Source organism: Alteromonas mediterranea DE, from assembly GCF_000020585.3.
Taxonomy (GTDB): domain Bacteria; phylum Pseudomonadota; class Gammaproteobacteria; order Enterobacterales; family Alteromonadaceae; genus Alteromonas; species Alteromonas mediterranea.
Genome location: NC_011138.3, coordinates 460,001 through 575,343 on the forward strand (window position 1 = coordinate 460,001; position 115,343 = coordinate 575,343).

Annotated in this window: 99 protein-coding genes and 2 rRNA genes (2 of these 101 running past the window's edge); 49 read left to right on the top strand and 52 right to left on the bottom strand. The window is 45.8% G+C overall.

The genetic code is table 11. The features are described 5' to 3' along the window. The 3 genes from MADE_RS02080 to MADE_RS02090 all read left to right on the top strand — a co-directional run. Nucleotides 1-471: ribosomal RNA gene (locus MADE_RS02080) — 23S ribosomal RNA — on the top strand (it extends 2,416 nt beyond the left edge of the window). 224 nt (nucleotides 472-695) lie between these two features. Then, nucleotides 696-811, top strand: a 5S ribosomal RNA gene (rrf, locus tag MADE_RS02085). Between the two features lie 184 nt (nucleotides 812-995). Further along, nucleotides 996-1,997 (top strand): branched-chain amino acid aminotransferase, encoded by a 1,002-nt coding sequence (locus MADE_RS02090; RefSeq protein WP_012516951.1) that lies wholly within the window; start codon nucleotides 996-998, stop codon nucleotides 1,995-1,997. A 70-nt stretch (nucleotides 1,998-2,067) separates the two neighbouring features. On the opposite strand, the gene gpmA is transcribed toward MADE_RS02090, so the two are convergent. After that, nucleotides 2,068-2,814: a 2,3-diphosphoglycerate-dependent phosphoglycerate mutase gene (gpmA, locus tag MADE_RS02095; RefSeq protein ID WP_012516952.1), complete on the bottom strand. Its 747-nt coding sequence runs from the start codon at nucleotides 2,812-2,814 to the stop codon at nucleotides 2,068-2,070. 176 nt (nucleotides 2,815-2,990) lie between these two features. Next, entirely contained in the window at nucleotides 2,991-3,452 is a 462-nt protein-coding gene (locus MADE_RS02100) for a cupin domain-containing protein (protein ID WP_012516953.1), read from the bottom strand. 474 nt (nucleotides 3,453-3,926) lie between these two features. Here MADE_RS02100 and acnA point away from each other — a divergent pair, with 474 nt between their 5' ends. Further along, nucleotides 3,927-6,644 carry an aconitate hydratase AcnA gene (gene acnA / locus MADE_RS02105; RefSeq protein ID WP_012516954.1) on the top strand — a complete coding sequence of 906 codons (2,718 nt, stop codon included), beginning with the start codon at nucleotides 3,927-3,929 and terminating at the stop codon, nucleotides 6,642-6,644. 64 nt (nucleotides 6,645-6,708) lie between these two features. Here acnA and MADE_RS02110 read toward each other — a convergent pair whose 3' ends face one another. Beyond that, entirely contained in the window at nucleotides 6,709-7,203 is a 495-nt protein-coding gene (locus MADE_RS02110) for an SEL1-like repeat protein (RefSeq protein ID WP_012516955.1), read from the bottom strand. 139 nt (nucleotides 7,204-7,342) lie between these two features. Continuing rightward, nucleotides 7,343-9,559 (bottom strand): GspE/PulE family protein, encoded by a 2,217-nt coding sequence (locus tag MADE_RS02115; RefSeq protein ID WP_012516956.1) that lies wholly within the window; start codon nucleotides 9,557-9,559, stop codon nucleotides 7,343-7,345. Between the two features lie 417 nt (nucleotides 9,560-9,976). Between MADE_RS02115 and rpsJ the strand changes: the two genes are divergently transcribed. The 13 genes from rpsJ to ltrA all read left to right on the top strand — a co-directional run bounded on the left by rpsJ (nucleotide 9,977) and on the right by ltrA (nucleotide 16,975). Beyond that, nucleotides 9,977-10,288: a 30S ribosomal protein S10 gene (rpsJ, locus tag MADE_RS02120; RefSeq protein ID WP_010179497.1), complete on the top strand. Its 312-nt coding sequence runs from the start codon at nucleotides 9,977-9,979 to the stop codon at nucleotides 10,286-10,288. 18 nt (nucleotides 10,289-10,306) lie between these two features. Next, the gene (gene rplC, locus MADE_RS02125) at nucleotides 10,307-10,945 is read left to right on the top strand and encodes a 50S ribosomal protein L3 (protein WP_012516957.1); all 639 of its coding nucleotides are present in this window, start codon (nucleotides 10,307-10,309) and stop codon (nucleotides 10,943-10,945) included. 18 nt (nucleotides 10,946-10,963) lie between these two features. Next, entirely contained in the window at nucleotides 10,964-11,569 is a 606-nt protein-coding gene (gene rplD / locus MADE_RS02130; RefSeq protein WP_012516958.1) for a 50S ribosomal protein L4, read from the top strand. Beyond that, complete coding sequence (gene rplW, locus MADE_RS02135) at nucleotides 11,566-11,865, top strand: 50S ribosomal protein L23 (RefSeq protein WP_012516959.1); 300 nt, start codon at nucleotides 11,566-11,568, stop codon at nucleotides 11,863-11,865. The genes rplD and rplW overlap by 4 nt, the downstream gene beginning before the upstream one ends. Nucleotides 11,866-11,879: 14 nt before the next feature. Further along, on the top strand, nucleotides 11,880-12,704 hold the full coding sequence (gene rplB / locus MADE_RS02140) for a 50S ribosomal protein L2 (protein ID WP_012516960.1): 825 nt from the start codon (nucleotides 11,880-11,882) through the stop codon (nucleotides 12,702-12,704). Between the two features lie 15 nt (nucleotides 12,705-12,719). Beyond that, nucleotides 12,720-12,995: a 30S ribosomal protein S19 gene (gene rpsS / locus MADE_RS02145; RefSeq protein ID WP_012516961.1), complete on the top strand. Its 276-nt coding sequence runs from the start codon at nucleotides 12,720-12,722 to the stop codon at nucleotides 12,993-12,995. A gap of 11 nt (nucleotides 12,996-13,006) precedes the next feature. Then, complete coding sequence (gene rplV / locus MADE_RS02150; RefSeq protein ID WP_012516962.1) at nucleotides 13,007-13,339, top strand: 50S ribosomal protein L22; 333 nt, start codon at nucleotides 13,007-13,009, stop codon at nucleotides 13,337-13,339. A gap of 9 nt (nucleotides 13,340-13,348) precedes the next feature. After that, entirely contained in the window at nucleotides 13,349-14,053 is a 705-nt protein-coding gene (gene rpsC, locus MADE_RS02155) for a 30S ribosomal protein S3 (RefSeq protein ID WP_014947978.1), read from the top strand. 2 nt (nucleotides 14,054-14,055) lie between these two features. After that, complete coding sequence (gene rplP / locus MADE_RS02160; RefSeq protein WP_012516964.1) at nucleotides 14,056-14,466, top strand: 50S ribosomal protein L16; 411 nt, start codon at nucleotides 14,056-14,058, stop codon at nucleotides 14,464-14,466. Further along, complete coding sequence (gene rpmC / locus MADE_RS02165; RefSeq protein ID WP_012516965.1) at nucleotides 14,466-14,657, top strand: 50S ribosomal protein L29; 192 nt, start codon at nucleotides 14,466-14,468, stop codon at nucleotides 14,655-14,657. Before rplP ends, rpmC begins: the two co-directional genes overlap by 1 nt. Beyond that, nucleotides 14,657-14,914: a 30S ribosomal protein S17 gene (gene rpsQ / locus MADE_RS02170; RefSeq protein WP_012516966.1), complete on the top strand. Its 258-nt coding sequence runs from the start codon at nucleotides 14,657-14,659 to the stop codon at nucleotides 14,912-14,914. Before rpmC ends, rpsQ begins: the two co-directional genes overlap by 1 nt. Before the next feature lie 353 nt (nucleotides 14,915-15,267). Next, on the top strand, nucleotides 15,268-15,465 hold the full coding sequence (locus tag MADE_RS02180) for a hypothetical protein (RefSeq protein ID WP_012516929.1): 198 nt from the start codon (nucleotides 15,268-15,270) through the stop codon (nucleotides 15,463-15,465). Between the two features lie 238 nt (nucleotides 15,466-15,703). Then, a complete protein-coding gene (gene ltrA / locus MADE_RS02185; RefSeq protein ID WP_012516968.1) occupies nucleotides 15,704-16,975 on the top strand; it encodes a group II intron reverse transcriptase/maturase in 1,272 nt (423 codons plus the stop codon). Nucleotides 16,976-17,117: 142 nt separating this feature from the next. Here ltrA and MADE_RS02190 read toward each other — a convergent pair whose 3' ends face one another. Both MADE_RS02190 and MADE_RS02195 read right to left on the bottom strand, forming a co-directional pair. Beyond that, nucleotides 17,118-18,221, bottom strand: coding sequence for a glycosyltransferase family 4 protein (locus tag MADE_RS02190; RefSeq protein WP_012516969.1), 1,104 nt, complete (start codon nucleotides 18,219-18,221; stop codon nucleotides 17,118-17,120). Nucleotides 18,222-18,237: 16 nt separating this feature from the next. Then, complete coding sequence (locus tag MADE_RS02195) at nucleotides 18,238-19,317, bottom strand: glycosyltransferase family 9 protein (protein ID WP_012516970.1); 1,080 nt, start codon at nucleotides 19,315-19,317, stop codon at nucleotides 18,238-18,240. A 129-nt stretch (nucleotides 19,318-19,446) separates the two neighbouring features. Here MADE_RS02195 and MADE_RS02200 point away from each other — a divergent pair, with 129 nt between their 5' ends. Next, a complete protein-coding gene (locus MADE_RS02200; protein WP_012516971.1) occupies nucleotides 19,447-20,757 on the top strand; it encodes a 3-deoxy-D-manno-octulosonic acid transferase in 1,311 nt (436 codons plus the stop codon). Nucleotides 20,758-21,036: 279 nt separating this feature from the next. Here the strand turns inward: MADE_RS02200 and MADE_RS02205 are convergent, their stop codons facing one another. Further along, nucleotides 21,037-22,851 (bottom strand): cation:proton antiporter, encoded by a 1,815-nt coding sequence (locus tag MADE_RS02205; RefSeq protein ID WP_012516972.1) that lies wholly within the window; start codon nucleotides 22,849-22,851, stop codon nucleotides 21,037-21,039. A gap of 291 nt (nucleotides 22,852-23,142) precedes the next feature. Between MADE_RS02205 and MADE_RS02210 the strand changes: the two genes are divergently transcribed. Both MADE_RS02210 and MADE_RS02215 read left to right on the top strand, forming a co-directional pair. Continuing rightward, on the top strand, nucleotides 23,143-23,994 hold the full coding sequence (locus MADE_RS02210; protein WP_012516973.1) for a hypothetical protein: 852 nt from the start codon (nucleotides 23,143-23,145) through the stop codon (nucleotides 23,992-23,994). A gap of 191 nt (nucleotides 23,995-24,185) precedes the next feature. Then, a complete protein-coding gene (locus MADE_RS02215) occupies nucleotides 24,186-24,773 on the top strand; it encodes a hypothetical protein (RefSeq protein ID WP_012516974.1) in 588 nt (195 codons plus the stop codon). 98 nt (nucleotides 24,774-24,871) lie between these two features. On the opposite strand, the gene MADE_RS02220 is transcribed toward MADE_RS02215, so the two are convergent. Together MADE_RS02220 and MADE_RS02225 are read right to left on the bottom strand one after the other, a co-directional pair. Next, complete coding sequence (locus tag MADE_RS02220; protein WP_012516975.1) at nucleotides 24,872-26,782, bottom strand: methyl-accepting chemotaxis protein; 1,911 nt, start codon at nucleotides 26,780-26,782, stop codon at nucleotides 24,872-24,874. 302 nt (nucleotides 26,783-27,084) lie between these two features. Then, nucleotides 27,085-29,274 (bottom strand): M3 family metallopeptidase, encoded by a 2,190-nt coding sequence (locus MADE_RS02225; protein ID WP_012516976.1) that lies wholly within the window; start codon nucleotides 29,272-29,274, stop codon nucleotides 27,085-27,087. A gap of 255 nt (nucleotides 29,275-29,529) precedes the next feature. On the opposite strand from MADE_RS02225, the gene MADE_RS02230 reads away from it, so the two are divergent. After that, entirely contained in the window at nucleotides 29,530-30,048 is a 519-nt protein-coding gene (locus MADE_RS02230) for a YgjV family protein (RefSeq protein ID WP_012516977.1), read from the top strand. Nucleotides 30,049-30,156: 108 nt separating this feature from the next. On the opposite strand, the gene purU is transcribed toward MADE_RS02230, so the two are convergent. Both purU and thpR read right to left on the bottom strand, forming a co-directional pair. After that, nucleotides 30,157-31,011 carry a formyltetrahydrofolate deformylase gene (gene purU / locus MADE_RS02235; RefSeq protein WP_012516978.1) on the bottom strand — a complete coding sequence of 285 codons (855 nt, stop codon included), beginning with the start codon at nucleotides 31,009-31,011 and terminating at the stop codon, nucleotides 30,157-30,159. A 222-nt stretch (nucleotides 31,012-31,233) separates the two neighbouring features. Then, complete coding sequence (thpR, locus tag MADE_RS02240; RefSeq protein WP_012516979.1) at nucleotides 31,234-31,887, bottom strand: RNA 2',3'-cyclic phosphodiesterase; 654 nt, start codon at nucleotides 31,885-31,887, stop codon at nucleotides 31,234-31,236. Nucleotides 31,888-32,076: 189 nt separating this feature from the next. Between thpR and hrpB the strand changes: the two genes are divergently transcribed. Next, nucleotides 32,077-34,815: an ATP-dependent helicase HrpB gene (hrpB, locus tag MADE_RS02245; RefSeq protein ID WP_012516980.1), complete on the top strand. Its 2,739-nt coding sequence runs from the start codon at nucleotides 32,077-32,079 to the stop codon at nucleotides 34,813-34,815. A 107-nt stretch (nucleotides 34,816-34,922) separates the two neighbouring features. Here hrpB and MADE_RS02250 read toward each other — a convergent pair whose 3' ends face one another. Next, complete coding sequence (locus MADE_RS02250; protein WP_012516981.1) at nucleotides 34,923-36,188, bottom strand: lytic murein transglycosylase; 1,266 nt, start codon at nucleotides 36,186-36,188, stop codon at nucleotides 34,923-34,925. 266 nt (nucleotides 36,189-36,454) lie between these two features. On the opposite strand from MADE_RS02250, the gene mrcB reads away from it, so the two are divergent. Next, entirely contained in the window at nucleotides 36,455-38,815 is a 2,361-nt protein-coding gene (gene mrcB / locus MADE_RS02255) for a penicillin-binding protein 1B (protein ID WP_012516982.1), read from the top strand. A gap of 267 nt (nucleotides 38,816-39,082) precedes the next feature. Here the strand turns inward: mrcB and MADE_RS02260 are convergent, their stop codons facing one another. Further along, on the bottom strand, nucleotides 39,083-39,367 hold the full coding sequence (locus tag MADE_RS02260; protein WP_012516984.1) for a hypothetical protein: 285 nt from the start codon (nucleotides 39,365-39,367) through the stop codon (nucleotides 39,083-39,085). 424 nt (nucleotides 39,368-39,791) lie between these two features. Next, nucleotides 39,792-40,721, bottom strand: a complete 930-nt coding sequence (locus tag MADE_RS02265) for a DUF808 domain-containing protein (RefSeq protein ID WP_012516985.1) — start codon at nucleotides 40,719-40,721, stop codon at nucleotides 39,792-39,794. A gap of 374 nt (nucleotides 40,722-41,095) precedes the next feature. Here MADE_RS02265 and MADE_RS02270 point away from each other — a divergent pair, with 374 nt between their 5' ends. Beyond that, nucleotides 41,096-41,815, top strand: a complete 720-nt coding sequence (locus tag MADE_RS02270; RefSeq protein WP_012516986.1) for an AraC family transcriptional regulator — start codon at nucleotides 41,096-41,098, stop codon at nucleotides 41,813-41,815. 48 nt (nucleotides 41,816-41,863) lie between these two features. On the opposite strand, the gene MADE_RS02275 is transcribed toward MADE_RS02270, so the two are convergent. Further along, complete coding sequence (locus MADE_RS02275; RefSeq protein WP_012516987.1) at nucleotides 41,864-42,679, bottom strand: hypothetical protein; 816 nt, start codon at nucleotides 42,677-42,679, stop codon at nucleotides 41,864-41,866. 282 nt (nucleotides 42,680-42,961) lie between these two features. Between MADE_RS02275 and glnK the strand changes: the two genes are divergently transcribed. The 4 genes from glnK (at nucleotide 42,962) to MADE_RS02295 (ending at nucleotide 47,593) form a co-directional block, all read left to right on the top strand. Then, a complete protein-coding gene (gene glnK, locus MADE_RS02280) occupies nucleotides 42,962-43,300 on the top strand; it encodes a P-II family nitrogen regulator (protein ID WP_012516988.1) in 339 nt (112 codons plus the stop codon). A 32-nt stretch (nucleotides 43,301-43,332) separates the two neighbouring features. After that, nucleotides 43,333-44,580, top strand: coding sequence for an ammonium transporter (locus MADE_RS02285; RefSeq protein WP_012516989.1), 1,248 nt, complete (start codon nucleotides 43,333-43,335; stop codon nucleotides 44,578-44,580). Between the two features lie 233 nt (nucleotides 44,581-44,813). Then, on the top strand, nucleotides 44,814-46,505 hold the full coding sequence (ggt, locus tag MADE_RS02290; RefSeq protein WP_012516990.1) for a gamma-glutamyltransferase: 1,692 nt from the start codon (nucleotides 44,814-44,816) through the stop codon (nucleotides 46,503-46,505). Between the two features lie 161 nt (nucleotides 46,506-46,666). Further along, on the top strand, nucleotides 46,667-47,593 hold the full coding sequence (locus MADE_RS02295) for a Dyp-type peroxidase (RefSeq protein ID WP_012516991.1): 927 nt from the start codon (nucleotides 46,667-46,669) through the stop codon (nucleotides 47,591-47,593). Between the two features lie 69 nt (nucleotides 47,594-47,662). On the opposite strand, the gene MADE_RS02300 is transcribed toward MADE_RS02295, so the two are convergent. From MADE_RS02300 to MADE_RS02315, 4 genes are all read right to left on the bottom strand, one after another. Beyond that, entirely contained in the window at nucleotides 47,663-48,739 is a 1,077-nt protein-coding gene (locus MADE_RS02300; RefSeq protein ID WP_012516992.1) for an adenylate/guanylate cyclase domain-containing protein, read from the bottom strand. A 176-nt stretch (nucleotides 48,740-48,915) separates the two neighbouring features. After that, nucleotides 48,916-50,196 carry a glutamate-1-semialdehyde 2,1-aminomutase gene (gene hemL, locus MADE_RS02305; RefSeq protein ID WP_012516993.1) on the bottom strand — a complete coding sequence of 427 codons (1,281 nt, stop codon included), beginning with the start codon at nucleotides 50,194-50,196 and terminating at the stop codon, nucleotides 48,916-48,918. A 4-nt stretch (nucleotides 50,197-50,200) separates the two neighbouring features. After that, nucleotides 50,201-51,214 carry an aspartate carbamoyltransferase gene (locus MADE_RS02310; protein WP_012516994.1) on the bottom strand — a complete coding sequence of 338 codons (1,014 nt, stop codon included), beginning with the start codon at nucleotides 51,212-51,214 and terminating at the stop codon, nucleotides 50,201-50,203. A 131-nt stretch (nucleotides 51,215-51,345) separates the two neighbouring features. Beyond that, entirely contained in the window at nucleotides 51,346-51,957 is a 612-nt protein-coding gene (locus MADE_RS02315) for a TetR/AcrR family transcriptional regulator (RefSeq protein ID WP_012516995.1), read from the bottom strand. 179 nt (nucleotides 51,958-52,136) lie between these two features. Here MADE_RS02315 and MADE_RS02320 point away from each other — a divergent pair, with 179 nt between their 5' ends. From MADE_RS02320 to MADE_RS02330, 3 genes are all read left to right on the top strand, one after another. Beyond that, the gene (locus tag MADE_RS02320; protein ID WP_012516996.1) at nucleotides 52,137-53,276 is read left to right on the top strand and encodes an efflux RND transporter periplasmic adaptor subunit; all 1,140 of its coding nucleotides are present in this window, start codon (nucleotides 52,137-52,139) and stop codon (nucleotides 53,274-53,276) included. Further along, nucleotides 53,276-56,422: an efflux RND transporter permease subunit gene (locus tag MADE_RS02325; RefSeq protein WP_012516997.1), complete on the top strand. Its 3,147-nt coding sequence runs from the start codon at nucleotides 53,276-53,278 to the stop codon at nucleotides 56,420-56,422. The genes MADE_RS02320 and MADE_RS02325 overlap by 1 nt, the downstream gene beginning before the upstream one ends. Nucleotides 56,423-56,586: 164 nt before the next feature. Further along, nucleotides 56,587-57,303: a DUF2982 domain-containing protein gene (locus MADE_RS02330; protein WP_012516998.1), complete on the top strand. Its 717-nt coding sequence runs from the start codon at nucleotides 56,587-56,589 to the stop codon at nucleotides 57,301-57,303. On the opposite strand, the gene MADE_RS02335 is transcribed toward MADE_RS02330, so the two are convergent. Beyond that, on the bottom strand, nucleotides 57,300-60,428 hold the full coding sequence (locus MADE_RS02335) for a hybrid sensor histidine kinase/response regulator (RefSeq protein ID WP_012516999.1): 3,129 nt from the start codon (nucleotides 60,426-60,428) through the stop codon (nucleotides 57,300-57,302). The two genes, MADE_RS02330 and MADE_RS02335, sit on opposite strands and share 4 nt — an antisense overlap. 317 nt (nucleotides 60,429-60,745) lie before the next feature. Between MADE_RS02335 and parC the strand changes: the two genes are divergently transcribed. The 3 genes from parC (at nucleotide 60,746) to MADE_RS02350 (ending at nucleotide 65,806) form a co-directional block, all read left to right on the top strand. Beyond that, nucleotides 60,746-63,031, top strand: coding sequence for a DNA topoisomerase IV subunit A (gene parC, locus MADE_RS02340; RefSeq protein ID WP_012517000.1), 2,286 nt, complete (start codon nucleotides 60,746-60,748; stop codon nucleotides 63,029-63,031). Nucleotides 63,032-63,094: 63 nt separating this feature from the next. Then, a complete protein-coding gene (locus tag MADE_RS02345) occupies nucleotides 63,095-63,634 on the top strand; it encodes a heme NO-binding domain-containing protein (RefSeq protein ID WP_012517001.1) in 540 nt (179 codons plus the stop codon). Nucleotides 63,635-63,643: 9 nt separating this feature from the next. Next, nucleotides 63,644-65,806 carry a putative bifunctional diguanylate cyclase/phosphodiesterase gene (locus MADE_RS02350; RefSeq protein ID WP_012517002.1) on the top strand — a complete coding sequence of 721 codons (2,163 nt, stop codon included), beginning with the start codon at nucleotides 63,644-63,646 and terminating at the stop codon, nucleotides 65,804-65,806. A gap of 120 nt (nucleotides 65,807-65,926) precedes the next feature. On the opposite strand, the gene MADE_RS02355 is transcribed toward MADE_RS02350, so the two are convergent. From MADE_RS02355 to rpe, 8 genes are all read right to left on the bottom strand, one after another. Next, nucleotides 65,927-66,733, bottom strand: coding sequence for a DUF1338 domain-containing protein (locus MADE_RS02355; protein ID WP_012517003.1), 807 nt, complete (start codon nucleotides 66,731-66,733; stop codon nucleotides 65,927-65,929). Between the two features lie 115 nt (nucleotides 66,734-66,848). After that, nucleotides 66,849-68,318, bottom strand: a complete 1,470-nt coding sequence (astD, locus tag MADE_RS02360; protein WP_012517004.1) for a succinylglutamate-semialdehyde dehydrogenase — start codon at nucleotides 68,316-68,318, stop codon at nucleotides 66,849-66,851. 13 nt (nucleotides 68,319-68,331) lie between these two features. After that, on the bottom strand, nucleotides 68,332-69,369 hold the full coding sequence (astA, locus tag MADE_RS02365) for an arginine N-succinyltransferase (RefSeq protein WP_012517005.1): 1,038 nt from the start codon (nucleotides 69,367-69,369) through the stop codon (nucleotides 68,332-68,334). 20 nt (nucleotides 69,370-69,389) lie between these two features. Continuing rightward, entirely contained in the window at nucleotides 69,390-70,598 is a 1,209-nt protein-coding gene (locus tag MADE_RS02370) for an aspartate aminotransferase family protein (RefSeq protein WP_012517006.1), read from the bottom strand. A 466-nt stretch (nucleotides 70,599-71,064) separates the two neighbouring features. Next, on the bottom strand, nucleotides 71,065-72,231 hold the full coding sequence (locus MADE_RS02375; RefSeq protein WP_020742755.1) for an HDOD domain-containing protein: 1,167 nt from the start codon (nucleotides 72,229-72,231) through the stop codon (nucleotides 71,065-71,067). Between the two features lie 294 nt (nucleotides 72,232-72,525). Then, nucleotides 72,526-73,110 carry an anthranilate synthase component II gene (locus MADE_RS02380; RefSeq protein ID WP_012517008.1) on the bottom strand — a complete coding sequence of 195 codons (585 nt, stop codon included), beginning with the start codon at nucleotides 73,108-73,110 and terminating at the stop codon, nucleotides 72,526-72,528. 99 nt (nucleotides 73,111-73,209) lie between these two features. After that, on the bottom strand, nucleotides 73,210-74,217 hold the full coding sequence (trpS, locus tag MADE_RS02385; RefSeq protein WP_012517009.1) for a tryptophan--tRNA ligase: 1,008 nt from the start codon (nucleotides 74,215-74,217) through the stop codon (nucleotides 73,210-73,212). A 65-nt stretch (nucleotides 74,218-74,282) separates the two neighbouring features. After that, a complete protein-coding gene (gene rpe, locus MADE_RS02390) occupies nucleotides 74,283-74,960 on the bottom strand; it encodes a ribulose-phosphate 3-epimerase (RefSeq protein WP_012517010.1) in 678 nt (225 codons plus the stop codon). Between the two features lie 306 nt (nucleotides 74,961-75,266). On the opposite strand from rpe, the gene MADE_RS02395 reads away from it, so the two are divergent. From MADE_RS02395 to MADE_RS02405, 3 genes are all read left to right on the top strand, one after another. Continuing rightward, nucleotides 75,267-76,088, top strand: a complete 822-nt coding sequence (locus tag MADE_RS02395; RefSeq protein WP_012517011.1) for a TorF family putative porin — start codon at nucleotides 75,267-75,269, stop codon at nucleotides 76,086-76,088. A gap of 170 nt (nucleotides 76,089-76,258) precedes the next feature. Further along, on the top strand, nucleotides 76,259-76,567 hold the full coding sequence (locus tag MADE_RS02400) for a hypothetical protein (RefSeq protein WP_012517012.1): 309 nt from the start codon (nucleotides 76,259-76,261) through the stop codon (nucleotides 76,565-76,567). Between the two features lie 8 nt (nucleotides 76,568-76,575). Next, nucleotides 76,576-76,776, top strand: a complete 201-nt coding sequence (locus tag MADE_RS02405) for a DUF2970 domain-containing protein (protein ID WP_012517013.1) — start codon at nucleotides 76,576-76,578, stop codon at nucleotides 76,774-76,776. 91 nt (nucleotides 76,777-76,867) lie between these two features. Here the strand turns inward: MADE_RS02405 and MADE_RS02410 are convergent, their stop codons facing one another. The 9 genes from MADE_RS02410 to pilM all read right to left on the bottom strand — a co-directional run bounded on the left by MADE_RS02410 (nucleotide 76,868) and on the right by pilM (nucleotide 86,090). After that, nucleotides 76,868-77,749 carry a Dam family site-specific DNA-(adenine-N6)-methyltransferase gene (locus MADE_RS02410; protein ID WP_012517014.1) on the bottom strand — a complete coding sequence of 294 codons (882 nt, stop codon included), beginning with the start codon at nucleotides 77,747-77,749 and terminating at the stop codon, nucleotides 76,868-76,870. A 226-nt stretch (nucleotides 77,750-77,975) separates the two neighbouring features. Further along, nucleotides 77,976-79,487, bottom strand: coding sequence for an SPOR domain-containing protein (locus tag MADE_RS02415; protein ID WP_012517015.1), 1,512 nt, complete (start codon nucleotides 79,485-79,487; stop codon nucleotides 77,976-77,978). 171 nt (nucleotides 79,488-79,658) lie between these two features. After that, entirely contained in the window at nucleotides 79,659-80,726 is a 1,068-nt protein-coding gene (aroB, locus tag MADE_RS02420) for a 3-dehydroquinate synthase (protein WP_012517016.1), read from the bottom strand. Nucleotides 80,727-80,757: 31 nt separating this feature from the next. After that, nucleotides 80,758-81,273, bottom strand: a complete 516-nt coding sequence (gene aroK, locus MADE_RS02425; protein WP_012517017.1) for a shikimate kinase AroK — start codon at nucleotides 81,271-81,273, stop codon at nucleotides 80,758-80,760. 270 nt (nucleotides 81,274-81,543) lie between these two features. After that, nucleotides 81,544-83,316, bottom strand: a complete 1,773-nt coding sequence (locus MADE_RS02430; RefSeq protein ID WP_023559496.1) for a type IV pilus secretin PilQ — start codon at nucleotides 83,314-83,316, stop codon at nucleotides 81,544-81,546. A 2-nt stretch (nucleotides 83,317-83,318) separates the two neighbouring features. Then, nucleotides 83,319-83,846 (bottom strand): pilus assembly protein PilP, encoded by a 528-nt coding sequence (locus tag MADE_RS02435; protein ID WP_012517019.1) that lies wholly within the window; start codon nucleotides 83,844-83,846, stop codon nucleotides 83,319-83,321. Then, entirely contained in the window at nucleotides 83,843-84,454 is a 612-nt protein-coding gene (locus MADE_RS02440; protein WP_012517020.1) for a type IV pilus inner membrane component PilO, read from the bottom strand. Before MADE_RS02440 ends, MADE_RS02435 begins: the two co-directional genes overlap by 4 nt. Beyond that, nucleotides 84,454-85,035: a PilN domain-containing protein gene (locus tag MADE_RS02445; protein ID WP_012517021.1), complete on the bottom strand. Its 582-nt coding sequence runs from the start codon at nucleotides 85,033-85,035 to the stop codon at nucleotides 84,454-84,456. The genes MADE_RS02440 and MADE_RS02445 overlap by 1 nt, the downstream gene beginning before the upstream one ends. Beyond that, nucleotides 85,023-86,090, bottom strand: a complete 1,068-nt coding sequence (gene pilM, locus MADE_RS02450) for a type IV pilus assembly protein PilM (protein WP_012517022.1) — start codon at nucleotides 86,088-86,090, stop codon at nucleotides 85,023-85,025. Before pilM ends, MADE_RS02445 begins: the two co-directional genes overlap by 13 nt. Nucleotides 86,091-86,226: 136 nt before the next feature. Here pilM and MADE_RS02455 point away from each other — a divergent pair, with 136 nt between their 5' ends. The 4 genes from MADE_RS02455 to yghU all read left to right on the top strand — a co-directional run bounded on the left by MADE_RS02455 (nucleotide 86,227) and on the right by yghU (nucleotide 92,383). Beyond that, nucleotides 86,227-88,890, top strand: a complete 2,664-nt coding sequence (locus tag MADE_RS02455) for a penicillin-binding protein 1A (RefSeq protein ID WP_012517023.1) — start codon at nucleotides 86,227-86,229, stop codon at nucleotides 88,888-88,890. A 78-nt stretch (nucleotides 88,891-88,968) separates the two neighbouring features. After that, complete coding sequence (locus tag MADE_RS02460) at nucleotides 88,969-90,660, top strand: NAD-dependent malic enzyme (protein ID WP_012517024.1); 1,692 nt, start codon at nucleotides 88,969-88,971, stop codon at nucleotides 90,658-90,660. A 305-nt stretch (nucleotides 90,661-90,965) separates the two neighbouring features. Then, nucleotides 90,966-91,235: a hypothetical protein gene (locus tag MADE_RS02465; RefSeq protein ID WP_012517025.1), complete on the top strand. Its 270-nt coding sequence runs from the start codon at nucleotides 90,966-90,968 to the stop codon at nucleotides 91,233-91,235. Nucleotides 91,236-91,525: 290 nt separating this feature from the next. Continuing rightward, nucleotides 91,526-92,383 (top strand): glutathione-dependent disulfide-bond oxidoreductase, encoded by an 858-nt coding sequence (yghU, locus tag MADE_RS02470; RefSeq protein WP_012517026.1) that lies wholly within the window; start codon nucleotides 91,526-91,528, stop codon nucleotides 92,381-92,383. A 48-nt stretch (nucleotides 92,384-92,431) separates the two neighbouring features. Here yghU and MADE_RS02475 read toward each other — a convergent pair whose 3' ends face one another. Further along, the gene (locus MADE_RS02475) at nucleotides 92,432-92,959 is read right to left on the bottom strand and encodes a hypothetical protein (protein WP_041912809.1); all 528 of its coding nucleotides are present in this window, start codon (nucleotides 92,957-92,959) and stop codon (nucleotides 92,432-92,434) included. A 375-nt stretch (nucleotides 92,960-93,334) separates the two neighbouring features. Between MADE_RS02475 and MADE_RS02480 the strand changes: the two genes are divergently transcribed. Next, a complete protein-coding gene (locus MADE_RS02480; protein WP_012517028.1) occupies nucleotides 93,335-94,810 on the top strand; it encodes a catalase in 1,476 nt (491 codons plus the stop codon). Nucleotides 94,811-94,862: 52 nt separating this feature from the next. Here MADE_RS02480 and MADE_RS02485 read toward each other — a convergent pair whose 3' ends face one another. The 9 genes from MADE_RS02485 to argC all read right to left on the bottom strand — a co-directional run bounded on the left by MADE_RS02485 (nucleotide 94,863) and on the right by argC (nucleotide 105,912). Then, nucleotides 94,863-95,441 carry a TetR/AcrR family transcriptional regulator gene (locus tag MADE_RS02485; protein WP_041912811.1) on the bottom strand — a complete coding sequence of 193 codons (579 nt, stop codon included), beginning with the start codon at nucleotides 95,439-95,441 and terminating at the stop codon, nucleotides 94,863-94,865. 303 nt (nucleotides 95,442-95,744) lie between these two features. After that, the gene (locus MADE_RS02490; protein ID WP_012517030.1) at nucleotides 95,745-96,611 is read right to left on the bottom strand and encodes an alpha/beta hydrolase family protein; all 867 of its coding nucleotides are present in this window, start codon (nucleotides 96,609-96,611) and stop codon (nucleotides 95,745-95,747) included. Between the two features lie 133 nt (nucleotides 96,612-96,744). Continuing rightward, a complete protein-coding gene (locus tag MADE_RS02495) occupies nucleotides 96,745-98,586 on the bottom strand; it encodes a sensor domain-containing phosphodiesterase (RefSeq protein WP_012517031.1) in 1,842 nt (613 codons plus the stop codon). 585 nt (nucleotides 98,587-99,171) lie between these two features. Continuing rightward, nucleotides 99,172-100,482, bottom strand: a complete 1,311-nt coding sequence (gene argA / locus MADE_RS02500) for an amino-acid N-acetyltransferase (RefSeq protein ID WP_012517032.1) — start codon at nucleotides 100,480-100,482, stop codon at nucleotides 99,172-99,174. A 15-nt stretch (nucleotides 100,483-100,497) separates the two neighbouring features. Continuing rightward, the gene (gene argH / locus MADE_RS02505) at nucleotides 100,498-101,880 is read right to left on the bottom strand and encodes an argininosuccinate lyase (protein WP_012517033.1); all 1,383 of its coding nucleotides are present in this window, start codon (nucleotides 101,878-101,880) and stop codon (nucleotides 100,498-100,500) included. Between the two features lie 64 nt (nucleotides 101,881-101,944). Then, nucleotides 101,945-103,150 (bottom strand): argininosuccinate synthase, encoded by a 1,206-nt coding sequence (locus MADE_RS02510; RefSeq protein ID WP_012517034.1) that lies wholly within the window; start codon nucleotides 103,148-103,150, stop codon nucleotides 101,945-101,947. A 37-nt stretch (nucleotides 103,151-103,187) separates the two neighbouring features. Then, the gene (locus MADE_RS02515; protein WP_012517035.1) at nucleotides 103,188-104,099 is read right to left on the bottom strand and encodes an ornithine carbamoyltransferase; all 912 of its coding nucleotides are present in this window, start codon (nucleotides 104,097-104,099) and stop codon (nucleotides 103,188-103,190) included. Continuing rightward, nucleotides 104,099-104,902, bottom strand: coding sequence for an acetylglutamate kinase (argB, locus tag MADE_RS02520; protein WP_012517036.1), 804 nt, complete (start codon nucleotides 104,900-104,902; stop codon nucleotides 104,099-104,101). Before argB ends, MADE_RS02515 begins: the two co-directional genes overlap by 1 nt. Continuing rightward, complete coding sequence (gene argC / locus MADE_RS02525) at nucleotides 104,899-105,912, bottom strand: N-acetyl-gamma-glutamyl-phosphate reductase (protein WP_012517037.1); 1,014 nt, start codon at nucleotides 105,910-105,912, stop codon at nucleotides 104,899-104,901. The genes argB and argC overlap by 4 nt, the downstream gene beginning before the upstream one ends. 578 nt (nucleotides 105,913-106,490) lie before the next feature. On the opposite strand from argC, the gene MADE_RS02530 reads away from it, so the two are divergent. Beyond that, entirely contained in the window at nucleotides 106,491-106,901 is a 411-nt protein-coding gene (locus tag MADE_RS02530; protein ID WP_012517038.1) for a methylglyoxal synthase, read from the top strand. Between the two features lie 117 nt (nucleotides 106,902-107,018). Here MADE_RS02530 and MADE_RS02535 read toward each other — a convergent pair whose 3' ends face one another. Further along, on the bottom strand, nucleotides 107,019-107,846 hold the full coding sequence (locus tag MADE_RS02535) for a Spy/CpxP family protein refolding chaperone (protein WP_012517039.1): 828 nt from the start codon (nucleotides 107,844-107,846) through the stop codon (nucleotides 107,019-107,021). 209 nt (nucleotides 107,847-108,055) lie between these two features. Here MADE_RS02535 and MADE_RS02540 point away from each other — a divergent pair, with 209 nt between their 5' ends. The 5 genes from MADE_RS02540 to MADE_RS02560 all read left to right on the top strand — a co-directional run bounded on the left by MADE_RS02540 (nucleotide 108,056) and on the right by MADE_RS02560 (nucleotide 112,359). Continuing rightward, on the top strand, nucleotides 108,056-108,799 hold the full coding sequence (locus MADE_RS02540) for a response regulator transcription factor (RefSeq protein WP_012517040.1): 744 nt from the start codon (nucleotides 108,056-108,058) through the stop codon (nucleotides 108,797-108,799). Further along, nucleotides 108,799-110,160: an ATP-binding protein gene (locus MADE_RS02545; protein WP_012517041.1), complete on the top strand. Its 1,362-nt coding sequence runs from the start codon at nucleotides 108,799-108,801 to the stop codon at nucleotides 110,158-110,160. The genes MADE_RS02540 and MADE_RS02545 overlap by 1 nt, the downstream gene beginning before the upstream one ends. 62 nt (nucleotides 110,161-110,222) lie before the next feature. Then, entirely contained in the window at nucleotides 110,223-111,191 is a 969-nt protein-coding gene (locus tag MADE_RS02550; RefSeq protein WP_012517042.1) for an alpha/beta fold hydrolase, read from the top strand. Between the two features lie 130 nt (nucleotides 111,192-111,321). Beyond that, complete coding sequence (trmL, locus tag MADE_RS02555) at nucleotides 111,322-111,786, top strand: tRNA (uridine(34)/cytosine(34)/5-carboxymethylaminomethyluridine(34)-2'-O)-methyltransferase TrmL (RefSeq protein WP_012517043.1); 465 nt, start codon at nucleotides 111,322-111,324, stop codon at nucleotides 111,784-111,786. A gap of 171 nt (nucleotides 111,787-111,957) precedes the next feature. After that, nucleotides 111,958-112,359, top strand: a complete 402-nt coding sequence (locus tag MADE_RS02560) for a hypothetical protein (RefSeq protein ID WP_012517044.1) — start codon at nucleotides 111,958-111,960, stop codon at nucleotides 112,357-112,359. A 42-nt stretch (nucleotides 112,360-112,401) separates the two neighbouring features. Here MADE_RS02560 and gpsA read toward each other — a convergent pair whose 3' ends face one another. The 4 genes from gpsA to MADE_RS02580 all read right to left on the bottom strand — a co-directional run bounded on the left by gpsA (nucleotide 112,402) and on the right by MADE_RS02580 (nucleotide 114,714). Then, nucleotides 112,402-113,433: an NAD(P)H-dependent glycerol-3-phosphate dehydrogenase gene (gene gpsA / locus MADE_RS02565; protein ID WP_023559498.1), complete on the bottom strand. Its 1,032-nt coding sequence runs from the start codon at nucleotides 113,431-113,433 to the stop codon at nucleotides 112,402-112,404. A 10-nt stretch (nucleotides 113,434-113,443) separates the two neighbouring features. Then, nucleotides 113,444-113,953 carry a protein-export chaperone SecB gene (gene secB / locus MADE_RS02570; RefSeq protein ID WP_012517046.1) on the bottom strand — a complete coding sequence of 170 codons (510 nt, stop codon included), beginning with the start codon at nucleotides 113,951-113,953 and terminating at the stop codon, nucleotides 113,444-113,446. Nucleotides 113,954-114,015: 62 nt separating this feature from the next. Beyond that, on the bottom strand, nucleotides 114,016-114,276 hold the full coding sequence (grxC, locus tag MADE_RS02575; RefSeq protein ID WP_012517047.1) for a glutaredoxin 3: 261 nt from the start codon (nucleotides 114,274-114,276) through the stop codon (nucleotides 114,016-114,018). Between the two features lie 12 nt (nucleotides 114,277-114,288). Next, a complete protein-coding gene (locus MADE_RS02580) occupies nucleotides 114,289-114,714 on the bottom strand; it encodes a rhodanese-like domain-containing protein (RefSeq protein WP_012517048.1) in 426 nt (141 codons plus the stop codon). A gap of 250 nt (nucleotides 114,715-114,964) precedes the next feature. Here MADE_RS02580 and MADE_RS02585 point away from each other — a divergent pair, with 250 nt between their 5' ends. Next, nucleotides 114,965-115,343, top strand: the 5' portion of a protein-coding gene (locus tag MADE_RS02585) for a murein hydrolase activator EnvC family protein (RefSeq protein WP_012517049.1). The gene runs 785 nt beyond the window's last position; only the first 379 of its 1,164 coding nucleotides appear in the window; its start codon is at nucleotides 114,965-114,967; the stop codon falls past the right edge of the window.

Below are 115,343 nucleotides of genomic sequence, written 5' to 3' on the forward strand. Positions count from 1 at the left end.
AAAAGGTACTCCGGGGATAACAGGCTGATACCGCCCAAGAGTTCATATCGACGGCGGTGTTTGGCACCTCGATGTCGGCTCATCACATCCTGGGGCTGAAGTCGGTCCCAAGGGTATGGCTGTTCGCCATTTAAAGTGGTACGCGAGCTGGGTTTAGAACGTCGTGAGACAGTTCGGTCCCTATCTGGTGTGGGCGTTGGATGATTGATGGGAGCTGCTCCTAGTACGAGAGGACCGGAGTGGACGAACCGCTGGTGTTCGGGTTGTCATGCCAATGGCATTGCCCGGTAGCTATGTTCGGAACGGATAACCGCTGAAAGCATCTAAGCGGGAAGCCGGCCCAAAGATGAGTCATCCCTGACCTTTAAGGTCTGGAAGGGTTGTTATAGACGATGACGTTGATAGGCAGGGTGTGGAAGCGTTGTAAGGCGTTAAGCTAACCTGTACTAATTGCCCGAGAGGCTTAACCATACAACGCCTAAAAGGCTTCGAAGAGAAGTTGGCGTTGTAAGCAAAGACAAGCTAAAAGCAAGATAGAGTAAAATGTAAGTTACTCACTGATTGAATTAATATTAAACTTTCCGATTTGTTAGTTATTAAGCAACGATGATTAAATAGACTCTAAAGAGTACTGTTAGTCCTCCTTGCGCAGAAGTCACGACAAAAAGCATCGTGATTCTGCACTAAAAGTTTTTCCTGGCAGCCATAGCGATACGGTACCACCTGAATCCATTCCGAACTCAGAAGTGAAACGTATTAGCGCCGATGGTAGTGTGGGGTTTCCCCATGTGAGAGTAGGACACTGCCAGGTCCAGAAGAACCCGCCTAACGGCGGGTTTTTTGCTTTCTGACCCCATTATTTGTGTGTTGTCAGTATTTCTAGACATTCTTATTCGATAAAAGCCTTAATAGAATCGACTTACTTTTAGCAATGTGCAGGTTTTTTGGTAAACTCTTGCGAATAATATTTTAGTCGAAGTAAATAGGACGAACTAATGGCCGTATTCGGTACAGTATTCATGCCACAAATGGCGCTTGCTACCTTTGTCAACGATAAGTGGACTGACACCGAATTTGTCAGTGCAGACAGTATTTCACTTCACCCTGGTGCGCACGTGCTTCACTATTCAAGCACTTGTTTTGAAGGCTTAAAGGCATTTAAACACGAAGATGGCAGCATCAATATTTTTAGAATGGACAAAAACATTGAGCGTTTTGCGCAAAGTAGCCGCCTTCTAAATTTGCCTGAAATAGATAAAGCGCAAGTTGAAAAGATGATTATCGATATTGTTGCTAAGTATGCCTCTGAGGTTCCTGAGCCTCCTGGCTCTATGTACATTCGTCCTACTCACATTGGTACAGAAGCGTCCATTGGCAAAGCAGCAGCACCGTCAGCAGATTCGATGCTATACGTATTATTGTCTCCAGTCGGTGATTACTTTGCGGGCGGAGCAAAGCCACTTCGCTTGTTACTAGACGAAACAGGGATGCGCTGTGCACCGCATATGGGAATGGTAAAAAGTGGCGGTAATTATGCCAGTGCATTACCACCTATTCTCAAAGCCCGCGCAGAAGTTCAGGCTGATCAAATACTGTTTTGTCCTAATGGTGACGTTCAAGAAACCGGTGCAGCAAACTTCTTACTTATTGACGGTAACGAGATCATTACAAAAGGGTTGGACTCTAGCTTTTTGCACGGCGTAACCCGTGCAACCGTTCTTCAAATTGCTAAAGATCACGGCATGAAAGTAAGTGAGCGTGATATTACAGTTGAAGAGCTATTAGAACGCGCTGCAAAACCAAATACAGAAGCTGCGCTATCTGGTACAGCGGCTGTGCTTACGCCAGTGGGTACTTTTATTCATAACGACAAAGAGTATCAGGTTGGAAGCGGAGAAGCAGGCCCGGTGACAATGAAACTTAGACAGGCGTTAAATGATATCCAATGGGGTAAAGCCGAAGATACCCACAACTGGCTAGTCAAAGTGCCAAACTAAACTAGTCATAGTTAGATACCCATAAAAAAGCCTGCTTCAGCAGGCTTTTTAGTATTTAAAAGGTTTACGCTTATTTCGCTTGGCCTTGTTTAGCAACTGCATCCATCATTGCTTTTATTGCATCAGCATCGCCAAGATACTCTTTAGAGATTGGCTTAAGGTTTTCATCTAGTTCGTATACTAGTGGCACACCTGTAGGGATGTTAAGACCTAATACTTCTTCGTCTGACATACCATCTAAATACTTAACAAGTGCGCGAAGGCTGTTGCCGTGGGCCGCTATAATTACACGCTTACCAGCTTGGATGTCTGGGCGAATAACATCATGCCAGTAAGGTAATACACGTTCGATAGTAAGCTTGAGGCTTTCACCACGTGGCAAAATATCAGCATCTACATTGTTATAACGCGGGTCGTGACCTGGGAAGTGTTCACTATCGTCTTCAACCGCCGGAGGTGGGATATCGAAGCTACGACGCCAGATTTTCACTTGCTCTTCGCCGTGCTTAGCAGCAGTTTCCGCTTTGTCTAGACCGGTTAGAGCACCGTAATGACGCTCGTTCAGACGCCAGTGACGCTCAACTGGAAGGTAGTGTTGACCCATTTCTTCAAGGGCAATATTAAGCGTTTTGATTGCTCGAAGGAGTACAGACGTATATGCCTGATCAAATGTAAATCCAGCATCTTTAAGAAGCTGACCTGCGGTCTTTGCTTGTGCTACACCAGTGTCGGTCAAGTCAACGTCGTGCCAGCCTGTGAAACGATTTTCTAAGTTCCACTGACTTTCTCCATGACGAATAAGTACCAATTTATACATAGTTGGGTTACCTGCGGCGTTAAAGTGAAATAGTCTGAGATAATTCCAGAAGTTGGACGTTCAGACGTATATTTAAAAACTGCTGTTATCATCCTTGATTGGCGCTTAAAAATCCAGTTTAAGCGGGTATAAAATCGCAGGTAAGACGTGTCTTTGCCGTTCAGATAAGAGATTTGTTAAATAAACCGTGTCAGGTCTGGATGGGCAACTTTTATCCACTCTTTCATTGAGGGTTCTTCAATAAAGCTAAAATCTTCAAAATCAAACCCTGGCGCGACTGTGCAACCTACAAGTGAGTAGTCACCCATAGTTGCAGCTCCCTGAAAATTGCCCGCCTCAACCACTTCAACATAATCGTTGTTGTCACCACCTATACGGCGTTCCCATAACTGCTGTTTCTGAATTTGGAATAGCTGTAAAGGAGCACCTTCATAGTGATTCCATACTTCATCATGTAAAACGCGATGAAAGCGACTGACTTGGCCCTTAAGTAAAAGAAAATAGATATGGGTGAGTGCTGGACGGCTGGCACCATGGACATAGGATGTAGTCTTATTTTCTGAACGAAAAACCTGACGATAAAAACCTCCCTCGGGATGAGGTTCAAGTTTGTACTTCTTAATAAGCGGATGGGTCATGATAACTTCGTATTCTTGTTATTGCTTTTTTACCGTTGCTCGTCCTTCAATGACTTTCTGAGCATGTATTAAGGCATTAGGCGTTTAGCGTGGTAATAAGCATACCGCTTGCAAGATTATAAGAAAATAAGAATGTTGCATATTTGTAAATGAGTGAGGTGCATGACATTTCATTCGTAATAACTCTCTCCTTGTTGGCCAAGGCCAAGAGCTTCTATTTGAACATAAAGGCCAATTATTCTAACTGGTTGCTTTTCGCTGATAGGGAACACTTTTTTTGCTCACCTCTTTAGAAGCTTATGTTTAAACGAAAAGGGGCGATACGAATAACTAATAATAGGTGAACTTTTTTTCATGTTAATGCCGTACAAACTTGAAAATAACGCGACGGATTAAACACGTCGCTCGTTTCTTGCATTGGCAAACTTGAAACCTAGACAAAATTCATGAACAGGCAAAGAAGGATGAGAGCGTATGACATATAAGTCTTTTTCGCAGCTTGAAGTAAACGGCAAAAACTTCAAGGCGGTCAATTTTGACAGTATAGGTAATCAGTATGCGCTCGACCGGCTACCTTTTTGTATCAAAATTCTTCTCGAGAACCTAATCCGACATGAAGATGAAGAGTTCGTTTCTAGTAGTGACATTGAGCAAGTGGCTAAGTGGGACACTGACAACCACGCTGATCACGAAGTATCATTTGTTCCGGCACGAGTTATTCTTCAAGACTTTACCGGCGTTCCTGCCATAGTCGATTTAGCAGCAATGCGAGATGCAGTTAATCGCTTGGGAGGCGATGCACAAGCAATTAACCCTTTGAACCCGGTAGAGCTGGTCATTGACCACTCTGTAATGGTTGATCATTTCGCTGAAGAGAATGCATTAGAAAAGAATACCGATATAGAGATTGAGCGCAATAAAGAGCGTTATCAATTTCTAAAGTGGGGGCAGTCTAGCTTTGATAATTTCAAGGTAGTGCCCCCGGGCCGAGGCATTGTTCACCAAGTTAATTTAGAATACCTAGCTCGCTGCGCGTTCACCAAAGAACAGGATAGCGAAACCTTGGTTTATCCGGACACCTTGGTTGGAACAGATTCTCATACCACTATGATCAATGGTCTTGGCGTATTAGGCTGGGGTGTGGGTGGCATAGAAGCGGAAGCAGCAATGTTGGGGCAACCCGTGACCATGTTGCTGCCTAAAGTCGTTGGCTTTAGATTATCAGGTAAGCTACCTGCTGGCGTAACGGCCACTGATATGGTTCTCACCATCACGCAGCAGTTACGAGAGCATGGTGTAGTGGGCAAGTTTGTAGAATTTTTCGGCCCCGGCCTTAAACATTTAACTACAGCTGACCGAGCGACTATCGCGAATATGGCGCCAGAGTACGGTGCAACCTGCGGTATCTTCCCCATTGATGACGTAGCCCTAGATTACCTGCGTTTAACCGGTAGGGACGAAGACCAAATTGCCCTGGTAGAAGAGTATGCTAAGTTTAGCCAATTGTGGCATGACGACCATTCAAAAGATGCTCAGTATCACGAAACCCTTGAATTAAACTTAGATGAGGTTGTGCCTTCACTTGCTGGCCCTAAACGCCCTCAGGATAGAATTGCATTAGACAAAGCGGCAGAGGCATTTAATGAATGGCATCGCTCGCAAATTGACGTAAAAGTTTTAGATGAAGAAACGGATCTTATTGCCGAAGCCGGACTAGGTACCTCGGATGATGTGGATGAAGATCACGATTCTTTCGTGGAATTCAGGGGAAGCAAGTTTAACTTAGAAGATGGTGCGATTGTTATTGCAGCAATCACTAGTTGTACGAATACCTCAAACCCTTCAGTGCTGGTTGGTGCCGGTCTACTTGCTAAAAAAGCTGCTGAAAAGGGATTAACGCGGAAGCCTTGGGTAAAAACCTCATTAGCACCTGGTTCGCAGGTAGTAACTCAATATTTAGAAGATGCAGGTTTGATGGACCCATTAGAGTCTTTAGGATTCAATTTGGTCGGTTACGGATGTACAACGTGTATCGGTAACTCTGGGCCGCTTCCTGACGCCATCACCGACGCGATTAGAAAAGCGAAGCTTACAGTAACGTCTGTACTTTCTGGCAACCGCAATTTTGAAGGCCGGATTCATCCAGATGTAGCGGCAAACTACTTAGCTTCTCCACCGCTTGTGGTAGCTTATGCACTTGCAGGTAATATGAATATCGATATTACCAAGGAGCCTCTTGGTCAAGCTAGCGATGGTGCGCCAGTTTATTTAAAAGATATTTGGCCAACTGAAGATGAAATTCAACAGTATATTGCGAAAAACGTGACAGGCGATTTATTTAAAGAAAAATATGCTGACGTGTTTAAAGGTAGTGGTGAATGGAATGAGCTAGAAGTTAGCAAAACGTCTGTGTACGACTGGCCAGAATCTACCTATATTAAACATCCGCCTTTCTTTGAAGTTATGGAGAAAGAGCCTGAAGCACTAACGGCAATCGAGAACGCGCGATGCCTGGTTAAAGTGGGAGACTCTATTACCACTGACCATATTTCGCCCGCCGGTGCTATTGCCAAAGACAGTCCTGCAGGTGAATATTTACAGGCTCAAGGCGTGTCGCCGAAGGACTTTAACTCGTATGGCTCTCGACGAGGAAATCATGAAGTTATGATGCGTGGTACCTTCGCCAATGTACGTCTTAAAAATCAACTCGCACCTGGTACAAGAGGCAGCGCAACGACGCACTTCCCAAGTGGCGATAGTATGTCAATCTTCCATGCTGCTATGCGTTATAAAGATGACGGCGTGCCAGCCGTTGTAATTGGCGGCAAAGAATATGGTACGGGGTCTAGCCGCGACTGGGCGGCGAAAGGCCCATCACTCATGGGCGTAAAAGCAGTATTAGCGGAAAGCTACGAACGAATTCACCGCTCGAACTTAATTGGAATGGGAATATTACCACTTCAATTTAAAGAAGGAGAAAGCGCAAGTACTTTAGCGCTTAAGGGTAACGAGTCTTTTTCAGTTGGCGCAGTGGAGCGTGGTCAATCGGAGGTAGAAGTTAAGGCGGTCACTGATGATGGTGAAACAACGGCCTTTATGATGGATATCAGAATTGATACATCAAACGAGTTTACTTACTTCGAGAACGGCGGAATTCTGCACTACGTGATTAGGGAATACTTGAAGAAGTAGAAAAGTAGCTTAAACATTAATTAAAGCGACGACTCGAAAATCGAGGCGTCGCTTTTTATATGTATTAGTAATAACGTTTTTCGCAAATGATCTCTTTGATGTTAGAACCAATAGCGGCGCGCTTTTCACAGCGTAAGTCCTGAGCTTTTGCACCATATAGAGAGATGTATTCGTCTACATAGGGCTGTAGAGCAGTAATGTAGCCCTCAGGAAGGGCTTTTTTAATTTGACGGTATGAACGATTCCATTCAGCCGTTTTTTGTTCCATCGCTACGCTCAACCATAGCCAACCTTCCTCATAGTTAACAGGCGTTCCCCACCCTTGAAAGTACATCTGCGCTAGATAATATTGACCTTCTTTGTTACCCATCTTTGCTGAGGCGGTTAGCTTCTTTAATGCTTTTTCGTACTTTTGCGCTTTTAACGCATGAAGCCCTAATTCTAACGTTGATAGATATTCCGCTTTCCAGATGTGATTCTTCGTTTTACTTTGTGCCAGCGTAGAGCCTGAAAACGTTAAACACGAGATAGTTACAGCGAGAGTAATAAGCTTTTTCATTGGGAATCCCTTCCTTTTTTATCTATATATATACTGTATTTTGCACACTATGTGAACCGTGCGAAAGTACAGTTTTTAGCGGTGCACAGCTAGTGGGAAAACTCGCAGCCACACTAACTAGCTAGCTAATAAGTGTGGTTTATTCTCCACCAACAATTTGAACTTGCGCTAAATCCGTATCACCCTTTATGACTTTATAAATAGCGTCTTGAACGAGGGTACGCATTCCATCTTTAGCGGCCTGAACTTTCATATCTGCTACGCTTGCTTCTTTGTATACAAGGGAGCGTAGTTCGGGCGTCATACCCAATAGCTCATGCACACCTGTACGCCCTTTATAGCCTGTATTGCCACAGGCTTCACAGCCGTTAGCCTTATACAGTTCAAGGGGCGTTTTCACGTTCAGCTCAGCCATGAGCTCTTTACCGTATTGACGCTCGATGAACGCTATGTCGGTTTCAGTGGCGATATACTTCTCTTTACAGTTGCCACATAAGGTACGAATGAGGCGTTGCGCCAAAATACCCACACAGGCATCTGAGAAGTTAACCGGATCAAGGCCTAAGTCGAGTAAACGGGTAATGGTTTCGGGTGCAGAGTTAGTATGCAGTGTCGACAGCACTAAGTGACCCGTTAAAGACGCTTCTATACCGGCGTGCGCCGTTTCTTTATCACGCATCTCACCAATAAGAATAATATCTGGGTCGGCACGTAAAAATGCGCGCAACGCTGCAGCAAAGTTAAAGCCAATCTTAGGGCTTACTTGAACCTGTTGCAGACCAGGCTGGGTAATTTCTACTGGATCTTCGGCCGTCCAAATTTTCTTTTCAGGTGTATTTAAATAGCCCAAGATAGCGTGCAGGGTAGTGGTTTTACCCGAGCCTGTTGGACCCACAACAAGTAAAATGCCGTGAGGCTTTTTAATCATGTCTTCTAGTCGGGCACGGTTGCTAGGCGCCAAGTTCATTTTATCAATAGGCATGGCACCACCTGATGCCAATATCCGCATTACTACGCCTTCACCCGCTACCGTTGGAATAGTGGCTACACGAACTTCTACAAGCTGCCCGTTCATTCTAAATGCGAGCTTTCCGTCTTGGGGCACCCGTTTTTCCGCAATATTCAAATTCGACATTATCTTGATGCGTGCAATAACGGCACTATGGTGAGAATTTGGCACTTGGTTCATATCGCGACAAACGCCATCAACTCGCATCCGCACCCGTGTTGGCGCGTTTTTTTCTGGGTCTATATGGATATCTGAAGCATTAAGGCGTTTAGCGTCATGTAAAATTCTGCTTACCAAGCGCACTACCGCCGGCGCGTCGTCCGATAGCTCATCAATTTGTTCATCGCTGTCTTCCGCTGACGACCCAATTTCATCGAGAATGTCACTCATCTCTCCTGGGCCGCTGCTACCGCTATGTTCGCCTAAGTATTGCAAAATCAAATTTGGCAGGCTGACAGCAATTTCATAACTATCTATACCCATAGCGCTTTCTATTTCCATGAGAAGCGCAGCATTATTGGGTTCTGCCATTAATACAATAGGCTTGTCATGCGCGTCGGCAATCACCGCTACGTAGTTCCTTTTTAAATAAGAAACATTTAAACGACTTTCGTTTTCAAACCTGTGGTACTTATCGGGTAGGTAAGGAATGAAAGGAACCTGATAGTGAATAGAGAGGGAGTTACCAATCTCATCTTCTGAGATTCGGTACTCAGATACTAAGCGTTGGATAAACGCTTTTATATCTGGCGTAGTAGCTTGAATATCCTTAAGCGTGGCTTCTTCTAAAAGACTCTTGTGAACTAGAAGGTCAAAGGGATTATGGGTGCCCCCTAATTCGAACCTGAATTTATCACCGAGTATGAGCGCAAGCGCATTGCCAAGCTTTAAATCGTCCTCAGTGAACGCGCCATCGTTTTTATTTATAATTTGTATAACACCCATCAACACGCCGGCGTTCATAATCGGCACACAGAGAATGTTTTGAGTTTTAAAATCGCTGTCTTTATCGAACCTGCCGTCGAAGCGCAAACGAGGGTGAATACTTTGAAGTAATGTGGGGTTGTAAGGGTCGTCGATAACTACGGGTTTTTGAGAAAGGGCGACATAGCCAGCAATTGACATAGGGCTGATAGGCACTTTTATCTCAAGGGTTTCTTTACCCGTTTTAAAACGCGCAACCAAGTCTTGATGCTGACGACGGCGCTGGAAAATACTCATGCGCTTGGCATCGAACAGTCCTAGTATCATAGGCTCTAAAAGACCATATGCATCTAGTAATGTAGAGTGGTTGTTTAGGATGCGTTTTATTTGTGCAAAAGTTTGCTGATTATTCACTACTTCCATATTCTCACTTCTGATAAGGACGGCGCTTATCCCATAATGCTTACGAATTTGTATTAAGGATACCAAGATATATCTATACCGCGAAAGCAACAATACTACTTATAGACAGTTACATACACAGTTTAAATCTAAAAATAAGTGTATAAAAAGCAAACTGCCTCTTGCATTGCCTCTGACTTTCTGTATAATTCGCGCCCACTGCCCAATAAGGGTATGAATTTTTAGCCGCGACCTCACTGCTTTTAGGGTGGTTGCCGAAGTAACGGATTCATCATTACTGATTAGCCTGTTGCTGGCGTGCTAGAAAAAAGAACAGGGTTCCGATTGGGAACCATCGGTTTACGCACATCTTTTCTTTCCGGAATTAATGGAAGAGAAAAGGTGAATTTTTTTGTTCTTTCGATTGGAGCTTAATCGATGCCAAATCAAAGAATTCGCATTCGTTTGAAAGCGTTTGATCACAAGTTGATCGATCAGTCTACGGCTGAAATCGTTGAAACTGCGAAACGCACTGGTGCTCAGGTAAGTGGTCCTATTCCTCTACCTACTCGCAAAGAACGCTATACAGTTCTGATTTCTCCGCACGTTAACAAAGACGCGCGTGATCAATATGAAATCCGTACTCACAAGCGTTTGGTAGACATCATCGAGCCAACTGATAAAACAGTTGACGCGTTGATGCGTTTGGACTTGGCTGCTGGCGTTGATGTTCAAATCAGCCTGGGCTAATAAGAGAGGGTTATAACAATGGCGATTGGTCTAGTCGGTCGTAAAGTGGGTATGACTCGCATCTTCACTGAAGATGGTACGTCTATCCCTGTGACTGTTATTGAAGCGACCCCAAACCGTGTTACTCAGCTTCGCACTGAGGAATCTGACGGTTATCGCGCTCTTCAGGTTACTGCTGGAACTAAGAAAGCTAACCGCATCAACAAAGCTGAAGCAGGTCACTTTGCTAAAGCTGGTGTTGAAGCTGGACGCACTCTAGTAGAATTCCGCCTAGAAGAAAACGAAGGTGCCGATATTGAAGTAGGCAGTGAAATCACTGTTGAAATCTTTAACGACACTAAAAAGATTGATGTCACTGGTACATCAAAAGGTAAAGGTTTCCAAGGTGCTATCAAACGCTGGAACTTCAGTTCTCAGCGCATGACACATGGTAACTCTTTGTCACACCGTGCTCCTGGTTCAATTGGCCAAAACCAATCACCAGGTAAAGTATTCAAAGGCAAGAAAATGGCTGGTCAGCTTGGTAACAAGCAAGTGACTACGCAGTCTTTGGAAGTTGTACGTGTTGACGTAGAGAACGGCCTTATCCTAGTTAAAGGTGCCGTACCTGGCGCAACTGGCAACGATGTAATCGTAAAGCCAGCTGTTAAAGCGTAACGTCTGGGGAGTGAACTGATGGAATTAACATTGAAAGACGCGCAAAGCGCTCTTGAAGTATCCGAAGCGACCTTTGGACGTGAATTCAACGAAGCCCTGGTACACCAGGTAGTTGTAGCTTACGGAGCAGGCGCTCGTCAGGGTACAAAAGCGCAGAAAACTCGCGCTGAAGTTCGTGGTGGCGGTAAGAAGCCATGGCGTCAAAAAGGTACTGGCCGTGCACGTGCTGGTACTATCCGTAGCCCAATTTGGGTTGGCGGTGGCCGTGCTTTCGCAGCAAAGCCTCGTGACTTCGACCAAAAAGTTAACAAGAAAATGTATCGCGGTGCGATCAAGAGCATCTTGTCTGAACTAATCCGTCAAGACCGTTTGGTTGTTGTAGAGAAGTTCGGTGTTGACGCACCTAAGACTAAAGCTCTTATTTCTGCACTTAACGAATATGAACTAAATGACGTTCTAATCGTTACTCCTGAAGTTGATGAGAACTTGTTCCTAGCGGCGCGCAACTTGTACAAAGTTGACGTACGTGACGTAGCAGGCATCGACCCAGTGAGCTTGATTGCATTTGAGAAAGTGCTAATGACTGCTGATGCGGTTAAACAACTTGAGGAGGCGTTAGCATGAAAGAAGAACGTCTACTGAAGGTGCTAGTAGCACCTCACGTTTCAGAAAAGTCTACAATGGCTGCTGAAGCGAACAACACAGTTGTATTTAAAGTAGCTAAAGACGCGAACAAAGCTGAAATCAAAGCTGCAGTTGAAAAACTGTTTGAAGTTGAAGTTGAAGGTGTTCGTACTGTGAACGTTAAGGGTAAAACCAAGCGTCACGGCATGTCTTTCGGTAAGCGCAGCGACTGGAAAAAGGCCTACGTGGTTCTTAAAGAAGGTCAGGACATCGACTTTGTCGGTGGTGCTGAGTAAGAAGGGGATTAGAAATGCCATTATTGAAAGCTAAGCCAACTTCTGCCGGTCGTCGTCACGTTGTTCAGGTCGTAAATCCTGACCTGCACAAAGGTGCACCGTACGCACCTTTGCTTGAAAAGAACAGCAAATCTGGCGGTCGTAACAACAATGGTCGTATTACCACTCGTCACATTGGTGGTGGTCATAAGCAACACTACCGTGTAATCGACTTCAAACGCAACAAAGACGGCATTCCAGCCAAAGTTGAGCGTTTAGAATACGATCCAAACCGTTCTGCAAACATTGCTCTAGTATTGTACGCAGACGGTGAACGTCGTTACATTCTGGCTCCTAAGGGTATGAAAGCAGGTGATGCAATCCAGTCTGGTTCGGGTGCTCCGATCAAGTCTGGTAACACGCTACCTATGCGTAACATCCCTGTAGGTACTGTTGTACACGCAATTGAAATGAAGCCTGGTAAGGGTGCACAAATCGCACGTTCTGCTGGTGCTTACGCTCAGATCCTAGCACGTGACGGAAACTACGTTACCCTACGTCTACGCTCTGGCGAAATGCGTAAAGTTCTTTCTGATTGCCGCGCCACCATTGGTGAAGTTGGTAATGCAGAACACATGCTTCGTTCACTAGGTAAAGCTGGTGCTACACGCTGGCGTGGTATTCGTCCTACCGTTCGTGGTGTTGCCATGAACCCGGTTGATCACCCACACGGTGGTGGTGAAGGTCGTACATCAGGCGGTCGTCACCCAGTAACTCCTTGGGGTGTTCCTACCAAAGGTAAGAAAACCCGAAGCAACAAGCGTACTGATAAGCTTATCGTACGTCGTCGAAACAAGTAATAGCGAGGATTCACCATGCCACGTTCTCTCAAGAAAGGTCCTTTTATTGACCTTCACTTGCTGAAGAAGGTAGAGGCTGCAGTGGAAAAGAACGAACGTAAACCAATCAAAACTTGGTCTCGTCGTTCTATGATCATCCCAGATATGATTGGGTTGACCATTGCGGTCCATAACGGTCGCCAACATGTACCTGTCATTATTAGTGACGAAATGGTCGGCCACAAGTTGGGCGAATTTGCGCCAACGCGTACTTACCGCGGCCATGTCGCGGATAAGAAAGCTAAACGTTAAGGGGTAGGAAGATGGAAGCATTAGCTAAACACCGTTTTGCCCGCACGTCGGCTCAAAAGGCACGCTTGGTTGCGGATCAAATTCGCGGTTTACACGTAGAGAAAGCTTTAGAAGTTCTTGCGTACAGCCCGAAGAAAAGCGCAGCGCTAGTAAAGAAAGTTTTGGAATCTGCGATTGCTAACGCAGAGCACAACGAAGGCGCGGACATCGACGAGCTAGTCGTTGCCAAGGTTTTCGTTGACGAAGGTCCAACTATGAAACGCATCAAGCCACGTGCTAAAGGCCGTGCTGATCGTATCTTTAAGCGCAGCAGTCACATCACTGTGGTTGTAGCGGATAACTAGGAGTAGATAATGGGACAGAAGGTACATCCTACAGGTATACGCCTGGGTATCAGCAAACCATGGACTTCTACCTGGTACGCTAATACTGCAGACTATGCAGACAACCTGTATAACGATCATCAGGTACGTCAGTATCTGACTAAACAACTTAAGAACGCTTCACTTTCTAAAATCGTGATCGAGCGTCCTGCTAAGAGCATCCGTGTGACTATTCACACTGCTCGTCCAGGCGTAGTAATCGGTAAGAAAGGTGAAGACGTAGAGAAGTTGCGTAACTACGTATCTAAGCTAGCCGGTGTGCCAGCTCAGATCAACATCGCTGAAGTACGTAAGCCAGAGCTAGATGGTCAGTTAGTAGCTGACAGCATCTCTAGCCAGCTAGAGCGTCGTGTTATGTTCCGTCGTGCTATGAAGCGCGCAGTTCAAAACGCAATGCGTCTAGGCGCGAAAGGTATTAAAGTTGAAGTTAGCGGCCGTTTGGGCGGTGCAGAGATTGCACGTTCTGAATGGTACCGTGAAGGTCGCGTTCCTCTGCACACTTTCCGTGCGGACATCGATTACGCAACCTCTGAAGCGTCAACTACTTACGGTATCATCGGCGTTAAAGTATGGATCTTCAAAGGTGAAGTTCTAGGTGGTCTACCTACAACTCAAGAGCAAGCACCAGCTGCTCAACCTAAGAAGAAAGGCCGCAACGCTAAGCGAGAGGGCTAATCATGTTACAACCAAAACGCATGAAGTTCCGTAAGATGCACAAAGGCCGCAACCGCGGCTTCGCAGCGGGTAGCACTGTTGCCTTTGGTACTTACGGCCTTAAAGCAGTTGGTCGTGGTCGAATGACTGCGCGCCAAATCGAAGCAGCGCGTCGTGCTATGACTCGTCACGTTAAGCGTCAAGGTAAAATTTGGATTCGAGTTTTCCCTGACAAGCCAATTACTGAGAAGCCTCTTGAAGTGCGTCAAGGTAAAGGTAAAGGTAACGTTGAGTACTGGGTATGCCAAATTCAGCCTGGTCGTGTTCTTTACGAGATGGAAGGTGTTCCTGAAAATCTTGCACGCGAAGCGTTTGAATTGGCAGCGGCTAAACTGCCATTTAAAACAACCTTTGTAACTCGGACGGTGATGTAATGAAAGCGACTGAACTGAAAGACAAAAGCGTAGAAGAGCTGAACGCAGAGTTGATTAACCTGCTACGCGAACAGTTCAACCTACGCATGCAGCACACAACAGGTCAGCTTGAAAAAACTGATCAGTTGAGAAAAGTACGTCGTAACATCGCGCGTGTTAAAACCATTCTGACTCAAAAGGCTGATGCGTAATGACTGAGCAAAAAATTCGTACAGTACAAGGTCGTGTGGTTAGCAACAAGATGGATAAAACCATCACTGTTGTAGTTGAACGTTTTGTTAAGCACCCAATCTACGGGAAGTTCATCAAGCGCTCTACTAAGCTTCACGCCCACGACGAAAACAACGTGTGCAACCAAGGTGACGTAGTAACAGTACGTGAATGTCGCCCGCTATCTAAGAACAAATCTTGGATGCTAGTTGACGTTGTTGAGAAAGCTGGCGTTTAATCGCTAACTTTTTTCAAAGTCTTAAAAAAGCCGCTTTCGAGCGGCTTTTTTGTTTGCCCAGCGAAGCTGGCAAACCCGTCAGGTTGAAAGAAACCTGAATCACCCTGACTGAGGGGAAGATAATCCGAATGGCAAGGGCGTTGTTGGCCAACGGCAGGGTCCGAAGGAAGCCATAGGAAGTTAGAGGTACACAACGCAAGTGAACCTGATTCGGCAAGACAGGAGGGTAAGCGTGCAAAATAGCGTGAAGCCCGATACTCGGTCAGTCCTGTTTTGTGCTTGAGGGTGGGATTTCTAACAGGGCGTCAGTGCAGTAACTGGGGAAGCCTGGCACCTAAACTTACTTAGAGTAAGTGGTTAACGTTCAAGGGGAGACTCAAGATGTTAATCGGTGTGAGGTGGCAGATGAAGCCGTAGTAGTGAGTAAAGTTCGGCCTGTGAAAGCCAGTAATGGTGTGGAGGGTAAAACCGAGCTGACCATCAGCATTGTGTTTGATGGCGTCACTATTAGCCAAAAGCTGATAGGGATGGCGAAGGGCGGAAGTACATAGTAAGTCTGTGATGAGTAGATATTTTTTTTTAGTGGTACACGAATCGATTAGCTATCGACGTCTTCGTACTTGGTTCGTTGTGGAAGCGACGGACTGACTACGAAACGGTACATGGGAGTAATGTGGTGAACGTTGAGTAGATTGCCATTGGGCTAGCACGCTTAACAGCCACGTGAAATAGACCAGCACGAAAGGATAATATTGACCCCCACACAGCACACCATCTTCGAGAGGAAGTATGCGGGTTTATTATAGTTTGTACGGTCACCTGCTTAATAAAGCGAGGCTGTTCAAGGGGTTTAAAAAGGTATTCAAAGCGAAAGGTGCGGCCGGAATAGATGGGCAGAGCCTGAGCGCGTTTGCCTCAAATCTGGATAATGAACTATCGCAGCTTCTTCTTGAACTCAAAACCAAACGCTATCAACCGCAACCGGTAAGGCGGGTCATTATCCCGAAAGACGGGGGCGGTGAGCGTCTATTGGGTATCCCAACAGTTAGGGATAGAGTGGTTCAACAATGCTTGAATGACCTCCTTACACCCATCTTCGAAGAGCAGTTCCATCCATCAAGCTTTGGTTATAGACCGAAGCGGAGCTGTCACGATGCCATTAATAAAGCCACCATGTTCATCCGTCGATACGGACGGCGACACGTGGTGGATATGGACCTGTCGAAGTGCTTCGATAAGCTGGACCATACGCTTATCATTAAGAGCATCAAAAGGCGGGTGCGTGATGGCAGCGTGTTGAAGTTAATTACTCAGTTCTTAGAAAGTGGGGTAATGGTTGATGGGCATTGGCAGCAGACAGAGACAGGCAGTCCGCAAGGTGGGGTAATAAGCCCGCTCATAGCGAACATCTATCTGGATGCGTTCGATAAGGAAATGAAAGAGCGAGGGCACCGCATAGTGCGCTATGCTGATGACATCCTGATTTTGTGTAGCAGTCGTGCAGCGGCAGAGAATGCCAAAGCGCAAGCCACACATATCTTAGAAGAGAAACTAAAGCTAAGTGTAAACACGGATAAAACACACATCACTCACAGTGATGATGGTGTGAAGTTCCTTGGTGTTGAAATTGGGACGAAATATACCCGCATCCAGCCCAAGAAACTCACCGCGTTTAAGGCGAAGCTCAAGCAGATGACGAAACGCAATGGCGGAATGCCGCTGCAATCAGTTATCAATGCACTAAACCCACTGCTAAGAGGGTTCAGTTATTACTTCAAGATAGCCAATGCGAGCAGGGCATTTAAGCAAATAGCAAGCTGGCTAAGACGCCGCTTGCGCAGCATTCAACTCAAGTTATGGAAAAAGGCGAGCCGCCTCCATCGCTGGCTAAGACAGCACGGTTATAAAGGTCAGTTTGCTCATATCAACATGACGAGTTGGTGCAGTGCACGCAGTCCCTTAGCAAGCTACGCAATGCCAAACAGTTGGTTTGATGAAATCGGGCTAATGAACTTGGAGAATGTTGCAACGGGATATGTGTTTAGCAATTACGCTAAATAACTATGTACATGAGCCGTATACGAGGTCCGTATGTACGGTTCTGTGAGAGGGATGAGGCGGTGATGCCTCACCCTACTCGATGTTTTTGATGACGTACTTACCATTGATAAGAAATCTACATAGTAATGTGAAGTTAACCGCGCTATTGCTTTTGAACCTGCGCTTTCACGATGTGGTTATAGAGCGCTGAATACGCCTTAGTCATACTTTCAATACTGAAAGTATTAACAACATGATGGTGTAGTGCATCGCTAAATACCTTGAGTGTTTCAGGGTGACTAAGCAAGTATTCAATTGATTCAACAATGCCGCCAATATCGCCTGGCGCAACCATTAACCCTGTTTCTTTATGTTTGATAATTTCAGGGATTCCGCCAACGGGGCTAGATATAACCGCACATTTGCTCATACCAGCTTGTAGCAGTATCACACCAAGCCCTTCGGCATAAGCTGGGTGTACAACCGCATCGATATTCGGAAGAATACGCGCCACTTCATTAGTAAAACCGCAGAGCTTCACATTGTGTTGCAATTCATGCCTATCTATCAGCGATTGATAGCTTTCTTTCAGTGCGCCCTTTCCAAACAGTAGGCAGGTTGCGTTTTTATGCTTTTTTACTACGTCCCGCATAGCCAGTATAAGGTCGGCCTGACCTTTACGTGGTATATACTGCGCAAAATTAGCAATCACAAAATGGCCGGGTGGAATATCGAACTTTTCATTGAGCCACTGTCGGTGAGGTGGTTTTGAATATTCATTTTTATCCACCGCTGAATGGATAACCCTTTGGTGCTTTACGCCCTCACAGTGTACGGCCACAACCTTTTGTACACCTTCAGATATACTGATTACTGCATCGTATTGCCGGTATTTATAATACGCAAACCGACTTTCAGGGTTGTCCACTCGACGAGTACATATTGCGGGAATGCCGGTAAGCTTTGCGGCAAGGGCACCCCAAATATCGGCCCCTCGACGACTGTGAACGTGAATGATGTCAGGTGAGATTTGCTTTACCTTGTTGAGCATTCGTTTAAAACCCATTAAATCAGTATCGCCACGATACCGAATTGTATGGGTGGTACAACGGTTAAAGCTGACCTTGCTGATTTCGCTATCTTCAGTACAAAGAAGGTGCTGCTGATAAGCGCTATCTTTATCTAACGCGTGCACCAGATACGTTACCTGTTTCGCACCGCCATACAAATGCCTGCCTAGCTCAATATGTAACACTCGAATATTCAAATAACATCCTTTGTTTTTACTGATAGTTTATATACGGCTTAAGGCGGTTTAAGACCTTTTCTGGCGTAACCAGTGACATACAATCGAATCTTCCATCACAGGTAGGCCTGCGCTTACAGGGAGCACACGCCATATCTTCAAACAACACATGAGTACGTTTACTGTCTGTTACAGTGTAGGGGCGTGTGGAACCAAATATAGCGATGGTTGGCTTTTGATAAGTCGTTGATAAATGCGTAAGGCCAGTATCAACACCAACAAACGCATGGCACATAAGCACTACGCTAGCAGATTCTTCTAAACTGACCTTTCCGGCCAGCGAAATAACCTCGTTACATTCAAAAGCTAGGCTTTCTGCATGTACTGCATCCTGGGGCCCGCCTAAGATTACAATGGGCAAGTCGCAGTAATTGCGCAACAGTTCAATGAGTGCCTGCCAGTGTTTAGATGGCCAGTGTTTTTGTGGGCGAGTAGTAAAAGGCGCGATAGCAATAAAAGCGGATTTAATGCCAAACGCGCGGATTTTAGAGGCGGCTGACTGCTGTGCAGTGTTACTCGCGGCGATCGATAGTTCGTATCTTGGTACACCAGTATCTTGGGTGCCAAAGTAATGGGTGTGGATAGCGTTAGCCAGATGACGGTACTCACTGCTAATCAGCTCTGAGGTAGGTTTATCGACGGCATGATTAAGCAGCTTATGACTGTTTTCCTTACTGATAAAACCTATTCGTTCAGACGCGCCGCTAATGTATGCAAAGAAGGCACTTTTCAAAAGCCCCTGGGCTTCTATGGCGACCTTAAAATTTCTTTGTCTTAGCTGCTTTCTAAATAACATTACCGCTTTGTACAGCTGCCAGTATTTTTTTGCTTTGAGTAAAGCGCGCCATTCACTTTTTGGCCATGCGATAACGTGGTCAACGTCAGGATGATGGCTTATTAGAGACGTATAAGGCGCCTCAACTAACCATGTTAGCTCAATGGGTTGATCTAAGAGAGAATAAGTACGCTTGATGCTAGACGGCAATCCAGAAGCCATTACAATATCGCCAATGGCGCTTAGCCTGATAAAAAGAATGTGTTGTACGTCTTGTGGCATTAGAATAGGCTTTCAAAATTCAAGTAAAGCGAGTTCACTGCGTATATCACCACAGTTTGACGACAGTTTAATGACGCACGTTGTAATGACAGCGATGTATGAATTGATGTTTACCATTAAGGACATTTTATGTTTGCTGCCGAGCGCAACGGCTACAAACCCACACTTATTGAAGACATATGCCGATGGGCTTACTCATTTGTATTAGTCTTTGTTATCCCCTTTGCCTTTTTACAACTTATGCTAAGAGGGGCCACCAGAAATAAAAACTACAACCGACGTAGGTTTGAGCGCTTTGGTTTTGTGTCACATGCGCCTAAAGAAAATGGCTATTTATTTCACTGTGTTTCTGTGGGGGAAGTGGTTGCCGCTTCTTGCTTGATTAAACGTATAATGCAAGACGAACCTGAGTGCCAAATAACCGTGACTACAACCACGCCAACAGGCTCTGCCAGAGTGCGTGCCATATTCGGTGATACGGTACACCACTTTTATTTACCTTATGATTTGCACATGGCTATGGCCGTTATGCTAAAAAGGATAAAACCTAAAGCAGTGCTGATTACCGAGGTAGAGCTTTGGCCTAACTTAATTCATGCCTGTTGGAAACGAGATATTCCAGTAATGGTTGTGAATGCCCGAATGACAGATAGATCGGCTAGGCGCTATAAAAAGATCAGCAAGCTTTTTAACCCCATGCTTGGTAAGCTCTACCATATATGCGCGCAAGGCGAGCGCGACTTTGCCAATTACGCTTGGTTAGGGGTTTCTGAACAAAAGCTAACGCTTACAAACAATATTAAGTTTGATCAAGTTGTATCAACGGTAGCCTCAGGCCATCCCTTTCTTGGTTTAAGTAAGGAAGAATACCCTATTTTAGTGGCAGGAAGCACTCACGACACTGAGGAAACGGCCGTGTTAAACGCGGCTAAGCTGTTGTGGCGTAAAAATCCTTCACTAAAAATCATTATTGTCCCTCGTCATCCTGAGCGCTTCGATTCTGTAGCAAAGCTTATCGAAGCGACAGGGCTACCTTTCGTGCGAAGCTCACAAGAGCAGTCTGTTCCTGAAAATACTAACGTGATCTTGTTAGATGAAATGGGCAAGTTAAACGATGCCTACGCCGTGGGCGCTTTCGCATTTGTAGGAGGCTCTATCGCTGATAAGGGCGGTCACAATGCGCTAGAGCCCGCCAGCTTTTCTATTCCTATCATGATGGGGCCTAACACTTACAATAACCCAGTCATATGTAGCCATTTAGAAGAATGCGGCGCATTAGTAAAAATCGACAGTGGGGAAGAGATGTTCACTATTGTTGATAAATGGATTTGCGAACCTAACGAACGAAAAAAGGCAGGGCAAGCAGGTCGTAAAGTGCTCGAAGATAACAGTGGCGCTCTTGAGTCCACGGTTCAATGCATTCGAAAATACGTTAACTAATTGTTTTTGTGCGAAATATGAACCCTCAAATAGTGCGCAGCACGCACCATAATGGATGGTTTGTTGAGGTTTAACGTACATCTTTTAGTCGGAAGTGGATGTAAGTTATTGTAGCTATTGCGTTTTGAGGTTTTGGTTCATTCCTTGCTAAATAAAGCGCGACAGCGTAACAACAGTAAAATACAAATAAATACGCACCTTTTAAAAAGGGCACTGCGTTACGCGGTTTTCCAGGGAGAGGCCTCCTGCCGGTGGGCAGGAGGCTTTCTTACTTATCACTTATGGCAAGTCGCCACTGTCTTCTACTCTTTCTGGTTCAATCAAACTTATCACGCGCCAGCCCGCTTTTGGCTGAATGCTATTTCCATTAATAAAGGTAAAGCTTTTTCCTTCCGCATTTATCGCGACAAGAGGCGTTGCCCGCTCACCGTACTGTTGAGTGTATTGCTCATAGGTAAATTCGTCAGATAAACGGGTCGTCTTGACTTGAGACTCGCGGGCGATGGCTGACGCTAAATAGCCGTAGGTCACTCCCTCGTCGAATAAGGTTAGCTTCTTGGCGTACTGTTCGCTAACTTGATGGCTAGGGCGGGTAGACTGTTCGTTATTCGTTAACGCCCAAACCTTATCTTTGCCCATGGTGTACTCGAAGTGATAAGCAATAAGCGGATTTAACTGCTTATAGGGTGACATAATAAGTACAGTGCCATAGGTATTGATATCGAGGTGACGTGCTGCGTGATCTGACATGGGATTGCCGAAGTAAACGGGAATGTCCATCATGCGGGCTTCACGAATTGCGTCCCAGTTAGTGTCGGCAATAGTCACATCTAGCTTTTGGTTCAACATTTCACAGGCCAGCGCACGGTTAAACTTGCTTCCACCAAATATTAAATAGCCCGTTGGTGCAGGTGCCCTTACCTTGAGTAAAGACGCAACAGTGCGCGATGTAAGGCTTTGTACCACCACAGTAGCAATGATTACCATAAATACGATAGGGACAATAATACCGGCGCCTTCGTAGCCAATTTCTTCAAGTTTGAGTGAGAATAAGGCCGACACTGCCGCCGCCACAATGCCTCGTGGTGCAATCCAGCTTAGCAAAGCGAGTTCATTTAATTTAAGGCCTGTGCCTATAGAAGAGGCCAATACCGATAGAGGCCTAGCGATAAACATGATAGCTGCGAGTACAACAATAGAGCCCCACCCAACATCGATTACAGACTCGAGGTTTAGGCGTGTAGCTAGCAATATAAATAGCCCAGAGATCAGTAAAACGCTAAGGGTTTCTTTAAACTCAAGGATGTCTTCCACATCTACATCTTTCATGTTGGCCAGTACCATACCGGCAATAGTCACAGCCAGCAGGCCTGACTCATGAGCCACATAGTTAGACGCAGCGAACACACCCAAAATAATGGTTAAAACCGCGGTATTGAGAAGATAGTGAGGGATCCATTTCTTTCGAATAGAAAGGCCTAACAAATAGCCTGCCGCAAGGCCAAGAACAGAGCCGATCCCTACGGTTTTTCCGAAGGCAATGAGGGTATGCGTGATGGCGGTTTCTTGTGATGCAACAATGAATTCGAACACAAGTACGGCAAGGAGTGCGCCAATAGGGTCTATGACAATACCTTCCCAGCGCAATATATTCGCTAAATTAGTTTGCGGGCGCACCGTTCTTAGCATAGGTACAATAACCGTAGGGCCGGTTACAGTAACTATTGCGCCAAATAAGAAAGAGAGCTGCCAGGAAAGATCTAAGCTGTAATGCGCCGCTGTTGCCGCCACGCCCCAGGTTACCACCACGCCAATGGAACACAGATTCCTTACCATATTGCCGTGGCCGGCAATATCACTAAACTTAAGTGTCAGTGAGCCTTCAAAAAGAATAATAGCTACAGAAAGCGAAACCACCGGAAACAGTAAGTCTCCAAATAAGTCGTCTGCGTTAAGTACGCCAAACACGGGGCCGACAACAATGCCCACGATTAATAGCGGTAATATCGCTGGAAGCCTAATTTTATAAGCCAGGTACTGACACGCTATAGAGAGCAACCCTACAGAAACAAGAGAGAGAAGTGGGTCTGACAAAAGTGATTCCTTAACGTATTTATATTATTCCATCGTATATCAGCCCAAGCTTTTGTCATACAGCAACTTTAGACCAAGTCAACGTATAGCAATATACGCATGGAGTGAAAGTTTAGACCAACATACTAGGTTATGCTGCGCTTTAAGTAATAGTTATTAAATAGCGCAATGTTAGCAATAAAAATGAACACGGTTTCCACCAAATTTAGTCCTAATGGACCATGAAATATACGTGAGATAATCAGTAAATTTGTTATTATTTAAAAGTTAATATTAAGCCGGAGTCTTTCATTGAACCTATTACTCAAGGTTGTGTTTCTATCCACTGCTTTTGCGCTAACCACGGCCTGTGCAGTTAACTATCCTGCGCCTTCAGCGCCATTAACGATAAAAAGCGTGGTTGAACTCCCCGATGAGCTGGCAGAAACTTCAGGGCTTTTTTGTGAACAAAGCGGAATGTTTTCGCTTAACGACTCAGGCAATGCGCCTGTAATATATCGCGTGAATTACCAAGGCGAGATAGTAGAGCGAACGCCACTGGCGCTTACTAACAAAGACTGGGAAGCAATAACGGCAGATGCCGACGCTTTTTACATTGCTGATGTCGGTAACAATAAAGGCAAAAGGGAGCAGGTAGAAATTCACAAGGTCAATCGCGCCAATGTGAATAATATTGAAACAATCACGCTGAAATACGCTGGAAATGACGCCACAAACAATATCCCCTATGCACATGATTTCGACTCAGAAGCCATGGTGAAGTTTGATAACAAGTTATTGTTGTTTTCTAAAAGCTGGCGCACAGGTATAACGCATATCTATCAGGTTAATGAGGCCGAGCGCGTTCAAATCATCAGCCCTTTTGCGTCTATTGAGGGCTTACCAGGCGTGGTTACAGGGGTAGATTTCGACCAACACCAAAAGCGCTTTGTCGTTACAGGGTATAAATCAGATCCTTTCGGAAATTTTTCTACGTTTATGGCACAAGTGTCAAAAGACTTCACGCTTCTCGACGTATGGCCCCTTGAACATTACAAACAGGTTGAAGGCGTGTGCGTGGATAGCCAAGGCCTTTACTGGTTTAGCGAGGAAGCAACCGAAGGCCGAAAGGCTTCGCTATCTAGCGCCTCAATAAAAAGATAATACATTTATTAAGTGTTGTTGTAGTAGAGGTGGTTCGTAGCTCGCTGATAAGCATGGAGAAGCTAACAGGCTACGCCAACATAAACGTTATTTTTTCTCGGGTGTTAGTAATATGGCTAATACCCAACCTCCTATTTTCTTGTCTATACTGAAATTGTGTTAACTAAACCACATTTAAAAAGGCAGCGAAAATGCGACGTTTTACTCAGGCTCTGCTAATAGCGTGTATTTGCCCTTGCATAACAATGGCAAGCGTAGTTAATGCCTCTGTGGTTGAAAAAGCACAGCAGTGGCTGAATAAGTATTCTGACAGTGACGACACATTCTCGCTAACGCTCACTAAAAACAAAATTAAATTTAAAGGCTGTAAGCAAAAGCAGTATCAATTAGCGTTTAGTCAGCGTATTGCTCCTATGTTTAATATCGAAGCGATTGTGCACTACAACAAAGGGCTGCTTGATTATGGTGTGCTATCCCAACGGGTCAAAAGCCACGAGTTTGAAGTAGTAAGCTGGTGGGATAGCGGTGACTATCGGGTGGGGCTAAGCCACAAAGTACGTCCTCGTCATGAAATGAGTGTTCCCGTCGCAGACACCATACAACTGCCTACTAGTACATCGGCGGGCGTGTATTTAGAAATTCCTTTTAAAGAAAATAAGCATTTACTCACCCTTGGTGCACTGAGAGAGTCTTGGGAAAGTGATGGTGCATCGCTTCAACTTCCTTGGCGTTCAAGCAGAGACAATCAGGTTAAGGTTCAATACGCCATTACCTTTTAATAACCACGCAACCTTGGGCTTTCATCTATATGGCCAAAGCCATAGCGCTTAGTCAGAAGCCATAGCCACCGCAGCTACGACTTCTAACATAACCACTGTTACAGCTTAAATCGGCTTACCTCTGTCGAGAGCTCTTGCGCCAACTCGTCTAGTTTGTCGCTAACGTTCACCAATATTTTAGTCGCATCCAGTGTTTCTTCACTCGACACGCTAATGTCATTGATATTGCGACTGATATCTTCAACAACCGTCGCTTGTTCCTCGGTAGCCGTTGCCACTTGGGTGTTCACATCGTTAATGTGCGCAATTTCATCTGCAATATCTTGTAGGAGCTTATCGATTTCGTTGGTGGCGGTAACGACATCTGTAGTGCGCGCACGACTTGATTCCATCTGTGAAACCGCAGTTTTAGAGTCTTGCTGAAACTTATCAATTTTGACCTGTATCTCATCGGTCGCTTGAGCCGCACGCTGGGCGAGTGTTCTTACTTCATCTGCTACCACTGAGAAGCCACGGCCATGATCTCCGGCTCGCGCCGCTTCAATGGCTGCGTTTAGCGCGAGTAGATTAGTTTGCTCCGAGATGCCTCTTATCGTATCAAGTATTCCACCGATGGCGGCAGTGTGGGCGTCCAATGATTGAATGACATCTGATACGTCTTGAATTTGCTCAGATAGCCCCTGTATGGCATGCACCGCTCGTTGGGTTATCTCTCTACCGTGGGCAGAGTTTGTGGTCGCAAGATTGGCATTTTGTGCGGCAAGCGTCGCCGACTGGGCGACCTCGTTCACAGTGCTGCCCATTTGAGTCAGAGCGGCGGCTGCCTGTAGCGTCTGATCGCGCTGACCTTTTGTCGAGCTTTCAGTTTGGTGGGATTGTTGCGCAACATCCTGTGCTGAGGCTTTAAGTGCGTGGCTCGTTTTCGCAACTTGAGAAATAGTACCGTGAAGGTGGTCTATAAAGTTGTTAAACCCTTCCACTAAACGGGCGATCTCTTTTTGTTCTGGCACAGGAATACGAGAGCGTAAGTCACCCTGACCGCGTCCAAGTTGCTGAAACACGTCGGCTAAAGACTCCAGCGGCTTAGTGAGTGAGCCCGCAAGCCAGATACCAATAAGCGCGAAGGCACAAGCAATGGCCAACGCCCAGAATATAATCTGGCGGCTTCCCGCATTTAATGAGGCATACAGCTCGTGCTCAGGGACTTGTGCTACTACGTACCATCCGGCTTTTTCTACGAAGGTACTGGCGAAGAGCTGTGTATCGCCATCGTGATCGCTGGTGGCCATAGCAAAGTCTTGGCGGTTAAGTAACTTGCCTGCTGTACTTGCTTCACTTATTGAAGCGAGCTTCGCCTTACCTAGTATGTCAGTATTCGGGTGAGCGATAATGGTGCCGTTACCATCAACCAGAAAGACGAACCCAGTTTGAGCAATTTTAACTGCATTAATAATTGCTAAAAGCTCATCTACAGACTTCGCTACCCCCGACATGCCTCTGCCATCGACTTGCTGGTAGTTGGCAAAAAGCCGGTAGCCTTGTCCGGGCTCATTGTACAAGCTCAGCGAAATAGGTTCGCCGCTGTTTTTATACGCGAAGAACCAGCCATCAAATTCGTCGTTTTTTAGTTCTCGTAAAAAGCCGTCTTGGTTCCAATATTTATAAGTTGTTCGGTCTACAAATGACGCAACGGTTAAGTCGTTGAACGCAACAATATCGTTTAAATAGTTAAGGAGTCTGCGTTCACCGCTTTTATCTGCTCCTGCTTTTGACCACGCTAAAACATCGGGGTTGGAAGCGATGCTATGTGCCACAGTAAGCATTACACTCGCTTCACGGTCTACACGGTTTCCAATTTGTTTAAGCAAAGAAGGAAGCTGAAGGGCTTCCATGTTTTCTTTTACTAGGTCTCGGGCGATATACTGGCTGATGGAGCCAACTAAAATAGCAGCCGCTAGAACTGCCACAATTAAAGATAGAATAAGTTTTTGTTTTATACTGAAAGTCATGACTTTCGACCACGTTAGTTAATGCTGAGGAAAATATCTAAATGACGTGGCATTGCAGGCACAGCAACGTCTGAATGTTGTGAAATTTACGTCAGTATTATTGTTATTTTTAGATGACGTAGACAACATATCGGCTTAATCGCGCAAAAGTTTATACTTTTGGCGAAGAAATCGAGAATTTGGATTGTGCGGTAAGATTGACCAATAGGTCAATAAGAAAGTGTTTATTTACAGTTTTGAAAAAGGGTATAAAAAAGGCGAGCGGTACAAGTTGTGTCGCTCGCCTGTCATTGTAGTGTTACTTACTCTTTTGAGTCTTTAGGAATGGGAAAGCCTCGGTCGCGCATCAAGGCGTCAACTTTAGCGTCGCGCCCACGGAACTTACGGTAAGCTTCCGCTGGGTCCATTGCATTGCGTACGGCAAAGAGGTATTTAACCAAGCGATCACCCACTTCTTTATCGTAGAAACCGCCCGGCGCTTCCATAAAGGCTTCTGCCGCATCAGCGGTTAGTACTTCTGCCCACATATAACCATAGTAAGCGGCGGCATAACCTTCGCCAGAGAATACGTGACCGAAATGCGGTGAACGGTGACGCATCACAATCTCTTCAGGCATATCCAATTTTTTAAGCTCTTCGCGCTCAAAGGTGTCTGGGTCAATCTGGCTCGGATCCGTCGTATGATATTTCAGATCCATAATAGCCGAGGCCATGTATTCTGTGGTTTTGAAGCCTTCGTTGAAGGTTGATGCCTTCTTGATTTTTTCCACTAGTTCAGCAGGAATTGGTTCACCGGTTTCATGATGAACCAAGTAGTTGTTGATAACTTCATCGGTAGTTAGCCAGCGTTCTAACAACTGAGACTGGAATTCAGTGTAATCGCGCACGCCAGAGTGTGATGATGGGTATTCAACGTCAGACGCTAAGAAGTGAAGCGCGTGACCAAATTCGTGGAAGTAGGTTTCTGCGTCGTCCCACGAAATTAATGTCGCTTCTCCATCTGCACCTTTCACAAAGTTAGAGTTGTTTGAAGACAGTACGGTTTTTTTGCCGTCGAACGTGGTGTAAGAACGATACGTCGTTGCCCATGCACCAGAGCGCTTACCTTGGCGTGAGAACGGGTCAAGGTACCAAAGGCCAATGTGCTCGCCGGAGTCTTTGTCGGTAACTTCCCATACCTTAACGTCTTCATGGAATACCGCTACTTTACCTTCTTCAACCGGGGTAAAGTTGAAGTTAAACAAGCGACCCGCTACATAGAACATGGCTTCGCGAAGTTTATCAAGCTGTAAGTATTGCTTCACTTCGTTTGAGTCTAAATCGTATTTAGCCTGACGAACTTTTTCAGCATAGAAACGGTAGTCCCAAGGCTCGATAGTAATGTCGACGCCTTCTTCATCGGCAATGGCCTGCATGTCGGCGACTTCTTCTTCAACACGAGCGATGGCGGCAGGCCAAACTTTCATCATAAGATCCATGGCGTTTTCAGGGTTTTTCGCCATGCGGTCTTCTAAACGCCACTGGGCGTAGTTTTCGTAGCCTAATAGTTCAACGCGCTCGTCACGCAAGGTTAAAATGCGTTTTATGATGTCGTTGTTATCGAAGTCATCAGCATTGTCGCCGCGGTTATAGTAGGTGCGCCATACTTTTTCACGTAGTTCACGATTTGTTGAATATGTCAGGAACGGGTCCATTGATGAACGGGTATTGGTAATAGCGTACTTGCCTTCTTCACCACGAGATTCGGCTGCTGCTTTGGCGGCTTTTACAAATGACGCCGGTAAGCCGTCTAGCTGATCTTCAGTGATGTAAGTGACATAGTTTTCTTCGTCAGCGAGTACATTGTTTGAAAACTTAGTGTGCAGCGTGGCAAGTTCTTCATTTATTTCTGCATAGCGCTTCTTCGCTTCGCTATCTAGGGTTGCGCCATTACGTGCAAAACTGTTATACGTCATCCACGTAATGCGCTGCTCTTCGGGCGTTAAAGACTTAAGTTCGTCAGACTCATAAACGGTTTTTACCCTTTCAAAAAGCTTTTCATTTTGCGTGATTTGAGTGAAAAACGCCGAAAGCTTAGGTGACATCTCTGCCTGAATTTCGCGGAATTCAGGACTAGATTTATTGGCACTCCAAATGCCGTAATAAGTAAACACGCGGCCAAGTTCAGCGCCAGCGCGCTCCATTTCTACAATAACGTTTTCAAATGTCGGAGGGGCTTCGTTATTGGCAATAGCTTCAATTTCTTCAAGATTTAACGCCATGGCTTTTTCTAGCGCAGGTTTTAAATCTTCAAGCTTCATTTTATCGAAGGCCGGTACACCATCATAAGGGCCTTTAAACTCTTGAAGCAGCACGTTATCAAACTGTGCTTGCTCAGATGTTGTGGCAGTTTGTGTATCGGCGCCAGTTGTTTCTGGTGCTTTTTGTTCTGAACACGCGCCTAGCGCAATCACAACCGCCATCGCGGTAAGTGATGTTTTAAATTTACCCATGAGTTTTCCTGTCTGTTTTTATCTATACGTTTTTGACACATATCATCTTAAGATAATGTAAAAATAAGTTAAATGCTCTTTAACGTAATTCCTTGCAGTACAGCGGTTTGAGAGACGAATCGCACTTGTATGCAATTCGTCGAAATTGCATAACTTTTGATTGGATTTTCACTGTATGGAATTTACACTGCGCCCGTTTTTTAAGCAGCTGTTCTCAGCACCCTGTTAACCCCTTATTTTTTTTAAGTGATCATCATGCTTGAGCTTCTTCTCCACGGGTTTCCGATTGTCTTCGCATTGGCCTCTTTTTGGTCGAATACCGAGCGAAAAGTACTGCTGCTGAATTTGGGGCTGTGTGTGGCGGTTGGTTTGCTGCTTGCGTTCGAACAAGCGTGGAGCGGTGCCATTGTTATTACTATTGCCGGATTGAGTACGAGTTACCGCTTGATTAAGCAAAAACTGCTGTCGCCTATCGCAACTTACATTACGCTAATCACTATGTTGTGTATTGTGCTTTCTGTAAATAACTTAACAGGTAAAGCCTCGTTTATAGAAACCATGCCAGCATTTACTTTTATGGCTTACCGGTTTGGCGAACTTTACTGCAAAGAAGCGGGGCTTCGAATTTGTATGATTCTGGGGTCTTTGAATTTTACACTTTACGGTGTCATCACAGAAACGTGGGGGCTCGCTATTACCGAAGCATTATTTGCCGTATCCAACCTGTGGTATTACCTAAGACTTAGACGCGCTATGTTGGTCAGCCCTGTCTAAAGCTAGATTTCAAACGCCCGACAGTAAAAGCTCAGCCGGTGGGCTTTACTGTCGGGCGCAGGTTTTACTTAAATTTAAACGTTTTTGCAAAGAAGGAGCCTTGCGCGTTTAAGCGAATACCACGGTTTTATTTCTGTGTATAATTACGCGGTCTTCTAAATGGTAGCGTACGCCGTGAGCCAAAGCGGTAACTTCACAATCTTTGCCTTTACGGACCATGTCAGCTGCGCTATCGCTGTGGCTAATACGCTTCACGCTTTGCTCGATAATAGGGCCTTCATCTAAGTCTTTAGTGACGTAGTGACACGTTGCGCCTATCAACTTCACACCGCGATCATAAGCTTGCTGATAGGGTTTAGCGCCGGCAAAGCTTGGCAAGAAACTGTGGTGAATATTAATCGCTTTACCCTGCAGCTGCTGACATAGGCTGTCGGGTAAAATCTGCATAAATCGTGCAAGTACCGTCAAATCAATCTTGTATTCTTCAAGCAAGGTCGAAATTTGGGCAAATGCAGCTTCTTTCCCAAGTGCTTTAAAGTCTACCCAATGAAACGGCACTTTGTACCAGTCGGCAAACTGCTTCATTTGCGGATGGTTGCCAATAATAACGGGAATATCACAGTGTAGTTCGCCTGTATGCCAGCGATGAAGCAAGTCAACTAAACAGTGAGACTCAAGGCTAGCCAACAAGGCCACGCGTTGCTTTTTATTTGAATCGCTAAGCTTCCAGTTCATCTGGTATTCATTCGCAAGGGGAGTGAACTCTTTTACGAAGCTCTGGTGGTCTAACTTAAGCGAGTCGGTGCTTATTTCATGGCGCATGAAAAAGCGACCTGTTTGTAAGTCGGTATGGTGGTTCGCTTCAACGATGGTCGCGTTATGGTCCGCTAAAAATTGTGACACGCTGGCCACTAGCCCAATTTGGTCTGGGCAGTCTATTACTAATCTAAATGTTTGTTGCATTTGGGCAGAATGATTAAAAAAACAGGCTATCTTTTTACCCGTGACGCTACGCGTTGTAAAGGCGAAGCGCGATTTAAAACAAGCTTAAATTGCTATAACTCATAATTACAAAACTTGTACACTAAATCTTAACAAGTTTTCAATCTCTATACCTGCTTAGCGGTGAAAGGTGTCCCTCAAATGATAGCGGCCTAACAAGGTAGGCACTGTGTCGTATTTCCCTTACTCGTCGGTTATTCCCCGACGTAGCTTTTCTCTTACCGACATATTGTGTTTTAACGGCCAAGACTGGCGAACAGGGTAGGTAACCCCCTGAGGTGTAGTGACAGACTCAAACAGGTGAAATGCCGAGACGTGAACGTCTACACTGGGGCTGTAAAGTGGCAGAGGTAAAGTTGATGTAGCCTTTCTAACAACGGTAACGTGAGGCTTATATTCTCTGTTTTCTACTTCTATTGCTGCTTTGCGGGCAGCTTTACGCGATAACTTGGCGAGTTCACTTAGTGCCTTTGGTGTATCCGTAGGCGCAGCAAATAGGATTTTGGGGCCATTCCACAACCCTGTTGCATTTAGGGTTAATGAAAATGGTTCGCTAACGAGCTGGTCGAGTTCATACACCAGCGCTTCGTGCTGACGGTGATTTATCTCGCCTAAAAAGCTGAGTGTGATGTGAAAGTTTGCCGCGGGCACGGCATAAGGTAGCGAAGGTCCTTGTCCACTATTGTGATTGTTGCGCTTGTTGCCAGACTTTCGAGACCTGCTCGACTCGTTTTTTACCCATTGGCGAGGCATGATTTCAGGCAATGCCTGTTGACGCCAGCTATCCAAAGCAAGTTTTTCTGTGGCGCTAAGATCTAAACCAATAAAGCTTCGCATAGCTTTACTCCTTCCGATTTGCCCTATTCTTTGTTCATCACGTTAAATGACCACCCACAAGCTTAAAAGTGCAGTTACACGCCCATACTAGAATAAGCTTATCATGGCGCTACTATCGGGGTGTAAAACCCATCGCAAGTGTTGAGCTATTTAACCGGTTTAAAAAAATAGCCGTGATGTTCGGGTGCATTGATCAAATCAGGTACACTATACCCATTAACTTATAACACCTTTATTCCCTTTATGTTACAGCCGTTTTCTCATTTACCTGCTTATGAGCTTGTTACACCGCTTAAAGAGTCGGTTGCCGCTAACAATATCATTATTGGCGCGCCACCGGGCGCGGGAAAGTCTACCGTACTTCCTTTGTCACTGCTGCAATCATCACTTAAGGGTAAAATATTGCTTATGCAGCCACGTCGCGTGGTGGTGAGAAACCTCGCTGACTATTTAGCTAAGCAGTTAAACGAAAGTGTGGGTGAAACGGTGGGGTATCGTATTAAAGGCGAATCAAAAACATCGCCAGCCACTCGCCTTGAGATTATTACAGAAGGTGTGCTGACTCGCATGATTCAGCAAGACCCAGAGCTAGCAGATGTCACTGCTATTGTCTTCGACGAATTTCACGAACGCAGCATTCACAGCGATTTTGGTTTGGCGCTAGCGCTTGAGGTTCAAACTGGGCTTCGCGACGACCTGCGCTTAATTGTGATGTCGGCTACCTTGGATATAGCGCCACTTCAAGCACTGCTTAATGAATTTAGCGCGCTGCCCGTGGTGAACTTAAATACACAAGGACGCGTGTTTCCCGTGGATATTCGCTACACCCGAGATGTGCAGGCTTATGAGTTAGTACCGAAAACTTGCAATATCATAAAGCAAGCAGTAAGCGAACACGATGGCGATATCTTGGTATTTCTTCCTGGTCGGGGGAGCATAAATGCTGTTGCCAGAGAAATAAAAGGGTTAGCTGAGAGTGCGGACATTGCTATTCACATGCTTTATGGCGCACTAAGCAAGTCTGCGCAGCAAGACGCTATAGCCCCAGACCCCCACGGGCGAAGGAAAGTTATCCTCTCTACTAATATTGCTGAAACCAGTTTAACCATTGAAGGCGTGACAGTAGTTATTGATAGTCTGTGGGAGAACAGTGCGCAATATCACCCTTCAAGCGATATTACTGCGCTCACCCAGCAACGTATTTCGCAAGCTTCTGCCACTCAAAGAGCAGGGCGAGCAGGGCGAGTAATGGCGGGTATCTGCTATAGGCTATGCAGTAAAAGCAGCTTCGAGCGATTAGCCAAACACAATGCGGCGCAAATAGAAAAAGAAGATTTAAGTAGCTTTCTACTTGATACGTATGCGTGGGGCAGTACGCCCGATACATTAGCACTTTTAACCAAGCCCACACCTGCTCAACTAAACTCGGCACAGCAAAAGCTCCACCGATTACATGCAGTAGGGTTTGATGACGCAACAGGGCAAGGGAGCATAACGCCCTACGGACGTCAGGTAGCGCAATTGCCATGTCAGCCGCATTTAGCCCATTTGCTGTTAACAGTGAAGTCAGGTATTGAAGGCCTTTCACCTAAAGAAAATAACGCGTTAAAACATGCCGCAGTATTTGTGGTGGCGTTAAGTGAAAGCAATATGAGTGCAAGTGGGGCAACAAGTGTAGTGGACGCTTTGCTTCAGGTCAGTGGCAACGCGCGTAATCAGTTGATTCAGCAAGCCTCTCGCTACGTTCGGTATGTAACTAGCTCTACAGAACGCGAGCAATCGTTTAAGGCTGATATTAACGCGCTAGAAGAATGGGCTCTTGGTTTGTGTATAGCTATAGCATTCCCACTGCAGGTGGGCTATTTGCGTGTACGCGCGACGTCAGGCAATAATGCCTCGGGCAGCGGAGCCTGTAGTAAAAATGCGACGGCAGGCGTAAAACAGTCATCACAATTGCTTGAGTATAAGCTTGCCAGCGGGAAAGGCGCCGAGCTTGCTACTTCTAATAGCAGTGCATTTAATCATGGCGATGCCGATGACAGTTCGCCGTGGTTAGCGGTACTTGAAGGGCAACTTATAAAAAATACGGTAGTGATACGGCTAGCGCAAGCTGTGCCCGAAAGTTACTTGCGCTTAGCTTTCCCCAAAGCATTTAGTGAAAAACGAAGCGCAGTGCTTAATCGCGACACCGGTCAGATGGAAGCGCGCCGAAGCACAGGTTTTTTTGCTATCACATTAAATAGTGTGCCGGTCTCAGGGCAAGAGAAAATCCGCGATAATGAATACTGGGATGGGGCGGTAACCGAAGGATGGTTTGCCTACCTAGATGCACTGCCACTTTCACAGTGGCCCCTTTGCGACGCTGACTGGCAGTGGTGGCGAAGAGTGGCATTGGCTGGCAAGCTAAATCTACAGCAAGACAAAGCGTTTGATAAGCCAGATGCGTGGCCTGCATCGTTGAGCGAGCTGGTACACAAGGCAAAAGAGAGCTTAAGCGCAGCGCTAAAAAGCTGCAAAAACATAAAGTCGCTACAGCAGCTGCCGTGGAAAACGGCGCTGAACAATGGACTTTCTTGGCCACAGCAAGACGCCTTAGCAACACATCTTCCCACCCACGTGTCTATTCCTACGGGGCGAGAAGCCGCACTGGACTATCGTGAAAGCGGTGATGTGGTGCTGGCGGTTAAAATGCCAGAAATGTACTCGCAAAATGGGCCGCTAACGATAGCTGGAGGCCGCGTTACCGTGGTGTGCGAGTTGTTGTCGCCAGCGGGAAGGCCACTGCAAACTACCAGTGATTTAGGCGCTTTTTGGCAAGGTAGTTACAAAGAAATACAAAAAGAAATGAAGGGCCGTTACCCCAAGCATTATTGGCCAGATGACCCCGCCAACGCGGTACCTACAAGTAAAACCAAAAAGCGTATGTAAGCGCTATGACATTAACGCAAAGGTAAGAGCGAACGTGTGTTGAGTGCGACCTTTAATTAAATATATTCGCACTAGCGCGCTTTTAACAAAGCGCGCTAAATCAAAAATTAGGACTGTGAAGCTTTGTCCCGCTCAAGCTCCACATTTAGCGCTGCCATAACTTCAAGGCCAGGAAAGCCGTCTGCAATCATGTTGTTGCTAATTTGATAGTTTCGAATTCCTTCTCGGGTGGCTGGGCCAATTATGCCGTCGGGCTTACCCACATCGAAACCTAAGTCATTAAGTTTACTTTGCAAGGCAATGATGTCTTTACGGTTATAGGCGGGTAGGTCAGGCAGCGTAGCCTTAATACCTGATGCGCCGGCAATACGGTCAGCCAATACGCCAACGGCGATGGCATAAAACTCAGAGTTGTTCCAACGCATAATAACGCGGAAGTTCTTGTAAGCGATAAAAGCCGGGCCATTGTGACCCGCCGGTACAATCACATAGGCAGTCGTTTCGCCTTCACCTAATGGCGAACCATCGGCTTTTTTCACACCTTGCTCGTGCCATTCGCTAAGAGGTTTGCGGTTTTTGTAGCCAGACTCCTGATAGTTAAAGCCTTCTGGTAGCTTAACTTCACGGCCCCAGCGAAAACTGCGCTCCCAGCCTAAACTGGCAAGGAAGTTTGCCGCAGAAGACAAAGCGTCCTCTTCGCTTTCCCACAGGTTAACTTGTCCGTCACCATCGCCATCAATTGCATAATGAGTATACGCCGAAGGCATGAATTGGGTATGGCCCATCGCGCCGGCCCACGAGCCTACCATGTTGTCTTTTTTAAGCTTTTCCCGCTGCATAAGCTTTACGGCAACCAAGAACTCTTGGGTGAAGTACTTACTTCTGCGCTTGTCACAGGCTAAGGTTGCCAGTGAATCAAGTACAGGCATCTTCCCTTTGTACGAGCCGAAATTAGTCTCAAGCCCCCAAAAAGCAAGAAGATAGTGGGGAGGCACGCCGTATTTATCGCTTAGCTTATGCAATAGCTTTTCGTGCTTGGCATACATTGCTTTGCCTTTCTCGGTACGCCAGTCAGTGACGCGCTTGCTAAAATAACCGGGAAAGGTTTGTACAAACTCAGGCTGGCTTCTATCTAGCTCAATTACGCGGTCTTGATGTACAAGGTGAGGAAATATCTCGTCGATAATTTGCTGGCTGACACCTTCTTGTTTTGCTCTGTCGGCAAGGGCCGCAGTACAGCTGGAAAAGTGCTCATTGGCAGAGGCTGAGCTTATAACAGCACCTGTAAAAAGAAGCGCAAGTGATGTACGAAACACGCCACCTTTAAGTGAAAATGTCGATAAAAAAGAAAACTGAAGTGAAGCTAAGCGCATAGTACGATTCCTGTGTTACTTGCTTGCATGCTATCGCATTGTGACCGTGAAACGCGAGTATAATTCATTTTCTGCCTGTAGGTTTTACGTTGTAGAAGTGTCCATTGTGGTTACCGCAGGCGCAGTGTGCATAATTGGAAACAGTTGTTGCGCGGCGGCCTCAATGGTAATGTTTAGCGACTTAATCACAGCGTTCTAAGGGCGTTGGTGTAGTCCATATCGCAATGATTGCGATGCCATCTTAATGATCTTCATGGCGTTTTCACGTGACAAAAAGACAGACTAAAAACAATTCATCTTCAAAAAGCAATGCTTCGAAAAAAACTGCAGCGGGAAAAAGTACAACCAAACGTTCGTGGTTTTTTAAACTGTTCTGGCGTGTATGCCTTATAGGGCTTGTGGTGCTAGGGGCATATGCCTTTTATCTCGACGCACAAATTAAACATGCGTTCTCGGGTAACAAGTGGGAAGTACCTGCGCAAATTTTCGCACGTCCTTTAGAAGTGAGTAAAGGCGAGGAGATAACGCCACAAGAAGTCATTGATGAACTCAATTTGCTGGGCTATCGCAAGGTGGCTTTTGCTGACAGTAGCGGTGAATATAGCTATCAAAACAAGGTGTTAACTGTGCAGCGCCGCGCGTTTCAATTCCCCGAGGGAGCGGAGCCTCTTCGACACTTAGTATTAACGTGGGAAGGGGCGCGTATCGGTGAAATATACGATAAGTCACAAGGCCGTCCCTACGGTTCTGTAAAGTTAGAGCCATGGCTAGTAACACGCATGACGAGCGGCTCTCATGAAGACCGCATGTTAGTGACGTTAGATACTATCCCTGAAATGTTACCTAAAGCGCTGACGCTGGTGGAAGATCGCAATTTTTATAACCACCATGGTGTTGCACCACTTTCAATATTGCGGGCCCTAATGGCGAATATTGCTGCTGGTCGTACGGTTCAAGGTGGTAGCACGCTGACGCAGCAGCTGGTTAAAAACATGTTTTTAACCCGCGAGCGCTCCCTTGTACGCAAGGCTAAAGAGGCCATAATGGCGGTCATTATAGACGCCCGCTACAGCAAGTCTGAGATTATCGAAGCCTATTTAAATGAGGTGTTTTTAGGGCAAAACGGCGACATGGCTGTACATGGATTTGGGCTTGCTAGCTATTTCTACTTTGACCGTCCGGCCAACGAGCTAAGCACGCCCGAAATAGCCACGCTGGTTGCTATTATCAAAGGCCCATCTTATTACAATCCACGAAAGTATGCAGAGCGCACAAAAGAGCGTCGAGATTTAGTACTTCGAATGTTGTTCGATGAAAATGAAATAAACCGTCAAGACTACGAGCGCTATGTGAACATGCCGTTAGGGCTTGCCAGCGGTGCGAGTTTAGCAAGCGGTAAACACCCTGCTTTCATGGAGCAGGTTCGCAAAGAACTCAATGAAATTTTAGCAGAGCCAAGCCTAAGAGACTCGGGCGTTAAAGTGTTTACCACACTGGATATCGTTGCTCAGCGTCGGGCAGAAAAAGCATTATCGGGCACCCTAAATGGCCTGCAAAAAGATAGAAGCGTTCCATTGCAAGGTGCCATGGTAGTCACCGACAGTGCAAGCGGTGAAGTACGCGCTATCGTAGGTGGTAAAGACTTTGCATTTAAAGGTTTTAATCGAGCATTAGATGCTAAGAGGCCAATAGGCTCATTGATTAAACCAGCTGTGTACTTAACTGCCTTAGAAGATCCTACCCAGTTTAACTTGGCTACACCCCTTAAAGACGAGCCAATTACCCTAGAAAGTAGAAACGGCACCGAATGGTCGCCGCAAAACTACGATAAAGAGTTCAGAGGGCAGGTGCCTCTGCTTCAGGGGTTAGTCGAATCTTTGAACGTGCCAACAGTTAATTTAGGCATGCAGATAGGCCTAGATGCGTTAGCCGATACCATTGAGCGGTTAGGGGTTACCACGCCAGTAGATAAAGTACCGTCGTTAACCTTGGGCGCTTTCGAACTAACGCCATTTAGCACAAACCAAATGTATCAAACCCTATCAAACGATGGCCGCTACATACCGCTTCACACGGTGAGCTCTGTGGTTACGGCAGATAATGCATTACTTTGGAAGAAGGCCGAGTTCTTTGCTCAGCGCACGGATGAAGCCGCCACTTACTTACTGAACTACGCCCTGTACAAGGTGACCACAGAAGGTACAGCAAAACGCATAGGCTGGAACTTTGGTAATGTAAATATGGCAGGGAAAACAGGTACAACCGATGATTATCGCGATAGTTGGTTTAGCGGTTTCGACAGAAATAATGTGGTGACCGTTTGGGTCGGCAATGACGATAATCAACCAGTAAATTTAACCGGTGCAGGTGGCGCGCTGCCTGTGTTTGTAAATTATATGAAGTCACAGTCACCGAAGTCTCTATCTAGACGTTTCCCTAAAGGGTTAGGTATTGCACATTTCGATGCGAAGACGGGGGCGGTAGTGGTCGCTGGGTGCGCAGGAAGTTTAAGTGTTCCGGCTATTTTGGATGTACTGCCTCCTGCGCAGCAAGATTGTGCTGGTCGCCCGGTAGACGAAAACGGCGATAAGAAAGAAAAAAGCTGGTGGGAGCGTATATTTGGATAAAAAAGCTCCAGTAAGAAGATAGAAAACACAATCACTTGGCTAGCGTACAGTCCGTGCTTTCTATCTCCCTCTGGAGTTAAGGCCCAGGGAAGGCAAAAATGGGTAGCAGTAGTCGGTTAGGTACCTATTTGTTTTTGTTGCGTTTTCAGTGACCTTTTTGAAGGAATAAGCGTGCTGTTGAAAAAACCAGTGCACTCACTAAAAACGCAATAACGGGGCCGAGTACTACCATAAATAGTGTAGCGGCGGTTAACATTTGCATTCTCCTTATGCGTCGTTATCGTCTGTGCTGACAGGCTCAATTGGCGTAACAGTAATCTCGGCAACCAGCGTATTAGTTTCTTCTACTTCAGGCTCGAAGGTGTGGCTTGCAGTTAATACATCGAATGTCACACCAAGCTCTAAACTTTGCTTCACATCCATCATGGCGCTTTCTACCATGAAGTCTGTATGCGACATAATGTTGTTCTGTGAATCGTTAGCGAATGCTGATGCACTCAAAATGCTAGTTGCCAACGTTAATGCAGTGAAAGTTTTGCGAGCGGTAAACATAGTAATCTCCATAAATGTAAAGTTAGACACTGCACTTGAACATACTGCGTGGCAGCTATCATGTTGCTATAGGTTTCGATAATAAGTCGTTATCAATTAACAATTAGTTTATAGCGAGGGATGTGCCAAGTTAGCGAAATGAGTTAAATTACTGATTTATTTGCTTTTATTTTTTTGAGTATTCAAAGGCAAGGAAATGGATTTAATAAAAAAACTAAAAGTTGGTGTATTTGAAAAATGATGTGGTTGAAATGGCTAACTGTTGAAAAGTGAAGCGCGTTGTCGTTTGCTAATACGCGCTTCAATAAAAAATAGCTGTGCATAGAAGGCATAAGGGAGGGCCAACGTTGGGTAACCCCCATTTATGCGCGACTATTCAGTCTCGAATGAATAGTGCAGATGTTTCACTGCAAATGTTTAATGATTAAGAACGCGTGCTTTTGCGCTTCAATTTTGACGCTGCACTTACAACCAAAGCAATAATGACACCTGCAACAACACCCACTGCGCCATCGGCGAGTATAGACATGACGAGTGTGGCGTCTGGAATAACCCCTGCGAACCAGTCTGTAATTACGTGCAAAAAGCCAATACTATGGGTAAGAATACCTCCACCAACTAAAAACATGGCAACCGTGCCCACAACAGCCAGCGTTTTCATAAGTGCAGGAGCAGTAACCAAAAGCGCTCTGCCAACAAACCGTTGAAGTGTGTTCATCGAACCTGTTAGCGACTTACGAAGCATGTAAAGGCCAACGTCGTCCATCTTGACCAATGCTGCAACCAGGCCATAAACCCCTAACGTAATGGCTAAACTTAACGCCACTAACACGCCAATTTGTGTTGTCAGTGTGGCGTCAGACACGGTGCCAAGTGCAATAACGATAATTTCAGCCGACAGAATAAAGTCGGTGCGAATGGCGCCTTTAATTTTGTCTTTTTCAAACGCGACCATGTCGACATTTTCATGGGTCAATGCGTCTATTCTGGCTTCTCGTGTTATTTCTTCATCATCATGGGGCAGGTATTTGTGCAGAAGTTTTTCAGCACCTTCGAAACATAAATATAGCCCGCCGAGTACGAGCAATACAGTGATAAGTGAGGGGACAAAAGCACTTATCGCTAACGCAGCAGGAACCAATATAGCTTTATTGATAAGCGAGCCCTTTGCTACGGCCCACACAACAGGCAATTCTCTTTCTGCTTTAACGCCTTGGACTTGATCGGCGTTCACCGCTAAATCGTCACCCAAAACCCCCGCTGTTTTTTGCGCAGCGACTTTCGACATGGTTGCAATGTCGTCCATCAATGTTGCTATATCATCAAGTAGGGCAAGTAAGTTAGCTGCTGCCACGTTGAATATCCTTTATTATATATTTATTAGAGAAATAACTACTGAATTGCAGTTTAGCCTACTCAAAACAAAGGTAATATACAACGAAGATAAAGGCCGTTAGATAGCCATTTTTGATAAGGTTACCGAGGCTTCGTGCACATAGAAAGCGTGAGTTGAGAAGAGCATCGTCGTGCTCTTCTCATGTTGACCTTAATTACCCCAAATACTGTTTACTAGTTCTGGGTGATCAACGAAAGGGTAGCGATCATGACAAAATGAATAAAAGTGCTTAATCTAACGGCAAAGAGCATTAAGGAAACCGCAAGGGAAATAGATGCAAATAAACGGGGAGCCAAGTAACAAAATCAGGACCGTGTACAGGGGGCAACTAAATGACTGACAGCCCAGTGCCATCGTTATCTGTACGCTCATATACCAAACAAACGTGTCGCCACAAACATAACTATTTTCAACTGGTGCTGCCCATTAATGGGCATATCTTGATAGAAATCGATGTTTTTCGTGGGCGAGTAGGCGTCGGCGAGGGCGTATGTATTGCGCCTAACGAGGTTCATTATTTTAGTGCTAATGAATTATCAAAATTCATTGTGGCAGACTTGGAATATGTGCCCGTTAGTTTAAATGACAGGCTACACCCTATTTTCCAAGTATCGTCAGCATTGCAAGCGTTTTTGTCATTCGTAGAAATTCAAATTAGTCAGTTTGCAGACCATGGACATGAAGAGATTTTGGCGCTGTTTTTAACCTTGTTAGAGACATCCTTGAAAGGATGTAGCATGGATAAGCGTATCACTCCCGTATTAAGTCATATTCATCGCGATCTTGCCCGAGGCTTTACGCAAGTGAAGTTAGCGCAGATAGCTTGTATGGGAACAACGCAGTTTAAAACGCGTTTCAAAGAAGCTACCGGACTTAGTTTGCGAGACTACCTGGTGAAAGCGAGAATGGAAAAGGCCAAAGCGTTACTGAGAAATACCGATACGCCCATGTTGGGTATAGCTCAGCTAACAGGGTATGAAGATGTTGCAGCATTCAGTCGACGGTTCAAAGCATATTTCGGGCAACCACCTAAGTTTTTTAAGAGAAAGTAGCGGCGCTTGGGCTATTGCTGTTTATTTGGGTATGGCAGATCGCGACAGCTAATTTCGCTTTTCGTCTTTCGGGAGTTTATTGACTCTAGCGTCAATAAAACGCTTGTGATCGTCCATTTTGGTGCATTCTAAGGTGCCACCGGTAATTCCGCTTAAAATCGCCAGCGTTTTGTTAGTGTTACTACTACAATTCACGCGTTTAGTCGGGCGTTTATTTTCGGCGGCTTGTATTTGCTGTGTGCTTGGTCCGCCGAGTTTCGGGCTGTTTTTGCGCTCTTGAAATGCGCTTGCTGCCTGTTCAGCATCTTCAGCGACTTTGTCCCTGTGATACTTTTCAAAATAAAGGGCCGAACCGTCTTTTACCGATAGATTTAGCGAGCCAGCGCGCCGATTTGCATCCTGTGAAAGCGTAGGTATGGGCGTTGCCGGTGTGTTAGTGGGCTTAATGTCGACGGGGGCTTTTTGCGGTTTTGCCTTTGTATTCTCTTTCTGTTGAGGGGCGGGGCGCTCTGTAATTTTAGCTTTAGTATCAACTGCTTCTGTAGGCTTTGAAATGACAGGTTTTAACCTGGTTTCTGGCGTGTTTCGGGAAGCCTCTACCGGTTTGCTTTGTTGGGGGAGAGACTGGGGTTTCGGGGCGGGCGGGTAATACAGTTTGGCGTTTATCTCGGCCGTTTGCTTAGACATAGTGGCGCGTTTTTTTTGAGTATCAATGCTCAGCTGAGAAAGTATGACGACCAAGATAACCCCAATCACGTGTACTAAACCTGAAATCAATAACGGGCGCCATGCCGTTTTCTTAGCAACGGTATGATGTTGTATATAGCGCTCAGGCGCTGAAAATGCGGGAGTGATAGTGGTCATAATATTATTAACAGACCACAGGCTTAATCGAATAGTTCCATCCTAAATTCATCGTACTTTTTAGTCGGCTCACCTCAATATTGCCTCGTATCGCTTCAAAACTGGGCATTTTTTTCAACATGCACCATTGTTGTGCATTATTTTTGTGCAAGCGTATGTGTGAATTGCCTATCTAGCTGATTTTAAATGGTAAATATTTGTGGCATGGCTCTTGGTTTATCTTCGGGTAGTTAGATATTCGACCATTAACACAGAATAACCAAAACAAACTGGGAGCAACTCATGAAACTAGTCACAGCGATCATCAAGCCGTTCAAGCTAGATGATGTTCGTGAAGCCATTTCAGAAATCGGTATCGACGGCTTGACCGTGACCGAAGTGAAAGGCTTTGGACGTCAAAAAGGACACACTGAGCTTTACCGCGGAGCGGAATATCAGGTGGATTTTCTACCTAAAGTCAAACTGGAAATTGCTGTTCAGGATGATCAAGTAGAGCGCCTGGTAGAAGCCATCGTTGGCGCTGCCAAAACAGGCAAAATTGGAGACGGCAAGGTGTTTGTTTATGACCTTGAACACGCCGTTCGTATTCGAACTGGTGAGTCGGATAGCGACGCGCTGTAAGCCACAACGATATATTTGCGGAGAAAACCATAATGGAAATCACTTTTGAACTTGGGTATGCGCTAGATACCTTTTATTTTCTAATCTGCGGTGCACTGGTAATGTGGATGGCTGCAGGTTTTGCGATGCTTGAAGCGGGTCTTGTTCGAGCTAAAAACACCACAGAAATTCTAACTAAAAACGTGGCACTATTTGCTATCGCTTGCACCATGTACATGATTTGCGGTTACGGCATTATGTACGGTGGCGGCGATTGGGGTCCTTTCCTAAGTGGCATTATGGGTGACGGTGCAACGGGTGTTGCCGAAGACCCAGCGACTTATGCGCCTTCTGCTGACTTCTTCTTCCAAGTGGTTTTTGTTGCTACAGCAATGTCTATCGTATCTGGTGCGGTTGCTGAGCGTATGAAGCTTTGGGCTTTCCTTGCATTTGCTGTAGTTATGACGGGCTTTATCTATCCAATGGAAGGTGCTTGGACATGGGGCGGCGAAGCGGTATTTGGTATGTATACCCTTGGCGACCTTGGTTTCTCTGACTTTGCAGGCTCAGGTATTGTTCACATGGCCGGTGCTGCAGCAGCGCTTGCTGGTGTACTCGTTCTTGGTGCGCGTAAAGGTAAATACACTGCAGATGGCAAAGTAAATGCTATCCCTGGTGCTAACCTGCCGCTGGCAACGTTAGGTACATTCATCCTTTGGATGGGTTGGTTTGGTTTTAACGGTGGTTCAGTACTGGCTACTGCCACGGTTGAAAGTGCAAACTCAGTAGCAATCGTATTTATGAACACGAATGCTGCAGCTGCAGGTGGTGCAATTGCTGCACTTATCGTTGCACGCATCTTGTTTGGTAAAGCTGACTTAACAATGGTACTTAACGGTGCGCTGGCTGGTCTTGTTGCTATCACAGCAGAGCCGTCTACGCCAACACCTCTGCAAGCTACGCTATTTGGCGGCCTTGGCGGTATCTTAGTCGTACTTAGCATTGTTGCACTAGACAAAGTTAAAATTGACGACCCAGTAGGTGCTATCTCAGTGCACGGTGTGGTAGGTCTTCTTGGTCTAATCCTTGTACCTTTCACAAACGACGGTTCAAGTATCACAGGTCAGCTAATTGGTGCCGCGACTATCTTTGTATGGGTATTTGTAGTGAGCCTTATCGTGTGGCTAGTGATTAAAGCGGTGATGGGTGTACGTGTGAGCGAAGAAGAAGAGTTCGACGGCGTAGACATGAGCGAATGTGGTCTGGAAGCATACCCAGACTTCACAAGCGGCCGTTCGTAAGAGAGTCTCGATTAGGCAAAGCAATAATTACAACAATAATGTCTTATTACTTCCTTTTAAGCCCCGCAATTGCGGGGCTTTTTTCGTTAAGGTAGCCGTATTCACGGCGTCGGAATAGTGAAAAAAGGCACTGTAGAAAAGGGCCTAGGCGTAATGTGACAATAACGCTACACTATGAAGCAATCTGCTCATGCAAGGCCCTAAATAACCTTCGCAGTAAACAAAGGAACATTATGACTGCAAACGTACGACTTCTCTCTTTGGTACTTGTACTTTTTAGTGTTAATTGCTTAGGCTACGACAGGGTAACCGGGCAGCCTTTTGCCAGTCGCTCTGAGGTTATTGCGAAAAACGGGATGGCAGCAACCAGTCAGCCGTTAGCTACACAAGTGGCGCTCGATATTTTAAGGCAAGGCGGTAGCGCGGTAGATGCTGCTATTGCAGCCAATGCAATGCTAGGTTTAGTTGAGCCCACGGGAAGCGGTGTAGGCGGTGATTTATTTGCTATTGTTTGGGATGCCAAAGCAGAAAAGCTCGTAGGGCTAAACGCTTCAGGCCGTTCTCCAAGGCAGTTAACAAAAGACGTTTTTGCCGAACGCGGGTTGCATCAAATACCTAAATTTGGCCCACTTCCGGTCTCGGTGCCCGGTGCCGTAGACGGTTGGTTTATGCTTCATGATAAGTTTGGCAAGCTGCCCATGTCCACGTTGCTTACGCCTGCTATCAAATATGCCCGAGAAGGGTTTCCCGTGTCTGAGGTTATTGCTTACTACTGGCAAATGAATTACGAGCGTATTGGTCATTACGATGGGTTTGCGGACACCTTTTTGCTTGACGGCAAAGTGCCGCAAAAAGGAGATGTTTTTAAAAATCCGGGGTTGGCGGTAACTTACGAAAAGATTGCCACAGGTGGGCGCGACGCATTTTACAAAGGCGATATCGCGCGTACGATTGATGCCTATATGAAATCTCAAGGGGGCTATTTATCATATCAAGACTTATCGTCGCATACCTCTGAGTGGGTCGAGCCGGTTTCGGCGAATTATCGAGGCTACGACGTCTGGGAGCTACCGCCTAACGGACAAGGCATTGCCGCCTTACAAATACTCAATATATTAGAACACTACGATATTGAGGGTATGGGCTTTAATTCTGCCGATTATATCCACACTTTTGTTGAAGCCAAAAAGCTTGCCTTTGAAGACCGTGCAAAGTTTTATGCGGACCCCGATTTCAACGAAATCCCTGTCGACTGGCTCATTTCTAAAGAATACGCTGCTAAGCGCAAAACGCTCATTGATAACGAGCGGGCAGCAAACCGTGTCGATGCAGGTATTTACGAAGGCGATACCATCTACCTCACTGTGGCTGACAAAGACGGCAATATGGTGTCGCTTATACAGAGCAACTACCGCGGCATGGGTTCAGGAATGACGCCGCCCGGGCTAGGCTTTGTACTGCAAAACAGAGGTGAAATGTTTACGCTTGAAGAGGGCCATTTCAATGAATACCGGCCAGGTAAAAGACCTTTTCACACGATTATTCCGGCTTTTGTCACGAGAAATGGTAAACCTGTTTTAAGTTTTGGCGTAATGGGGGGCGGTACTCAGCCTCAAATGCATGCCCAGATTATCGTGAATATTCTCGACTTTGGCATGAACCTGCAAGAAGCTGGCGATGCGCCTAGAATACTCCACAGCGGTTCGAGCAGCCCAACAGGCGCGCTCATGACCGATGGTGGCTTTGTGAGTTTAGAATCAGGGTTTAGTGAGACGGTGCAGCGGGAGCTGATGGAGCGAGGTCATAAGCTTCAGCGTGTAGTGGGAGCCTTTGGTGGTTACCAAGCTATTGCGTGGGATGAGCAGAAAGGCGTTTATTTCGGTGCCTCGGAAAGCCGAAAAGATGGACAAGCCGCAGGCTATTAAGCACACTAGGGTAAAGAATAAACAGTAAGTTCTATGCAATAATAAGGCACTGCTTCGCGAGAAATGGTTTTCAAGCTTGAATCAGTAGTCATAACGTAAGTAGGGTTCACTTTACGCGAGTAGCGAATTTTACAAAGACGTCAATAATAACAAGAGCAGCGATGACACAACCACAAAAAGGCCTCTGCGCTGAGCCAAATTTACATGCACAGTACTTGTTACTGAATGTCATTGATGATGATAGCCAAGCGGTGCGCGCTAAACTCTCTCGCGTGCTGGATATTTTCGAGCATTTCGAAAATGAGCATTATGAAGCCATGGTGACAGGGGTCGTTGCGATTGGCACTAACTATTGGGCAGAGGTATACCCTGGCCTCATCCCTATAGAACTTGCCCCTTTCCCTGATATGCAGTGTGAAGATAGAAGCGCGCCGACTATGCCATGCGATCTGTTTATTCAAATTCGCGCTGACCGATTAGATATCTGCCATGCGGTGGGTATTGAAGTGATGGATCTATTGCGTATTCACGTAGAGCTAGTTGAGCAAATTCGCGGCTTTAGATACTTGGATGGGCGGGATCTCAACGGGTTCTTATACGGGGCTGATAATCCCCGGGGTATGAAGCGCCGTAAAGTCGGTATCATTGGCGAAGACGACCCTGATTTTAGCGGTGGTAGCTACGTTCATATACAGCGTTATCGACATGATTTGCGCCGCTGGAATAGCCTTTCAAGTCGACAGCAAGAACAAGTTATGGGGACGACCCAAGAGCATAACTTGGTAAGCAGTGAGCAATCCGAATCATCCCATAGTGTTAGAGCGAGCACCGTCGCCCCCGATGGCGATGAGCCTAGGTTAATTAAACAAGGCATGCCTTATGGGGATATGGCATCACAAGGCTTGTTTTTCGTTAGTTGTAGTGCAAGCGCTCGGCCATTTAAGCAGATGCTTCATAGCCAAATTTATGGCAACGGAGAAGGGGATTACGATCGTTGGTTAGACTTTACCAGTGCAGAGACAGGCGCAGCTTTCTTTGCGCCATCAATAACCTTTATTCGTCAGCAAGCCAAACTATCTGATGTTTAACGTGAAGTATAATAATTAAACTTCAAAAAAGGGCCTGCACGTGAAGTAGGCGGTACTTTGAAAACACCGTTAAAGCACTAATGCACCGTCCCAATCATCTTTAAGATCTAAACTTCTATAAATTCGGCATACATCAAGGTGATGATGTACAAGTGAGTCATCAGGGCTAATGGCAAGGGCTGTCTCGAAAAAGGCAATGGCCTCTTCCCATTGTTGATTAATTCTGCATGCTAAGCCTGCAGCAACCTTAGTTTGTACGGCCAGCTTTTTAGCTTGCTCTTCCTCTGATAGGTGACTTAATACCTCGTATATCTCAATCGGGGCTTTGCGACCCTTAACTCTAACCCAATCCAGTAACCGAGTTTTTACTGGATAGCCGGGCCCTATAATTTGAAGTAGTTGGGCGCTTACAATAATATCGGCCTGGTATTTAGGGGTTAGCGCCTCTAATCGTGAAGCAATATTCACACTATCGCCGATAACGGTGGTATCCATTCTATCTTCAGAGCCTACAGTACCCATAATAACGGGGCCAAAATGAATACCAATTCCCATATTGATGGGTTCGTAACTGCTGTTTTTTCTATGCCCGTTGTAGATGGTTAATGCTTTGCGTAAATCAAGGGCAGCTTGAACGGCATCCAAGGCTTTTTGCTGCGGTGTACCGCCTTGATGGTCGAATAACGCCATAATGGCGTCACCCATAAACTTATCAATAAAACCGCGGTTTTGGTGAATAGGGTCGTTCATTCGGGTGAAGTAAGAATTGAGGAAGTTCATCAATTCCTGGGGGGTTATCCTTTCAGAGAAACCGGCAAACCCGCGGATATCACAAAACATAATGGCAACATCGTTTTCAGCAGCATAGCCGAGGCCGAGCGAGTCCACTTCAGTGTTCGCCATGTGTTCAACGAATTGCCTAGGTACAAATTTTTGGAAGGTTTGGTTGAGCTCTAACGCTTCGTCAGCAGCAGCTTGAAAACGTGCTTCGTCGGCTGCTTGAAGGGTAGCGACCCGAGTGCTTGCACTGCGAGAGAGCGCTTTTTTTAGACGGTACTTAAAGCGTCTGCTGCGTCTGATATACAGGAAAGTAATTGCCGTGCTGTAAATTACAAGTGCGCATAGTGCGCTTGTCTGCCAATCCATTGTTAACCACACCTTTCAACTTCTTATAAATATAGAGCTACTAGGGATAGCCCAAAAGGAATTTAAGATACGTTTAAGAAAAGTATAAAGAAGAGAACGGCACTAGCACATTACTTTTGATTACATTTACATTCTGCTAGCGCCGGACTTTTATTAACAATTAAGAGGACATTAACTTATAACGTTGAGAATACCTTGTCTGCCGCAGCAAGCGTCTTCTCAATAACTTCAGCGTCGTGGGCTTTTGAAACAAAACCTGCTTCATAAGAGGCAGGTGCCAGGTAGACGCCTTGTTCTAACATACCGTGGTAAAACTTATTGAACTGTTCGGTATTACAGTTAATGGCCTGCTTATAGTTGGTAACTTTCTCTACGTCAGTAAAGAATATCCCAAACATACTGCCCGCAATATTAGTAGTTAGGCTAATATTGTGCTTATCTGCTAGGTCTTGGAAACCGTCCACCAAAGCTTGGGTGTTTTCAAAGATAGAGTCGTACAGGCCTGGCTGTTTAATTTGCGTCAATGCGGCAAGGCCTGCAGCCATAGCAACTGGGTTACCTGACAATGTGCCCGCCTGATAGACTGGGCCAGTTGGGGCAATGTGGGTGATAATATCGCGGCGTCCACCGAAGCAGCCCACCGGCATACCACCACCAATCACTTTACCTAAACAGGTTAAGTCAGGTTTTACGTTGAAGCGCTCTTGCGCGCCGCCGCGAGAAACGCGGAAACCAGTCATAACCTCATCAAAAATCAAAACGCTGCCGTATTGGTCACAGATAGCGCGTAGCCCTTCTAAGAACCCTTCTACAGGCGGAATGCAGTTCATGTTACCGGCTACAGGCTCAACAATAATGCACGCGATATCATCGCCGTGAGTTTCGAAAATCTCTTTTACGCTGTCTAGGTTGTTAAATTCAACGGTAAGCGTGTGCTCTGCCACGTTTGCCGGCACGCCAGGGGAGCTAGGAACGCCAAGAGTGAGCGCGCCAGACCCCGCTTTCACCAACAATGAGTCGGCATGACCGTGGTAACAACCTTCAAATTTCACAATCTTGTTTCTGCTGGTGTAACCACGAGCAAGGCGAATAGCTGACATGGTGGCTTCAGTACCTGAATTTACCATGCGTACCATTTCCATAGATGGCACCATTTCGCTTACCAATTCAGCCATAATTACTTCGGCTTCAGTTGGCGCGCCGAAAGAAAGGCCACTGCAAGATGCCTCTATGACTGCTTCGCGAATTGGGGCGTTGTTGTGGCCAAGGATCATTGGGCCCCAAGACTGGATGTAGTCGATGTATTGCTTGCCATCCGCATCCCACATGTAAGCGCCGTCTGCTTTAGTAATAAAGCGAGGAGTACCGCCCACCGCCTTAAAAGCGCGAACAGGTGAATTTACGCCACCGGGAATGGTTTTTTGGGCGCGGGTAAATAGGGCTTCAGATTTTTGCATGTAATTACTTACTCTTGTTGCTGTACCAAACCACATCGCGTTCGTACTTGGTGAGAAGGTTTTCTACCCCAAGTGTTAATGCAAATAATGCCATTCTCACAAGCACACCGTTATCGGTTTGCCTAAAAATGGCGAGGTTCGGATTAAGGTTTAGATCGTTATCTAATTCGTTGGCTTCCATACGTGAATCGCGAGGAAGTGGATGCATAATAACGGTCTTTGACTGAAAGTGTTTGGTGTAAATAGACTGATTAAGTCTAAATTTACCACGGTATTTGTTGGCTTCTTCTTGCGATGGAAAGCGCTCTTCCTGAATGCGGGTTTGATAGCAGATATCTGCATCCATATTCCCTTCAAGGGTGTCAGTAATGGTAAGTTGGTGGCCGGCATTTTCAATCGCATCAATGATGGGCTGGGGCATCGCCAGCTCTTTTGGCGAAATAAGCGTAAAGCGGATATTGTTAAACAAGCACAAAAGGCGCGATAGAGAGTGTACCGTGCGCCCGTATCTTAAGTCCCCAATCATGGCAATGTGCAAACCGTCAATGCCGTGACCATTGTATTCCAATTCCCGTTTAATTGTGAAAAGGTCAAGCAGCGCCTGAGTAGGGTGCTCGTTCGCGCCGTCGCCCCCATTGATTACCGGTACGCGGCTGCCTTCTGCAAACTCAGCTACGGAGCCTGCCGCGGGGTGGCGCATGGCGATAATGTCGGAGTAGCCGCTTAACACACGTGCCGTATCGTAAAGCGACTCCCCTTTTGCTAGCGCCGAACTCGACATGCCGGTAGTTTCTCTTACCTCGCCGCCTAATAGATTAAAGGCAGTCCCGAAACTCACTCGGGTACGAGTGCTAGGTTCAAAGAAAAGGTTACCGAGAATAGCGCCATCAAGCACCGTGGTGCGCTTTTGCCGCGTGGCATAGGGCTTCATAGAATTGGCAACTGAGAAGACTTTCTCAATGGCCTCGCGATCGAATTGATTAACCGAAAGAATGTGGTTACCGGTAAAGTCAGACATGCGCTTCTCAATCATCAACGAAAACGGCGCTAGTGTATAATACCCCTTCATACAAGTCATTAGGGCACAGGCATCTTTACCCTACGTTTTTTAAAGCTAGGTACGAGGCAGATGTGGCTTTTAACATATCATTACAGGGAACTACGTGAGCCGGATTGCTGCGTATAATGTGTAAAGAGTAAAAGAATTTTTTCCGCTGCTTGTGCCACGTGTGACTGAATTTCTTCATTCGAAAGTGGCGATTGAATGCCACAAAGCATCATGGTGTGATAATCACCTTTTAACAACGAGCAATAGTCACACGCTAGCTGGTGAGCGAGGTCGTGATTTAAGCTGCCTCGACCAAACGTCTCAATCACATCGCTTAATGTCTCAAGTGACGCTTCAGGGCCAGCCTGATAAAACAGCGTTGCGACATGGGGGTTGTTTACTGCCTCTGCAATGATGACGCGAAAAATGGCGATGGCGTCTGGGTCTTGCAACAATCGCATAAACTGATGGCCTACTTTTTGTAAACATTCAAATAGTGAAAGGGCGTTTGAGGTTGCGTTGATAAGTTGCTGGGTATCGAGCTGATATGACCGGCATTTCGAGGTAATTGCCGCCTTAAATAAAGCGTCTTTGCTTTCAAAGTGGGAATAGACCGTCTGTTTAGATACACCAGAGGCCTTCGCGACGGTGTCCATTGAGGTGTTAGCGAACCCTTCTTTCAAGAAAAGGCGAGAAGCCGCATGCAAAATCATGTGATATTTTTCTTCACTCTTTGGTCGACCTTGCTTTTTTATCGTAGGCAATGCACTTCTCACTATTTGTTAAATATTTATATATCAAACTGGACGGTCTAGTATTAATATACTAGCATAGCTCAATAAGTATGCAAATGTGGTCTAGAGCGTGCTCTAGAATAGTTAAGGGATTCATTATGTCAGCTGCGGCGTCGCTTGCTAAAAGTGGCAAGCTAATACTCGTTATTTCTATTGTCGTGTTTATTGCAGCTCTGGTTGTACTTCTTATGACCGCAGGCTTAGGCAACGCAACGCAAGCCCCAGAAGCACGATTGCCTGTTGCCGTATCCACAGGCACCATCAAAATACAATCGGGTTTCGAAACACCAATTAATGTCTTTGGCCTGGTTGAATCGCCTAAAGCTGCATCCCTGTCTTTTGACGTGGCGGGTCAAGTCACCACACTACTTGTTGAAGAGGGAGATGTGGTTAGCCAAGGCGACATCTTAGCGCGACAAGATTTACAGCGCCTCAATGCGAGAAAGCGCGAACTTCAGGCCTCTCTTGAACGCGCTAACGCCGACCTGGCACTTACTCAAGTTAACAGTGATAGAACGACATCACTGGTTGAGAGAAAACTGGAGTCAGCGCAGCGTCTTGACGAGGTAAAAGCCAGCCTGAATGTCGCAAAAGCGCAGGTTAGCGAAATCAAGGCTACGCTGAATTCCCTTAATGTTGAAATGCGCAAAGCCACACTTATTTCTCCTTTTGACGGCGTAGTCAATCGCCGTTTTTTAGATGAAGGCAGTGTCGTAAACGCTGGAAGCCCTGTGTTTGGGCTCACTAGTATCGAGAACTATCAAGCGCGGTTTGCTGTTCCAGCCGACGTTATTGATCAGTTTGAGGTGAATGAGCCCGTTCTTGTAAAAGTCGGTGACATAAACGTAGCAGGTACTGTCACGCAGCGTCTTCCCATTCGCAACGTGCAAACCAGAACTGTTGATATTCTTGTCACATTGAACAGTAACGAGCGAGTTCGACCGGGCGATATGGCTATTTTATCTGGCTTTCGTTCTCATACAGAGACCGGAGCTTGGTTGCCAGTTAATGCGTTAAGTAACGGGCTACGCGGGTTGTGGCGTGTGTTTGTATTATCAAATGAGAAAAATACCACCCTAGAAGCGCGTATTGTTGAAGTGGTGTATACCGACGGCAATAATGCGTTTGTTCGCGGTGCGCTCAAAGACGGCGAAATTTATGTCAATGAAGGCACTCATAAGCTGGCTCCCGGGCAAATGGTGTCTATTCCAAGCCAGCATAAAGCTGGGGCGCGCTAGTGAAAACCTTCAACTTTGATAAAGACAAATCGTACCCGTGGTACACGCTTTTTTACCGCCGAGGACACCTGTTGGTGTTAAGCCTGCTTATTCTTATAACCGCTGGCCTTTCCGCCTTAGGCTCACTTCCACGTATAGAAGATCCACGAATAGATACCCGAAATGCACTTATCATAACGCAATATCCAGGTGCTTCAGCTGAACGAGTAGAAGCCTTAGTGAGTGACGTACTTGAAGATAGGCTAAGGGAAATCTCCGAAATTAAGGAAGTAAAGTCTACCTCTCGCGCAGGTATTTCAATCATTTTAATTGAAACGCAAGACTGGATTAACAATACCAGTAACGAGCAACTTTTCAGTGAAATTCGCGATGCGATTGGGGCGGCAGCGGAATTATTCCCGGAAGGTGCAATGGCGCCTATCTTCGATGAAAAGCGCGGGGCTACCGCATTCACCTTACTGCTTTCTGTTCGCGCCGAACACTTTGAAAATACACCTATTACGCTAACCGCCCGCCTAGCCCAAGAGCTCACCGACAGGCTGCGTAACGTAAGTGGAACCGAATTGGTTCGCGTCTATGGCGCGCCTGAAGAGGAAATAAGCGTTAATATCGACCCAATTAAACTTGCAGCCACCGGCCTCAACCTGCAGCAGGTCAGTGCGTTAATTCGTCGCGCCGACCCTAAGCTTCCCGCAGGCATGCTAAACACACAACAAAGCAATTTGCGTTTTACCGTGGGTGAGGGACTTAACGGCGTAAATATGATTGCTTCAATTCCTTTGGTTAACCAGCAAGGCCGCTATTTACGTGTCGAAGACGTTGCTACGGTAGAGCGAGGCTACAAAACGCCACGCAATGAAGTGGCCTTTTTAAACGGTGAAGAATCAATTTTTGTTGCAGCGCGAATGCAGCCTTCTCTTCGCTCGGATGTATGGACAAAAAACGCGCTAGCGGTGGTGGAGCAGTTTAACCGGGATTTTAGTGGTACTTTAACGGCCACTGTGGCGTTTGAGCAAAATGAGTACACCGCCACTCGCCTAGCCGACTTATCTATGAATCTGTTGATGGGTTGTGCAGTAGTTATGCTGGTTATTTTGCTTTTCATGGGCTTTCGCGCTGCGTGGATTGTGGGGCTTGCATTACCTTTGTGCGCGGCGTTTGCGCTATTTTCGTTAAGTTTTTACAACGAGCAAATTCACCAGATGTCTATTTTCGGCATGATCATCGCCATCGGCTTGCTTATAGACAACGCGATTGTTATCACCGACGAGATACGCATTAATTTGCAAGATTCGAATTTAACGCGGGTTGGGGCTATGGCGAAAAGTGTGTCTCACTTATTTGCTCCCCTTTTAGCGTCAACCCTTACCACTATCTTGGGCTTTATGCCTATCTTTTTGCTAGACGGAAACATCGGTGATTTCGTAGGGCCAATTGCGATAAGCGTGGTCATGGCGTTAATTGGTTCGCTGTTCATTTCCCTTACGATAATTGCTGCGCTTGCCGCCCGTTTCTTACCAAAAAACGATGGTGAATCTGCACAGGGTATGGCGTCGCAATCATGGTGGAAAGTGGGCCTTCAAGCACCGAATCTCAGTCTTGCGTTTAAACGGCAGCTTGGCCGATGGATTAAACAGCCTGTTTTAGTGCTGTCTGTTATCGCAGTGCTTTGCTTGTCGGGGTTCGTGCTATCGGGAACCTTAGCCAACGTGTTCTTCCCTAGTGCAGACAGAGATCAGTTTGAAGTGTATTTGTGGACGAAAGAGGGAAGCAGTCTCGACAATACCACCGCCTACGTTAAAAAAATTGATAGCGCGATACGCGCAGAGCAAAGTGTAAAGCAAGTAAGTTGGCTGGTGGGCGGCTCGGCCCCTTCAGTGTATTACAATCAAATGATGACCCGCGATAACATGCCGTATTTTGCTAATGCGGTGGTATCGACTGATACCGTAGAAGATGCGGTCAACCTTGTAGGCAAGTTACAGCGAGACCTTGATATTGCCTATCCGAAAGTACAAATTGTTGTTCGCGCCTTTGGTCAAGGCCCGCCTATAGCGGCGCCGGTGGAAGTAGAGATCTTTGGCCCAGACCTTAACATCCTAAACGACCTAGGGGATAAGGTGCGCATGTTAATGTCACAAGTAGACGGTATTTCCCAGTCAACTGCCAGTATCTCTATGGGCGAGCCAGAATTAAAAATTAACGCTGATAGCGACAACTTATCGTATTTAGGTTTGACTCTGTCTGAACTTGCCAATCAAATGCAGATTAACTTTTCGGGAATAACTGGCGGCTCGGTGTTAGAAAGCACAGAAGAGATCCCTGTTCGCGTTAGGCTTGATGAGGCATTTAGGCAAAATGTAACGGGCGTCGATGCGATGCCTATTCCAGTGGCCGGTAACAACGCTATTTCTTGGTCGCCGCTTGCCGCCGTGACGCATTTGTCGCTACAGCCTGCTACTAGCAGTATTACCCGGGTCGATGGAGAGAGGCTAAATAGAATTCAGGCATTTTTATTACCCGGCGTACCGGCCATAGATGCCAGTAATCATTTGCGTGACTTGTTAGAAAGCCGTCTCATTCTGCCCGAGGGCTATCGAATTCACTTAGCGGGAGATGCCGACGAGCAACAGCAGGCGCTAGGTAAGCTTGCCACCTATGCTCCGGTGCTATTGGTGTTGATGGTAACCACGTTAATCTTAACGTTTACCAGTCTTCGTTTGGCTGGCGTTATTGGCCTAGTGGCCATACTGTCGGTGGGGTTGGGTATGTTTAGCTTATGGATTTCTGGTTTACCCGTAGGCTTCAATCCGCTACTTGGCTGCGCCGGGCTTATTGGTGTTGCTATTAATGGGTCTATCGTGGTGATTGCCGCGATAAACGCCAACCCAAAAGCGAAGCAGGGCGACACTAAAGCTATTGTTGAAGAAACCATGAGCTGCAGCCGTCATATTCTGTCGACAACCTTTACCACGGTGGGGGGCTTAATTCCTTTATTACTCTTTAGCGAAGGGAGCTTCTGGCCGCCGTTGGCAGTGGTGCTGGCAGGGGGCGTTGGGTTCTCTGTGATATTGTCGTTAGTTTTTACCCCTACCATAGTGGCGGCGTTTCAAAGATATCGATATAGAAATCACACATTGGCATAATTTTACGGTTAAACTATCCCTTTTTACTAAACGTATAAGTCAGGCTTATTAGCGTATGCGAAAATCAAACCCCTTATTGCGCTGGTGGCATACTGACTGCGTAAAATGTAAGCGCATAAGACTTTATATCGTTTGGGCCATAATTATGTTGGTGGTGTATCTCTATGTCTGGCACTAGTGTTGAACCTATCTATATTCGAGCAGCGTCTAAAAGTAACGGCATTACCAGTTTAGTGCTGGGATGCGTGGGGCTTATTGCTGCCGCGTTATGGCTGGCTTTCTTACCCGATTGGTTATTTTTAGCGGGCATCTTCCTAACCAGTGCGGCGCTCGTGTGTTTATTAGTCGGCTACTTCAAAATTCGCGAGCCAGACTACAGCTTAGAGATTGCGAAAGACTACATCACTTATCGCCACCGTTTAGGCAGTTGGCGCATCCATTGGGAGAACTTACAGCGGGCCGATTGCCCTCGCGTTAGGCATGGTTTAGACCATATCCCTCTTGAAACCATAGGGTTTAAGATTAAAAGTTATACAGACTTTTTAAATACCATTTCGCCAAGACTAGCGACCCATTTGTTGATGGAGCAACGGCCTTTGCTTATGCAAAATACCGATGAAAACTGTGCCTCAGGCAGTTGCTATGAACAATCGATGTTTGATGATAAACAGTACGTTATGGAAGACGGCACCGTTATAAAAGGGATTAAAGCTATGCTGGCTCATCGCATGGTTGAGCTAAGAAAGCGTCTTGGTTTTGATATTTTTATTGCCAGCTCAGAGCTTGACCGCGATGTGGGTGAATTCGCCGCACTTATAGCCCAATGCCAACAGGCGAGGCAGAGTATTGAAACGCAGGCTACGGTGCACGTTCAAGATTAGAACGTGCCATTATGGTTGATGCTTTCTCTTATCACCTTTTTGGCTTCTTCGAGTAGGGCTGGTAAATGTTCATCGACCATGGCATGTTGTCCTAATTTAAGCGCGCTCTCAGTTTCATTGGCCAAATGTTGCATTCTTGGTAGACCCGTGTAGCAACACGCGCCGTGAAGCTTATGCACCTCTGCTTTAAGCGCGTTGTAATCTTTTGCGTTCCATAGTGCTGAAAGGGTATCGATCGTCTCTGGAAGCTGCGCAATAAAGCTATCAAGCATCTCTTTAGCCGTATCCTGATTCTGATTGGCACGCTTTAAGGCAAGCTGCCAGTCGATAGAAGGGAATACAATCTCTCCCGGCTCAATACTGTGGCACCACGATTTAATTAAGGTGATCAGCAGGTCAACTTCTATGGGCTTAGGCAAGTAGTCATCCATTCCTGATGCCAGCAGTCGGTCTTGCTCTTCTTTGAACGCATGGGCGGTTACTGCCACAATAGGGGTGCCCATATTTAATGGCGATTTTCTAATTTCTCTGGTGGCCTGCACGCCATCCATACCCGGCATTTGCACGTCCATTAAGATAAGGTCAAATTCTTGTATTTGGCACTGATTTACTGCGTCTTGCCCATTGATGGTAGTAATCAGCTCAATAGGGGAGTGGTCAAGCCAAGTATGTAGGAGCTTAAGGTTCATTTCCATATCGTCAACGGCTAAGACCTTCACTTTGGGCAAGCTTTCAATTTTCTCAATCATCGCATTTTTAGCCGGTGTCACTTTACAATGAACCAAACTATCGAGTTTAGTTAACGTCATTGGCATGCGCACTTGTGAATGGAAGTGTTGCGAGAGGCTAGGGTATTGAGCGAATGGCTCTGGACCCGAGTACCAAAGAATGCGTTTTTGCGCGGGGAACTGAACAAAACGGCTAAGGTATGCATCTCGCAAGCTCATTTTGCTTACGGGCACGGCGGCCATAAAGAAATCATATTGACCAGTAAGTGTAGCCAAGTAATCTAGCGATTCTACCGAGATTACCTGCGCCCCCAAGATAGACAACATGTTAGCGCTTGCACGACGCGTTGCAGGCACGGGGTCAAAGATAACCACTTTTTTGCCTAGCCAGTCTTCATTGCTGCTTAGTGCGTATTTTTGACTTAACTGGGTCATACGAAGAGAAACGATAAACGTTGAGCCTTGGCCAAGTGCGCTTTTAAGGGTTAAGTCGCCGTTCATTAAGCGCACTAGTTCCCTGCTAATAACCAGCCCTAACCCCGTACCTTGGTAGTTGCGATTCAAGGCATCATCAACTTGCGAAAACGCGTTAAACAGCTTCTTTCTATCTTGGCGGCTAATGCCTATGCCCGTATCTTCGATAGTCATATTCACTTCGTGGATACCGTGGGGTAGTGCGCGGCCTCTCACTGAAAAGGTTATGGTACCGCTTGATGTGAATTTTAAGGCATTGCTTAGCAAATTGTTCAGCACCTGCTTGATGCGAAACACGTCGCCAATGAGTTTTTCAGGCAGCGGATGTAAATCAAAAACAAACTCAAGGTGTTTACTGTGAGAAGACTTCGCCATAATGGTGACCATTTCTTCTAGCAGTTTGTTAGGGGAGAAAGGCTGGTTATTAATGGTTAACTTACCCGCTTCAATCTTGGAAAAATCTAATACGTCATTGACGATAGTGAGCAGGTTATCGGCGGCGGTATTTACTATTCTTACTTGCTCTTGCTGATCCGTGGGCAGTGAAGCATTATTCAATTCTTTGCTGAAGCCTAAAATGGCATTGAGGGGCGTGCGAATCTCATGGCTCATGTTGGCAAGGAACTGAGACTTAACATTACTGGCTTTGATCGCGTCTTTTCGCGCAATATCTAAGCGGGCATTTTGTTCTTCAATAAGCTCAACATTGTTGCGCAGATCGTTGGTGGCCTGTTCGACTTCGCTTTCAAGCTGGCTTCTGCTCTTTTCCATAAGGGCGAACGAGAAGAGGCCGGCTTCAAGGAATACCCCTACTTGGAAACAGTAAGTGGTAAAGTCGTTGGAAGGGAGTACACCGATAAGGCTTAGCATTCCCACGATAGCGCCGGTGGCAAGCATACCCCATGCGAAGATGAAGTACCGGGCCGGTTTGAAGTTATTAAAGAAGGCTTCAAAGCCCGCATAGATATAGCTTAAAATGGCAACAAGCCCAACGCCATACACTAAATTGTTTTTCCAAATTGAAGGCAGTAGGTCAACGAAGCAAATAAGGCCGGTTAGCCCTTGGCAAATCAATAGCAATTTAATAATGGGGTGCGCAGTAGGGGAATGCCTATTCGTCTCCAAAAATGTCATGGTAAAGACCCCAGAACTGATACCAATAATCACAAAGATAAGCTCGGAATGACCGACTAGCCAAGAGGGAATTCCTTGGCTAAATACAAGCTGGATATGACCGCCCCACACAAACTGCCATAAAAGCACCGCACCAATATAACCCACATAAGCAATCAGGCTTTTCTCTCGAACACCAAAGAAGAGGGCTAAATTGGAGATGGCGAGGATAAGTAACCCTCCATAAAAAAAGCCCCACAGCATACTGTCGGCTTGGAAATAGCTGCTGTGAATAGGCTCTGCCTGAATGCGAAGTGGTGCGATTAAGCTAGATGAGCGGCTTTCAATGCGGATGTATAGGTCGACGGCGTCGCTATCAGACAGTTCAATACGAAAGGTCGGGACGCGAAAACGCTGCTCTTTTTGCGCTTTTCCCTGGTGACTTTGTTTTATGACTTTACCGTTTTTAACCAAATAAAAGTCAACGCTATCTAGTTGACTGAAGTTAATTGTAAATACCCAATCTTCTTCATTTGATACATTGGCTACAGAGGTAAGCAACCACATACCGTTGTTGCGAAAGCCAAAGTTAGGATTGTCGTGGGGATGCATCAAAAAGTCGTTTCGGCGCCTCGATACATCGCTAATGGTAAGTTGGTAGTCGGTTTCAAATAAAAAATACAGTGAATCAGACAAGTCTAGCGTACTTTCTTCATCGAAAAGTTGCTCGATATGCTGAGCATAAGCAGTGGAGGCTAAGCCGCTAGCTAAAAAAAAGAAAAGAAAAAAGAATACGCGAAAGATAGCCATGATTATCTGTACTTTTAACCGTTTAATTAGGATTTTTTGTTATTTTGGGATTGAATAGTGAAGGGCAAAATTCAATCTTCCCTATTTAACCACTCTCTTTGAAGAATAACAAAACAAACACTTATGCCGTAAATTGGGGTAAATATACTCAGCCAAAGCCGCGACATTTGGTTTGAAAGATTGCACACCATTGCGCTTTACCCCACAATAGCATTTAACGCTTCCGTGCTTTCACCTAGTGGTGCGCTAACAACGCGTGGAAGACCGCCGTATTATCACGAGCGCATTGGTATTAATAACAAAACGAAAAAATTATCATGAGTGACGAGATCATCATTAATCGCGATGGGGTAGAGCAACTTCCTCTTCGACGCTTCACCGAAGACGCTTATCTTAACTATTCCATGTACGTCATCATGGACCGGGCCCTGCCGCATATTTCTGACGGTTTAAAGCCCGTTCAGCGCCGCATCATTTATGCCATGTCTGATCTTGGCTTAAACGCAAGCGCCAAATATAAGAAGTCGGCCAGAACCGTCGGTGATGTATTAGGTAAGTTCCACCCTCACGGCGACTCGGCGTGCTATGAAGCTATGGTGCTTATGGCGCAGCCCTTTTCGTATCGCTATCCGCTGGTGGATGGCCAAGGGAACTGGGGGGCACCAGACGACCCTAAATCCTTTGCTGCCATGCGTTATACCGAAGCCAAGCTATCTCGTTTCGCCGAAGTCTTGTTAAACGAACTAGGCCAAGGCACGGTCGACTGGGTACCTAATTTCGACGGTACATTAGAAGAGCCAAGCGTTTTGCCTGCTCGTCTCCCCCACATTTTGTTAAATGGGGTAACGGGGATTGCGGTAGGTATGGCGACAGATATTCCGCCGCATAACGTTAGAGAGTTAGCTAATGCCTGCGCAATGCTGTTGGACAATAGTAAAGCCGAATTAAGCGATGTCCTTGCGCATGTAAACGGGCCAGACTACCCAACTGAAGCGGAAATCATTACGCCGAAGGCTGATATACAAAAGCTTTATGAGACGGGTAGAGGCTCTATTAAAATGCGCGCTGTATATAGCGAGGAAAGCGGTGACGTGGTAATTACAGCACTACCGCACCAAGCCTCGGGCGCAAAAATTCTCGAACAAATAGCTGCCCAAATGCAGGCTAAAAAGCTGCCTATGGTCAGCGACCTTCGCGATGAATCTGACCACGAAAACCCAACTCGATTGGTTATCACGCCTCGTTCAAATCGCGTTGATGTGACCCAGCTAATGCAGCATTTATTCGCTACAACCGACCTTGAGAAAAATTATCGGGTAAATCTGAACATGATAGGGCTAGATGGTCGCCCTCAGGTTAAAGATTTGCGCACCATTTTGACAGAGTGGCTTCAGTACAGAAAAGATACCGTAACGCGCCGCTTGCAATACCGCCTCGATAAAGTACTGGCTAGACTTCACATCCTTGAAGGTTTGTTAATTGCGTTTTTGAATATCGATGAAGTTATCGAAATCATTCGAACCTATGACAAGCCCAAGCCAGAGTTAATGTCTCGCTTTGGGCTGAGCGATAAACAAGCTGAGGCTATCCTTGAGTTAAAGCTTCGCCATTTAGCCAAACTAGAAGAAATGAAAATTAAAGGTGAGCAGGATGAGCTTGCCGCAGAGCGGGATAAGCTTCAGCAATTGCTAGGTTCAGACCGCCGTCTTAAAACACTCATTAAAAAAGAAATTCTCGCTGACGCTGAAAAGTATGGTGATGATAGGCGATCGCCTATTGTGGAACGCGGTGAAGCGAAAGCTTTGTCTGAAAAGGAGCTGGTGCCGGCTGAATCGGTTACCGTTGTGCTTTCAGAAAAAGGCTGGGCACGCTGCGCGAAAGGGCACGATATTGACGCAGAGGGTTTGAGTTATAAAGCCGGTGACGGTTATTTATCTAGCGCAGAAGGCAAGAGTAATCAGCCCGCGGTATTTATGGATAGCTCGGGGCGCACCTTCTCGTGTGATGCACATGGGCTGCCATCGGCGCGCAGCCAAGGGGAGCCACTAACGGGGCGCTTTAGTATTGTCGGCGGTGAGTCCTTCCAGCATGCCATTATGGCACAAGACGACAGTAAGTTTCTGGTAGGTTCCGACGCTGGCTATGGCTTTGTTGGAACGTTTAAAGATATGGTGAGTAAAAACAAAGCGGGTAAAGCTTACCTATCGCTACCCACAGCGGCAAAAGTCATGAAGCCCACCCCCGTGACTAACCCTGATACCGACTGGTGCTTAAGTATTTCAAATGAAGGGCGCATGCTGATGTTCCCACTGCGTGATTTACCAAGCTTAGGCAAGGGTAAGGGTAACAAGCTTATTAATATTCCATCGGCGAAGTCACAGTCGCGAGAAGAATACGTCAAAATACTCACTGTAGTTCCGGATGGGACGGCCATAAAAGTAGGTGCGGGTAAACGAAATATGACGTTAAGCGCTGAAGACCTGACCCATTATCAGGGGGAAAGGGGTAGAAGAGGGAATAAACTACCTCGGGGGCTTCAGCGGGTTGATACCGTAGAAGTGGTTGTCGCTGACAAGGACGAGGCGCCCGAAGTTTTGGCATAAAGTTTAAGTTGTTCTTATGCTTAGGTGAACTACACTCAATTAAGGATTAAATGAGGATTTTACATGCTAGGCATAGTTTTTACGTCGTTAATCGATATGCTCGAGGAAAAAGTATCTCCTGAGTTCGCTGACGATGTCATCATGGAAGCTGAGTTAGAAAACGACGGCGCTTATACTGCAGTGGGCTACTACCCGTTTGAAGAAATGCAACGCTTACTTGGCGTGCTGGTGGAAAAAACGGGTAAGTCTGCTAATGAACTTTTATACGATTTCGGCTATTACCTGTTCGGCAAGCTTGCTGCAGTTCACTCAGATGTGTTAGCAAATACGAATGGCATGCTAGATATGCTGATGCACCTTGACGGGGATATTCATGTTCAAGTCAAAAAACTCTATCCCGATGCCGACTTACCCCGGTTTAAAGTACTCTCTCGCACCGATACCGCTATGCGATTACAGTACTATTCAGAAAGAGAGTTATACCCCTTAGCTGAAGGTTTGATGGACGCCGCAGCCGCGCACTACAACTGCAAGCTAGAGCGGGAAACGCACCAACTTGATACGCCACATACTTACGAATTTAGTATTTCTCTCGTTTCATAGGAGTGATCAATGGCTGATGATACGTCCTCCAGCACGCCTTCAAACGATCACGCCGCATTGCTTGAACGGCGATTGAAACGGGAGCGCGCAGCAAGAGAGCAGGCGGAAGCGTTACTCGTAGAGAAAATGGAAAGCTTGTACGAAACGCTTAAGCAAAGTCAAAATGCACAAAAGGATCTTGAGCTAGCGCTTTGGGCTTCTCAGGAGTCGTTTTGGAGCTGGAAAGCGCAATGCGATAGGATGGAGATACGCTCGTTTTCTCTTCATTCTGAGAGTGTATCAACATGGTCTGGTACGTTAATTCAATTATTAGAACGTGTGCATGAAGACGACATAGAAGGGCTTCAGTTCCACTGGAGTATGGCATTACACGGTAAGCGCGATCGTATAGAGTTCTCTTTTCGCCTAAAGCTAGATGAAGACTTCCAGTGGGTAAGGTTGCGTGGGCGTGTTTTAGAACGTGGAAACGCCGGCGAAGCATTGCACATAGTTGGTACGACAAAAGATATCACGCAACAGCGCAAGGCTGAGCAATCCTTTCATTTGATGGCATCGGCTTTTGCTAGTTCGCGAGAACCTATGCTGGTGCTTTCGCCTGACCTTGTTATTACCGAGTGTAACGATGCTTTCATTCAGTTAATTGGCGCGATGGTGAAAGACCAATGGGTTGGTCTAGATTTTAACCATATATTTATTACCGAAAAAGTCGATAAAGCGCAGTTAGCTTCGGATAAGCAAGTGCGTTTCGAGTCTAAAATTAAGACACAAAGCGGAGAAATCAGAGTCGTTGATATTTCGGTGGCGCTATTTGAGACCTATCAGCAAACTTCTTATCTCATAGCTACTATGCGCGATATCAGCGATCGCAAACGCAACGAGGCCAGACTACGGCAGCTCGCTCTTCACGATGAGTTGACTGGGTTATCAAATCGAAACTTTTTACGGGAATCTATTACTGGCTTAGTAGAGAGCAAAAAACCTTTCGTTTTAGTATTTATCGATTTAGACGGCTTTAAAGCGATTAATGATAACGCAGGGCATGAAAGAGGCGATATCGAGCTACAGCGGGTCGGCGCACAGCTTACCGCCATGTTCGGGCCAATCGGTGAAGTCGGAAGGTGGGGGGGCGATGAGTTTATAGCGGTACTTCCTTCGCAAACATGTGAGAAAATAGCTGAAAAATCTCAGCAGCTTATTCACCACATCGAAGAAGACGTGATTAGCGTTAAATCTTCAGAGCTAAGGTTATCGGCCAGTATCGGCATTGCCGACTTTCCCGCGCACAGCGACAGCATAGAAGGCTTGATACAATGTGCAGATGCAGCGATGTATCGCGCAAAAGAGCTAGGGAAAGGGCAAGCTTTCATCTACGAGCCTGGGCTTTATGAAAGCATGACTCAGCAAGTGAGTATGGTGAATGATTTACGCAGAACCGTAGAAAACCATCTACTCGATTTTTATATTCAAGGCAAATACGACCTAAACGGAGAGTTAAAAGGGGGCGAGGTATTGTGCCGTTGGATATCGGGGTTGCACGGCGTGGTTTCGCCAGCTGTATTCATTCCCATAGCTGAAGAGCAAAAGCTCGACAGTGCTATTGGTCTACAGGCTTTAGAGGCGGCATGTGATTACATTTCTATTATGGAGTCGCAGCAAGGTGAGTCAATACCGCTGTCGGTGAATATTAGCGCCAACCAAATGCTTGATCCGAACTTTCCGCAGCAGGCGCTAAAGATTTGTATGAACAACAGTGTCTCCCCTGAATATATCGAGTTGGAATTGACAGAGTCGGTATTTATTCGGGATGAAAAAGCGGCGCTTAGGGCGTTAAATACGCTAAAGGAAAATGGCTTTAGGCTCTCCTTAGACGACTTTGGTAGTGGTTTTTCATCGCTTAGCTATTTGCGCAGCTTTCAGTTTGAAGTGGTCAAAGTGGATAAAAGCTTGATTCAAGGCATACACCTAGATAGCAAAGCCAATGCACTGTTTAATGGCCTAATTGCCATGTTAAAAAGCCTGCAAATAGAGGTTGTCGCTGAAGGTGTTGAATTAGAGTCTTACTTACCTTTTATGCAACAAGCGGATATTCAGCTTATGCAGGGCTTTTACTTTGATAAACCTATGCCTTACGACCAGTTTCTTGCTAGGCATACATCGGAGCCTAACCGTTAGTACCAAGCCGCGACAACTCACTCTCTAAATTATGTTGGAATGTGTCATCGCTATTTAGGATGGGTCAGCGAATACAAAAAAAGCCCAACAATGGGCTTTTTTCACCACCCGTGGTTTATGCTATTTCGCATTCGTACTTTCAAAGATTTTATCCGCCGATGCGGCAACAAAACCAGTATAAAGTTTACCGTCAGGCATTTCATAGCGCTGGGCAAATTCGTAGAAACAGCTTGGGATAGCCACAGTCTCATCGCTAAAAGCGACGTCTGCGCGGTCGGCCATTGTCGAAGACTGAGCAAGATAAACCTCTGGTCCCCCCTTAATTTCACCGCCCGATGTGTTAAGTACAAATCCGGCTTCTTTAAGCAGGGTGTTCACATCAGCAAGCTCATTAGTGCGGGTTAAGTAGTTTACGCTTACCGTAAAATGGTTAGCACGAAAGCCCCAAGCTGCCATCCACGCCGCATATTCTGACTCATTTAACAGCGTGTCGTACTCAGCTTTAGAGACCTCCCAGTGCTTCCCTGAATACAGGAAGTTGTCGGCCTTTACCATTGAATCTGGCATTTGCTCTACAAGCTTTTTGATAATGGCTTGCGCTTGGTCTGAAAGCTCATCAACGCGAAGTTCACTAATAAACACTTTGGGCTTGGTATCGTCGGGGTGCTCAAAATGTTTGGCTGTGAGCTTTTTGGCTTCAAAGTTGTAGTCGCCTTTCGCTTCATATCCCAAAGCTAAGAAATGTGCTGCAAGCTTATCTAAGCGAGTTTTATCAAGGGCAAATGTTCTAAAAGCAACGTGGTCGTTAACGATATCGTTCGTGTTTTCTTCACCGGCTAATAGGGCATGTATTTTATGTGCTGAGGGAGTGATTGTTACGTAATCGTCCCACATATTGCTGAACAACGTATCTATGTTGCTATGCATGGTAGTAGGGTCCTTTCTGTCGTTAACTATTTTAAGGAATAGTTCGTATAAGCTAGGTGCGAAAATGGCCGAAGCGCACGGTGCTTCGGCCTTTTTAGATAACGTGAAGCTAGGCTTACATTGATAAACCTGGGCTTAACTTGCCTGGCATAGTGACTTTATCAAGCTCGACCGAAGCTACGGGGTATGCGCAGTAATCTGCTGCATAAAACGCGCTGGCTCTGTGATTGCCACTGTCGCCTACGCCGCCAAACGGTGCGGCACTGCTTGCGCCGGTAATAGGTCTGTTCCAGTTTACGATGCCCGCGCGGATACGCGCAAAGAAATAACGGTAATCTTCTTCACTGTCACCTAAAAGACCTGCCGACAAACCAAAACTGGTGTTATTGGCTTCTGCAATCGCGTCATCAAAGCTAGTATAGCGAATGACTTTTAATAGCGGACCAAAGTGTTCTTCGTCAGGCAGTGAAGCAAGCATGTCAGTTACATCGATAATACCCGGCGTAGCAAAGCCTTTGCTTTCGTCTTGCTGCTCAAGACGTACCAATACTTTACCGCCTAAGCTTTCAAGTTCTTGCTGTGCTTTCACCATGAGAGCTGCAGCACTACTTGAAATCATTGCACCCATAAATGGCTGATCTTCAGCATCGTAATCGCCAACTTTGATATTTTTGGTTACTTCGATAAGGCGAGCAAGGATCTCGTCGCCTTTGGCGTCGGCTGGCAAGAACAAGCGGCGCGCACACGTGCAGCGCTGACCTGACGTGATGAAAGCAGACTGAACGATGTCGTGTACCGCAGCATCAACATCGGCTACGTCTTTTACGATTAACGGGTTGTTACCGCCCATTTCAAGGGCCAAGATTTTACCTGGGTGGCCAGCGAACTGTTCGTGTAAGATCCTTCCTGTATGCGAACTTCCGGTAAAGAACAAACCGTCAATGTCATTGTGCGAAGCCAGGGCTTTACCCGTTTCCACTTCACCTTGGACAAGATTAAGTACACCGGCCGGAAGGCCTGCCGCATCCCACAGTTTCACCATTTCTTGTGCAACCATGGGCGTTAAATCGCTTGGTTTAAACACAACCGTGTTACCCGCGATAAGAGCAGGAACAATGTGTCCATTAGGAAGGTGACCCGGGAAATTGTAGGGGCCGAATACCGCTACCACGCCGTGAGGTTTGTGGCGAATAAAGGCTTTACCTACTGGCATTGGGTTTTCAACATTGCCGGTGCGCTCAAAGTAGGCCTTCTCAGAAATACCGATTTTGCCCATCATGGCGCCCACTTCCGTGGCCGTCTCCCACTCAGGTTTACCGGTTTCTTTTGCCATTACTTTGGCAAGGTGAGCTTTTGCTTCTTCAAGCTTAGCGCCGTAAATCTTAATAATTTCAAGACGCGCTTCAACCGTCTTCATGCTCCACGCTGGAAGTGCAGCACGGGCAGCGCTAATCGCGTCGTCGATTTGCTCTGCTGTGGCAGACTTGCCTTCCCAAATAATTTCATTTTTGGCTGGGTCAACTGAGGTTAGGTCGTGACCTTGTCCGGCAACCCATTCACCGTTTATAAAATGTGTATGTAGCATAGTGGGTGTCCTTTTAGTCTCTGTAGGTGACAGGGGCAAAGCGTACGTGTTCACCCTCTTTCACATTCAGTGCAGCAGCGGCCTGGCGAGAAAGCACGGCAACCTGCTTCTCTTCGCTTACCGTCATTTCGGTGGCTACTGCACGGAAATCAGATATAGATGTGTTAATAATGTAGTGCGTTTGCCCTAACGCAGCTGCGTTGTCGTCAATGAAAACCGGTAGTTTTACACTCGACTGTGCAGTGCGAATATGGCTTAGGTTCGCTTCAACCGTGGGGCCTGCGTCGAAAATATCTACGTAACCGCGGCAAGAAAAGCCCTCTTCCTCTAATAGCTGAAGGGCTGGGCGGGTTTTTTCGTGTACCTCGCCAATCACTTCTTGAGCTTCTTTACTCAGTAAATTTACGTAAATCGGGTATTTAGGCATAAGTTCAGCAATGAACACCTTGTTGCCAATACCCGTGAGGTAGTCGGCCGTTGGAAAGTCCATAGAGAAGAAGTGGGTCTCTAGCCATTCCCAAAACGGTGAACGGCCTTCTTCGTCACTTACACCACGCATTTCGGCAATCACGGTTTCTGAAAAGCGCTCGCGATGTTCCATCATAAACAAGAAGCGAACTTTAGACAGGAAGCGGCCGTTAATACCGCCTCGCGCTTGCTCACGAAGAAAGAGGGTGCAGATTTCAGTGACACCGGTGTAGTCATTACAAAACGTTAAAATGTCTACCGTATTGTGAATGTTTAGCTCGCGAGAAGCATGCACTACTTTACTTAAATGGTAGTGATAGAAAGCATCGTCAATACCAACTGCAGCTTCAATACCTGTCGTGCCCACAACCGTACCGGAAGTGGTATCTTCCATTACAAACAAGTATGACTCATCGCCAGGCTCGGTTACGTTAGGTTTGTTAAACGCAGTTTCTGCACGATCAATTTTGCGCTGTAGTAACTCGTCGTTAACGGGCAGTGACGTAAAGCCAATACCCGATTCAACGGCAATTTCTTTCAGCGCGTTATAGTCGGCCTTTGTAATAGGGCGAATGATATTCATGTTCGCTACTCGTGTTGTAATTATTCGGCGTTTACAACGGCGGCAACGGCGCGCTCAAAACGTGCTAAACCTTCTTTAATGTCTTCATCAGGGATAACCAATGAAGGCGCAAAACGAATCACGTTCATACCGGCAACCAAGCACATTAGGTTTTCTTTCGTTGCTGCCATCATGAAGTCACGGGCGCGACCTTGGTATTTTTCATTTAGTGCACAGCCTAGCAGCATGCCTTGACCACGAACTTCTTCAAATACGTTGTATTTTTCGTTAATCGCACCTAAAAGCTCACGGAAAAGCGCTTCTTTTTTAAGTACACCTTCAAGTACTTCTGGCTGATTAACGATATCTAATGCTTTTTCCGCAACCGCACAGGCCAATGGGTTTCCGCCGTACGTACTGCCGTGAGTGCCTGGTTTAAGGTGTGCGGCAATATCATTTGTAGTTAGCATGGCACCAATTGGAAAGCCGCCGCCTAACGATTTTGCTGTGGTAAGGATATCCGGTGTTACGCCAAGACCCATGTAAGCATACAGGTGGCCAGTACGACCAACGCCTGACTGGACTTCATCAAATATAAGTAGCGCGTTGTGCTTGTCGCATAGCTCGCGAACCCCTTTTACAAAGTCAGCGTCTGGTGGAATGATGCCGCCTTCGCCTTGCAATGGCTCCATCATTACCGCACAGGTTTTGTCAGAGATAAGTGCTTCAAATGCAGCGAGGTCGTTGTAATCACAATGGTCAACTGCGCCCGGCTTAGGGCCAAAACCATCAGAGTAAGCCGCTTGACCCCCAACCGTTACGGTAAAGAACGTACGGCCGTGGAAACCTTTATTAAACGCAATGATTTGGTTCTTATCTTCGCCGTGCTTGTCTAGCGCCCAGCGACGAGCTAATTTTAGCGCCGCCTCATTAGCTTCTGCACCTGAGTTCGCAAAATAAACTTTGTCGGAAAAGGTGGCATCGTTAAGCTTTTTAGCAAGGCGAAGCGCGGGTTCGTTGGTAAATACATTACTTAAATGCCAAAGCTTGCTGCCTTGTTCATTTAGTGCTTTAACTAGCTCAGGATGGCAGTGGCCTAAAACATTTACTGCGATACCGCCTGCAAAGTCGATGTACTCAGCACCCTCTTGATCCCATACGCGTGAACCTTCACCTCGAACAGGTACCATACCTGCTGGGTTATAGTTAGGAACCATTACATCATCAAATGTAGCGCGAGTTACGTTCATCTTTGTTACCTCTGCATTGGGCGCTAAACCACTTTTTTGTGTTCATGTTCGTAAAGCATTGGAAGAGAATTTCTTCCCACTCTTAAGCACGCAACATTATTTTAGCGCATAAAAACTAATCGGATTTGGTTTACAGTATGCCATTTTTTTTAACATTTGTCTTCTTCCTAAAAGGCTGCAGCCCTTTATTTATAAGGACTGTGGCTTAATTTGCAGGAAAAGTGAATAACTATTAACTACTGGGCTATATCATTTAGTAATAATCGAGTTTTCTGCTTGGAAAACGGTTATACGCTGGCTATAGCAGCATTGCTGCGCGAGTAAATTGTTGAAAAAAGTATCGTCCAAACACGCATGTCTATACTGAGGTTGGCGGGCAAAGCCGTAAGGAAAGCCCGTTTTCTAGAGGATAAGTGAATTTCATGTTGCACATTGCATAACGAGTGCATGAATATCCACTAAATTTTTAATGACTGTCTTCGTTTTTAACTAATGGAAGAGTAAAAATATCGATAGTTTTAAGTTTCTCAAGGGCCCCTTGAGGGTACTTTTGTTCTACAAAAAGAGGCTTTACATCTTTCATCTCAACCAGTTTCAATTGGTGTAACATCCGAACTTGTGTATAAGAGCGAGCCTGATGAAGTACTTTGCACAGGCTACCACTTTCAGCCGGTATCTTGTTCGCACAATCCCGCATAGGCGATGCTATAGGCAGCCGTTTCAAATTCATCCATTCCATGATGTCGGCACTTACTGCATCGGCAAACTCTTGTTGCATAGCAATAAGATGATTTGCTGAGGGAGTTATTTTAAGTAAGGCTTCATGTCGCTTTTGCTCCTTGTCTTTTTGACACTCTTTTAGCAGGTGAAGCTGAATTTTATCAAACAGTTTGAAGTAAAGCCGTGTTACTGCACAGCGCCCTAAGTTACTTAGCATACCCAACGTATAGGCGGTATTTTTGTTAATGTCATTGATAATCCCTAAGCGCTTTGTTGTCATGGCTACACCCGTCGAATAGCGTGTAAGCTTTTGCTTGATTAACGGATAGGGGTCGGTAATTTGCGGCATAGCGCGCTTTAAAATTAGCGAAGGGATTAAGGTGCGTAAGTTTTCTATACCTAAAAAGCTAAGCGCCGTTCTCAGCGTTTCAACAACGATAATGCGACCGCGAGAGTCTTTACGTCTAAATTGGGGGGTATTAACGACAACGATAAGCTCATCGTAAAGCCACGGCATGGTAGCGGCGATGGGCTCTAATTTAGAGACAGAACACGCCCTTACTGAGAGCGCATCAAGCAATTCGCCGATGTTTTCTGGTAAATTAAGTACGTTTTGTACAAGTTCGTCGGTATAGCTGAGTTGCTCGGTCAACTCTTCGAAAAGTATCTCGTGAAGTTGATGGCTTACCGACTCTTGATAGGTTGCTTCCGTTTTTTCTTGCAGGCGCTTATTCTCAATCGCCACTTTCTCAACATTCAGCAGTAGCCGACGAGCGTCACCTTGTTCAGATTGTTCGAAGCTCACTTCACCAACTCGACGCCTTCCTAGCATTTCGAGCACGCGTTCTGGAGAAATAAGCATGTTCTCGAATCGTTCGTCGATTGTGGGCGGTGTGGTTGCCCCCATTGTCATATTAAAAGCACTCCTGCTCATAACTTTTTGTTGAACGGCAATATTATCGTACATCAGGGGCCTTATAACGTTCGTTCTGCAATGGAATAAATAACAGCTACGGCTTTTCGAACGACATAATTTTTCATCAACCCTGATATAGCGCTTCCCCGTTGATACATAACCACTATTTAGCGTGCCAACACTAAATGGACTTATGAAAGTTAAACGAAAAATCAGTGAATTGCGAGAAATACTGCCTTTAAAGCGTCAGCTTTTACACTACTAAAACGTATCGGCAGTAGTTGAATTAACTTAAGGCATTTTGAAGCGCAAAAAAGCGTCTAGCACACTGTGACCATGTTCAGTGAGCAGTGATTCGGGATGATACTGTACCCCCCATATGGGGTGTTGGGTATGCGAAATAGCCATGATCTCTTTCCTACCTTGTGCGGTCTCGCACCATGCGTCAACCTGAAGAGAACGAGGCATTGTTGTTGGGTTTAACACAAGTGAGTGGTAGCGGGTAACGTTAAAGGCTTTGGGAAGCGTTTTAAACAAACCGGTTTGCTTGTGCTTTAACGTGGAAACCTTGCCGTGTTTTATTTCTTGAGCGCCTACTACATCAGCACCAAACACCTGGCCGATAGCCTGATGGCCTAGGCACACACCTAAAATAGGCAGTTTACCGGGGAAATGAGAAATAGCAGATAAGCTTATACCGGCTTCGTTCGGTGTACACGGACCGGGGGATATAACAAGCTGTGAAGGGGCAAGGCGTTCTATGTCGTCGATAGTCAGTGCATTGTTTCTCACCACTTCAACGTTGGCACCAAGTTCTGTGAAGTACCGAGCAAGGTTATGAGTGAATGAATCGAAATTATCAATTAACAGCAACACAGCAGCGCTATTCCTAGGTAATCCTGTTAGGCGAAAGTGATGGCCACGAAGGGTGATACTTGCCCGTCGTGGCTTTCATAACAAACTGGCAGCGTAGTCTTATGGCTTAGGTATAAAACCAACCGCGTTGTATACCTTTGCGAGCGTTTCTGCAGCGCGAGCAGACGCTTTTTCCGCACCCTGACGCATAACATCGTCAAGGTAAGCTCGGTCTGCTCGAATTTCGGCATAACGCGCTTGAATTGGCTCTAGTAACGCGACGACGGCGTCTGCGACATCGCCTTTAAGATGGCCGTACATTTTGTCGGTATACTCAGGTTCAAGCGCTTTAATCGATTTTCCGGTAGAAAGAGAAAGCAGGGTAAGTAAGTTAGATACACCAGGCTTTTCTGTTGGGTTGAAATAAATATTGGCTTGCTCGTCAGAGTCCGTTACCGCGCGCTTAATCTTCTTCGCCAACTTCTTGGGTTCTTCTAACAGACCAATAAAGTTGTTCGGATTATTGTCTGACTTCGACATCTTCTTTTCCGGCTCTTGCAAGCTCATAATGCGCGCGCCGAAATCTGGGATGTAAGGGTCAGGCAATTTAAACACATCGCCATATAGGTTATTCACGCGGGTTGCGATATCGCGGGTCAACTCTAAGTGCTGCTTTTGGTCTTCACCTACTGGTACCTTATCTGCTTGATAAAGCAAAATATCGGCAGCCTGAAGCACAGGGTAGCTATATAAACCAACGTTGATATTATTTTCGTTTTTCGCCGACTTATCTTTAAACTGAGTCATGCGATTTAGCTCACCCATTTGAGCATAGCAATTGAGAACCCATGAGAGCTGAGCGTGTTCCGGCACATGGGATTGTAAAAACAGCGTGCTTTTTTGTGGGTCAATACCACACGCAAGGTAAAGAGAAAGGCCGTCTAAGCACGCTTCTGCTAGCTGCTTGGGGTCTTGTCTTACCGTAATGGCATGCAAGTCTACAATCATATACAAGCAGTCGTGATCGTCTTGCATGGAAACCCAATGCTTAAGCGCACCCATGTAATTGCCAAGGGTAAGTTGGCCTGAAGGCTGACAGCCACTTAATACAACGGGTTTATTACTCATTTCTTTTTACCTGTAATACGTTAAATACTGTTAAAACTAAGTTTGAGAACGTTTAGCTTTAAAAACTATGCTTTAGATAATGACGCCAGTTCATCGCGCATTTGCTCGATGACATCGCCGTAATCGGGTTGAGAAAAAATAGCTGAACCGGCAACAAACATATCCGCACCCGCTTCGGCTATGTCGCGAATATTATCTACTTTTACGCCACCGTCAATTTCAATTCGAATATCATAGCCACTTTCTAAAACGCGCTGCTTAACTGCGCGCACTTTATCTAGGGTACTAGGTATAAATTTTTGACCGCCAAAGCCTGGGTTCACCGACATAATAAGAATGTGGTGCAGCTTGTCCATGACGTGGTCAAGGTAATGTAGCGGCGTGGCTGGGTTAAATACCAGACCTGGTTTACAGCCGGCATCAATGATGAGTTGTAAAGAACGATCTATGTGATCAGACGCTTCTGGGTGAAAGCTAATATAGCTAGCGCCAGCGTCGGCAAACTTTTCTATCAAATCGTCTACGGGCTTAACCATAAGATGCACATCAATGGGGGCAGTAATGCCGTAATTTCTCAACGCTTCACAAATCATAGGCCCAAACGTAAGGTTTGGTACATAGTGGTTATCCATCACATCGAAATGCACCACATCGGCGCCTGCTTTTAATACGTTGTCTACGTCTTCGCCAAGACGGGCAAAGTCAGCAGAAAGTATAGATGGGGCAATTAGGAATGGTTTCATTTCATGTCCTTTAAATCTAAAAACAACAGGGTTTGTTGCCACTTACGTTTTAGGGTTGCGAAAGTTTACCCAAATCCGTGCTTCTTTACTATGCAAAGGCTAAATCAGCGTTCATTTCACTGGAATTATAGATAGACGAGGGTATAAGAATGCCTTGCCCAATAATGGGGATGGTGCGTTATGTTGGTGCGTTTTTGTTCAGGTTGAATGCGATGGATTTAACGGCACTATTTTTTGGTAGGTTGATTTATTAAATTAAATCAGTGAGTTAAAATTTTTTGAGCAAAGTTTTTTGGTGAACCATAAATGGGCATCAACTTTGCGTTAATCAGTCCAAAAAAGAAAACACAGACAGAAAAACGAATTATAACAAGTTTGAATTTTGACTGGAGAACACACATGAAAACATCTACAAAAAGAACAATCCTTGCCGCTGCAATTTCTTCAGCGTGTCTGTTAACAGCCATGCCTAGCTATGCAGAAGGTGAATTTACTGCCAATGCAAGCGCGACCAGCAACTACATTTGGCGTGGTCTAACACAAACTACTAACGAAGCTGCTGTTCAGGGCGGTATCGACTACGCACACGAAAGTGGTTTTTATGCGGGTACGTGGGCATCTAACGTGAACTATGGTGCAGGCGATGTATATTCATATGAGCACGACATGTACTTTGGTTTTTCTGGCGAGTCTGACGGCATTGCTTACGACTTTGGTTACCTTTATTACAACTACGATGATGAAGCGAACTTTGACTTCGCTGAAGTTTATGGCTCAGTAGGTATGGGCGGCTTAAGCCTAACGGTTTACTTATTAGCACACACCGAAGCTGATGAAGGTGAAGGCCAAGATTTTGGATTTGCTCAAGCATCTTATACGTCTCTTGACTACGGCATGGAAATTCTAAATGGCACCGAACTTGGTTTCCACGTTGGTTATCACGAAGGTGACTTTGCGGAAGCGTTTAACGGTGTTGAAGGTTATGTAGACTACGGCGTATCAATCGCGAAAGATGGCTTTAGCTTTGCAATTACAGGGACCGACCTAGATGATATGGGCGGCGATGATGAGTTTGATAACGATGCAGTTAAATTCACTGTAGCTTACTCAGTCGACTTCCAGCTGTAAGACTTGTTCAAAGGCTATTAGATAGCCTTTAACAAAACGTTGAGTAGTAAAAGCCTAATGTCAGTTCATTAGGCTTTTCATTTTTAAAGGCAACGCATTTTTAACTTGTTAGTAACCTGCTTTTGATTATAATGAGATTAATTTTTAAACGAGTGTAAGGAGTATTCAGGATGAAAGTTCTCCCATTTTTTGCGATATCTGCAGCTGTAGCGCTAGTTAGCGTAGCAGTCACGAATCCGCCAAGCTCACACTCGTCGGTATGTGAATACCAACCCGTCACCGAATTTAACCCTAAGCTACCAGCCAGCCACATTCAAAATCAATGTGCTCGATACCAAGACGGTGTAGAGGAAGTTAGCTGGCTATCTTGGATCGCGGGTAAATCGCCATCCTTTCAGTTTCACTTTTTAGATTTACTGGAGTTGCTGCACAGCGACGATGGTAATCGAGATTTCACCTCTCCTTCGAACGACGCGTAGGGGACACTATGCCATCTGGTACTGGTTTCTGGTCTGTTCTAGGTAGTGTAGTCGCAAGTCTGTTCGGTGTTCAAAGCCACAAAAACTATGAACGCGACTTTACTAAAGGCACTTTTATCAGCTTTGCTGTTATTGGGGTAATTTTGGTAGCGCTATTTGTTGTGTCACTATTTATGTTCGTAAAGTGGTATACAGGCTACGGCGGCTAATTCCTTTGCGTCTTCCCTGAAGGCTAAGCTTAAAACATCATATAACTAAACCGAAGGCGCCAATATTTATTCTGTTGTCGTATTATTGCCTTCAATCCGAAGGCCGTTGCACTGCTTTTTTCTTACGAGCTTTTCGCTTGGCAACAACTTTCGCAGGTGGAAAATAAGCGAGTATTTCATCAACCGGTTGACGCTTTGCACCATTTTGACTAATAGACCGCTTTACTGACAGCATACTGAAATCCGCACCTTGGTATAGGGCTCGGGTTAGCGGTAAATCGTGGTTCGATATTAATACCGGAATTCCGCGCTTTTTAGATGCTCGGGTGGCCAATTCTGCCAGTTTTTCTTGAGACTCTTGCCCAAAACTACGGGCTGCATAGCTAGTAAAGGCAGCCGTTTTACTGATAGGTGCGTAGGGTGGATCGCAATAAATAACATTGCCTCGCCTAGCCCTTGAAAAAACCTTCTCAAACGGTAGACAGGTGAAAGTGGCTTTTTGTGATTTTTCAGAAAACACAAACATTTCGTCTTCTGGAAAGTAGGGCTTTTTGTAACGGCCAAACGGCACATTAAAACGACCTTGAAGGCTATAGCGACACAAACCGTTGTAGCCATGACGGTTTAAATATAAAAAGAGGATAGCTCGATAATACTCGTCTTCGGTAGCATTGAATTCTTCGCGTAACGCGTAGTACATTTTCTCTTCGTTGCGTTTACCATCGAAAAACGAGCGAGCGTCATTGATAAGCGCGTCTGGCTGGGCTTTTAGGAAGTTGTATAAGTTAATAAGATCGGGGTTGATGTCATTAAGTAGGTAGCGCTTGTATTGCGTATTCAAAAACACAGAGCCTGCACCAACAAACGGTTCTATAAGTTTGTTAGCTTGCGGTAATCTGGCCTGAATATGCTCAACCAAGCTGTATTTGCCACCGGCCCATTTTAAAAAAGCCCGGTTTTTCTTCTGCATCATGCTTAAACGTTACTACCTAGACGGAATGAAGACGGTGGTTTTTCCTTGCGCCGCCGTTCCAAGGGAAAGGGTCGTCTTTATACTTTTATGCTGATCAGTATCAGATATCACCACGCTAAAGGTAGATTGTAACTTTCATCAGTAAAACGGACAACCAACAAGTGCAGCAAGAAGGGAATTTTGCTCGTTTACTGGAAATAATATGGCTATCCGGTTGCGAAATGACTTAATTTTGCGCTTTACCCATTTCAGAGAGGATTTGGTTTCCTCGCTTTATAAAAGCATTTTGTTTACCTGGGTATTCGGGTAAATCTGTTCGTGCTTGTTGCGCTTGCGATAACGAAGCATAAATGTTCTTGTTAACTACTACGAACCACGCGCCACCATAGCGAAAGGTTTTATAAATTCGGGTATGTTCAACCAAGCCATTTTCGCGTAAAAAGGCCTTGAGAACAGATTCATCCTTCATAGCAAGCATTTGAATAGCGTAGTCGTTGGCCGTTATCCAGTTACTTTGTGAAGGCGTGCCTTTTATGTTTTCACTTACCGTATTGTTATTCTCGGCATTGTTACTTTCGGCTGACGCTTCGCTCACAGAATCACGGGGATTGTTAGTTGCACTAACACTTTCTTCGCTACTTGTTTGCTCTTCTTCAAGCGGGTTATTCGTTGCCGTAGCCGTATTGCCTTGCTGTTCTGAAGAAGGCGGTTGCGCAGGAAGCGATGATACAGCGGCGTTCCAGTCTGTTATAAGTGTGTCGTCTTTAGTTGAAACGCTGCCCGAGCTTTTGTTTTTACGAAGTGTTGAATTTGGGTCTGACACTAATTCTACGTTAGCAGTTTGAATTTCAGCGTCATTTTCAGATTCACTGCCGTTTATGTTGCTTTTATCAATGTCACCTGCAATGTCTCCAGTAATGCTCTCTTCTTTGTCTTGTGTATTACTATCCATAAGGGTCTTATAGGCCGAACCAGGCGCGACTAGCAAAGCTTCATTTTCAGTACTATTTTGCTGTTCTATCGGTGAAAACAGCGACGCTAGTTTATCGCCATACTGCCAATAAACTAAGCCAGAAAAAGTGAGCAGAAAGACACATACAACTGATACATAGAACCATGTGGCCTTTAGCGGGTTGTGAAAGGTTAGCGTGTTTTCACGCTGCCTGTTCTCTAAATGCGCTTGAAACGCTTCTCTCCTTGAAGCAATCATTTTGTCGAGCTCAGACTCAACGTTTGGTTGCTCACTCATGACTGACTGACTACTAATAATAAGCGGTGTTTCGGTATTTTTTGCAGGAAGCCACTGCTTAGCGCGTTCTGCCCACTCGTTGTTCGCAAACAAAAGCACATTTAGATGCTGCTTGTTGCCCGCAAACCGGCTCTGTAAGACAAGGTCCCATAACTCTTGCAGCAGGGCATCAGGAAGGTTATGTGCCTGCGTTATGGCTATAAGAATAGGCCCTTCATGGCTATTCAAGTCGGAAAGTAATTCATTGAGGGGTCTAACGAAACTGCCCACGACTTGCCCGAGCAGCTGCCGACAGAGTTGGCGGCGATAATCCGACGGCTCCATATTTTCTTGCGCCGTTAAATACGCAATTTCAGTATCGTCGTGCTGTTGAAATACGAAGGCTTCAAGGGTTTTTTGTTGTTGAGCAATAGACTCGCCGCTGACAAAGATCAGCTGAGAGGAGTAATTGACCAAGTATTCCAAACGATCATGCAGCTCGCTTTGCATGGGAGTTTGCCCTTATTAACCGATACTGTTAAACCTATGACTAGCCGCGCTATCTTCTACCTGAATGACAGATCTAGAAGTGCATTGGGTGCAAAAAATGACCATGTCATCGCTTCTGGGGGCACTACCCTATAGCGGTGCAATCGCTGCTAGTATGTTGCGATAGTTAGGCTAAGCAATAATGTCAGTTAGAATGTCGTCGGTAACGTCCTTGGTGACCACCGCTTTGCCAATACCTTGGGGAAGGACAAAACGAATATTGCCTGCTTCCACCTTTTTATCGCGTTTCATGTGCTTAACGTAGTCGTCCTTAGTCATGCTACTTGGCCCTTTAACAGGCAATGTAAACGCTTCAAATAGCGCAGACACGCGACGTGTTTCTGACGCTGAAAACCACGATAAACCTTCTGCAGCTTTACAAGCAAGTATAGTACCAGCGGCCACCGCTTCGCCATGTAACCAATTGCCATATCCTTGCTCTGCTTCAATTGCGTGTCCAAACGTGTGGCCTAAATTGAGAATGGCGCGCAGACCACCTTCTCGCTCGTCTTTAGCAACAACATCGGCTTTAATTTCACAACAGCGGGAAATAGCTTGGGTTAGGATGCTTGTGTCTAGTGAAGTGAGTGCATTTACGTTTTCTTCAAGCCAAGTGAAAAAGTCAGCATCGTAAATGATGCCGTATTTAATCACTTCTGCCATACCTGCAGCAAATTCTCTTGGCGGTAGTGTCGCCAGCGAGTCGGTATCGATAGCAACATAAACAGGTTGGTAAAATGCACCAATCATGTTTTTACCTAGAGGGTGGTTTACCGCCGTTTTACCGCCAACCGATGAGTCTACTTGAGAAAGTAATGTGGTAGGAACCTGAATAAAAGGCACGCCCCTTTGATAGGTCGCTGCAACAAAGCCTGTGAGGTCACCGATTACGCCGCCACCTAATGCAATTAGCGTGGTATCTCTGGCGGCGTTAAGCTCAAGAAGGCGGGTCATCACAACTTCGAACTGCGCTAAATTTTTATGCTGCTCACCGTCAGGCAAGATAATGGTTTCAACGTGAACGTCACCACATGCCGCCTTCGCCGTTTCAAGATAAAGTGGAGCAACGGTTTCGTTGGTCACAATAACGGCAAGCGGGCCTTTTATGTAGGCACTAAAAAGGCCAGGTTGCGAAAGCAGCCCAGCCTCTATCTGTATAGGATAGCTACGTTCTCCAAGTTCCACAGTTAAGGTTGACATGGGCGTAGCACCTCCTAATACATAAGTTTATTTATAGACCGATCTTACTGATAATTTGATTTGCTACAGCACGCGCACTTTGGTCGTCTGTATCAACAATGTAATCAGCAACTTCTTCGTAAAGCGGGTTGCGCATTTCTGCAAGATCGCGAAGTACTTGTTCTGGATCTTCGTTTTGCAGCAAAGGGCGACGTTTGTCGCGTTGTGTACGGGCAACTTGCTTGTCGATTGTTGTTTGTAGGTAAACAACAATACCACGGGCAGATAAACGATTACGCACAGCTTTAGTGACTATAGAGCCGCCGCCTGTGGCAAGCACGATACCTTGCTTATCTGTCAAATCATTAATGACATTTTCTTCGCGCGCTCGGAAACCGTCTTCGCCTTCAAGATCAAAGATCCAAGCGATATCAGCACCTGTACGGCGCTCAATTTCCTGATCAGAATCAAAAAAGTCTAGGTGAAGTTCGTCTGCCAGATGTCTACCGATGGTACTTTTGCCAGCACCCATTGGGCCAACTAAAAAGATATTACGTTTTTCAGCCATATTTGCTTATATCACAACTTAATCATGTTAGGGGCAGTGCACTGTTGCCTTACCAGCCTACCCATTGACTCGTGCCTATTTAGTGTCCAATAAGCACCACTCCTTAAACCTCGCTTAAATTTCGAGGCGGGGATTATCTCAGTTTCATGCAAGGCGTTGCAAGTTTTGTTACCAACAAATAGCCTATACCTGTAAATTTAGTGGCAAAAAAGGCCCTAAAACGAAAAAACGCGCTTTAAAAAGCGCATTTTTTGTTTATCAAACCAACAATTATGGTCGTTCTGTCACTATCTTAGGTGTTACGAAGATAAGAAGCTCACGTTTTTGTTGAAGCTGAGATGAGTTTCTAAATAGCGCGCCAACAAGGGGCAAATCACCAAATAGCGGTACTTTTGACACACCGTCAGAGCTGGTTTGCTGAAAAATACCACCGAGCACAATGGTTTCACCATTTTCCACTAAGACTTGTGTCTTAATCTCTTGGGTGTCAATAGCTACGGCATCCCCTGTAGAGGTTGTTACCGTCTCACCTCGGGTATCTTGTGTCACCACTAAATCAAGAATAATGCGATTATCAGGGGTGATGTGCGGCGTTACTTTAAGCGACAGTACCGCTTTTTTGAATTCTACTGACGTAGCACCACTCGAGGTGGCTTGAACATAAGGAATTTCGGTACCTTGTTCAATGTACGCTTCGTGCTGGTTTGCAACGGTAATACGCGGGCTTGCAATAATTTCGCCCTTATTTTCCGATTCTAATGCAGACAGTTCCAAATCGAGTATGGTGCCATCTACCAAGCTGGCTATCTGAAAACCGATACTACCTGCTGCGCTGCTTACCGGAAGGTTAACATTAAGACGGTTTTCAATACTTGGCACAACGCCACCAGCAATGGTATCTGCACCTTCAATACTGCCTGATATGCCATTGTCATCCTGGCGGTCACTAAAGCCCCAGCGCACGCCTAGCTGTTCATCAACGTCGTCTAGTACGGTAACCATGCGACTTTCAATAAGCACCTGTTTAACCGGAATATCCAACGCATTGATCGTCTTTCTAGCTTCATCAATTGAGGCTAAAGTGTCGCGAATAAGTAAGGTATTAGTACGCTCGTCCACGGTCACTCCACCTCTTTCTGAAAGAATACCGCCTTCTGTCGACTTCAAAATAGTGGCAAGTGCCGCAGCCTTAGCGTAGTTAACTGAAATATTAACGGTGTGAAGCGGCGCTAAATCTGACACCTGCTTTTTCGATTGAAGGGCTTGTGTCTCGCGGGCTGAAAGCTCTTCAGCAGGCGCAATAAGAAGAATATTGCCTTCTAGGCGTTTATCTAGCCCTTTCACACGCAAAATCATATCTAGCGCTTGATCCCAGGGAACACCAGACAAACTGATCGTAACGTTTCCTGACACCGTGTCGGTGGTCACAAGGTTAAAACCGTTAACCTGCGCAATAATTTGTAAAACTTGCCTAACAGGTACATCTTGAAAGTCGAGGGAAATAGGGTCGCCCGTGTACTTTTTCTCGGCTTCTAGTGCTTCTTGTTGTTCGCTATCCATGGGTGAAATGGCAATGCGAAGTACAGCGTCTTTAACCGTATTTCTAACGGTTACCGGACCTGAGTAGTTAATTTCTATTCTCGCACCATCTTTGTCTTCAAAGGTTTCTATGGTCGATACCATTGTGCCAAAGTCGGCTACATTTAACTCTAACAACTGGTCTTCGCCTAAGGTGGCGTTTGCCAGTGTAAGCGACACTTTACCTTGAGATTCTATAAGCTGAACTTTAGGAGCCTCACCTTCAAACTCGACTAAAGTGACTGCGGTATTATTGGCAGCTTGCGTAAAGTCAATGTTGGTTATGGTTGAGCTTTTCGATAACGCATTTTGCGTTGCATTGGGGTCTACCAACATAGGCTCTTGCGCCTTTACTGGAGAGACCCGTAGCGTGAACGAAAATATCGCTGTTACAATGAAGGCCAGCCAATACCATCTAGGGGCTCTACGATTCAGAGATTTGTTAAATATGTATCGTTCGGCCATGCTTACTCTCCCGCCTTCGATGCTGTAGTCATTGTTGTTGTTTTCCTTTGCCAGCAGCCGGCACCATCAGGTAATAATTGCTCAATAGTAATCGAGTCAGTGTTAATTTGCGTAATTTTGCCATAAAACAAGCCAATACGACTCCCTACTTTAGCTTTATGTAGTACGCCATCATTACTTTTTAATAAAGCCCATTTGTCACCTTTTACCGAAAAGTTACCGCTAAGCGCAAGGGCATCTACGCCATAGGCTTCAAGCGCTTGTTTGGGACGCTGAAAGTTTGGCTGCAAACAGTTTTCCACCCGCGACTTCGCTACGGGAACAGCGGCATTTCGAGGGCGATCAAACGGGCTTCTTAAATCACTCGCTGTATAGTTAAACGGCGGGTGAGTTTTAAACTCAGGGTAGGGTTCAACCTGTGGCTGAGCCCGCTCTTTAACGTTTTGTGTGTAGGCCTGTAAATCGTCGAGCTGCGGCGAACAGCCCGCTATCAAAAATAGCGTTATGAGAGATAAAAACGATCGGATCATTTTTCATCTCCTTCAAGTTCTGAGGCGCTTTCGGAGCGATAAGTCTTCGCCTGAAGTTTAAGCGATAGGCCGTTTGGCTGTCGCTTAATTTCGAAATCATGAAGGGTTACGATTCTCGGTAAATCTGCCACCTTCGCAACAAACTCGCCAAAGTTGTGATAGCCACCACTGACTTCCATTTCAATGGGAAGCTCGGTGTAGAATTCTTTGGGTACTTCCTGTTGCCAGTTAAGAAGCTCAAATGTAAGGCCTGATGCTGTGCCCACGTAAGTAATATCGTCAAGTAGCCCAGGCGTTTCATTACTCGTGGGCAAGCTTTTAAGCATAGAAGAGAAATCTTCTCTTATTTGTTTTAGCTGCGCTTCATAGGCATCTAGATTAGCAGCAATACGATATTTCGCTTCGAACTGTAGTTTTAGCTCTTGCTCTTTTAGCTCGGCCGCATCTTGTATTGGTAGCTTGGGGCTGATTAGCAGGTAATAGCTTAACGCGCCCACCAAAATCGCCACAAAAGCGGCAACTACAATACGTACCTCATGGGGCCATATCGCGATTTGTTCAAAATCGAGTTCGTTTAATTCTTTTAGTTTAGAAACGTCAAACTTCATTATTTCTGCGCCTTACTACTCTCAACCTCTAGCGGAGCAACATTCGTATTTATTGAAAAGGTGAGCGTAAAGTTGCTAATGGCTCTTGCAGTGCTACTGTCAGATTTAATGGTAGAGAGCTCTGCGGCAACGAATACTTTAGAATTTTCTAACGCACGCATGAAGTCAGATAAGCGGTTATTAGAATCGCTTACTCCCTCTATTTCAATACGGTTGTTGGTGCGTGTCATCGTTTCAAAAGCCACGCCCGGTGGAACGAGTTTAGCTAATTCATCAAAAACGATAGGGGCAATATTTCGACTAGCTTGAAGCTGTTCAATTAGCGCCATACGCTGTTCTATTGCACTCTTTTTTTCTTTTACGGTCTTAATCTCGCCAATTTGCGCATCGAGTATAGCGATTTCACGCTCAAGATATTGATTGCGCGAGTTTTGATTATTGATTTGCTGGTCAATGGCTTGACCGATAAACCAAAAAATTAAGCCCACAATGGCAGCCACGGCCAACAAGCCTGCTAAATATTGTTGTTTTTGATGTTGGCGCTGTTTTTCTCGCCAAGGCAATAAATTTACATGTGCCATGGCGTAAAGCTCCGGCTCGCCAACCCTGCGGCAATCGCAAGCTGAGGCGCTATCTTGTTAAGTCGAGTAATATCAAGTTTAGGGTTAATTGTCATATTGCTAAAGGGATTAAAGCAATTCACATCAAGGCCTAAGTCTTGTTTTAGGATATCGACAAGAGGTGCTATCGTCGCCGCTCCACCGCTAAAGAGTATTTTGGTTGGGCGCTCTGCGTGTAACGTACTCATGTACATTTGTATAGCGCGATTGATGTTCTGCTGAAGGTTGGCAGCAAAAATGGGGAGTGTATCTTCAACCCAGTTTCCTGACAGTGTGCCATCAAGAAGCTGGCGTTCTGCTGTTTCGCGCTCAACCATGTGAATTGCGCTGATATCATTGACTAACTGGTTTAGGCCAAACGCGTGCTCTTTCGTGTAAATAACATCGCCGTTTTTAATTACACATATTTGGAGCAAAGACGCCCCCACATTAACGCAACAAAGGGGTTCATCTTCTACGTGAGGCGTATGAAAAAAATCCAGTGCATTGCCGATGGCGTAATTTTCCATATCGACAATTTTAGGCTCGAAATTAGCTTCTCTGGCTAGCAATAGTCGACTGTCTACCAGATCTTTATGTGCCGCAGTTAGCAGTACGTTTACTTTACCGGTGTGCGTGGCACTTGGCCCCATCTCTTCAAAGTCTAAATATACTTCTTCAAGTGGGTAGGGGATAAGGCTGTCGGCCTCAATTTCAATCTGATTTTCTAAATCGTAATCGTTTTGCTCGGGTTCCATGTAAACGATTTTACTGATGACTGAGGTCCCCGCGACCGCCACATTGGCCAGCTTTAACTTGGTTTTCAGTGATTTTCGAATTTTTTTCAAGGCGATACTGACCGATTCATAATCTTTAATATCGCGTTCAGAAAAAGCAATTTTATTAATGGGTTCACAAGCATACCCTTGAAGGACAAAACCCTCTTTCGATTGCTCTAACCACACCGCTTTTATTTGACGCGTGCCTATATCTAAGCCCACAATGGGTGGCAGCTTGTTTTTAAACAGCGATTTCATGTGCAAGTGTCCAGTTTCAATGGTAGTCGCTCTAAAGTACAATATTACTCTATTAGTATTGTGCGTATGGTTCTACAGATAACACATACGTATAAAATATACGTCATTTCAACAAAATGTCTTGGTATCCGTTACAGTGAAGTACATCAAACCACTTATATTATTTAGCTTCCTATCAGGCCTTATTGGTGTTGCAGCACTGGTAGGTATTTACTTTTATATCAAACCTGACCTACCAAGTGTTACTGTACTTAAGGATGTACGACTGCAAACACCAATGCAAATATACACCAAAGACGGAAAACTTATTTCTCAGTATGGAGTTAAACGGCGGATCCCGGTAAAACTTGAGGAAGTACCTCAAGAATTAATTGACGCCATACTTGCTACCGAAGACAGTCGCTTCTTTGAACACCATGGTATTGACCCCATTGGCATTATGCGGGCTGCGGTAAGCTTAGTACTAACTGGCGAAAAACGTCAGGGCGCAAGTACCTTGACCATGCAGCTAGCGCGAGGCTTCTTTCTTACTCGTGAAAAAACATATATCAGAAAGATAAAAGAAATCTTTATTGCTTTACACATGGAGCAGGAGCTTTCTAAACAAGATATTCTCGAACTCTACCTTAACAAAATTGAATTAGGCCACAGAGCGTTTGGCTTTGGTGCTGCGGCTCAGGTGTATTACGGAAAGCCGCTCAACGAGCTTTCTTTGGCGCAAATAGCTACCATCGCCGGTCTTCCTAAAGCCCCTTCTGTACTCAACCCCATTAGTGGGCCCGAGCGGTCAGTGGAACGCCGCCGCGTAGTATTGCTGCGTATGCTAGATGAAGAATACATTACTAAAGCACAATTTGATGAAGCAGCGAGTGCGCCTGTTACCGCTAAGAAGCATGGTGCCGAAATTGAGGTAGATGCACCTTATCTCGCCGACACCATTTACAACGAAATGGTTGAAATTTACGGGAAGGAAGAGGCAGAAACCGGTGGGTATCAGGTGTTTGCGACTGCAACGTCTGAGCTTCAGCTCGCCGCACAACGGGCTGTTGTGCGAAACTTACACGACTACGACGAGCGTCATGGTTATAAAGGCCCTCTTGGTTACTTATGGAATATCCCTAAGTCCGAGAGTAAAGATGAAAAAATCCCTGAACTGTCATTGAGCTTCGACATAAGCAATAAAACCTCAAGAGATGACTGGGACAATACGTCTATTATTCGAGTACTAGAAGAGGTGCCTCACATCAAGCCTCTGATGCCGTCTGTTGTGACCAAGGTAGACGAGCAATCTATAGATGTACTGTCTGTAGATGGTGAAACTCGCACAATAGCTTGGGACGGGCTGGATTGGGCGCGCCGCTACATCACAGACTTTAGGCAGGGCAGCGACCCTAAAACCGCTTCAGATGTGACCCAAGAAGGGGCTGTTATTTATATTAGACAGCAAGAAGCACAGTGGCGTATTTCGCAAATTCCCGAAGTCAGCGGCGCATTTATCGCGCTTAATCCAGAAAACGGTGCAGTTGAAGCGGTAGTAGGCGGTTATAGCTTCTATCAAAGTCAGTTCAACCGCGCTACCCAGGCTAGGCGTCAAGTGGGTTCGAATATCAAGCCGTTTGTGTATTCTGCTGCCATCAATAGCGGCTATACCTTAGCGTCCATTATTAACGATGCCCCGATTAATCAGTGGAATGCTGCTACAGGCGTTGCTTGGCGCCCGCAAAACTCTCCCGCTGAGTACGACGGGCCAATAAGAATGCGTAAGGCGCTTGGTAAGTCTAAAAACGTAGTGTCGGTTAGACTGTTGCGCGGTGTGGGGCTGAGAGAAACCGCCGACTACTTAACCCGTTTTGGCTTTAATAAAGATGATATTCCACTAGATGAAACGGTATCTTTGGGGTCGAGTTCTCATACACCGCTTGAAGTGGTAAGAGGCATGTCGGTTATCGCTAACGGCGGTTACTTAGTCAATCCCCATTTCATCAGTAAAGTGTTGGATGAAAACGGTGATGAGCTTTGGAAAGCGAACCCCGTGTGGGCGTGTAATCGTTGTGAAAGTCAAAGCGAGGCTGAAATATTGCCAGAAGATGACGAGGCTGACATTGAAGCCTTGCTTGCCGCGGAACTAAATCAAGACATTATACTTGGCGACGCCGGTGGCGAAGAAGATGCACAGAAAGTGATCGCCCCTCAAGTTATCACTGCGCAAAACGCCTTCTTAGTGGCGGAAATGATGCGTACCGCCGTTCGGGCTAATGGCAATTGGAGTAAGAAAACCTATTGGTTGGGCACAGGCTGGCGAGCACGAAATATACTTCAGCGAACTGACATTGCCGGTAAAACGGGTACTACAAACGACTCTCGAGATACCTGGTTTAGTGGATTCCACAAAGATCTCGTTGCTACGGCTTGGGTGGGCTTTGACAATATGGGTCGGCAGTTGGGTCGCGCCACGCGAAACCAAAACCTTATAAACAAAAATCCAGAAAAATTTAACTGGATAGGCAATGCACTTATTGGCACGGAAGACGGCGCTAAGGCGGCGGGACCGGCGTGGATTAGGTTTATGCAAAAGGCGTTAAAAGATAAACCTCATACGCCTATGCCCGTGCCAGAAGATATTGTGCGGGTTCGCATTGATCGTACCAGTGGGAAGTTGACCCGACGTACAGACCATACGACACTATTTGAATATTTCCTGCAAGGCACAGAACCAACTACCTATGTTCGCGATGACGAGGTGCTGGACCCTGCCACGCAGGATAAAGCGACTGCGCCAGAGCCAGAAGAAATATTCTAATTATAAGCAGGCACGTTTTAGGCGTGCCGCTTCGGGCTTAGGCGATGTATTTTGCCTGAACACATTATCGGAAATCCAATGTCAGAAGATTCACAGCGATATCTTTATATTCCTCACGCCGGCCCTTCATTGCTGGAAACCCCCCTACTTAATAAAGGCAGTGCCTTTAACGCTCGCGAGCGGGCTGCGTTCAACCTAACAGGGTTAGTTCCACCTCGATATGAAACCATAGAAGAGCAGGTGGAACGCGCTTACATGCAATATAGCAGCTTTGATGAAGCGCTTAATAAGCACATTTATTTGCGCGCCATTCAAGACAACAACGAAACGCTGTTTTACCGCCTCATTCAAAAACATATCGATGAGATGATGCCTATCATCTATACACCGACGGTGGGAGATGCCTGTGAGCAGTTTTCTGATATATACCGCAGTTCACGCGGTCTCTTTGTATCTTATGAAGAGCGTCATCAGCTAGACGACATTGTACGAAATGCGACTAAACGCAAAGTGAAGGTGATTGTTGTTACCGACGGTGAGCGTATTTTGGGTCTAGGTGACCAAGGTATCGGCGGTATGGGTATTCCTATTGGTAAGCTTTCATTGTACACCGCTTGTGGGGGTATTAGCCCAGCATATACCTTACCGGTAATGCTTGATGTGGGTACTAACAACGAAAAGCTCTTGAACGACCCTATGTACATGGGGGCCCGCCATCCGCGCATTGGTCAGGAGGAGTACGATGAGTTCGTAGACATGTTTATCAAGGCGGTTAAGCGCCGCTGGCCTGATGTCATGATCCAGTTTGAAGACTTCGCACAGCCAAACGCTATGCCTTTGCTTAATCGCTATCGCAATGAAGTGTGTTGCTTTAACGACGATATTCAAGGTACCGCTGCGGTAACGCTTGGTACCATTTTAGCGGCCTGTAAAACTAAGCAGCAGAAGCTTAGCGACATGAAAGTTGTGTTTGTGGGCGCGGGTTCAGCGGGCTGTGGCATTGCCGAGATGCTTATACAGCAAATGGTCTTTGAAGGTCTAAGTGATGAACAAGCGCGTAAGCAAGTCTTTATGATAGACCGCTTTGGCTTGGTAACCGAAGGCATGGAAGGCTTGCGCGACTTTCAACAAAAGCTTCAGCAGAAGCAAGCCGATTTAGCTGAGTGGACATTCAGTGGTGATTACGCATCGTTACTTGATGTTATGCACTGTGCGCAACCAGATGTTCTCATTGGTGTTTCAGGACAGCCTGGTTTGTTCACCGAACAAGTTATTCGCGCCATGAAGCAAGGTTGCGAATTACCTATTATCTTCCCGCTGAGTAACCCATCTCGACAAGTAGAAGCGCGACCTGAGCAGGTTATCGAGTGGACAGAAGGCGAGGTTATTATCGCAACAGGTAGCCCGTTTAAACCTGTTGAGTACAACGGCAAAGTTATTCCAATTGCGCAATGTAACAACTCCTATATTTTCCCTGGCATTGGCCTTGGGGTTGTCGCTTCAAAAGCGAAGTTAATAAGTGATGAAATGCTAATGGCTGCAAGTAACGCACTTGCAGCGGCGTCGCCATTAGTCAACACAGGGTTGGGGTCGCTGCTACCCCCGCTAGCTGCAATTGCTGAAATAAGCCGTGAGATTGCTTTTGAAGTGGGAAAGGTGGCGATGGAGCAGGGGCTTGCCTTGGAAATGTCAGATGACGCACTACGCGACAGCATAGAGCGCAACTTCTGGAAAGCGGAATATCGCCCGTATAAACGCGTGAGTATTTAAAATTTCACGCAAGTTTTAAAAAGCAGGCTGAGCCTGCTTTTTTTGTACCTGCAGTTAGTACACTCGAATTTTATATAAGTCAGTTCAACGAATGACGGCGCTTTATCGCGGGTATTTTGTTCATTTAGAAAATAGAGTGACAGCGCTTTGTAAAAAGGTGTTGCAGATGCGCAACATCTCATGGCCAAAACCTCCCTTATAACACTTTTATTTATCTTAAAATATTGATTTAATTAGATTATTTATTTTTGGCATAATGGTTGATACATCTCGTTAGAAGCCAAAAGGAGCAAGAGGTGTTATTGATGACAAAAAAGACGAACAGTAAGCGAAGTTCTTTCTACTCGCGCGTGATAAAGCGCTCATTTTCTACGTCATTAGTGATGGCCGCTCTTGCTACCCTTGCTGCATGCGATGGCTCCCATATCAACGATGAAGCACATTTAAAGGCAGCGTCCTCTAGTAGTCATGCCTCTCCTCAACCTTCTTCAAAAACGTCCCTAGATGAAGGGCAAGAGATGTTTGCTTATTTAGATGAGTCAGAGCTCATTGATGCCTATTACGAAGTTAAGTGATTCGTTAGTAAGGTTTTAACACTATCGCTATTCCCCCGTGTCGCCTCAAGTAATGCGGTATTGGTGATTATCGAATAGTACCAGTTTGCGGGCAAAGGACTGCTCGCCTTTTATTCAAAAAAACCGCACGTTGTATTAATGCAATGTGTGGTTTTTTTATGTCAGTAAACTTATATTGCTGTTTATTAATCGACTGCTATGCGCCATAAGCCTTTAAAAGTTGTTCTTTATAGCCAAGTATTACCGTAGATATGATTTACGAAACAAATAAACTATGAGAAGGAATTGCTATGTCGACAGAAAGTAATTACACGCCACCTGAAGTTTGGACACAGGCCGAAGGAGACGGCAATAAATGGGCGAGCATCAACCGCCCAGTGTCTGGAGCAACGCACGAAGAAGCGCGCCAAATAGGCGAGCATGGACTGCAGCTTTATTCACTTGCCACACCAAACGGCCAGAAAGTTACTATTATGCTCGAAGAGCTTTTAGCTGCCGGCGTTAGCGAAGCACAATACGATGCGTGGTTAATCAATATAGGTGAGGGAGATCAATTTTCGTCGGGCTTTGTTGATGTTAACCCTAATAGCAAAATTCCTGCAATGGTTGATAGGACCACATCACCAGAGACCAAACTTTTTGAATCAGGTTCTATCTTAGTTTATCTGGCCGAAAAATTCGGTAAGTTCATTCCACAGGACCCACACGCAAAAGCAGAGTGTTTTAACTGGCTATTTTGGCAGGTAGGCTCAGCGCCTTACCTTGGTGGCGGGTTTGGTCACTTTTATAGCTATGCACCCTACCCAATGGAATATCCCATAAACCGTTTCACCATGGAAACTAAGCGTCAACTAGACGTACTTGATAAGCACCTTGCGAAAAATGAGTTTATGGCGGGGAGTGAGTACAGCATCGCAGATATGGCAATTTGGCCGTGGTATGGGAACTTGGTGTTAGGAAATTTATACGACGCAGCTACTTTCCTTCAAGTGCACGAATACTCGAACCTTATGCGCTGGGCGAAGCAGTTAGAACAGCGCGAAGGCGTTAAACGGGGTCGCATTGTAAATAAAACATGGGGCGATGATGGGCAACTAGAAAATCGTCATAACGCGCAAGATATTGACGACGCACTCGCAAAAGCTTAAGCACCATAAGTAGTTGGGGGCAGGGTCGTTACTCTGACCCCATTGCTTTTAAATGAGTTCTGCCACGCTTTTTAAGTAAGCTTTTTGCAAAGGCGTGAAGTCCCAATTGCTTAACGCTTCTTGAAATTGAAAATCTCCAATACGCCCTTGCCAATTTATCTTTGGTGCTGAAGGCCACGTTTCTATGTACACCAACTTACCGTGAAGGCAATGAAGTACTTCTAGCTTGGCTTGCTCTGTGCCGTCATAGGGCACTCGCTCGGTTACAATAGCGCCGTCCTCACAATCGGTATCAAAAAAAACAAAGCCACGATAGCTACCGCTTTGTGTAATGGTGACGAGCGAGGCGTAATCGCCGTTTTCAGATACCTTTCGTAAAGCCGGCAGTTGATTTTTCACTCGTTTAATCTGAATACGCTGAGACTCATCATGCCAGCGCCACCCTGAACTGCCCATAAATGTCAGCTCGCTATTTCTCTCGCTTATATCCATTAACGTTTTAAACGTATTCCACGAGGCTATCGCCACAATTAGCAGCATCAGTGCGCCTGTAATGTAGATAAGTAGTTTGGACATAGCAAATAGTGAATTGATGAATTTTGAATAATTACGGTTTAAAGGCGGCAGTAGACTTTTATTGCATAAAAGTAATGCGCCCAGCACTTCGCGTAAAAAACGAAGATAACGAGTTTATTGTGAAGGTCTTCAATAGTTTCCTTTTTCAAAAGGGATAAGAAGTGACACGGCTCATTAATTTTGCTAATTCAAAATCGCGATTAGCATTATCTATTTAGTTTACTTTAATAGTTTAATGGGATCGCTCATTATCTTTCTAAACGAAAAAGGTGATTAGAAGAATGTTTCAGAGTTCACCTTATGTAGTGCCTTGTTGAAGCGTTATCGTCATAAATTTGCTTCTTAACAGGCAAAACCGAACTAGAAGGAATTCGCATGAGTAAGTGTCCATTTTCAGGTACAGCCATAAACCCTACCACGCTAACGTCTAGCAATGGTGCGCCCGTTGCTAATGACAACCAAAGTCGCACCGCCGGACCTCGTGGCCCTGTTACTTTCGACAACCACTATTTATTCGAGAAGCTTGCGCACTTTAACCGCGAGCGCATTCCTGAACGCGTAGTTCACGCTAGAGGTAGTGCAGCGTATGGTACTTTTACGCTTACTAAGAGTTTATCCGATTACACCATTGCCGACTTTCTTCAGCAAGAAGGACAGCAAACTAACGTCTTTCTACGTTTCTCTACAGTAGGTGGTGGTCAAGATTCAAGCGACTACGCTCGCGACCCCCGTGGTTTTTCTGTGAAGTTTTACACCGAACAGGGCAACTGGGATATGGTGGGCAATAATACGCCAGTGTTTTTCTTGCGAGATGGCATTAAGTTCCCTGATTTTATACACAGCCAGAAAAAGAACCCGCGAACTAACTTACCAGATCCGCAGGCGGTATATGAGTTTTGGGCGAACAATCCGCAGTCATTACACCAATCAACAATTTTGATGTCAGATCGTGGTATTCCGCTGTCTTATCGCCACGTGAACGGCTACAGCTCTCATACATTGAGTTTATGGAATAAAGCCGGTGAGCGCTATTGGGTGAAGTGGCACTTTAAAACTAACCAAGGTATCAAAACGCTCACGAACGAAGAAGCAGCGAGAATGCCTGCTTACGGTGCGCAGCAAGACCTTGTTGAAAGTATCGATAACGGTGACTTTCCATCTTGGACTGTAAACGTTCAAATTATGACGGAAGAAGAAGCGCGTAATTACCGTATTAACCCGTTTGACTTAACAAAGGTATGGCCACACAGCGACTTCCCGTTGATTGACGTGGGGCAACTGGAGTTAAATCGCAATGTGGAAAATTATTTTGCAGAAACAGAGCAAGCAGCGTTTGCGCCGAGCAATTTGGTACCGGGTATTGGCGTGTCGCCAGACAGGATGCTACAAGCGCGACTAATTGGATATCAAGATGCGCACAGGTACCGTATTGGCGCTAATTACAACCAAATACCGGTAAATGCGCCACGCTGTCCAGTGCACAATTATCAGCGTGACGGTGCGTTTGCAGGCGTTAATCCAGCACTTGCGGGAAGTGGAGCAAACTTCTATCCAAATAACCGTGCGCGAGTTGGTGAGCCAGCCGAAGCGCCAGAAGTACAAGAGCCACCAATGCCGCTAGAGCAAGATGCATGGTTAGATATTTATGATAATCGTGATGAAGATAACTACTCTCAGGCAGGCGATTTGTACCGCATTATGAGTGAAGATCAGAAACAGCAGTTGGTACAGAATATCGCTGATGGTCTAAGCCAAGCTACACAGGACGTGCAAGAGGCTATGTTCGTGCAATACGACTTAGCCGATAAAGACTACGGCGCCCGTGTAAGAAAGGCGGTAGCCAGCAGATAGAGTAAATGGGGTCAGAGTTAATTACTGAAAAAATACTCTGACCCCCGTTTTGTTACTGGGTCGCAACTAGAGCGTAAACGTGCAGGCGAATAGCTTGAAGCGCACGGTCTTTCCAATTGTTCCAAGTTATTCGATTACTAATTTCATGCTGGTTAAGCGTGATATAGCCGTGATTTAATGCCCAAATCTGCATTGCTATGTCCTGCTTTTCTTCAACGGATAGGTCTTTTTTGGCAAGGCTAGCAGTAAGCGTTGCAAGCGTTGTAAAGACGTTTTTACCGGCCTCTATTGCTTTATCAGAAGGGGTGTAACCCTTCAGCTCAGAAGCAAATATCAGGTGATAGTGTGCGGTATGCGATTCAGAAAAATTTAGAATACGCTCGCACACATTAATCACTTTTTCGGCCGCAGTATTGCCATCTGCAGCTTTCATTTCTTTTTCGACTAGCTCAACGCCTTCGATATATAGCGCATCTAAAATGCCTTGCTTACCTTTAAAATGGCTGTAAATGCCTATGGTAGACATACCGGCACCTTCTGCAATTGCACGCACGCTTAACGCATTAGTGCCGCCCTTTAAAAACAAAGCCGAAGCAGCCTCTAAAATTTTTTGTCGAGTATCGTTCTTCATTACCACACTACTTACAATATGCATAAGATAACGCCGTTATGCAGGGTTCGTTTATAACGCTTTTATTTATCTCGGCTAACGCTTTATCTACTTAAGCGCAGGATAAAAATAACTATAGATGAAAACTGGGGAATTAACCCGTGATAATTAGGTGGTGAGCGCGAGAGTAGTACTTGGTTATGCCTTCACGAGAAAACGGGTTAATACTCGCTGTGTGATTGTTCGTGGCCGACTGTAAAGGAGTGGTACCTGCTGACACAGTAATGATATACAAAGTGTGAAGCATAAGAACCTACGTAGGGATTAAAAATACTGTCTTATGTAATCGGTGACCTTAGGCCATAGGTGCTGACATTTTCGCGAAAAAAACTTCATGTGACCTATTTCTTTTACGTTATAGGTTTGCGGATCGAGCTCTTCCACTTCCGCTTCCATATTGGGGAAAACGCTAATCATATCGTGGACGTTGTGAATATTAGCAATGTCGTCGTCATTGGCGAGTAGCCACTTTGAAGGCATTTGAATGGTGTCGTAGTGGTGTTGGTTAACATCACTACCAAACCCTGTTTTTACGTAGCCTTTACCGTTACACCATTTCTGCCATTGGCGCGCCACTTTTTTAGGTAATGGCTCTCCCATGCCTACCCACTGAGATTTCGTATGGCCGAACAGTAAATTACTCACAGGGATATAGAAATTCATAAAGAAATGCGCTTTTAGCAAATAGCTCTTACGCATGTTTCTTAAGCTACCTGATGAACTGCCAAAGTTACAAAAAGCAGTGAGGTCGTGTACGTTATGCATCAAACCCAGCAGTTGACCACCTGCACTGTGACCAACAAGAAAATAAGGCACATTAGGGAAATGAATCTTTAGTGTCTCCAGCACCGCCGGCATATCTTGTTCACCCCAGGTTACTAGCGAGGCATCACTTTGTTTAACACTGCCCTTTACCGACCCGCCAATGCCTCGGTTATCGAACGTGATAACGCCAAACCCTTGCTTACATAAATAAGTGGCAAACGCGCTGTAGAATTGACGTTTAATGCCTGTTGCAGGACCAATCATAATCGCTGCCTTCGCAGGCTGTCTGGGAGTGAAAAGCGTTGCGCTTAAACGCATGCTGTCCTTGCACGTTACCGTAATGTCGTTAGGCTTTGCGGTGCTCACTAGGTGTACCTTACTCTTTAACTTCTACCTGGTCATACCAGTAAAGCGTTCTTCAGCAGAGTTTGCAATGAAAAGATTTATTTCAATTTGTGATAAACGCATATTAGGTTTAGCTAGATCTTTGGAAACTTAGTTAAGCCTGCGCTTTTGATGCACTTATCCAGTGCTCGATGGGGGCTGGTTTACCGAAGAGGTAACCTTGAAAATGTTTAAACCCCATGTCTTTTAGTACTGACAATTGGGCGCGTGTTTCTACCCCCTCTGCGATTGTCTGCATTTCTAAACTCTTAGCTAGGTCTAACGTCATCTTAACGATTTTTCGGTGTCGCTCAGAGGTTTCTACCCGTTCCACGAACTCTCGGTCCACCTTTATAATACTTGCTGACATATCAATCAGTTGCGATAGTGACGCGTGACCAGTACCAAAATCGTCAATAATAATGGTGGCCCCTACGTTCGACAAAGACGTTAAGCGACGCTTGGTTTCATTGTGGCTGGCCAGTACTGACGTCTCCGTAAGCTCTAATTTTAATCGCTTACCGAGTTCAGGGCTTTCAGAATAGCGACGCAAAAGCTTTTCATAGAAGAGATCGCTGAGCAATTCAGGCCCAGACAAATTAATGGCTAACGGAACAGGGGGCAAGCCTGCCGGCCACGACTTGATAAGTTCAAGCGTGCCATCGATAATTTTCTGAGTAAAAAGCACTTCCCATTTATTTTGTTCCACCAGAGGAAGAAACTGATAAGGTTGAAGCACGGTTCCTGTTTTTGGCTCTTTTAACCGCGCAAGTATTTCATAACCGACAATGTTACCGTTAATGTCGACCTGTGGCTGAAGGTACAAGGCGAGACAGCCGTTATCGAGCAACATTTTTACGTTGTCTTTCTGCTGGGTGTTTTCCCTAATGGTTTTTACCGTGTTGACTCTGAACGATACAATTGGTGAAAGTTCACTGCTTTGGCTTAAGGCGATAGCGCAGCATTCTGCCGCAGCATCAACGTTAATCTCTCTAGTTGCGTGATAATGACCGACGCGCCATGATAAGGGATGTTCCACTTTTGCGCTGGCCGAATCTATCATCATGCTTGAGGGTAACTTACGCGCTAAATATTCCTCGATAGTTTTTTGAGCAAGGTGTTTAGTGTTTAGCGTAAATAGAAACTTCGCCCCAGGGAATTGGTAGATACTAACATCGGTCGGCAATTCACTTTGGAGTAGCGCCGCAGCACGCAACAGGAGTTGATCACCCTGACTATAACCATACTGCAGATTGACCTCTCGCAAATTGGCTAATTTCAATAGCACAATATGGCGATTTAAAATGCTCTCACTCGATTCTGTCTTTTTCCAGAAGTGGTGGTTTTTTAATCCAGTGAGTTCATTGACGTAGAGCTTTTCAAACTGCTGCTTTTTGAATGCATCGAATTCACGCATATTCTTTTTTGACGCAGATAAATCGTGGCAGTGGATCAGCTGCTTTTTGTGATGCTCTAAACTGGCTGGCTGTAGCTTGAATTCTCGTTCGGGAGCATTGCAGATAGAGGCAAGCTGATTGACTCCGCGAGTTATGGGTAACGAAAGGGCGAAGAGATCTTGAATGTATTCACCATCAGGATTGTGCCTTTTCAAAAGTGCCCGTGCCGCTTTGTTCGCTTGCAAAATTCGCCCTTTGTCATCGCAAAAAAATGACGGCGTTCCGCCGTTATTAAAAATTTCTTGATAACGGCTAACTAACTTATTGAGCTTTTTACTTTGTAGCAAGTTATGTTCAGCTTGCCTTTCAAGTGAAGACATAACGCGTAACACAGCCATGGGAATGCAAAAGTTAAAGAACAAAAAGATTAACGAGGCAAGGTAAGTATGGGTATCTGGCAATGTAATGTCGATACCGAATAATGGCGAAAGCTGGGTGTTATTGAGTAACAGGTAAAAAGGAATAAAGTTCAATAACATACTGGCAATAGATGCTTTCACGCCATACAACACCCTAACAATAATAGGCAGTGTAAATAGCAGTAACAGACCATACCTTGCTGACATAAGGTCGAGAGTGAAAAATAAAATACATAGCGAGGCCCCTACCACCGCTAACACTAAACAAGCGGAGGCGAGTTTTATGTGTTATAAGCCGATGGCAAGCGTAGCGAAGAGAAAAGCACTAAAGCCCAGAGTGAGGTACATGACATAGTAAAGTTTTTGTACATAGGCTGTATAGGATGAATGTATAACGATGGCAGAAGTAAGTATCACGCCAATCAACAAGATAGTGCGAAGTACACTAAGCCGCCAGATATTCGCGTCTGTGGTTTTTAAATTATCGTCATTCAGTAAGAGATAGTTTTTAATTATTTTTGTTATTTTAGCAATCACTAGCAAACCACGGACGTAAAAATATGTTCAATACTAGAATCAAATGGTTATCGCGAGGATACCGCGTATCAATATAACGTTATACGTGGATTAGTGGTAGCTTTAAAGCTATTAAGTGTAATTCGTATTCTCTAATGGGAGAAAGGAGCAACGCTTTCCTTAATAATATGAAAGCGTTATCATGCTTATCTACACCGATAAGGTGAATACCTTAGAATTGCGTTGGAAGTTATACAGTTCTTTTTTTACGGCGGGTAAAGCGCCAATATCGGCAGGCTCAAAACCCTGCTCCAAGAACCAGTGAGCGGTCACCGTAGTTAACACGAAGATACTATGTATATCCGCTTCTTTGGCACGCGCACGTACTTCATCTAAGATACGCTCGCCGCGGTTTTTACCGCGATAATCTTGGTGCGTTGCCACGCAAGCTAACTCCGCACAGCCGTCTTCGGGATAAAGGTACAACGCCGCACAGGCGATGATCATACCGTCACGCACTATTACAATGAACTGATTAATTTCATTCTCTAATCGTTCACGAGAGCGCTTTACTAGCACACCACTTTCTTCCAGTGGCTTGATAAGCTTTAAAATACCGCCCACATCTTCAATAGTGGCCGCGCGTAGCTGCTCGTAGTGGTGCTCCATCACTAGTGAGCCAGTGCCGTCTCGGGTGAACAGTTCTTGAAGTAACGCGCCATCTTTTTCATAGCTAATACAGTGGGCGCGGGGAACGCCTGCCGCTACGCTGGTGGTAAGCGCGCTAAGCACCGTATCTTCTGTGGTGATATCGCCTGCCATCATGAGCTGCTCTAGCTGTGGGCGCTCAATAGTACGTAATAAACGGCCTTCACGGTTATACACGCCATCATAGTTCGAGAACACAATAAGCTTGTCAGCTTTTAGCGCAATGGCTGCCTGTGTGGCGACATCTTCATGGGATAAGTTAAACACTTCACCCGTTGATGAGTAGCCCATGGGGGATAACAGCACAATCGAGCCATCGTTAAGGTGATCGCTAATTCCCGTCGTATCGATACGGCGAACTAATCCCGTGTTTTCAAAATCCACACCACCGCGCACACCCATAGGTTTGGCAACCACCAAGTTACCCGAGCAGACGCGAATTTGAGAACCGTGCATAGGCGAGTTCGGCAAGCCCATAGTAAGCAGAGCTTCTACCTGAGAGCGTACCGAGCCAGCGGCATCTTTTACGCACTCTAGCGTTTGCTTATCGGTAATGCGCACGCCGCTTTCAAATCTACCCTCAATGTTGCGAAGGGCAACACGTTGGTCAATTTGCGGCCTTGCACCATGCACCACCACCACGCGTACGCCCAAGCTATTTAACAGAGCGATGTCGTGAATAATATTCGGAAAATTAGGGTGTTCGATGGCTTCGCCACCGAACATCAAGACAAAGGTTTTTCCCTGATGAGCATTAATGTATGGCAGTGAACTGCGAAACAGCTTGATGCCGTCATGATGCGCTAATACCATCCTAGTGTTCCTTAACTACCCTTGCTTGTCTAAATTTTCCAGCTCTTGATACAGAGCTTTCGTCACGGTTTCTTTACTGGTGCCCCCTAGAATATTGCGTTGGTTCACGCCGTACTCTAGCTGCAATACTGGGTAAACGTCGTCTTCAATTTTATCGCTAATAGCTTGCAGGTCGCTAAGCGGTAAATCTTCAATAGCGCAGCCTTTGTCGATGGCCTGAAGCACTACGCGCCCAGCAATGTCGTGGCCTGTTCTAAAGGGCACGCCTTTACCTACTAAGTAGTCGGCCAATTCAGTAGCATTAGAAAAACCTTGAGCCGCTGCTACACGACAGCGTTCTTCGTTAAGCTGAAGTGAATCGAGTACTTCACTGGCAATACACAAACAAATGTGCCACTGATTAACCGTATCGATAGCGCCTTCTTTGTCTTCTTGCATGTCTTTGTTATACGCAAGAGGGAGGCCTTTCATGGTTACAAGCAGTGCTTGTAGGGCGCCAAATACGCGCCCGCATTTGCCGCGCATAAGTTCAAGGGCATCTGGGTTTTTCTTTTGCGGCATCAGTGACGAGCCTGAGGTCACGCTGTCACCTAGCTGCAGGAAGCCTGCTTCGCCTGAATTATAGAAGATCATGTCTTCGGCAAGACGGGATAAGTGCATCATGCTGGTACTAGCAACAAACAGCAGTTCAAGTACAAAGTCTCTGTCGGACACCGCATCCAAGCTGTTTAGGCAAGGAGAGTCAAACCCCAACTCTTCTGCAATGGCGTGACGGTCTACCGGAAAGGTGGTGCCTGCGAGTGCACCAGAGCCTAAGGGGCACTGGTTCATGCGTACTTTTAAGTCGTCTAAACGGCTTAAATCACGCTTTAGCATCTCCACATACGCTAAGCACCAGTGTGCAAAGTGAATGGGCTGAGCACGCTGCAAGTGGGTATAACCTGGAATAATCGCTTCTTGATGACGGCTTGCGGCATTTAGAAGTGATTTAATAACACCTAATACATCAGCGCGAAGTGAAGCAATATGCTCACGTACCCACAAACGGAAGTCGGTGGCTACCTGGTCGTTACGGCTACGGCCTGTATGAAGCTTGCGGCCAATATCGCCAAGCTTCTCGATAAGCGCGGCTTCAACAAAGCTGTGAATGTCTTCTTCGCTAGAGGCGTTAAAGTCTAATTCACCGGCATCTGCTTGCGCTTTTAGCTCACTAAGCGCGCCTTCTAGCTGCGCTTGTTCATCAGCGGTAAGTACACCTGCTTTTTGCAAAGCACGTGACCAGCTGATCGAGCCTTGAATGTCTTGGCTTGCCATGACTTGGTCGAACGGCAACGAGTCGTTAACCTGTTTAAACATACTACTTGCACCGGATTCAAACCGGCCACCCCACAACGCCATGTGATGCTCCTTAAATGCTGTTTATTGCGTTCGCTACCCGCGCGCAAATGCGCGCGGTAGGCGATTAACCTTGGTTTTTCAGTGCTTCAATACGACTTGAAAGGCTGAATAGGCGAATAAAGCCTTCTGCGTGTTTCTGGTCGTATACATCATCGGCACCGAAAGTGGCGAAGTCTTCAGAGTAAAGGCTGTTAGGCGAACGGCGCTGCGTCACCGTAGCTTGCCCTTTATAAAGCTTAACCACGATATCGCCTGTCACTTTCTTCGCAAAAGATGCTGCGCCAGCTAGTAGTGCATCGTTAAGGGCAGTAAACCAGCGGCCATCGTACATGACGTGTGAAAACTCAAGGCCAATTTGTTCACGGTATTTAAGGGCAGCTTTATCAAGCACCATGGTTTCAAGCGCTTTGTAAGCTTTTAGCAGTACTGTGCCTCCTGGCGTTTCATAACAGCCACGAGATTTCATACCCACAAGACGGTTTTCAACAATGTCGATACGGCCAACACCGTGGGCTGCAGCCACTGTGTTCAGCTTAACTAGTGCTTGATACGGAGACAGCGCTTCACCATCAACATGAGTAAGCTTACCTTCGTCAAACGACAGGGTTACACGCTCAGGCGTATCTGGCGCATCTTCAGGGTCTACCGTCATGGTCCACACTTGCTTGGTAGGCTCTTGCCATGGGTCTTCAAGCTCGCCACCTTCGTGTGAAATGTGCCATGCGTTTGCATCACGGCTGTAAATTTTAGTGGCTGACGCTGTGGTGGCAATGTTGCGCTCAGCTAGGTAGGCAAGTAAGTCTTCACGGCTTACCATATCCCATTCACGCCAAGGCGCGATAACGGTTAGATCTGGCGCAAGGGCTGCAAAGGTGCTTTCAAAACGCACTTGGTCGTTACCTTTACCGGTACAACCGTGACATAGCGCGTCGGCACCCACTTTACGCGCAATCTCAACTTGCGCTTTAGCGATCACTGGGCGGGCCATTGACGTACCTAGTAAGTATTCGCCTTCGTAAACCGCACCTGTCGTGATAGTAGGGAAGATATATTCGCTAACGAACTCTTCTTTTAAATCAACAATGTGGCACTCGCTTGCGCCAGAGGCAATAGCTTTTTCGTGAAGACCTTCAAGCTCTTCATCACCCTGGCCCACATCTGCCGCAAATGCGACAACTTCACAGCCGTAGTTTTCTTTTAGCCATGGAATGATGGCTGATGTATCAAGCCCGCCTGAATAGGCCAGCACGATTTTTTTAACGTTTTGCATCTAAGTAATCCTTTTAAGCGTCTTTTTAGGCGTCTTTTTAAGCGTTAAGTAATTGAGTAAGGATGGCGTTTTGGCCATGCATTCTATTTTCGGCTTGTTGCATTAATAGCGACTTGTCGCTGTCAATTAACGAGCCTGTGATTTCTAAATCGCGATGGGCAGGCTGGCAGTGCATGACGTAGCTTGCACCCGTGGCCTCCATCAGCGCTTCATTGACCTGATAAGGCATGAATTTTTCTTTGATAACGTCAAGTGGCGTATCGTCGCCCATTGAAAGCCACGTATCAGCATAGATAACATCTGCGCCGTTTGCAGCACTAAGCTCTGTACTCTCTACGATAGTTACGCCGGTTTTCTCGGCAATAGCCTTAGCTTGCGCCACAATTTCAGGGCTGGCTTCGTGACCTTCTGGCGTCACTACCACTTGATTACAACCAAGTAGCGCACCCACAATTAATAGCGAGTGAGTTACATTGTTACCGTCGCCCACGTAAGCCATAGTCAAGCCTTCGGTTTTACCGAAGCGTTCAAACATAGTGAGGTAATCAGCCAAGCCTTGGCAGGGATGGTATTTGTCGCACAGTGCATTGACTACCGGTACGTTTGCCGCCTTAGAAAAGGTTTCAAGCGTGCTGTGGGAAAATACGCGAGCCACGATAGCGTCTGCCCAGCACGCAAGATTAGCGGCGGTATCTACTGCATCTTCGCGTCCGGCTAACTTTCCAGACTGCACATCTAGATAAACCATGTGGCCGCCAAGCTTGTTAATGCCGATATCGAAACTTACGCGAGTTCGCAACGACGGTTTTTCAAACAGGGCAACAATCGACTTGCCCGCAAGCACATTGCTGTAGCTGGCTGGGGCTTGTTTAATTTCTACTGCCAATTGCAGCAATTTTTGCATTGCTTCTGGTGTCCAATCTGCAAAGGTGAGTAGGTCCTGTTTCATTATATTTCTCCGGCATTGCCGTTTTCAGCGGCAAGGGTTGTAGGTACTATTTGTGTACCTGTTGTTTTATTTAGTATATCGGTGATATCTGCCGCCCAACTTGCGATATAAACAGGGCGGCTTAGGCTCTCTGCAGAGGCAAGCGCGGCGTCAACTTTTACTTTCATACCATCGGTGATTACGCCTTCACTGGCGTATTGAGCAATACTATTAGCATTTAACGCACTGATAAGTGCTTTGTTGCCGTCAAGTACGCCATCAACATTTGAAAGCAGTAAAAGCTCGGCGTTGAGCAGTTCGGCGATAACCGTAGCCGCTTGGTCTGCGTTTACGTTAAGCAGCCTGCCTTGCGGGCTAGAGCCTATGGAGCTAATAATTGGCAAGGTCGATTGGGCTAAAACACTCTTAAGAAACGCGGCATCTGCGGTACTTGGCACACCCACCGCGCCATATTGATCAGCAAGTGGTTCACATACCACCATGTTGCCGTCAAGTAAGGACAAGCCGACAGGCGTTAAACCCGAGGCGAGTGCGGCGGCGCATAACTGCTTGTTAGCAGAACCGGCCAGTGCACCACAAATATAGGGCATATGCTCATCGGGGGTAACCCGAAGGCCATCAATTTTGGTGCTTTTAAGGCCAAGGCTTGCCATTAGTGTTTCCACTAAAGGCCCACCACCGTGAACCACTACCACTGGGCGAGTGGCCTGCACATCTTTTACGCTTAGAAATAAGCGCGTCATTGCCGCGGCATCATCAAGCAATGCGCCGCCAACTTTAATTACAATAGGTGAAACACTCATAGTACTAACCCTGTTTCTATAGGTTGTTTCGTCATTATGTTAAGGCACTGAATCGCTTGTGAAGCTGCACCTTTCATTACGTTGTCAATGGCAGCGGTAACAACTGCATACCCAGATGCTTCATCCAACTTCCAGTGAAGATCGACAAAGGGAGTGTGAGCAACGTCATCAATTTTTGGGAAACTCTTGCGCAAACGCACAATGGGTTTATCAGCATAGGCGTCAGTGTACGCTTTCTCAAGTTGTGCGCTGGTGGTACCAGCTTTAACTTTCACGGTTACCGTTGCCAGAATACCTCTTTTGAAATTACCAAGGTGTGGCGTGAAGATAACAGGCGTACCTAAATAGGCTTCAATTTCAGGCGTATGGCGATGGCCTAACACGCCATAAGCCTGAAGACTTACCTCAAAAAAGCTGGTGGTTAAACTGGCTTTTCTACCTGCACCCGATACGCCGGAAACCGCGTTAATTACAGGGCGTACGCTCTCATCTAATAAGCCGTTGTGCGCAAGTGGTTTTAGCGCGCTAAGGCTGGCGGTGGGGTAACAGCCCGGCACTGCGATAACGTCGGCGCTTGCTATTTGCGCTTCGTGCCACTCGGCAAGACCGTAAACCGCCTGCGCTAAGCTTTGTGTCTGCGTGTGCGGGAAACCGTAAAATTGCTCAAAAACCGCGGTGTCTTTAATTCTAAAGGCACCTGATAAATCCAATACTTTTGCTTTGCCTGATGACAAGATTGGCATCCAATCGTGGCTTGCCTCATGAGGGGTAGCAAGAAAAATAAAGTCTACGCCATTTGCCATTTCACTAAGCGCGGTATCTGAAATAGGCGTCAGTGTGGCATTTACATGCGCAAGGTTGCCATGCAGTTCTGCAATGCTTTTGTTCGCATCGTTACTGTTTTCAGATACGTAAGTACCCGCTAACTCAAGCTTAGGGTGCTGTAATACTAACTGAACAAGTTGTGCCCCTGTGTAACCACTGGCACCGATAATTGAAACGCTATACATAATTTATAAATTCAATAAAAGGAGAAAAAAATCACTTTTTACCTTTGTAAACTGGTTAGCCGTAAATCCTTGCCTAACCGCGACCACATTACAAAGGTAAAAAGTGTGCTACCGAATAAGCATAGAAGTACACACGCATCGTCGTGTGCTATGCAAGGTGTAGCCAGCCAGGGGAGAGGTAAACTCTATAATGCTGTTAGTGGTAAAACCATCAACACGAGTTGGTTGTGTCATCATCAATTCCTATCATGTTACAACCCAAAAAATGGGGTTGGATGCCTTAACCGTGGACTAGTGTAACTAATTTGAATGTTTATGCAATAAAAATGTATAAATATTTTATCTTGTTGCGGCGGCTTATTTGTCTCAAAAAATGCACTTTATAATAGAGTTATAGTTGTGACAGTAAGTTGACAATGTGAGCAATAGAATTGAATATTTATATCTTATTTCAGAGTTTACAGGTGATAGTGATAAAGTACGGTACACTGGGAGTGTAAGACCATGAGTAGACGGTATTCACAGGCAGAAGCTCGTGGGCTACGTATAATTTGTTGGGAATAATAGCGGAAATTAAAATGAGCAAACTTACCTTGGCGCTTGTCGCTCACGACCATAAAAAACCAGAACTACTTGCATGGGTTAAGCAGCATATTGCCATACTTGAACAGTGCAACTTAGTGGGAACAGGCACCACCGGAGGCCTGATTGCCAGCGAAACTGGGCTAGAGGTTACACGCTATAAAAGCGGCCCGCTTGGCGGCGACCAACAAATTGGGGCATTAATTGCTGAGAATAAACTAGATGCACTTTTCTTTTTTTGGGACCCGTTAAACCCAGCGCCCCACGACCCCGACGTAAAAGCGCTGCTGCGGCTGTGTTCAGTATGGAATGTACCAGTAGCCTGCACGCCAGCCACAGCAGATTTGGTAATAACATCGCCATTATTTTTATCGCCTGATTACAAGCCGGTAAAGCCAAATTTTTAAAATGCCATTGCAGGTAAATAGAGTTCTACTGAACGTGTAATTAAGTTTAGTTGAATATAAAAAAGGCTGGCCTAGGCCAGCACTTTTTAGGGTGGGTAACGGTTCAACAGTACGCGCTTATCTAAACATATCCCGTAGCTCACGTTCATTTTCTCGTTGCGCCTTTAATGTAGCTTGCTGTTCTTGCGTTAGCACTTGAAACATGGCTTGGCGCTGTTTGGCTTTCTCAACCTTAGCACTTACAAGGTCGTCTTTGTATTGGGCGATAAGCGCGTCCCAAGCGTTTTGAGAGAAAGACTGGCTGCGAATCAAATCGCGCTGGGCGTCTTTAAAATTGCGTAGCGTCTCTCTATTCGTTTTCGATGTATCTTTGAATGACTCGCGAAGTTCTGCAAAGCTCGCTATTTGTTCGTCGCTTAATTCAATGCCTTCAAACAAAAATTCCCTATGCTTGCGTTTAGGACCTTTACCCTCACCATCCATTCGTTTGGCAAAGCGAGCTTCTTGTTTTACGAAAGCGTCACGATGTTTTTGTATATCTAATTCTCTTTTAGCGTCTCGAGCTAAGAGAGTTGCCTGTTGCTCTTCATTCAGCACGTTGTAGATGTCGTGACGCAGTTGAGCAAAAGCGAAATGGGTAGCTTCACGCTCTTCAAACTGAGCTTGAATAAAAGCGCTGAGCTGGGCTTCAGTGGCGGTATCAAAATCAAAGCTAGGCTTTTCAATATCGCCAAATTTAGGTCGAGGGTTAGCGTCTTTAAATGCGCTTACAAGTGTTTTTAACTCTTCGCGTTGCGTGTCGCTCAAGCTCAGGTCGCGAAAATGTTTAACCATTTCTTTAACCGGTTCGTGGTGACGCATACCAGGTCCTAACGGATGCGCCAATGCAAGGCCACCTAAGCCAATCGCTGCTACCGTTACACTAGCAATTAATAACTTTTTCATTGTCGTCTCCTTTTTTCGGACAAGCTAATCGTAGCGTGCTCGACTAAAAAAGCAGTCAATGCAGTGTAAAGCTTATGTAAAGGCACCGCCGATTTGTGATTGTAAAGGTCTGAAAAGATATAGTACGCGATTTGTCAGTGCTGTTGTCGGCTTGAGGCGAGGCACACCATAAGCGTAGGTTGAATTCTATCCAATTTACAGGCATTTTCATGAATCTAGCAGTTAAAGAGTTTAATACCATGAGTTCAGATTTTCATTTGCAGTCTATCCTTGTTATTGATGATGACCTAGAACTAACAGAAATGCTCGCTACTTACTTATCGGGTATGGGTTATCAGGTACAAGTGCGTAACAATGGCGAAGAGGGGTTATCTGAAGCGGTGTCTGGGCGTCATTATGACCTGATATTGCTTGATGTGATGATGCCTAAAATGGATGGATTTGACGTTTTGAAAAAACTTCGTTCAAGCCACAGTACGCCGGTGCTTATGCTTACCGCGAGAGGCGACGACTACGACCGAATTTTAGGTCTTGAGATGGGCGCCGATGATTATTTGCCTAAACCTTTTAATCATCGCGAGCTAGTAGCTCGAATTAAAGCGATCGTTCGTCGTCATAATTTGTCATCAAGCGGCGGGGCCGTTGAGCAAGACTTGTTTGTAAATGGAATTTTACTAAGCCCCAGTAGTCAGCTTGCCAAAGTAGATGATGTAGAACTTACCCTTACCACCACTGAATTTTTAATACTGCGCTTGCTGATGCTTAATGCAGCACAGCGTGTCACAAAAGAAGAAATCAGCCTAAAAATACTTGGCAAACCGCTTCAAGCCTTTGACAGAAGTATTGATATGCACGTGAGTAACCTGCGCAAAAAAATAGGGGCCGTGGCGGTTGATGAAAAAATTAAAACCATTCGCGGTGTCGGGTATATGTTAATTGTTGGAAGCCATTAATGGTAAAACTGCTACGCAGCGTAAGCCCAACGCGGGCCATCATGGGCCGATTGTTTTTATGGTTTTGGGCTACGTTTATTGTCACCGCCTTGCTGGCTATTTGGGGCAGCCGCCTTTTCTTTGAAGATCTTGAAATTGTACCGATAAAACCACGTGAAGTGGCTGCTCTCAATCAAGTGGTGGAGCGCATACAAGATAACCGTTACCAAGGTGCACCATTACGCGGAGCGCTTGACCGCCATTCTCGGGGAGGGAGAGGGCGAATGGTGGCTATTGATATTAGTGATAACCGCGTTATTTCTGGTGGTGGCCCACCGCTTCGTAACGAGGACAAAGAAGATTTACTTCGATTAGTCACACAAACGTCACCCATAGCGGTGAAGCGGGGAGCATTTAAAATTTTGGGGCCGGTTTTCTTCGAGCGAGACGGCTCCCGATTTGCGCTTTTTTCAGTGAGACTGGAAATGCCTGAAAAGCAAACTCCACCGATTTTACTGTTCCTAACCATCGCCTTGATTACCACCATATTATTGAGCTGGTTGTTTGCGAAATCACTGACTAACCCCATACTGCGTATACAAAGCTCAGCGAAACGCATAGCGAGCGGTGACTGGCAGGCGCGAGTAGGCCGAGCGGCTAAGCGTCAGGACGAGCTAGGGCAGCTTTCGCGGGACTTTAACAAGATGGCAGAACAGCTAGAGTCCATGTGGGGCGCCCAAAAACGCCTATTGGCCGATGTCTCTCATGAACTACGCTCACCGCTTGCCCGCTTACAAATGGCATTAGGACTTGCGCATCAGCAAAACGTAGATCCTGAAACCTTAGCGCGTGTAGAGCGAGAAGCCGATCGGATGGAAGCGTTAGTGAGTCAACTTCTCACCTTGAGTAAAGCTGAAGCTGGTGAAGCATCTATGCAAAAGCAAATGCTGTCGCTTGTACTAAACGATGTGTTTACCGACGCGAATTTTGAGGCGGCAAATAAAAACAAGCAGCTTCAAATTGATGACATACCTCAAAAGACAGTGGTTATCGATAGTATGATGTTTTGTCGTGCAATAGAAAATGTATTGCGCAACGCAATTCGTCATAGCGCGCTTGTTACCCGTATCTCGTTTAGCGAGGATTCAGAGCACTGGTGTATTCATATTGCTGATGATGGTGAAGGGCTCTCCCATGAAGAGTGTGAACGCATCTTTTCTCCCTTTTATCGAGCAACGCTTGCCAGAGAGCGGGAGTCCGGGGGCGTGGGCTTAGGTTTATCCATTGCAAAAGCAGCCGTGGAGTTGCATCATGGAAGGATTATTGCTGAACCGGCTGAGCGCGGTGGGCTTAAAGTAACCTTGTCTTTTCCTAAGTCGTAAGCACAACGTAGGAAGATCGCTTTAGGCCTAATAGAGCGCGTATTGACAGTAAAAGGGTATTTATGAACTGGGCGTTCACGTCTGAAAATAACTTAGCTAGCACTTTTGCTACAGATATTAATCCTTTTTGGCAGCACAGCGTGACGCAGGGCCATTTCGTAGGAAAAGACAATATCACAGTGCGCTATTCGCATTGTATTCCTAAGTCGCCTCGCGCAACGATTGTGATTTGTTCAGGGCGTATTGAGTCTTACTTAAAATACAAAGAGTTTATTTACGATCTCTATCAAAATGGCTTTGCCGTTTTTATTCTTGATCACCGAGGTCAAGGCCTATCTGACCGAATGACAAGCGACCCGCAGCATGGCTATGTAGCCCACTTCGATGATTACGTAGATGACTTTGTCACATTTGTAGAAACCATTGTTAAGCCTAAGCATCAAGGGCCTTTATTGTTAGTGTGCCACTCGATGGGTGGAGCAATAGGCGCATTGACTTTACTGCGCATGCCAAAGCTTTTCTCTAAAGCCGTATTTGCATCACCGATGTTTGGCATTAAGCCATCGCTGCCTAACTGGCTAGCAAACGGGCTAATACGCACTGGCCTTGCGGTTAATAGAATGAAAAAAGCCGATTCAGGCTACTTCTTCGGGCAGACACCGTATATCGCCTTTCCATTTGCACTGAATAAACTGACGCATAGTAAAACCCGCTACGCACTATTCCGCGAATTGTATGACGAAGAGCAGGATATACAGCTAGGCGGCGTGACCACTGAATGGTTAGCGGCAGCCCACCAGGCAATGAATAAAATTGAAAACAGCGCTGGGGCCATTACCACCCCCACACTGGTATTAAGTGCCGATGACGATGCTATTATCGATAATAAGCGCCAGCGTCTTGTAGCGCAGCGTATGCCTAACGCAACGTTAGAAATTGTACCTCGTGCTTATCATGAGCTCTTCACCGAGTCTGACGATATTCGTGAACGCTCGCTCACCCGCATTCTCGATTTTCTTACAGAAAGCTAAGGTTACTCGTTAACTATGCTGCATAGTTAAGACCATTAACATGCAATTAAAGAGAAGGGTAGGGTGATGCAAAGGGCGGTTTCGTTATAAAATGAACGGGTTTTTAATCTTGAAGGTAATTTAAACAAGCATGCTAGATATCGTACTTTATCAGCCAGAAATCCCGCCAAATACTGGAAATATTATTCGCTTATGTGCGAATAGCGGCTTTATGCTGCACCTTATTGAGCCTTTGGGCTTTGATTGGGACGACAAGCGGGTACGTCGTGCAGGCTTAGATTACCATGAGTTTGCTCATGTAAAACGCCATGCTAGTTTAGATGCTTACCTTGAAGATGCAAAACCGAACCGCGTTTTTGCCTGCACCACCAAAGGCAAAGCGTTTCATAGCGATGTATCCTATCAAAAAGGCGATGCACTTATATTTGGTCCTGAGACCCGTGGTTTACCGGATGATTATATTCAATCGCTACCGCCAGAGCAGCGCGTTCGCATTCCCATGTTACCAGACAGCCGCAGTATGAACTTATCCAATGCCGTATCTGTCTTTGTATATGAAAGCTGGCGCCAGTTTGGCTACGAAGGTGCCCGGTAGCAGAAGGCGGGTAAAAGCTTTCTGAAGATATTCATTTTAAAAACGCCCTGTTATAAGGGCTTTTTTATGCCCAATGTAAAGACAGCGTAAAGCGCGTCAGAGTCAGTTTTCGTTCAGCTTCACTCATTAGTATAGCCTGTGAATATACACAAATGAGTTAGGAGTAGCATTATGAAACGTATAACACTCAGTATTATTACCGGCGTTTGTTTAATGGTGGCTGGGCAAGCTAGCGCGCACTCAGGGCATCACTCTCACGGTAAAAGAGGGGCAAATGAAACGGTAACCGTTATTACACAGCCTGCTCGCTCTTTAGTTGATGTTGCCATTAGCGTACCTGAGATTGGGCTGTACGTTAATGTTTTGCCGGGGGCGCATAGAGTTGAGGTTATTAATAATCATCGTTACTACGTTGCGAATAACCATTACTACCGCAAGCAAGGAAATCGCTATGTGGTCGTTGATTCACCCTACAAGAAGGCGAAGAAAGTGAAAAGCTCTAAGCGCTATAAACATAACCACGATGGCTACCGAGACAACGCAAAAGTGATAGTGATAAGAGAAGGTCGCTAATTAGTCGCTGAAATAACTAAATAAAAATGAAGCGTAATGTGATTACGCTTCGTTTTTTAAATCTCGACCAAGCAGGGCTAAGGCTGCTTCTTTAGGGGATTTTCCGTGATAAAGCACCGCGTATATCTGCTCACAGATAGGCATTTCCACACCCACTTTTTTCGATAATACGTGTACTTCTTCAGTATTGCGGTAACCTTCAACGACCTGACCAATTTCTTCAATGGCCACATCCACGCTTTTACCTTGGCCTAGTGCCAAACCAAAGCGACGATTGCGCGACTGATTGTCAGTACAGGTTAATACCAAATCGCCAAGACCCGCCATACCCATAAAGGTTTCTGGATTTGCACCTAGCTTTACGCCCAAACGGGTGAGTTCTGCTAAGCCACGGGTGATTAACGCTGTACGTGCATTAGCACCAAAGCCTAATCCATCTGCTAAACCAGCGCCAATAGCGATAACGTTTTTCACCGCACCGCCCAGCTGTACACCCGTGAAGTCTGAGTTCTTGTACACGCGAAATGACTTCGCACAGTGCAGTTTTGCTGCAAACTCATCACTTAAGGTATCGTCGGTAGAAGACAGTGAAATAGCGGTAGGCAAGCCTGCTACCATTTCTTTAGCGAAAGTGGGGCCTGAAAGCACCGCTAGCGGATAGTCGGTTCCCAGAATTTCTTCTGCTACATCACGAAGTAAACGACCGGTTTTAGGCTCTAGCCCTTTGGTTGCCCAAATAATACGCTGATGCGGTTTAAGCAAGGGTTTCAAACTTTGAAGCATAGCCGCAAAAGCATGGCTAGGTACTACCACTAAGATGTCTTGGCTGGCAGCGACCACTTCTTCTAGGTTGGCATTAACAACCAACGCATCAGGAAATGTCGCGCCTGGAAGATAGCGAGCGTTTTCTCGGTTGGTGTTCATCTCGGCAACGTGCTTTTCATCGCGACCCCAAAGTAATGTGGGGTTACCATTTCTGGCAAGGCAAAAAGCAAGGGCGGTGCCATAAGACCCCGCCCCCAATACTGAAACCGACGCTGAAACCGAATTCGACTTCATGTCCACGTCCTTCATGGTCAACTAATTAGGCGTCCATTTTAGGCGCTTCGCCCTGCGCTTGTTGTGCACGTTTTTGCACGTAAGCGGCAAAGATAGCGTCGAAGTTTACAGGTGCGAGGTTAAGTGGAGGGAAAGTACCACGGTTAACCAAGTTAGAAATAGTCTCACGCGCATATGGGAAAAGCATGTTCGGGCAGAACGAACCTAGCGTGTGCGCTTTGTTTTGGTCTGGCATTTCGCCAATAGCAAAAATACCTGCTTGCTGTACTTCACATAGGAAGGCCGTCTCTTCGCCTAGTGTTGCCGTTACGGTCACTGAAAGCACAACTTCAAATACATTTTCTTCTAGCTTGTTCGTGCTAGTGTCGATGTCTAGTTTAATTTCTGGCTTCCACTCTTTAGTGAAAATAGCTGGCGCGTTTGGAGACTCAAAAGAGATGTCTTTTGTGTAGATACGCTGAATATTGAACTGAGCACCCTGCTGCGCTTGTGCGCCTGCTGCTTCGCCGTTGTTTGTCTGATTTTCGTCAGCCATGGTATTTCCTATTTAATTGTCGTTTTAATTTAATGTAGTGCGTTGCTGTATGCGCTGACGCTTTACGCTAAACCCAGCATAGGGCTTAGTTTGCTTTGTGCTTCTAAAGCCATCATATCGTCACAGCCACCAACGTGCTGATCGTCAATGAAAATCTGTGGAACAGTCCAGCCGCCGTTTGCTCGCTCAATCATTTCGTCGCGTAGCTCAGGCTTAACATCTATCGGGTATTCAATAAATTCTACACCCTTTTGCGTCAACAGCGCTTTTGCGCGATGGCAGTATGGGCAGTGGCCCTTGGTGTAAAGTTCTACTTTGCTCATAAAGGTTACCTGTTATTTAGAAACGGGAAGGCTGGCGCTTTGCCATGCGTTCATTCCGCCTTTTAATACATTCACATTCGCGAAGCCGTCTTTTTGCATCGCATTTGCTGTACCACGAGCCTGATTACCCATAGCGCATACTACGATAATGGGTTTGTCTTTACTGTTTTCAAGTTTCTTGAAGTTTTTCTCGCGCACTTCTTCAGGTTTAATCTGCCTTGCACCCAAAATATGACCTGCATTAAATTCTTTCGCAGGACGTGTATCAAGTACTATTGCGTCATGTTTATTAATTAAAAGTGTTGCTTCGTGAGTGCTTAGCTCTTTTACCGAAGATGTCCATGCACTGATATAACTAAATATCAACATGGCAATCAGCGCAACCCAAATACCAGCAAGAATAAAGTTGTTGCTAGCAAATTCAATTAGTTGATCCATTACCTCTAACCCTGTCTACAGACCATGAAAAGAGTGCAAAGTATATAGAAAAATGGGCGAGAAACCAGCCTACCTTTCACTAAGATGGATGTGAGGTGCGGCATGCTTCATAGAAATACTTTAGATGGTTGATATTACGGATAAATTGCACTGGGCATATGCGTGACCGTCAGATACACTGGAAAATGTTATTAATAGCAATAACGAAATTGACGCATTATCGAAAAAGGCGAGGTTTTAAGCACACGTTATGTCATTACGGTCATTACTTTCAATCATAGGGTGTATTATTGCACTCGCTACTCTGCCGATTGGAAGTGGTGCTATTGCGCAAGAAGCCGGGGCCAGTGCGCAAAAAGAGAAGTTAGCAGAACTACAGGCAGAGCTTCGCGCGCGCCAACAGGTATTAAAAAATAATAAAGCCAGTGCGCAAGAGCTAAAAAGTGTACTTAAAGCCTCTGAACTTGAGATAGCGAAAGTCGCCAAGGCATTAGCCATTACTCGTCAGTCGCTTGCCAATGTAGAGCAAGAACAAGCAAAGCTTGGTGCTGAGCAAGAAACCCTTAAAGCGGCTATTCGCAAACAGCAGTCTTTATTATCTAGTCAATTAAAAAGTGCTTTTATGGCGG

Excerpts from the sequence above, each read along its gene's own strand:
- MADE_RS02530 (WP_012517038.1), top strand. The coding sequence starts at position 106,491 with ATGAGCAAACTTACCTTGGCGCTTGTCGCTCACGACCATAAAAAACCA.
- MADE_RS02310 (WP_012516994.1), bottom strand. The coding sequence starts at position 51,214 with ATGTCTGACTTTACCGGTAACCACATTCTTTCGGTTAATCAATTCGAT.
- aroK (WP_012517017.1), bottom strand. The coding sequence starts at position 81,273 with ATGGCTGAAAAACGTAATATCTTTTTAGTTGGCCCAATGGGTGCTGGC.
- MADE_RS02345 (WP_012517001.1), top strand. The coding sequence starts at position 63,095 with ATGCTAGGCATAGTTTTTACGTCGTTAATCGATATGCTCGAGGAAAAA.
- MADE_RS02400 (WP_012517012.1), top strand. The coding sequence starts at position 76,259 with ATGAAAGTTCTCCCATTTTTTGCGATATCTGCAGCTGTAGCGCTAGTT.
- MADE_RS02250 (WP_012516981.1), bottom strand. The coding sequence starts at position 36,188 with ATGCGCTTAGCTTCACTTCAGTTTTCTTTTTTATCGACATTTTCACTT.
- MADE_RS02330 (WP_012516998.1), top strand. The coding sequence starts at position 56,587 with ATGTCTGGCACTAGTGTTGAACCTATCTATATTCGAGCAGCGTCTAAA.
- MADE_RS02225 (WP_012516976.1), bottom strand. The coding sequence starts at position 29,274 with ATGGGTAAATTTAAAACATCACTTACCGCGATGGCGGTTGTGATTGCG.
- MADE_RS02465 (WP_012517025.1), top strand. The coding sequence starts at position 90,966 with ATGACAAAAAAGACGAACAGTAAGCGAAGTTCTTTCTACTCGCGCGTG.
- MADE_RS02215 (WP_012516974.1), top strand. The coding sequence starts at position 24,186 with ATGCGACGTTTTACTCAGGCTCTGCTAATAGCGTGTATTTGCCCTTGC.
- grxC (WP_012517047.1), bottom strand. The coding sequence starts at position 114,276 with ATGAGCAAAGTAGAACTTTACACCAAGGGCCACTGCCCATACTGCCAT.
- MADE_RS02270 (WP_012516986.1), top strand. The coding sequence starts at position 41,096 with ATGACTGACAGCCCAGTGCCATCGTTATCTGTACGCTCATATACCAAA.
- argA (WP_012517032.1), bottom strand. The coding sequence starts at position 100,482 with ATGGTATTAGCGCATCATGACGGCATCAAGCTGTTTCGCAGTTCACTG.
- MADE_RS02540 (WP_012517040.1), top strand. The coding sequence starts at position 108,056 with ATGAATCTAGCAGTTAAAGAGTTTAATACCATGAGTTCAGATTTTCAT.
- MADE_RS02275 (WP_012516987.1), bottom strand. The coding sequence starts at position 42,679 with ATGACCACTATCACTCCCGCATTTTCAGCGCCTGAGCGCTATATACAA.
- rpe (WP_012517010.1), bottom strand. The coding sequence starts at position 74,960 with ATGAAACCATTCCTAATTGCCCCATCTATACTTTCTGCTGACTTTGCC.
- MADE_RS02440 (WP_012517020.1), bottom strand. The coding sequence starts at position 84,454 with ATGAAGTTTGACGTTTCTAAACTAAAAGAATTAAACGAACTCGATTTT.
- rpsC (WP_014947978.1), top strand. The coding sequence starts at position 13,349 with ATGGGACAGAAGGTACATCCTACAGGTATACGCCTGGGTATCAGCAAA.
- argC (WP_012517037.1), bottom strand. The coding sequence starts at position 105,912 with ATGTATAGCGTTTCAATTATCGGTGCCAGTGGTTACACAGGGGCACAA.
- argH (WP_012517033.1), bottom strand. The coding sequence starts at position 101,880 with ATGGCGTTGTGGGGTGGCCGGTTTGAATCCGGTGCAAGTAGTATGTTT.
- MADE_RS02475 (WP_041912809.1), bottom strand. The coding sequence starts at position 92,959 with ATGTCCAAACTACTTATCTACATTACAGGCGCACTGATGCTGCTAATT.
- MADE_RS02550 (WP_012517042.1), top strand. The coding sequence starts at position 110,223 with ATGAACTGGGCGTTCACGTCTGAAAATAACTTAGCTAGCACTTTTGCT.
- MADE_RS02220 (WP_012516975.1), bottom strand. The coding sequence starts at position 26,782 with ATGACTTTCAGTATAAAACAAAAACTTATTCTATCTTTAATTGTGGCA.
- MADE_RS02435 (WP_012517019.1), bottom strand. The coding sequence starts at position 83,846 with ATGATCCGATCGTTTTTATCTCTCATAACGCTATTTTTGATAGCGGGC.
- secB (WP_012517046.1), bottom strand. The coding sequence starts at position 113,953 with ATGGCTGACGAAAATCAGACAAACAACGGCGAAGCAGCAGGCGCACAA.
- rplV (WP_012516962.1), top strand. The coding sequence starts at position 13,007 with ATGGAAGCATTAGCTAAACACCGTTTTGCCCGCACGTCGGCTCAAAAG.
- rplW (WP_012516959.1), top strand. The coding sequence starts at position 11,566 with ATGAAAGAAGAACGTCTACTGAAGGTGCTAGTAGCACCTCACGTTTCA.
- MADE_RS02415 (WP_012517015.1), bottom strand. The coding sequence starts at position 79,487 with ATGCAAAGCGAGCTGCATGATCGTTTGGAATACTTGGTCAATTACTCC.
- MADE_RS02480 (WP_012517028.1), top strand. The coding sequence starts at position 93,335 with ATGAGTAAGTGTCCATTTTCAGGTACAGCCATAAACCCTACCACGCTA.
- MADE_RS02315 (WP_012516995.1), bottom strand. The coding sequence starts at position 51,957 with ATGATTTTGCATGCGGCTTCTCGCCTTTTCTTGAAAGAAGGGTTCGCT.
- trpS (WP_012517009.1), bottom strand. The coding sequence starts at position 74,217 with ATGAGTAATAAACCCGTTGTATTAAGTGGCTGTCAGCCTTCAGGCCAA.
- rpmC (WP_012516965.1), top strand. The coding sequence starts at position 14,466 with ATGAAAGCGACTGAACTGAAAGACAAAAGCGTAGAAGAGCTGAACGCA.
- MADE_RS02395 (WP_012517011.1), top strand. The coding sequence starts at position 75,267 with ATGGGCATCAACTTTGCGTTAATCAGTCCAAAAAAGAAAACACAGACA.
- rplC (WP_012516957.1), top strand. The coding sequence starts at position 10,307 with ATGGCGATTGGTCTAGTCGGTCGTAAAGTGGGTATGACTCGCATCTTC.
- rpsQ (WP_012516966.1), top strand. The coding sequence starts at position 14,657 with ATGACTGAGCAAAAAATTCGTACAGTACAAGGTCGTGTGGTTAGCAAC.
- parC (WP_012517000.1), top strand. The coding sequence starts at position 60,746 with ATGAGTGACGAGATCATCATTAATCGCGATGGGGTAGAGCAACTTCCT.
- MADE_RS02110 (WP_012516955.1), bottom strand. The coding sequence starts at position 7,203 with ATGAAAAAGCTTATTACTCTCGCTGTAACTATCTCGTGTTTAACGTTT.
- MADE_RS02410 (WP_012517014.1), bottom strand. The coding sequence starts at position 77,749 with ATGATGCAGAAGAAAAACCGGGCTTTTTTAAAATGGGCCGGTGGCAAA.
- ltrA (WP_012516968.1), top strand. The coding sequence starts at position 15,704 with ATGCGGGTTTATTATAGTTTGTACGGTCACCTGCTTAATAAAGCGAGG.
- rplB (WP_012516960.1), top strand. The coding sequence starts at position 11,880 with ATGCCATTATTGAAAGCTAAGCCAACTTCTGCCGGTCGTCGTCACGTT.
- MADE_RS02295 (WP_012516991.1), top strand. The coding sequence starts at position 46,667 with ATGACACAACCACAAAAAGGCCTCTGCGCTGAGCCAAATTTACATGCA.
- astA (WP_012517005.1), bottom strand. The coding sequence starts at position 69,369 with ATGAATATCATTCGCCCTATTACAAAGGCCGACTATAACGCGCTGAAA.
- MADE_RS02430 (WP_023559496.1), bottom strand. The coding sequence starts at position 83,316 with ATGGCCGAACGATACATATTTAACAAATCTCTGAATCGTAGAGCCCCT.
- MADE_RS02115 (WP_012516956.1), bottom strand. The coding sequence starts at position 9,559 with ATGGAAGTAGTGAATAATCAGCAAACTTTTGCACAAATAAAACGCATC.
- MADE_RS02485 (WP_041912811.1), bottom strand. The coding sequence starts at position 95,441 with ATGAAGAACGATACTCGACAAAAAATTTTAGAGGCTGCTTCGGCTTTG.
- MADE_RS02445 (WP_012517021.1), bottom strand. The coding sequence starts at position 85,035 with ATGGCACATGTAAATTTATTGCCTTGGCGAGAAAAACAGCGCCAACAT.
- MADE_RS02405 (WP_012517013.1), top strand. The coding sequence starts at position 76,576 with ATGCCATCTGGTACTGGTTTCTGGTCTGTTCTAGGTAGTGTAGTCGCA.
- MADE_RS02460 (WP_012517024.1), top strand. The coding sequence starts at position 88,969 with ATGTCAGAAGATTCACAGCGATATCTTTATATTCCTCACGCCGGCCCT.
- thpR (WP_012516979.1), bottom strand. The coding sequence starts at position 31,887 with ATGCGAAGCTTTATTGGTTTAGATCTTAGCGCCACAGAAAAACTTGCT.
- rpsJ (WP_010179497.1), top strand. The coding sequence starts at position 9,977 with ATGCCAAATCAAAGAATTCGCATTCGTTTGAAAGCGTTTGATCACAAG.
- yghU (WP_012517026.1), top strand. The coding sequence starts at position 91,526 with ATGTCGACAGAAAGTAATTACACGCCACCTGAAGTTTGGACACAGGCC.
- acnA (WP_012516954.1), top strand. The coding sequence starts at position 3,927 with ATGACATATAAGTCTTTTTCGCAGCTTGAAGTAAACGGCAAAAACTTC.
- aroB (WP_012517016.1), bottom strand. The coding sequence starts at position 80,726 with ATGTCAACCTTAACTGTGGAACTTGGAGAACGTAGCTATCCTATACAG.
- MADE_RS02370 (WP_012517006.1), bottom strand. The coding sequence starts at position 70,598 with ATGAACGTAACTCGCGCTACATTTGATGATGTAATGGTTCCTAACTAT.
- glnK (WP_012516988.1), top strand. The coding sequence starts at position 42,962 with ATGAAACTAGTCACAGCGATCATCAAGCCGTTCAAGCTAGATGATGTT.
- MADE_RS02320 (WP_012516996.1), top strand. The coding sequence starts at position 52,137 with ATGTCAGCTGCGGCGTCGCTTGCTAAAAGTGGCAAGCTAATACTCGTT.
- MADE_RS02510 (WP_012517034.1), bottom strand. The coding sequence starts at position 103,150 with ATGCAAAACGTTAAAAAAATCGTGCTGGCCTATTCAGGCGGGCTTGAT.
- MADE_RS02100 (WP_012516953.1), bottom strand. The coding sequence starts at position 3,452 with ATGACCCATCCGCTTATTAAGAAGTACAAACTTGAACCTCATCCCGAG.
- MADE_RS02580 (WP_012517048.1), bottom strand. The coding sequence starts at position 114,714 with ATGGATCAACTAATTGAATTTGCTAGCAACAACTTTATTCTTGCTGGT.
- MADE_RS02375 (WP_020742755.1), bottom strand. The coding sequence starts at position 72,231 with ATGACAATGGGGGCAACCACACCGCCCACAATCGACGAACGATTCGAG.
- rpsS (WP_012516961.1), top strand. The coding sequence starts at position 12,720 with ATGCCACGTTCTCTCAAGAAAGGTCCTTTTATTGACCTTCACTTGCTG.
- MADE_RS02515 (WP_012517035.1), bottom strand. The coding sequence starts at position 104,099 with ATGAAACAGGACCTACTCACCTTTGCAGATTGGACACCAGAAGCAATG.
- argB (WP_012517036.1), bottom strand. The coding sequence starts at position 104,902 with ATGAGTGTTTCACCTATTGTAATTAAAGTTGGCGGCGCATTGCTTGAT.
- MADE_RS02545 (WP_012517041.1), top strand. The coding sequence starts at position 108,799 with ATGGTAAAACTGCTACGCAGCGTAAGCCCAACGCGGGCCATCATGGGC.
- rplP (WP_012516964.1), top strand. The coding sequence starts at position 14,056 with ATGTTACAACCAAAACGCATGAAGTTCCGTAAGATGCACAAAGGCCGC.
- MADE_RS02195 (WP_012516970.1), bottom strand. The coding sequence starts at position 19,317 with ATGCCACAAGACGTACAACACATTCTTTTTATCAGGCTAAGCGCCATT.
- MADE_RS02560 (WP_012517044.1), top strand. The coding sequence starts at position 111,958 with ATGAAACGTATAACACTCAGTATTATTACCGGCGTTTGTTTAATGGTG.
- MADE_RS02230 (WP_012516977.1), top strand. The coding sequence starts at position 29,530 with ATGCTTGAGCTTCTTCTCCACGGGTTTCCGATTGTCTTCGCATTGGCC.
- hemL (WP_012516993.1), bottom strand. The coding sequence starts at position 50,196 with ATGCAAAAATCTGAAGCCCTATTTACCCGCGCCCAAAAAACCATTCCC.
- pilM (WP_012517022.1), bottom strand. The coding sequence starts at position 86,090 with ATGAAATCGCTGTTTAAAAACAAGCTGCCACCCATTGTGGGCTTAGAT.
- gpsA (WP_023559498.1), bottom strand. The coding sequence starts at position 113,433 with ATGAAGGACGTGGACATGAAGTCGAATTCGGTTTCAGCGTCGGTTTCA.
- purU (WP_012516978.1), bottom strand. The coding sequence starts at position 31,011 with ATGCAACAAACATTTAGATTAGTAATAGACTGCCCAGACCAAATTGGG.
- rplD (WP_012516958.1), top strand. The coding sequence starts at position 10,964 with ATGGAATTAACATTGAAAGACGCGCAAAGCGCTCTTGAAGTATCCGAA.
- MADE_RS02535 (WP_012517039.1), bottom strand. The coding sequence starts at position 107,846 with ATGAAAAAGTTATTAATTGCTAGTGTAACGGTAGCAGCGATTGGCTTA.
- MADE_RS02355 (WP_012517003.1), bottom strand. The coding sequence starts at position 66,733 with ATGCATAGCAACATAGATACGTTGTTCAGCAATATGTGGGACGATTAC.
- MADE_RS02300 (WP_012516992.1), bottom strand. The coding sequence starts at position 48,739 with ATGGATTGGCAGACAAGCGCACTATGCGCACTTGTAATTTACAGCACG.
- MADE_RS02260 (WP_012516984.1), bottom strand. The coding sequence starts at position 39,367 with ATGTTTACCGCTCGCAAAACTTTCACTGCATTAACGTTGGCAACTAGC.
- trmL (WP_012517043.1), top strand. The coding sequence starts at position 111,322 with ATGCTAGATATCGTACTTTATCAGCCAGAAATCCCGCCAAATACTGGA.
- MADE_RS02350 (WP_012517002.1), top strand. The coding sequence starts at position 63,644 with ATGGCTGATGATACGTCCTCCAGCACGCCTTCAAACGATCACGCCGCA.
- MADE_RS02200 (WP_012516971.1), top strand. The coding sequence starts at position 19,447 with ATGTTTGCTGCCGAGCGCAACGGCTACAAACCCACACTTATTGAAGAC.
- MADE_RS02335 (WP_012516999.1), bottom strand. The coding sequence starts at position 60,428 with ATGGCTATCTTTCGCGTATTCTTTTTTCTTTTCTTTTTTTTAGCTAGC.
- MADE_RS02285 (WP_012516989.1), top strand. The coding sequence starts at position 43,333 with ATGGAAATCACTTTTGAACTTGGGTATGCGCTAGATACCTTTTATTTT.
- MADE_RS02090 (WP_012516951.1), top strand. The coding sequence starts at position 996 with ATGGCCGTATTCGGTACAGTATTCATGCCACAAATGGCGCTTGCTACC.
- astD (WP_012517004.1), bottom strand. The coding sequence starts at position 68,318 with ATGCTACATACACATTTTATAAACGGTGAATGGGTTGCCGGACAAGGT.
- gpmA (WP_012516952.1), bottom strand. The coding sequence starts at position 2,814 with ATGTATAAATTGGTACTTATTCGTCATGGAGAAAGTCAGTGGAACTTA.
- ggt (WP_012516990.1), top strand. The coding sequence starts at position 44,814 with ATGACTGCAAACGTACGACTTCTCTCTTTGGTACTTGTACTTTTTAGT.